Consider the following 115343-nt stretch of genomic DNA (forward strand, 5'->3'; position numbering starts at 1 on the left):
CCCGCCCCGTGGCCGGGTCGGTGGCCTGCTTGCCCCGGCGGCCGGTGATGATGAACGCCTCGCTGGGCCCGGCGACCTTGTAACGCGTGACGACGACGAGGCCGAGCAGGACCACGAGGACGACGATGCCCACCACAGCGGTGAGGACAGGGCTCATGAAGAAACCCCCTTCGATCAGAATGAGAAGGACAGAACGTGGCGCCCGGTCAGCGTTCGACCGGGCGGACGGAGACGGACGTCGGTGAGAGCACGGACTCCACCCACACCTCGGTGCCCCGCGTGACGGCAGTCGCGGCCTTCGCCGCGTACTTCACCGGCTGGCCCGCGAGGTACAGCAGCACCTCGCCGTAGCCGCCCACGGGGATCGCCGTCACCACCGACCCGCTCGTACCGGTCAGGTCCTCGCCGCGCGGTGCGGGCGTGACGCCGTCGCGGAGCAGCGCCCGGCTGAGCCGCCAGGTCCCCCACCCCACGACGCCCCCCCGCGACCACACCCGCACCGGTGGCGACCCCCGCCCCCGTACCGACGGCGCCCATCGTGATCGCGCCCGTGAATCCGAGCGCGGACACGAACCCGGCGACCACAGGCAACGACAGAAACCCGTCAAGCCCCGCGCCGATCGAGTCGAGGACCCCCTCCAACACCCCGTCGAAGACCAGCGCCAGGACGAGCAGCACAAGACCCGCGATGCCGAGACCAAGAAACCAGCCCATGTACGCCACCTGCCCCGTGCCTTGCGTCTCCCGTTGTTCAAGGATGGTTTCACGGAACAGCACATGTGTTCACTGCCGGATTCCGGCAGTCTTTATGCGCTCTTAATGCCGTCCGCACGCGTCCGTGAACTCGGCTACGAGGGCGGCGAGGCGCACGGGTGACTCCTCCGGCAGGAGATGCCCGCAGCCGTCGAGAACGCGCAGGACGGTGCCGAGCCGCTGCTCGGCCGCAGGGCCCAGGCTCGCCGGGGGTAGGAAGGGGTCGTGCGATCCCGCCACCACCAGGCTCGGAACGCTTCGGGCGGGCGCCAGGGCGGCGGACGAGAGGGGTGCGGGAGCGAGGCTGGTGTGACAGGAGCTGCCCACCAGTGCCATCCATCGGCTGAGTTCGTCCGGTACGGGTGCGCCGGGCGAGGACATGTGTCGCAGAAGTCGCTCGGCCCGCGGTACAGAGGGGCGGAGCAGCCACGGCACCGTCGCGCCCAGCGCGGAGGCATCGACGCGCAGCCGCACCAGTCCTGCCGTCGACACGAGCACGCGCCCCGCGATCAGACCGGAGCCGGAGGCGAGGGCGATCGCCCCGCCGAGCGAATGGCCCACGACCACGGCGGGATCGGGCGTCACGCGTGTCAGGGTCTCGGTGAGCCACCGCCCGTACCAGTCCATACGGTGCCGGCGCGGGCGCTCGCCGGAGCTGAGGCCGGGCTGCCCCGGCACGTCGAGGACGATCAGGGGCGCGACCCGCGACAGCGCTTGTGCGAAGCCCAGGGAGACGGCCGCGTTCATGTTCGTCCCGGGTATCAGGACGATCGTCGCTCGCCCTGCCCCTACCTCTGTACCGGGTTCGGTCCGGACCACGTTCGTCGGGCCGGCGGACGTCTCGACCTGCCTTCTGCTGTGAGGGACCGGCCAGGTGGCGAGGGCCGCCTCGCACCAGTCCCGAACCCGTACGTGCGCGGCCCGGCTGCGATAGATCGACGACGGCATGGCCGCATCGTAGGCGTCAGCTTGCTGCCCCGGCACCGAAAGGCCCAGGTAGGGTGACGGCCGTTCTTGATGTGTTGCTGACGCGTCGCCGGCACGAGAGACATGGCGTATCCGCTGGAGAGGGGCGTGGGAACCGTGGTCACTGTCGCACGGCGCCGTGCGCGCTCGTTCTTCTCGGCGCATCCCGCCCGGACCGTCGTCCTCGCCTTCGGCGGAGTCGTGGTGGTCGGCACGGTCCTGTTGATGCTGCCGCTCGCGACAGAGGACGGTGGCGCCCCCAGCGCGCTGACCGCGCTGTTCACCTCGACCTCGGCCGTGTGCGTGACGGGGCTCGCGGTCGTGGACACCGGCACGTACTGGAGCGGCTTCGGCGAGGGCGTGATCCTCGCCCTGATCCAGGTCGGCGGCTTCGGCATCATGACCATGGCCTCGCTTCTCGCCCTGCTCGTCTCGGGTCGGCTCCGCCTGCGGATGCAGCTGACGGCTCAGGCCGAGACGAAGAGCCTGGGAATCGGGGACGTACGCCGTGTCCTGCTCGGTGTCGCCGGTACCACGCTGATGGTCGAGCTCGCCGTGGGTGCCTTCCTGGCGCTGCGGTTCCGCTTCGGATATGGCAACGGGACCGGCGATGCCGCCTATCTCGGCTTCTTCCACGCCGTGTCCGCGTTCAACAACGCGGGCTTCGGCCTGCACGCCGACAGCCTCACCCGCTACGCCCAGGACCCGTGGGTCACCCTGCCGATCGCCGTCGCCGTCATCCTGGGCGGCATCGGCTTCCCGGTCCTGCTGGAGATGCTGCGCCACCGTAACCGCGCCCGCACCACCGGCCGGAAGAACTGGACCCTGCACACCAGACTCACCGTCATCACCACCGTGGTGCTCCTGGTCGTCGGCACGGTACTCACGGGGCTGCTGGAGTGGACCAACCCGGCCACGCTCGGCGCGCATGACGTCTGGGGCAAGTTCCTCAACAGCTTCTTCTACTCGGCGATGAGCCGCACCGCGGGCTTCAACTCCCTCGACATCGGCGCCCTGCACGCCTCCACCCTCCTGATGACGTGCATGCTCATGTTCATCGGCGGCGGTAGCGCGGGGACCGCCGGCGGCATCAAGGTCACCACGTTCGCCGTCCTGGCCGCCGCGATCCTCGCCGAGGTGCGCGGCGAGCCGAACTCCGTAGTGCTCGGCCGCCGCCTCGCGCCGCATGTGCTGCGTCAGGCCCTGACGGTGGCGCTTCTCGGAGTGGGGCTGGTCATGAGTGCCACGCTCGCCCTGCTCTCGGTAAGCAAGGCGTCGTTCGAAGCCGTGCTGTTCGAGGTCGTGTCCGCCTTCGCGACCGTGGGCCTGTCCACCGGCATCACCGCCGACCTGCCCGCCGCCGGACAGCTCATCCTCGTCGTCCTGATGTTCATCGGACGCATCGGCCCCATCACCCTGGTCTCCGCGCTCGCGCTGCGCGAACGCACGCGACGGTACGAACTGCCCGAGGAGCGACCCGTCATTGGCTAACTACCTCCACAACCTCCGCAAGCGCCGCCGTCAATGGCTAACCGGCCAGCACCGGCCCACGGGCGACCAGCGCGTCGCCGTCATCGGCCTCGGGCGCTTCGGCAGCTCCCTGGCCAACGAGCTGATGCGCCGGGGCTGGGACGTCCTGGGCATCGACACCGACGCCCGCCTCGTCCAGAAGTACAGCGACAGCCTCACCCACGCCGCCGCCGCGGACTGCACCGACCCCGACGTCCTGAACCAGCTCGGCGTCCACGACTTCTCCAGCGCCGTCGTCGGCATCGGCAGCGACATCGAGGCGAGCATCCTCATCAGCTCCAACCTCCTCGAAGCCGGCGTCCCCAACATCTGGGCCAAGGCCATCAGCCGCCAGCACGGCAAGATCCTCGAACGCCTCGGCGTGCACCACGTCGTCCTGCCCGAGCACGAGATGGGCGAGCGCGTCGCCCACCTCGTCACCGGCCGCATGCTCGACTTCATCGAGTTCGACGACGACTACGCCCTCGTCAAGACCGTCGCCCCCAAGGCCGCCACCGGACAGCCCCTCGGTCAGTCCAGGGTGCGCAGCAAGTACGGCGTCACCGTCGTCGGCATCAAGCGCCCCGGCGAGGACTTCACCTACGCCACCGCCGACACGGTCGTCGAAAAGGGCGACATCATCGTCGTCACCGGCAAGACCGGAGCCGTCGAGACCTTCACCGACCTGCCCTGACCACTAGGATCAGGCCATTGGTGAGCCGGGAAGTCTGGTCGGCACGGTCTTCCGCCTGCCCTGGAGCCCCAGCCATGCCCCTCACTCTTGTCGTGCTCGCCCTGTGGGCGCTCGCCTTCCTCACCCTCAACACCGTCGTCAGCGTCCGCGTCTGGCGGATCCGTCGGCTACCACGCCGGCGACGGGCCCTGCCCGGGCTGCTGCTGTGCGCCGGGCTCGCGGCCAGTCTCAGCCGAGCCACCGGAACCACCATCGCCGCCGAGACACTCGCCTTCCCCCTCTACGTCGCCACGGCGGCGATCGGCATGTTCGAGCTCCGTCGCCACCGGGCGCGTTCCTCCCGCCTCGATGATTCCGGGGCTCTCACGTGAGCCCCTGGGCGAGCTGGACCCTGCTGATCGGCGGTGCGGTGCTGCTTCTGGCGCCGAGCATCGCCGTCCTCCTGGGCTGGAGGCCGAGCTACCTTGCCCGGCCGGGCGCGCCCACCCACCTGCTCGGCGCCGCGGGCGTCGTGCTGTACGGGGCGGCGCTGACCAGCGAGGTGCCACGGTTGGCAGAGGCACCGAGTGGCGTATTGAAAGCGTGCTCCTACATCACTCTGGGGCTGATCGGGTGCGCGATCGTCCTCGTGGCCCTCTACGACTTCCTGGCAGAGCCGTCACGACGGAGACGCCGCTGATGTGCCGGACGGCTGGTCGTCACGGCGAGCCTCCGGACAGGCCCCGGTCCGTCAGCGCCGCGTCCTGGCGGATACCGCTACGGCAGCGGTGAACGCGAGCGCCAGCGCGCCGATCCCGCACAGCGGAGACTGCAGCTGAGGCAGCAGGTACATCACGCTCCCGGCGGCTGTGAGCACCGAGCCGCCGGCCAGAAGCGGGGCGGACGGTCCGGTTTGCGGTTCGCGTCGCACGGGCCACGGCATACGGCTCTCTCCTTCGGTCGAGGCAAGCGTACGGAGCTGTGGTCACGCCTGCCGGACGTCGCCAAGCCACGCACCACGGCAAGCGTGTCGCAGCTCTCAGGCGCTCGGATGCCGCGCGTCGTACCGTTCCTGCCAGGTGTCGATCAGGGCGGCCATTTCCCTCTGCATGAAGGCGTAGAAGTCCTCCATCTCGTCGAGCCGCCGTCCGGCGGTGCTTTCCCGCCCCGCCGCCTTGATGCCCTCGGCCGCAGCGTCCCCCATGGTGGCCAGGAGCACGTTCTGGCTGCCCATCAGAGTGGCCCAGGCGTGCTCACGGAACCGGTAGTGGTCCCGGCGGCTGCCCGGGGCGGGGGCGCGTTCGATGATGCCGGTAGGGATGAGCTGCTTGACGGCGCCGGAGACCGCGCCCGAGCTGATCTGCAGGACCTCGCAGAGGTCCGAGGCCGTCATGGTGTCGTCCTGGCTGAACAGCAGCGCGGTCATCACGCGGGCCGTGGTCTTCTGCATCCCGCCCTGAGCGAGGGTGAGCGCGAGCTTCTCGGCCGCTTCGCGCAGCCGTACGTCCTTCTCGTCCATGGTTCCTCCTTGACGCCGCCGCACCTCAGCATAGTCAGTTCTCGCAACACTCAGACTGTTTACAGATCTCTGAACACTCGATACGTTCTGAGTTATGGAGAACGTGATCGAGCTCCACGAGCTCACCAAGCGATACGGCGCCCGACGGGGACTGGCCGGTCTGACGCTCCAAGTGCGGACGGGTGAGGTCTTCGGCTTCCTCGGCCCCAACGGTGCGGGCAAGTCGACGACCATTCGCCTCCTGCTTGACCTGATCCGGCCCACCAGCGGCACCGCCACGGTGCTCGGGTTGTCACCACGCGCCCAGGGGATGGAACTTCGGGCCAGGATGGGATACCTGGCGGGCGATTTCGTCTGTGATGGGCGCCAGAACGTCCGCGGGTACCTCCGCTTCCTCGGCGCGCTGCGGGGCGGTGTGCCACAGCAGCACATCGACGACCTCGCCGACCGGCTCGGCCTGGACCAGAACACCCGGATCCGGAAGCTGTCCAAAGGCAACCGTCAGAAGGTCGGCCTCGTCCAGGCGTTCATGCACCGGCCCGAGCTGCTCGTCCTGGACGAGCCGACCTCAGGGCTCGACCCCCTGGTGCAGCAGACCTTCCTGGACCTGGTCAGCGAGACGGCGGCGGCCGGACGGACGGTCTTCATGTCCAGCCATGTGATGAGCGAGGTCGACGCGGTCGCCGACCGCGTCGGCATCATCCGTGACGGGCGCCTCGTCGCCCTCGACACCGTGGCCCACCTGCGGGCCGGAGCCGTCAGAGACGTCGACGTCACCTTCGAGACACCGGTGCCTCCGCACGCGTTCGCCGACCTGCCCGGTGCCGACCGGCTACGCCTCGACGCCACCTGCACCACCCTCAGCGGTCAGGTGATCGGCAGCCCCGACGCCCTGATCAAGGCTCTCGCCGGTTACCCGGTGACCGGCCTTCGCGCCACCGAGCCCGCCCTTGAGGAGGTCTTCCACTCCTACTACTCCGGTGCGGAGGCGGCTCCCCGAACATCTCCCTCCACCGCGGCCTGAGGCATCCGCGCGACACCGGAAAGGCCCACCATGAACACCGCCGTCTTCGCCAAGTCCCTCTCCGACAACCGCCGCGCACTCGCCGGCTGGGCGCTCGGCACCGCGGCCGTCGGCATGACCTACGCGAGCACCTACCCCTCCCAACGGGACAACACCGCGAGCCTCCCCGAGGCGCTCCGTGAGGCGCTGCACATCGACGCCACAGCCGCCGGATACCTGCATGCCAGCGTCTTCGGCGTCATCCTGCCGCTGCTCGCCATGATCTACGGGGTCTCCACCGGCTCCCGCACCCTCGCCGGCGACGAGGAGGCCGGCCGGCTCGACCTGCTCCTGGCCCATCCCGTGACCCGCACCAGCCTCGCTCTGCAGCGTTTCGCCGCGCTGACCGTGGGAGCGGGCGCGATCTCACTCCTCGTCTGGCTGGCCATGCTGGCCATCCGCGACAGCGCCGGGCTCACCAGCGTCACCCCCGCCGAGTTCCTCGCCCAATGTGTCAACCTGGCACTTCTCGCCATCACCTTCGGCGCCCTCTCCCTCGGCCTCGGCGCCGCCGTCGGCCGCAGGGCCGTCGCCCTGGCCACAACCGCGATCATCGGTGTGCTCTCGTACACCGCCCACGCGCTCGCCGGTCAGATCGGCGCGGACTGGCTGGCCTACACGTCCCCGTTCCACTACTACATCGGCGGTGAACCGTTGAAGAACGGCTTCCAGTTGGGTGACATTGCGGTCCTCGCAGTCACCGCCTTCGTTGTCCTGGCCGTAGGCGTCATGCGCTTCAACCGCCGGGACGTCGGCTGATCCGGCGGGCCAGCGGTCGCCAGGTGCTCGGTCACGGCGCAGGGTGCACGGCCATGGCTGCTGGGCGTGACGCGGGTGGCCCGTCTTCCTCTGCGGGCGGAGTGGGTGTGGCGCCCAGAACGGCTGTGAGGACCAACGCAAGCAGCGCGATGACGGACAGCACGACGGCGGCCACGACGCGAGGGCTGCGGCGAGCGGATCGGGCGGCCTTGGGTCGCTCGGGTGTCTCCGGGAACTGCTGGTTCAGCGCGTCGATCAGGGTGGCCAGGGCGGGGTCGTCGCGGGTGAGGCCCCGCTCGATTTCGCCGAGGATCCGCTGGTCGTCGGTGGAGTAACTCATGGTGACCGCCTTGATGCGGACAAGAGCCGTGGACAGACGTAGCTGCCGCGTCCCTTCTCTTCAGAGTGTGCCCGTCCTGTTCCGTGCCCGCCCTTTCGGGGTCACAGCGGTTGGTCGGGCCAGCCGAGGAGGCGGGCGCCGACGACAGCGGTCTGGAGCGTGTAGCGCTGGACAGGGTCGCCGGGGTCGGCGCCGGTCAGGCGGTGGATGCGGTCGAGGCGGTAGGTCATGGCGCGGACGCTGAGGTTGAGGCGGCGGGCCGCCTGGGCGGTGACGCAGCCGGTGTCGAAGTACGCCGTGAGGGTGTCCAGGAGGGGCTTCGCGCCTCCTCGTGCCTGTTGCAGCGGGCCGAGGACGGTGTGGACCAGGTCGGCCATGGCCTGCCGGTCGCGGGTGAGGACCGGGTAGACGAGGAGGTCGGCGGCGTGCAGGACCGGCTCGTCGAGGTTCATGCGAGCGGCGAGGTCCAGGGCGTTGAGGGCTTCCTCGTAGGAGTGGACGACGCCGCCCGCGCCCGGGTGCGAGCGGCCGATCGCCACCTGGCCGCCGTCCGTGGCGGCGTGCGCCTGCTTGGCGAAGTGGGCGAGCACGGCGGGTTCGTCCGCCGGGGCGACGCAGATCAGCCGGCCGTCCTTGGTGGTGAGCAGGATGCGGCGGTTGCCGAAGCGGGCGGTGAGCGAGGACTCGACGGCACGGGTGACCTCGTAGCCGTCGCTGTACGGTTCCCGTCCCTGGGCGACGGCCACCGCGTGGGCGTGGGACAGGAGCAGCCCGAAGCGTTCGGCGCGCTCGGCCAGCCTGCCGAGATCGCTCCGGCCGTACAGGAGGTCGTCGATGAACTCCCGCCGGGCGGCCTCTTCCTGGCGCATCGCCAGGTGCTGTGCCCGCTCGTGTCCCTCGGCGAAGGCGTCGACGGCCTGTTCCACGGCGGACAGGAGGTGGTCGGCGGCTGCCCTCGGCAGCCCGGGGTGTACCCGCTGTGCGGCGGAGAGGTGGGCCCGGATGAGGTCCCGCAGCCCGATGCCGGCTTCGGCGGCCCGCTCTCCGAGGGAGCGGAGGGCCGCGCGCTCCTCCGGAGTGAGCCTGCGGCGGGTCTCGCACAGGCCCGTAAGGATCTCGGCGTACCCCTCCAGGTACCCCTCGACCCGTTCCCTCTCCGCCACGGTCCCTCCCCGTTCCTGACGCGCGGGGACCAAGACTGACATGCCGACCGCCGGGGTTCGCAACCGGCATCAGGAAGACGTCAAAGACTGCATGGTTACGGCAATGCCAAGGCGGCGATTCTGTTGCAGGATGGCTCCACGGGGAGGCATGGGCGCGGGCCTGGTGCCGGAAGACGGAAACCGCGATGTGCACGGGGAGAGGGCCATGGGGGAGTTCCTGAGCGCCGCCTTCGGGTTCCCCTCGCTGTCGTTCAGCGCGGCCCTGGTCGCCGTGGCGGTGTTCTGGCTGCTCGTCCTGTTCGGGGCGGTGGAACGGAAGGGCTTCGACGGCGACGTGGACGCGGAGAGGCTGCGTCTCGGCCGGGTCCCCGTCTCGGTGGCGGCCTCCGTGTTCGTCGTCGCCGGCTGGGCCATGAGCGTCACCGGATCCGTACTCCTCGGCCTTTCCGATGTGCCCCGCCCGCTGTCCGCTCTGCTCTCGCTCGCCCTGCTGGTGCTTGCTCCCGTCGCCTCATGGTGGGCGACACGGCGCCTCGTGGGGCCGCTTGCGAAGTTGTTCCCCGACGAACCCGGGCCGTCCCGGCAGGACGCCGCAGGTCCGGCGGGGCCGCCCGAACGCGACCGAGCCGCCGCCTTCGGGCAGCACCGTGCCGCTGTGCGCACACCCCGACGCAGGTAGCCGTCGCTCCGGGAGTGCCCGCCGTCCGCTGCCCGCTCTTCCACAACGCCGCCCGTACGTGCGGCTCCCCCTTCTTCCATCGACACGGGGTTTCTCATGGATGCCATCACCGTGGGCATCGGCGTGCTCGTCGCCGTTGTCCTGCTCATCGTTCTCACGCTGCTCTTCGTGGTCAGCCGGCTGTTCCGCAAGGTGGAACAGGGCAAGGCGCTGATCGTCTCGAAGATGAGGAAGGTCGACGTCACCTTCACCGGGCAGGTGGTCCTGCCCGTCCTGCACAAGGCCGAGGTCATGGACATCTCGGTGAAGACGATCGAGATCTCCCGGACCGGCAGGGACGGCCTGATCTGCCGCGACAACATCCGCGCCGACATCCGGATCTCGTTCTTCGTCCGGGTCAACAAGACGGTCGAGGACGTCATCAAGGTCGCGCAGGCTATCGGCACCGCCCGCGCCAGCGACAAGGAGACGCTGCAGGAGCTGTTCAACGCCAAGTTCTCCGAGGCGCTCAAGACGGTCGGCAAGCAGCTCGACTTCACCGATCTGTACACCAAGCGCGAGGAACTGCGGTTCCGGATCATCGAGATCATCGGCATCGACCTCAACGGCTACAGCCTGGAGGACGCGGCCATCGACTACCTGGAGCAGACCCCGCTCACCCAGCTCGACCCCGGCAACATCCTCGACGCCCAGGGCATCCGCAAGATCACGGAACTGACCGCCGTCGAGAACGTCCGCACGAACGAGTTCCGCCAGCACGAGCAGAAGGAGATCACCCGGCAGAACGTCGACGCCCGCGAGGCGATCCTGGAGCTGGAGCGGCGCCAGGCCGACGCGGAGATCAAGCAGAAGCGGGAGATCGACACCGTACGGGCCCGGGAGGAGGCCGAGACGGCGCGGGTGGTGGAGGAGGAGCGGCTGCGGGCCCAGAGCGCCTTCCTCAGGACGGAGGAGCAGCTCGGCATCCAGCGGGAGAACCAGGCCCGTGAGGTCGCTGTCGCCCAGAAGAACCGCGAGCGGGTCATCGCCGTCGAGAACGAGCGGATCGAGAAGGACCGTCTCCTCGAAGTCATCGCCCGGGACCGGGAGACCGAACTGACCCGCATCTCCGCCGAGAAGGAGGTGGAGTCGGAGCGCCGGGACATCGCCGAGGTGATCCGCGAGCGGATCGCGGTGGACCGTACGGTCGCCGAGCAGGAGGAGTCCATCAAGCGGCTCCGTACGGTCGAGGAGGCCGAGCGCACCCGGCAGGCCGTCGTCATCGCGGCGGAGGCGGAGGCGCAGGAGAGGCTGGTCAAGGACATCAAGGCGGCGGAGGCGGCCGAGCAGGCGGCCGTGCACCGGGCCGCCGAGGAGCTGACCCTGGCCGAGGCCCGCAACAAGGCCGCCGACATGGACGCCCGCGCCAAGATCCGCCTCGCCGAGGGCGTTCAGGCCGAGGCCGCGGCAGAAGGCCTCGCGGCGGTGCAGGTCCGGGAGAAGCAGGCCGACGCGATCGAGAAGACCGGCCGCGCCGAGGCCGAGGCCACAGAGGCACGGCTGCGTGCCGAGGCGGTCGGTACACGAGAGAAGGCGCTGGCCGAGGCGACCGCGATCGGCGAGAAGCTCAAGGCCGAAGCGGCCGGTCTCACTGAGAAGGCGGCGGCGATGGCCGCGCTCGACGAGGCCTCCCGTGGCCACGAGGAGTACCGGCTCCGTCTGGAGGCGGAGAAGGCCATCCGGCTCGCCGGCCTTGAGGTGCAGCGGCAGGTCGCCGAGGCGCAGGCCACCGTCCTCGCCACCGGCCTGGAGAACGCCGACATCAACATCGTCGGCGGAGAGTCCGTCTTCCTCGACCGTCTCGTGCAGTCGATCGCGCTCGGGAAGTCCGTCGACGGGTTCATGGACCACTCCCGGACCGCGCAGGCGCTGGCCGGTCCGTGGTTGAACAGCGAGGGTTCCTTCACCGAGGACCTGACCAAGGTACTCGGCTCGCTGTCCACGGGTGACGTGCAGAACCTGAGCGTCTCGGCACTGCTCGCAAAGGTCATGAAGTCCGGCGTGCTCGACGCGCACGCGCCCGGCCAGGCCACCACCGCCCCGGCCGAGACCGCCGCGCTGAACGGCGCGGTCACGAACTGACCGCCCCGGGGGGGGAGCGGTCACAGCGGGTCCGGTGCCGGCATACGGGGGTTGTCGGCGCCGGACCCGCATCCATCACGGGACAAGGAGCGGATCTGCATGAGCACCGGAATCGACCAGGACACGTACGCGGTGCTGCGCGACCGTCTTTCGACGCAGGCGGCCGAGCTGGCCAGGCGTGCCGAGGCGCTCAACAGCGCCCGTACAGCCGCCTTCGGTGCCGGTGGACTGTCTCTCACCGGCACCGACAGCGTCCGCACCGAGCGCGCCGGCGTACTGCTGGACATCGCCGCCGTCGGGGACGACGTCCTGTTGTTCGGCTGCCACCAGGCCTCCCCGGGGAGCGCCGAGCCGTCGGTCGCCGACGTCTTCAAGCTGCACGACCGCGACCTGAACCCGCTGCCCGAGGGCGCGGTGCCCGGACTCCTCGACGACCCCGGCTTCGTACGGGAGTTCTCGGCGCTGCACCGGTACTTCCGAGGCACGCGCCTGCTCCGGCTGAGGCGCGTGGAGGGCCGGCTCCTCGCCGTCTTCCGGACCGGGCAGAAGGCCGACGACATCCGCGTCCTGCGCTGGTCGATCGGGCAGTCCGGCGAGACGCGGTTCCTCGACGCCCAGGGAGAACGCGACCACGTCGTCCCTCCCTCGCACGACGTCGACTGGGTGGAGACGACCCGCGGTGACCATGTCCAAGGGCGGCACCCGCACATCTCGCTCGACGGCCGCCTCTTCGTCTCCACGGTCGGCGGAACGCTCACGGTCAAGACGGAGAACGACGCCGAGACGGCCGAGGGCGTGTACGCCGAGCCGGTCGACGAACCGCTCCAGGCGCTGGCCGACGCCGAGGTCGCGTACGCGGCCGTGGGCGCCCTGATCCTGGTGCGCGTCCGCCCGTACAAGGAGGAGGCCGTCCGCCACCTCGTCTTCAACGCCCTGACCGGGAGCGTGGTCAGGCTCGACGGACTCGCTCAGGCGTGTCTGCGATTGCCCGGCGACGAGGGGGTCGTGTTCCCCGGTGGCTACTGCCTGGCCTCCGGCGAGGTGCGGACCTTCGATACCGACACTTCGGGACTGGTCTTCGACCGGCTGATCCGTTCGCCCAACGGTGAGGATCTCCTCTTCGCCTTCCACACCCGGCCGGAGCGTCGCGGTCTTCTCCTGCCGTACAACCTGATCCGGAAGGAGATCACCCGTCCCGTCTCCTGCCGCGGATACGCGCTGCTCGACGACGGGACGATGGTCGTGCTGCGCGACGAGACCGGCGAGCCCGGCCGGGTCCACCCCGTGCAGATCTGGCGGACTCCGTACGTCTCCGACACGCACGTGACCCCTGCGGTGGACGGCCCGCTGGCCCGCATCGGCAACGCGGATCTCGTCCGCGGGGTCGCCGACTGCCTGTCGATCGCCCGTCAGGCCACCGAGCTGACCCCCGCCGGCGAGGTCTACGAGGCACTCGTCGCCGCGTGTGTGCGCGCGGGCGACGTCCACCACTGGCTGGGAGACCCGGAGACAGGCGACCTGCGCACCCCGCTGACCGAACTCCGGGCCACCGCCGCGCAGGTCCTCGACGAGTTCGAGACCGTGACCACGCTCACCCGACAGGCGGCGGAGGCTTTCGCGGAGGCCGCCCAGCAGGTCGGCCGACTGGTACGGCGCATCCGGGGCGAGGCGCCCGCCACCGCCGAGGAGTGGATCTCCCGGATCACCGAACTCCGCCGGGCACAGGGCCACCTGGTGACCCTCAAGGACATGCGGTACGCCGACACGGCAGGCATCGACACCCTCGCCGGGGACGTCGAGGCCGACATCGCCTCGGCCGCCCAGCGAGCCGTCGCCTTCCTCCAGCGCGAGGACGCCTTCACCGCACACCACGCCGAGGCGGAGCGGCTCGCGACGGAGGCCGGCGCCGTCACCACCGTGGCGGGCACGGGCCCGGTCGCCGGCATGATCGACACGCACACCACCGGCCTGCGGACCCTCAGCGAGATCATCGCCGGACTCGACATCGGCGACGCCACCGTCCGCACCTCGGTCCTGGAACGGATCGCCGACGTCCTGGGCGTGCTGAACCGCGTCCGGGCCCTCCTCGCCGCCCGTCGCGCCGAACTCCTCGACCAGGAGGGCCGGGCGGAGTTCACCGCCGAGTTCGCCCTGCTCGGTCAGGCCGTCACGGGAGCCCTGGCCGCCGCGGACACCCCGGACCGCTGCGACGACCAGCTCGGCCGGCTGCTCCTCCAGCTGGAGAACCTGGAGTCGCGGTTCGCCGAGCACGACGGCTTCCTCGGTGAGATCGCCGACAAACGGGCCGAGATGTACGACGCCTTCACCACGCGCAGACAGTCCCTCCAGGACACCCGCGCCCGCCGCGCCGAGCGCCTCGCGGCATCGGCCGGCCGCGTTCTGGAAGCGATCGCCCGCCGCGCCGCGACCCTGGCCGATCTGGACGAGGTGAACACGTACTTCGCCTCCGACCCCATGGTCGCCAAGGTCCGGCGCACCGGCGCCGAGTTGAGGGAACTCGGCGACGAGACACGGGCGGAGGAACTGGAGGGCCGCCTCGGCGCCGCCCGGCAGGAAGCCGGACGGGCGCTGCGGGACCGTACCGACCTGTTCTCCGACGGCGGCGCCACGATCCGGCTCGGCCGGCACCGCTTCGCCGTCAACCGGCAGCCCCCCGAAGTCACCCTCGTGCCGCACGAGGACGCCCTCGCCCTCGCCCTCACCGGCACCGACTACCGCGTGCCGGTCACCGACCCGGCGTTCGCCGAGACCCGCCCCTTCTGGGACCGGACCCTGCCCTCCGAATCGCCGGACGTCTACCGGTCCGAATATTTGGCCGCACGCCTCCTGGCCGAGCACGGCCCCGGCAGCCTGGCGGGCGAGGACCTGTCCGCACTCGCGCGACGTGCCGCCGAGGCCGCGTACGACGAGGGGTACGAGCGCGGCGTCCACGATCACGACACGGCGGCGATCCTGGAGGCCGTCCTCCGTCTGCACGAACGGATCGGACTGCTCAGGTACCCGGCCCCTGCGCGAGCGACCGCCCAGCTCTTCTGGGCCCACGCCGCCACCGCCGACGCCCGCGAGCAGTGGACCCGCCGGGCCGACGCCCTGACCCGGGCACGCGACCTCTTCGGCGCGGAGTCTGCCCTCGACGGCCTGCGGAACGAGCTGGCCGAGGAGATCGGCAACCAGACTGCCGCCTCGTACCTGATCGAGGAACTCACCACCGCACCGGCGGGCTTCGCCGTCTCGGACGCCGCACGAACCCTGCTCGACAAGTTCCGCCGCGCCGTCGGCACCTCCGCCTACGACGACGCCCTCGCCTCCCTCACGGGACCGCGCGCGCGGCGCCAGCTCGTCGAGGCATGGCTCACCTCCTACGCGTCGGCGTCCGGAGAACGGTTCGACGAAGGCGTACTGGCCGAGGCCGTCGCGGTCGAACTCTGCCCGGACCTCGACCGCTACGACATCGCCGCCCCCACCACGGAGACGGTCACCGGACTCCTGGGCAGCCACCCCCGCGTGGAGGGACGCGCGCTGGAGCTGCGCCTCGACGAGTTCCTGACCAGGACGCGGGATTTCGCCGCCACCGACGTGCCGGCCTTCCGCGCGTACCAGGAGCGCAGGGCCCGGCTTGTCGCCACCGAGCGCGACCGGCTCCGCCTTGACGAGTACCGGCCCCGGGTCGTGTCGTCCTTCGTCCGCAACCGGCTCGTCGACGAGGTCTACCTCCCCCTCATCGGCGACAACCTCGCCAAACAGCTCGGCGCGGCCGGAGACGCCAAGCGGAGCGACTCCCAGGGCCTGCTGCTGCTCCTCTCCCCGCCCGGCTACGGCAAGACCACGCTGATCGAGTACGTCGCCGACCGCCTCGGCCTGCTCCTGGTCAAGGTCGACGGGCCTGCTCTCGGGCAGCGGACCGTCTCCCTCGACCCCGATGAGGCACCCGACGCCACCGCCCGCCGGGAACTGGAGAAGATCGACTTCGCGCTGACCGCGGCCGGCAACGTCCTGCTGTATGTCGACGACATCCAGCACACCTCGCCGGAGTTCCTGCAGAAATTCATCCCGCTCTGCGACGCCACACGGACCCTGAACGGCCACGACCTGCGCGGCAAGCGCTTCGCCGTCTGCATGGCGGGAAACCCGTACACCGAGTCGGGACAGGCCTTCCGCGTCCCGGACATGCTCGCCAACCGGGCCGACGTGTGGAACCTCGGCGACGTACTGACGGGCAAAGAGGATGCCTTCGCGTTCAGCTTCGTCGAGAACGCCCTCACCTCCCACCCCGTCCTCGCCCCCCTCGCCGGACGCGACCGCACCGACCTGGAGCTCCTGACCCGGCTGGCGGCCGACGACCCGACCGCGCGCCGCGACCGGCTCACTCACCCCTACGCCCCGGCCGAACTCGACCGGATCCTCTCCGTCCTCCGCCACCTCCTCGCCGTCCGCGAGACGGTCCTCGCCGTCAACGAGGCCTACGTCGCCTCCGCCGCCTCCGCCGACGCGGCCCGCACCGAACCGCCCTTCCGGCTCCAGGGCTCGTACCGCACCATGAACAAGATCACGGCCCGTATCTCACCCGCCATGAACGACGCCGAACTCGCCGCCGTCGTCGACGACCACTACACCGCCGAGGCCCAGACCCTCACCACCGAAGCCGAGGCCAACCTACTCAAGCTCGCCGGGCTCCGCGGCGTCCTCACCCCGGCACAGGCCGCCCGCTGGACCGAGATCACCGCCGCCCACAACCGCACCCGGGCCCTCGGCGACTCCACCGACGACCCCCTCGTCCGGGCGGTCGCCGCCCTCGGCCTGCTCGCCGACCGCATCACCGCCGTCGAGACCGCGATCACCCGCGCGACGGACCCGCGCCACCTCCTCGCCCGCCCCGCCGGGCGGCACGCAGCATGCGCCGACGCCGACGCCGTACCTGCTTCCGACCACCACCACCGGCTCTGACGAGGGAAGGGAGGAGATCACATGGCCCGGGATTTGCACGCCGCGATCGGAGAGCACCCGATCCGCTGCCTGATGTGCGACAACGACACGTTCCGCAAGCGGGAGGTGCTGCTGAACAGCACGGGGATGGAGCTCTTCAACATGGCGTGGGCGAACGAGTCGGCCACCGGTTTGATCTGCCGGTCGTGCGGATACGTCCACCTCTTCGTCAACCGCGACCTTAGGACGTACCGAGAGAAGCGGGAACGCTGACGCTTGTCGGCCTGCTCCAAGCGCGCTTGGAGCAGGCCGACAAGCCTGCCCGAGCGTGCCACCTCACAAAAAGGGGTAGAAACGCCGAAAGGTGCACGTTTTGTTCATCCCTTCGCGGAGTCGCGCCTGCCGGGAGAGCGCCATGGATCTATGGCTGGTCTGGTTGATCGCCGCAGGGGTGCTGGCGGTGGCGGAGATCTTCACCCTCACCGCCGCGCTCGGGATCCTCGGCGTCGCCGCGGCGGTCACCGCGGGAACCGCCGCCCTGGGGCTCTCACCGCCCTTGCAGCTCGTGGTTTTCACCGCTCTGGCCGCGACCAGCCTGTTGTTCGTGCGCCCCGTCGCCGCGCGCCATCTGCTCAAGCCGCAGACCGAGCGCTTCGGCACGGACGCGCTGGTGGGCCGCTCCGCCCGTGTCGTGTCGGAAGTGACGGGCCTGGGCGGCAGGGTCCGCATCGGTGGCGAGGAGTGGACGGCCCGCGCCTACGACGAGACGCTGGTGATACCTCCGGGGGCGACCGTCGACGTCATGGAGATCGATGGCGCCACCGCCGTCGTCTATCCCCGGGAGTGAGTCATGGACGTGCCGGGACTGCTCATAGCGGGTCTGATCCTCGCGGCGCTCGCGGTGTTCACCGTGGTGCGGGCGGTACGCATCGTGCCGCAGGCGCGGGCTCGCAACGTCGAACGCCTCGGCCGCTACCGGCGCACCCTGAGGCCGGGCCTCAACCTCGTCATCCCCTATGTCGACCGCGTCTATCCGGTGATCGACCTGAGGGAACAGGTGGTTTCGTTCCGGCCGCAGCCGGTCATCACCGAGGACAACCTGGTCGTCGAGATCGACACCGTGCTGTACTTCCAGGTCACCGATCCACGAGCGGCCGCCTATGAGATCGCCGACTTCCTGCAGGGCGTCGAACAGCTCACCGTCACCACCCTGCGCAACGTCGTCGGCTCGATGGACCTGGAGAAGACCCTGACCTCCCGTGACACCATCAACAACCAGCTCCGTGGCGTGCTCGACGAGGCGACGGGAAAGTGGGGGCTGAGGGTCAACCGCGTGGAGATCAAGGCCATCGACCCTCCGCAGTCCATCAAGGACGCCATGGAGAAGCAGATGCGCGCCGAGCGCGACAAGCGGGCGGCGATCCTGGGGGCGGAGGGGCAGCGTCAGTCGCAGATCCTCACCGCCGAGGGGGACAAGCAGGCCGCCGTGCTCCGGGCGGAAGGCAACCGCACCGCCGAGATCCTCAAGGCCGAGGGGCAGTCCCGGGCCATCGACGAGGTCTTCCAGGCCGTCCACCGCAACGACCCCGACCCCAAGCTCCTCGCCTACCAGTACATGCAGGTGCTGCCCCAGCTCGCCCAGGGCGCGGGCAGCACCTTCTGGGTGATCCCCAGCGAGGTCACCTCGGCGCTTCAAGGGGTGTCCCGCGCCTTCAACGAGGTGCTGCCCCCGTCTCCGGCCACCCGGGAGACGTCCGCGGAGGACGAGGCCGCCACCCAGGCGGCCGCCGACGCGGCGAAGGCGGCGCAAGCCGCCGCCGAGGCACTTGCCGACGCGGCCGAGGCCGATGCCGACACGTATCCCTTCACCGCCGGCCGCCAGGAGCCGCAGGCACCAGAGGGCAGGTAAGGGACGGCCGGTCAAGCTCCTGCCGTCGCCGACGCGTCCCGCCGGGTGGCAGGAGTGCCCTGTCGCGAGCTCCTGACCAGAAAGAATAGGTGCACGATGAACGGATAGGCCCGTCCGGATAACGGTCGCGTCACGGCACCTGCACCTTTCGTAGCTCACCGTGCGTGATGCGAGATGCGTCACACAGCAGGGGTGGGCTGCTGTGGTAGGAATGCGCAACTCCGCAGGTGGCACCACCCCTCGCCGTCCTGCGGGATGCCGGGCACGTACCGGCAGTACGACCGAGATGATCACGCTCCGCGTCCACGGGCGTCGATCACTCGGGTCGCCGACCGGACAACGGCGTTCGCTCAAAGACCGCACCCCCACCGGCGCTGCCTCCCGCGCGCCGGTCCTGCGCTTCCGAGGGCCCCACCGTGTCTCTCGATTCCCTCACCCAGTCCGTCGACAAGGCGGTCAGTGGCTTCTTCGAGCCGATAGCCACCTGGCTTGGCGAAGTCGTCTTCTACTCCGTGCCCGTCGGAGGTACGGAGCTTCCGCTGATCGTGGCGTGGCTCGTCGTCGCCGGTCCGGTCTTCACCGGCTGGTTCGGCTTCGTGCAGCTGCGCAAGTTCCGCCTCGCCATCGACGTGGTGCGCGGCAAGTACGACGAGAAGGGGTCGGCCGGCGAGGTCAACCACGTCCAGGCGCTGACCGCCGCCTTGTCCGGCACGGTCGGTCTCGGCAACATCGCCTGTGTTGCCGTCGCGGTGTCCATCGGCGGTCCCGGCGCCACGTTCTGGATGATCCTGTGCGGCCTGCTCGGCATGGCCACAAAGTTCGTCGAGGTCACGCTCGGCGTGAAGTACCGCGAGGTGCACGCCGACGGCACCGTCTCCGGCGGTCCCATGCACTACCTGCCCAAGGGCCTCGCCGAGCGCTTCGGCAAGAACGGCAAGACCCTCGGCAAGGTCCTCGCCGTCCTCGCCTCGTTCATGATTCTGTTCTTCGGCCTGTTCGGCGGGTCTTGGGCGCGCTGATCATCGGCTTCAAGCGTGCCGCGTTCTCCAACGAGGCCGGCCTCGGCTCGGCCCCGATCGCCCACTCCGCGGTGAAGACCAAGCACCCCGCGAGCGAGGGCCTGGTCGCCCTGCTTGAGCCCTTCATCGACACGGTCGTCATCTGCACCATGACCGCGCTGACCATCGTCATCGCGAACCCCGCCAGCTACGTCGAGCTCCGTAACGGCGGTGAGTCCATCGGCGGCGTCACCATCACCTCCGACGCCTTCGGCACGGTCATGCCCTGGTTCCCGTACATCCTCACCGTCGCGGTGATGCTGTTCGCGATCTCCACGGTGCTGACCTGGGGCTACTACTGCATGAAGGCCTGGACCCACCTCTTCGGCCGCAGCAGGGCCAGCGAGCTGACCTTCAAGGTCCTCTACACCCTCTTCGCGGTCGCGGGCTCCCTGCTCACGCTCCAGACCCTGATCGACATGGCCGACGCGGTGCTCTTCATGCTCGCCGTCATCAACATCATCGGCCTCTACCTCCTCGCCCCGGTCGTCAAGCGGGAGCTGAACACCTTCCTCGCCTTCGTGAAGAGGCGCGACGCAGGCCTCGACACGGACGAGGACACGGTCGAGGACACCGACCAGGAGCCGGTGAAGACCACCGTCTGACCGCCCCCGGCGGCCCGGCTCCCGAAGGGTCCTGCCCTCACCTCGCGCCTTGGTGAGAAGCAGGGCCCTTCAACCCGTCTCGGCAGCTGAGAGACGCCCTGGCGAGGTCCCCCGGCGCTCGATAGGGTGTAAAGAACGCGTCAATGCGATGCGCTGGTGTGCCGGGAAGTCTGGTCGGCGTCGAGGGGCCTTGTGCCCGCCCGTCAACCCATCCCGGAGGCCTTTCCCTCATGACGCAGTCACGCCCGCGCAAGGTGATTCTCGGCCTGCTGCCCTGGCCCGAACGGCAGGCCGTCGCCGAGGCCCTGCGCACCGAGACCGTCGGAGGACTGGTCCTGCTCGCCGCCGCTGTCGTCGCGCTCGCATGGGCGAACAGTCCGTGGAGCGAGGCGTACGAGCAGATACGCGACTTCCACTTCGGCATCCCCGCCCTCGGCCTGGACCTCTCGGTCGCCCACTGGACGGCCGACGGCCTGCTCGCGGTGTTCTTCCTCGTCGCCGGCATCGAGCTGAAACGCGAGTTCGTCGTCGGTGAGCTGCGCACCCCCGCCACCGCCGCCCTGCCCGTCGTCGCCGCCGTCTGCGGCATGGCCGTCCCCGCCGCCCTCTACGTACTCACCGTCGCCATCGGCGGTGGCAGTCTTGAGGGCTGGGCCGTACCCATGGCCACGGACATCGCCTTCGCGCTCGCGGTCCTCGCCGTCCTCAGCACCCACCTGCCCTCCGCGCTGCGCGCGTTCCTGCTCACCCTGGCCGTCGTCGACGACCTCGGCGCCATCCTCATCATCGCCGTCTTCTTCACCTCCGACCTCAACTTCTGGGCCCTGGGCGCGGCCTTCGCCGGACTCGCCGCCTTCTACGTCCTCCAGCGCCTCCGGGTGCGCGGCTGGTGGTGGTACGTACCCCTGGGCATCGCGGTCTGGGCGCTGATGTACAACTCCGGCGTCCACGCCACCGTCGCCGGTGTCGCCATGGGCCTCATCCTGCGCACCACCCGTGACAAGGGCGAGGCACGGTCCCCGGCGGCCCGTGTCTCCCACCTCGTGCATCCCTTCTCCGCCGGTGTCGCCGTCCCCCTCTTCGCCCTGTTCGCGGCAGGTGTCGGCATCTCGGGCGGCGCCCTCGTCCACGTCTTCACCGACCCCGAACCCCTCGGAGTCGTCATCGGCCTCGTCGCGGGCAAGATCCTCGGCATCTTCCTCGGCACCTACCTCGCCGCACGCTTCACCCGCGCCCAGCTCAACCCCGACCTCGCCTGGGCCGACGTCTTCGGACTCGCCACCCTGGCCGGGATCGGCTTCACCGTCGCCCTCCTCATCGGCGAACTCGCCTTCCCGACAGGCCCCGAAGCCGAACACGTCAAGACCGCCGTCCTCGTCGGCTCCCTCACCGCCGCCGCCCTCGCAGCCGTACTCCTGCGCCGCCGCAACCGCATCTACAAGCAGCTGTGGGAAGAGGAAGAGCGCGACGACGACGCCGACGGCATCCCCGACATCTACCAGTCCGGCGCGAGGCACGGCGGCGCGAGGTGAACGAGCAGGGCATGGCCCCGGCGTTTCTCGGCGCGGCCGTCGTGCTCGCCCTTCTGGTCATCCGCACCGCCGTGCACGAGATGAAGCAGCCGGGAAGTGCCCAGCAGGAGTGGGTGTTCCTCCAGAGCGGGCGAGCACTTTTCGTGCTCCTCATCACGGCCGCGGTGCTGGGCGCCTTGTGCTGGCATCTGTCCGGCCCGGCGCACTTGCCCTGGGCAGGTCTTGCGGCTCTCCTCGTGGCCCGCATCTGCCACAAGGAGGGCTGAGCCCGTGTTGTACGCCCCGTGGAGCGTGGCGCGTACGGGGCCGTGCCTGGTGCCGCTCACGGCTTGCCTCACGGGACGGCCGACGCGTCGTGAACCTGTCGGCGAGCCCGCGCGGCACGCAAGCTCGCGGCACGGTCGCCCCTGTGGGGGTTCCTCGGCCCCTGCGGGGCTGGCCCTGACCGGGGTGCCGGGAGGCACGGCGGTACTCCGCCGCATGTGAGGCGGGCCAAGGAAGGGTAAGACCTTCGTCATCCGCCGGGTTCTTCCCCGTAGGCGCCAAGCAGCGTTGGATGACGGTCAGATGGTGACGGCAAGCAGAAACGGGAGAGTGCCAGTGGAACGGGGCCGGAGCAGGAAGCCGTGGGCGGGCCTGGTGGCCGCTGCCGTAGTGGCCGTGGCGGCAGGGTTGGCGTGGTTCAAGCCGTGGGCCCTGTGGGTGGACGAGACGGTCCATGAGGCGCTGCCCTCCGCGGTCGCGCCGTCCACGACACCACCCGCCGGCACACCGACGACGGAATCGGGCCCTTCGGCTTCGGTGACCGCGCCGCCCGCCGGGCCGGTCACGGTCGCGCAGGGCACGTTCATCAGCCATGAACACGCGACCACCGGCACGGTGAAGGTGGTCCGTCTCGCCGACGGCACCCACACGCTCCGGCTGGAAGGACTCGACACGAGCAACGGCCCCGATCTGCGCGTCTGGTTGAGCGACGCGCCGGTCAAGGAGGGCAAGGCCGGGTGGGGAGTCTTCGACGACGGCCAGTACGTCAGCCTCGCCAAGCTCAAGGGAAACAAGGGCGACCAGAACTATCCCCTGCCCGCAGACGTCGACTGGTCGAAGTACCCGAGCGTCAGCATCTGGTGCGACCGTTTCGACGTCTCCTTCGGAGCCGCCGCCCTCGCCCGCGTCTGACCGGCCGGAATCCCCGGGAGCCGACCCGCGGCGCGATGCGCCCCGGGGGCTCCCTCACACTTACGCCGCGGTGAGCGCGTGGTCGGAGAATCGCCTATCTCGACCCCACCGCCGGGCTCACCAGGACCTAGGGGCGTCTTGCCGATCATGATCGTTCTCACTGATAACCGCTGTCGATATTCCCCGAGGCCGGATGACACGTCGAGTCGCAACCTGGCTGGAAGCGGGCGGGCCCACTGGCCGATCGAGGGGAGACTTGACCAGGGCCATGCTCCTGCCGAAGCAGTGCCAGCTGGGGAGAATCTGGGGAGAACCAAGCCGCCTTGGGGAGCGTCCGGGGAGAATCGACCGCGTAAGACGGTGTCATCGTGAAAGCTCCGGAAAGAAGCAAAGTCGCAGTTCAGCACTCCTTAGACGTCTATCTGTGCAGGTCAGCACCCCGAGGGCGAGGACTTCTTGAAGATCTTCTCGTGGGCGGCGATTCTCTTTGCTCCCACACTGGTGGGAACTATTTATGGCATGAACTTCGACTCCATGCCGGAGCCACGCTGGGGCCTCGGGTACCCCTTCGCCATCGGCTTGATGGGGATGGTATGCGGCAGTTTGTGCGTAATTTTCAAGCGGAGAGGCTGGCTGTAGCGAGCACCTGCCTCAAACACGCGCCGCGCACTGTTTGCGCATGCATCGTCGCGCAAACCGCCCATAGGGGGCGCTGGGGAGAAGTGATGCGGGCGATCTCCTCATCCTCCTCCCGGCAGGCCTCTGACCAGCGCTTTTTGGTGCTGCACGAGCATTGGGGAGGGTCTGGGGAGAAACGACTGGCATCACGGGTCTGGCAGCCGCACGTCGGAGCCACGCGGGTTACCAATCGGCGGCGTCTACGACAGACAGACAGACAGCGCCGACGCCCATCACGGACAGTGAGATCAGTGCAAGGCTGGGTCGGGGCGTCCGGCCCTCGCAGGCGCCAGGGCACAACCCCGCCGCAGCCTCGCTCAGCCGGTCCGCGTCACGAGCCAGCCGTCCACTGTGGGGGACATCGCCACGCTCACCGTCGGCCACATCCCTGAACGACTAGTCGGCGGATTCAGGGCCCCGGTAGGGGGTGTCACTGAGGACCCGGCCTGCCGCGACCTCCGCCTTGGCGAGGGTGAGCTGGAGCCAGGCGATGTACGCGGCGGTGTTGCTGTAGCCGAATTCGTGGGCCGAGAGCTGGATGGTGCGCGCCCACTCCGGGTCGATCTCGGGGACGGGGTCCAGTTCGACGGTGGTGAAGTCCATCCAGCCGGGTTCGCGCACTTGGGCGATTCGGTGGTCGAGTTCGGTGCGGAGGATCTGGACGGTGACGTCGGGGCCTAGCTGTCCGGCGAAGAGGAACCGGAGTCTGAAGTCGGGGTCCATGGGGCGTGGGGAGGGTTCGTACGGAGAACGGGCCCACGCCAGGAGTTCGTCGCGGCCTGCGTCGGTGAGCCGGTAGACCTTGGCGTCGGGTTTGCCGTCGCGGGGGTCGACCGCGAACTCCGCCCAGCCGTTGGCGACGAGGCGGGGCAGGACCCGGTAGATCTGGGGCAGTTGCACGCCGTAGCCGATGTACTTGCCCGGGCCGTCCATCCACTTGCGCATGTCGTAGCCCGAGAGCGGGCGCAGGGCCAGCAGGCCGAGAATGACGTGTTCCAGACGCATGGCGGGTCCTCAACAGAGCGGGGTCGGTACGGATTGCTTCAGGGGCAGGTTGGGGGGCGGCTCACCGTAGTGCATCCGCCGGGGCGGGCCGCTTGTCCTCGGTGAGGTCGCGGGCGATCCGGAAGCCGCAGTTGCCGGCGGAGGACTCGGGGGTGTTGGCGGAGCGGGCGGCGAGCCGGTAGCGGTTGCAGTAGCTGTCGTGGCAGAGGTAGGAGCCGCCACGGGTGACGCGGGCGGTGCCGGTGCGCGGGCCGAGCGGGTTGTGCCGGGGCGAGCGGCGGTAGTACGCCGGGGAGAACCAGTCGGCGCACCATTCCCAGACGTTGCCGGAGGTCTCGTACAGGCCGTGGTCGTTGGGCGGGTAGGAGCGTACGGGCGCGGTGGTGAGGTGGCCGTCGCTCAGGGTGTTGTGGGTGGGGAAGGTGCCGTGCCAGATGTTGCACCGGTCCTCGCCGTCGGGGGTGAGGGTGTCGCCCCAGGGGTAGCGGCGGCCTGGGTGCCCGCCCCTGGCCGCGTACTCCCATTCGGCCTCGGTGGGCAGGCGGGCGCCGGCCCAGTGGCAGTAGGCGACGGCATCGTCCCAGGACACGTGTACGACGGGGTGGTCCGGAGCCTCCTCCCAGTGGGAGAGGGAGCCGACGGGGTGTGCCCAGTCGGCGCCGGCGACGTCGAGCCACCAGGGGGTACGGGGAGCTTGCCCTCTGACGTCCCGGGCGCGGGCGCGCAGTGCGAGGTGGAAGACGGCGGACGAGCCATAGCGCTCGGCGTCCGTGCGGTGGCCGGTGGCGGCGGCGAAGGCGGCGAACTGGGCGTTGGTGACGGTGGTGGTGGCGATGGCGAAGGGGGCTAGTTCCACCCGGTGCACCGGCTGCTCTCCGTCCGACGGGTAGCCCTCACCGAAGCTGTCACCCATCAGGAACTCTCCGCTGGGCAGGTGCACGAACTCTGGTTCGTCCCGCCCGTCCGGCCGTCTCTCCGGCGGCGCGGCAAGCGGGGTCGGTACGGACGGCACCGGCAGCAACATCGTGTTCTCGCGAGCGGCCGTGCGGCCCGGGGTGCAACAGCTGTCCACGGCGGACTTCTCCTCGCTCGTCGGTTGTGACTCCAAGACAGCTTCATATGTACGTCAGAACTCATGCCCCGGCAAGCGTCGAGCGTCGGCACCCTCTTCCCCAGGGGACACGATCAGCGGAGTGATGCGGGAGTATTGCGAATCTGAGAACTAGGGTGCGACATCTTGACACCGTCGGCAACAGCCCTGAAACCTGAGGCCTATAGCTGCTGACGCACATATGCCCTGAGCGTTCATCGAATGCCGACCGCCTGCGGCCCCCGTCTGTCCCCCGGAGTTCCCCTTGCGCATCATCTATGTGGACGTCGACACCCTGCGGGCCGACCACACCACCCCGTACGGCTACCACCGGCCCACCACGCCCCACCTCCAGAAGCTCGCCGACAAGTCGGTGGTCTTCGACCGCTACTACTGCTCCGACTCGCCTTGCCTGCCGTCCCGGACCGCTCTGACCAGCGGACAGTTCGGGATCACGAACGGCGTGATCGGCCACTACGGCGCCGACGCCCAGTTCCGGCTCGACTCCGGCCACGGCCCCGAGCCCGACCGGCCGCTCCTCGGCCAGCGCCTCCAGCTCGACGGCTACTACACCGCGGCCGTCTCCGTCTTCGCCGAGCGCCACCGCGCGTACTGGTTCCACGGCAACTTCCGCGAGTCCGTGCGCGCCACCGGCAACTGGGGCGACGAGGACGCCGCCGACGTCAACCGCGCCGCCCTCGACTGGATCCGCAGGCACGCCGAGGACGACGACTGGTACCTCCACCTCACCTACTGGGACCCGCACACCGACTACACCCAGCCCGCCGAGTGGACCGACCGCATGGCGGCCTCCGCCCCCGTACAGTCCTGGCCCGACGAGGAAACGATCCAGGAACACGCCGAGATCTACGGGCCGCGCAGCGCCCTGGACCTGCACTACTCGCTCACCGGAGGCGGCGGCACCTCGCCTGTGCCGCACAACATGCCCGACGCGATCCGCTCCCGCGCCGACTTCGAGCATCTGATCAACGGCTTCGACGGGGCCATCGCCTACTGGGACCACCACTTCGGCCGACTCCTGGCCACCTTGGAGGAGCTGGGCATCGCGGACGAGACGGCGATCGTCGTCAGCGCCGACCACGGCGAGGCGTTCGGCGAGCACGGCATGTACGCGGAACACGGACTGGCCACGGAGTCCGTCCAGCGGATCCCCCTCGTCGTGTACTGGCCCGGGGTCACCGACACCCTTCCGGCCGAGGCCCGGCGCAACGACGACCTCCTGTACAACATCGACCTGGCACCCACCCTGTGCGACCTGCTCGGCCTGGACGTGCCCGAGGGCTGGCAGGGCGCCTCCTTCGCGGACGCGGTACGCGGCGAGGAGACCGACTCCCGCCCGTACCTGGTCCTCGGCCACGGCGCGCACACCTACCAGCGTGCCGTCCGCACCCGCGACCATCTCTACATCCGCACCTATCACCCCGGGTGCTTCAGGACGCCCTGGGAACAGCTGTACGACGTCACCCGCGACCCGTACCTGACACGCGACCTCCTGGACGAGGAACCCGCTCTCGCCGGGACGATGCGTTCCCACCTGGCCGAGTGGTGGCACGAGCACGCCGGCCGTCCCGGCTGTCTGCCCGACCCCATGCTGAGCAATCTCCAGGCCGGGCCTGTCTACTACGCCGATCCCACCCGGTACGCCCGGCACCTGCGCGACACCGGCCGGTCCCACCTGGCCGAGGACCTGGAACAACGACTGGCCGTACCCCGTGGCTCGGTGCCGGTCCCCTGGCACGCACCGGCACCGCCGCGTTCCGCGGAGCTCTTCGGGCGGTGGATGGAGATCTTCCAGGAACGCGCCACCAAGAAGGCGACAGAAGGGAAGTCCGTCCGATGAGGGCGATCATGGTGATGTTCGACAGTCTCAACCGGCGCATGCTGCCGCCGTACGGCGGAGACTGGACGCACGCCCCGAACTTCGCGCGGCTCGCCGAGCGCACGGTGACCTTCGACAAGGCGTACGCGGGGTCGATGCCGTGCATGCCGGCCCGCCGCGAACTGCACACGGGGCGCTACAACTTCCTGCACCGCAGCTGGGGACCGCTTGAGCCCTTCGACGACTCGATGCCCGAACTGCTCAAGCAGAACGGCGTGTACACCCATCTGGCCAGCGACCACCCGCACTACTGGGAGGACGGCGGCGCCACCTACCACGGCCGGTACAACTCCTGGGAGTTCTTCCGCGGGCAGGAGGGTGACCCGTGGAAGGGGCAGGTGGCCGATCCGGAGATGCCCGAGGACCTGAAGCGGATGCGTTCGGCCGTCTACCGGCAGGACTGGGTGAACCGGCCGCACATGGCGACCGAGGACCGGCATCCGCAGACCCTCACCTTCGACGCCGGCCTGGAGTTCATCCACACCAACAAGGACGCGGACCGCTGGTTCGTCCAGATCGAGACCTTCGACCCGCACGAGCCGTTCTTCTCCCACCAGCGGTACAAGGACCTCTATCCGCACGCGTACGACGGGCCGCACTTCGACTGGCCCGACTACAAGCAGGTGGTGGAGACGGACGAGCAGGTCGCCCACGCAGGTTACGAGTACGCCGCTCTGCTCTCCATGTGCGACCGCTCGCTGGGACGGGTCCTGGACGCCATGGACGAATACGGGCTGTGGGACGACACGCTTCTGATCGTCAACACCGACCACGGGCTGCTGCTCGGCGAGAAGGGCTGGTGGGGCAAATCCGTCCAGCCCTGGTACAACGAGCTGGTCCATCTGCCGCTCTTCGTCTGGGACCCGCGCGCCGGCGGCGCGGGCGAGCGGCGCGACACCCTGGTGCAGACCATCGACCTCGCCCCCACGCTCCTGGAGTACTTCGGCGTCGAGCGCCCGGCCGACATGCAAGGCGCACCACTGCCCGTCGCCGCCTCGGACGCCCCCGTGCGCGAGGCCGGCCTCTTCGGCATCCACGGCGGTCACGTGAACATCACCGACGGCCGGTACGTCTACATGCGCGCGCCCTCCTCCCCCGGCAACACCCCTTTGGAAGAGCACACGTTGATGCCGACGCACATGCGCGGGCGCTTCACCCCTGCCGAACTCGCCGACGTGGAGCTGGCAGAGCCGTTCGGCTTCACCAAGGGCCTCCGCACCCTGCGCACGGCCGGCCGTACCTTCGTCAATCCGTACCACCACGGCAGCCTGCTCTTCGACCTGGAGAACGACCCCGAGCAGCTGGAGCCGCTCGTCGACGACGAGGCGGAGCTGCGGCTCGCGACGCTGCTGGTGGAGCTGATGCGAGGTACGGAGGCTCCGCCGAGTCAGTACGAACGCCTGGGACTGCCGGCCGAAGGTCCGGTGACCGAAGCTCATCTCCTCGTCCAGGCTCAGCGCGACCAGGCCCGGCGGGCCGCGCTGCCGCTGCCGCGCGCCGAGGACTACCCGGAGGGGCGGCTCTCGCTGCGGACACCGGTCATGACGCTGATCGGCGATCCGGTGGCGTTGGAGGTGCTCAAGCGGCACCTGCCGGGGATCGCCGATTCGGAACTCCTGCAGTTCCTGGGGCCGACCCCGCTCATCGACATCGCCGCGATGTCGGGCGGAATGATCCCGCCCGATCGGCTGCGCCTGGTCGCCGAGGAACTCGCGAAACTCTGAGGCCCGGTCGTCAGACCACAGATGAACGCCGGTGACGGGGCGGCTACCCCGTCACCGGCCTGCCTTTCCTCTCCCGCCCATCCAGCGAAGAACGAGACGAAGAAGAGGTGGCGTCTTGCCTGATCTTACCGAGGCACCCGTCGACACGACGAAGGAGAGAAAGGCGGGCCCCGTCAAGGGCCGCTGGCGCCAACTGTCCCTTCTCGGCGGCACCATGCTCGTCGAGAACACCGAGGCGAGTCTGATCAGCGGGCTCTTCCCGGTGATCCGTCACTCGCTCGGCGTCTCGCTCGGCGCGCTGGGCGTCCTGACCGCCGCGGGCCGGATCGTCGGCGTGTTCGCCGGACCGTTCTGGGTGTGGGTCTCCCAGCGCTGGTCCCGCAAGGGCGTCCTCGTCCTGGCCACCGGATTCTGGGGAGTGTGGGGCATAGCCGCCGGCTTCGCCCAGAACTTCACCCAGCTCCTCATCCTGATGACCATCCTCGCCGCCGGGTATGCCGCCTCCCAGCCCCTCAGCACGGAAATCCTGGGTGACCTCTTCGAGAGCGAGTCCAGGGGCCGCGCCGTCGGCATGCTGTACGGCGCCATCAACCTCGCCGCCTCCCTCTTCGCGACCCTCAAGGGTCAGCTCGCCGGTTTCGACGACGGCTGGCGCTGGGGCCTGTGGAGCATCGGCGCCCTCAACGTCGCCTTCGGCGTCGCCCTGTTGATCTGGATGCGCGACCCGGGCAGAGGCGCGTCCGAGCACCAGCTCGCCGGCCTCGACCGACAGACCCGCGAGGCCCACGCCAAGGTCACCATGAAGCAGGTGACCGCACTCTTCCGGATCCGAAGCCTGGTGATCCTGCTCGTCTCCCGACTCCTGTCCGGACATCTCCTCGCCGCGGCCTTCGGCGTGATCTTCCTGGTGGACGTCTACGGATTCAGCACCCAGGTCGCCTCCGTCATCCTCTTCCCCATGGGCATCGGCTTCTTCGCCGGCACCCTGCTCGGCGGCTTCCTCACCGACTGGACCGTCCGCCGCAACCTGCGCAACGGGCCCGTGGCCATCCTCCAGACCGCCCAGTTCGCCTTCGCGGTCATCGCCTACTTCGGCACCCAGATCGACTGGGGCGGAATCGGTCTGTTCGCCGTCTTCTTCGCCCTCATGGGCCTCACCCAGGGCGTCAACCCGGTGGTCAACCGGCCCATGATCATGGCCGTGACCCTTCCCGAGCTCCGCGGCGCGGCCTTCGCCATCTACCTCAGCCTCTTCGAGGCCGTCGCCATCGCCGCGTTCAGCCTCGGAGCCGGCTTCCTCGGCGACGCCTTCGGACTGCGCTCGGTGTTCCTGTGGGTCCTCGTCGGCCTCATGGCCGTCAACGGTGCCTTCCTCACCCTGCTCTACCGCACCTATGCCGCCGACGTAGCCCGCGTCCAGCAGGCCCTCGAGAGCCGGCGACGGGCGGCTCTGGCCGGATAGTTCAACCTGGCCGGCCTCGACTGCCGAGTACACGCCCGATCCGACGCTTCAGGAAGGATCGGACCAGATGTCCATGGGGACGGTGCTCACGCTGCGGCCAGCCGGGTCGAGGATGCGGCCCATGCGCTTGACGAAGCGCAGCGAGACGGCTTGGTCGAGCACTTTCAACTGGGGCAGTGCGCTGGTGAGGCGGGCTTCGAGGCCGCGGATGTCGGGGAGGGAGCGGAGCCAGACGCTGATGAGGAGGTTCGCGGTGCCCCCGGCGAGGCCGATGCACGCCCGGATCTCGGGGACGGCGGCCAGGAGTCTGTTCAGGGCGTCGCGGTCCTCGATCTCGGCCTGGGCCCAGATCGAGGTGGAGATCGGCCAGCCGCACAGGGGTTGAGCTACTTCGCAGCGCAGCTCCAGGTCCTCGTTGGCGACGAGGAGGCCGAGACGCTTGCGCACGGTGGTGATCCCGACGCCCAGCTCCTCCGCGAGGTCCGTGAGCGACGTACGTCCGTCGGCCCCGAGGCGCACGACGAGGAGCCGGTCCCTCGTGGTGAGGGTCTGGGGCGTCGACGGCGACCGGGTCGGCCGCTCGGCGGTGATGTGCGCCCGCTGACGGGGGTCGAGGGCACGCAAGCGCCAGTCGGTGGCGTGCGTGAAGACATGCGTGCCGAGCTGGGTGCGGGTGGCGCTGATTCCCGGGAGTGCTCCGAGGCGTTCGAGCAGGTATCCGGAGAGCGCGGGAAGCGTGGGCGTCGACACGGTGAGCAGCAGGTCCCGGCCGCCGCTGGTGTGCTCCACGGTCAGGACGTGCGGCCACTGCGCGAGGGTGTTGGCGACTTCGAGGGCACGGCCGGCCTGACAGTCCACTTCGACGAAGGCCAGGCAGCCCTGGGAGATCTGAGCGCGCCCGGGCTGTGCCGTGGTCCACGCGACGCCCGTCTCGGTCAGCCGGGACCAGCGCCGGGCCACGGTGACGGGGTCGAGGTCGAGTGCCCGTCCGATGCGCGACCAGGGGGCTCGGGGGTCGATCTGCAGGGTGTTGACCAGGCTGAGGTCGAGCTCGTCCAGGTGTGCAGATTCCTGCAAACGATCAGACATGGAAGAAAGATCCTGCGTTTTCGAGGGCCATGAGTGGCGAGTATCCATCATCACTGGCAACCGAGCGACAGCAAGGTGAACGTCAGTGAAAGGGGACGAGGGTGTCGGTGTGCGAGGACGCACGGAGTGTGCAAGGTGATCTGGTTCGCCTGCGGCGGGCGCTGCATGCCGAGCCCGAGCTGGGTCTGGAGTTGCCGCGTACGCAGGACAAGGTCCTGGCCACCCTGGACGGGCTGCCGCTGGAGGTCACCACGGGGAACAGGCTGACCTCCGTCACCGCGGTCCTGCGGGGCTCCCGCCCCGGTCCCACGGTGCTGCTGCGCGCCGACATGGACGCGCTGCCCGTCGCCGAGCGCGCCGGTCTCGCGTACGCCTCCCGCACGGAGGGGGTCATGCACGCCTGTGGTCACGACCTGCACACGTCCATGCTCACCGGCGCGGCACAGCTCCTCTCCGCGCGCCGGGACGAGCTCGCCGGCGACGTGGTCTTCATGTTCCAGCCCGGCGAGGAGGGCCAGGACGGGGCCGGCCACATGCTCGCCGAAGGGGTCCTGGACGCCTCCGGTGAGCGGCCGGTTGCCGCCTACGCCCTGCACGTGACGTCGGCGGGCCACCCCAACGGGATGTTCGCGACCCGCCGGGGCCCGGTCCTCGCCTCCTCCGACAGCCTTCGCGTGACCGTACGCGGCGCGGGAGGCCACGGCTCGATGCCGCACCTGGCCAACGACCCCGTACCCGCGGCGTGCGAGATGGTCACCGCGCTGCAGACCTTCATCAGCCGCAGGTTCGACCCGTTCGACCCCGTGGTGCTGACCGTGGGCGCCTTCCACGCGGGCACTGCCTCCAACGTCATCCCCGACGAGGCCCGGTTCACGGCGACCGTACGGTCGTTCTCCGCCTCGTCGCACGGCCGGATCAAGGACGGCACCGTTCAGCTGTGCCGGGGCATCGCGGCCGCCCACGGCCTCGACGTCGAGGTGAACTTCGTCGAGCAGTACCCCCTCACCGTCAACGACCCGGCCGAGGCCGAGTTCGTCGCCGACGTGGTGGCGGAGGTGCACGGAGAGGAACGCTTCGCGTGGGCGCCCCGCCCGGCCACCGGCTCGGAGGACTTCTCACGGGTGCTCGACGAGGTCCCCGGCGCGTTCGTGGTCCTGGGCGCCTGCCCGCCGGACCGGGACCTCCAGCAAGCCCCGTACAACCACTCGCCGCTGGCCGTCTTCGACGACCGCGTACTGGGTGACGGAGCCGCGCTCTACGCCGAACTCGCCCTGCGCCGGCTTGCGAAGGCCACGCCCGCCCCCGTCCCGGCCGTCTGACCTCTCCCCGCCCGCAACACCGCCGGACGCAGCTCTTCCAGACTGCTTCTCGTCCCCCAGGAGAATCCCGTGCCCGACCCCGCATCCCCGGCCATCAGATCCGACGCACCCGACGTCTCGGCCACGAGCGCCACGACCAAGAGCACCCCCGCCCCGTCCCGGCTGCGCACCGTCATCGGCACCGGCGTGGGCAACGCCCTGGAGTGGTACGACTGGAACGTCTACGCCATCTTCACCCCGTTCTTCGCCTCGCAGTTCTTCCCCTCCGCCGATCCGACCTCGGCCCTGCTGAGCACCCTGGCGATCTTCGCCGTGGGCTTCCTCATGCGACCCCTGGGCGGCCTTGTCTTCGGCCGGCTCAGCGACCGCAAGGGGCGGCGTGCGGCGATGGTCGGCTCCATCGCGCTGGCCGCCGCCGGAAGCCTGCTGATCGGCCTCGCACCGACCTACGCCACGATCGGCGTGGGCGCCTCCGCCCTGCTGGTCTTCGCGCGGCTCGTCCAGGGCCTGGCCCACGGCGGGGAGCTTCCCGCGGCCCAGACGTACGTGGCGGAGATGGCCCCCCGCGAACGGCGAGGGCTCTGGTCGAGCCTGATCTACATCTCCGGCACCTGCGGCATCATGGTCGCCACCGTGCTCGCAGCGGTACTCTCCTCCTTCCTCAGCGAGGACCAGCTCCACGCGTGGGGCTGGCGCGTGCCCTTCGTCATCGGTGGACTTCTCGGCCTGTACGCGCTGATCATGCGGCTCCGCCTTGAGGAGACCGACGCGTTCGAGAAGCAGGCCGACACCCCGGACCGCCACGAGCCGCGCACCTCCGTGTGGCGCGGCTTCTGGGAGAACCGGGCGGCATGCCTGCGCGTGATCGGCCTCACCCTGGGCGGCACGGTCGTCTACTACACCTGGGCCGTCTCCGCCCCGGCCCAGGCCATCTCCCTCAAGGGCATCGAGGCCTCCTCCGCGCTGTGGGCGGGAGTCCTCGCCAACCTGGTCTTCCTCGTGGCGCTGCCGCTGTTCGGTGCCCTGTCCGACCGGGTGGGCCGCAAGCCCGTCCTGTACGGCTCCTACATCGGCGGAGCCGTCCTGGCCTTCCCCCTGAACTGGTTCATCCAGGACCAGGCCTGGCAGCTGGCCGTGTCGATGACCACGGCCATGCTCTTCATGTCCGCCGGCGCGGCGATCACCCCCGCGGTGTTCGCGGAGATGTTCCCCACCCGACTGCGCACGACGGGCGTGGGCTTCCCCTACGCGATCGCCGTGGCCGCCTGCGGCGGCAGCGCCCCGTATCTTCAGACATGGCTGACCAGCAACGGGCAGGGCGACCTCTTCCTCGGCTACACAGTGGTCCTGCTGCTCCTCGCCCTGGCCGTGGTGCACCGGATGCCGGAGACGAAGAACACCGACCTGACGTGACACCGAGGAACGCCGAAGAACACGGACTGTGGGAACGGAGCCGTACTGTGCCGAGCCTGATCAGCAGAGCGATGCCGACCGTGGTGCGGCTCCGTGGGGCCAAGAAGGTGTTCAGCTCGGCGGAGGCCGTCCGGGACCAGGTCCTCGCCCGTTCCCTGCGGCCGACCGGATACGCCCCACCGGCCGGACTGGAGCGCTCGGTCGACCTCTCCGTACGCCGGGTGGCCGGATGGCCCGTCTACGAGGTCACCCCTCGCGGCGCTCTCAGCCCCGGACGGCGGGCGATCTATCTGCACGGCGGCGCATACATCAACGAGATAGCCCCCCAGCACTGGAAGCTGATCGCCCACGTGGCCACCGAGACCGCCACCCGGATCACGGTGCCGATCTACCCCCTCGCTCCCCTGGCGACCGCGGCCGAAGTGGTACCGGCCGTCACCGACCTGGCCGCCCAACTCCTCGACGACGCGGGCACCACGGCCGTCACTCTCATCGGAGACTCCGCCGGCGGCGGGATGGCCCTCGCCGTCGCCGTCCACCTGCGGGACCGAGGACTGCCCTCACCCGCCCGCACCGTCCTCATCTCCCCGTGGCTGGACATCAGCCTGACCGACCCGCGCATCGCCCTGCTCGAAGACCGCGACCCCTGGCTCGCCGTCCCCGGCGCACGCTACGCCGGCGACCTCTACCGCGGCGCACTCCCCGCCGACCACCCTCATGTCAGCCCTCTCCTCGCCGACCTCACCGGGTTGAACCCGATCACGCTGTTCAGCGGAACCCGCGACATCGTCAACGCCGACGCCCGGCGACTGGCCGTCCGCGCCACGGCCGCGGGCGTCGAGCTGGACTTCCACGAGGCGCCGGAGATGCTGCACGTCTACCCCCTCCTGCCGATCCCCGAAGGCAGAGCCGCCCGCGCCGCCCTCTGCACCGCCCTGCGGAGCTGACACGGCCCTCAGCGGCTGTCCGGTCGCAGTGCGATGGGTTGACGCCACCATTGGTCTATGCCAACTTCTCCTCGGCGCATGATCAGCCTTTCCCCACACGGGTGTTGAAGCATCGGACTTCGCCCGCGGCACCGTGCTGCCCTCCCCCATCACCTCCCCCGAGAGGAACCCCATGCGCAACGGAACGCACCGCCGGAAGCCCGGCATGCGCACCGCGCTCGCCGCCGCCACCGTGATCGGTCTCGGCGCCACCGCGCTGACCGCCCTCCCGGCCGCCGCCGCGGACGAGAGCATCGCCGTCCGGTACCGGCACGGCGGCACGGGCAGCGACCAGGCGGCGCCCTGGTTCACCGTGGTCAACACCGGGACGACAAGCGTCCCGTTGAGCCAGGTCAAGCTGCGCTACTACTTCAAGGCCGACCCCGGCGCCTCGTACAGCTACGCCTGCGACTGGGCCGTCAAGGGCTGCACACACCTGAACGGCACGTTCGGCACGCCGGCCAACCCCACCGCCACGGCGGACCGGTACCTGGAGGTCGGGTTCACCGCAGGAGCCGGCTCCCTGGCACCGGGCGCCGACACCGGAGACGTACAGCTGCGCTTCCACCGATCCGACTGGCAGCCGCTCGACCAGTCCGACGACTACTCGTTCGGACCCGCGCAGACCACGTACGGGAACTGGACCAAGGTCACCGCCACCATCGGCGGAGTCCAGGTCTGGGGCACCACCCCGGGCGGCAACGAGTCGACCCCGACGCCGACCCCGACACCCACTGATCCCTCCCCCACGGCCCCGACCACTCCCCCGGTCGAACAGAGGGTCCTCTTCGACGACTTCGACTACACCGGCCACACCGACCCTGCGATCACCGCACACGGCTGGACCATCCGCTCCGGCGGAGGCGGCCCCGGCGTCGGCGACGCGACCTGGGCGCCCGAGAACGTGACCTTCGCCAAAGAAGGCGCGAACTCCTTCATGACGCTGCGCACGTCGACCGCCGGCGCCGGCGCATCGACCCGGCAGACCGAAGTGCACACCGCCGCAAGGAAGTTCAAGAACGGGACCTACGCCGCCCGGGTGCGCTTCGCGGACACCCCGACCAGCGGCCCGGACGGCGACCACCTGGTCCAGAGCTTCTTCACCATCAACGACCTCACCGCACCGATGGCGGACGACTACGCCGAGTACGACTTCGAGTACCTCCCCAACGGCGGCTGGGGCGAGACGGCGAACGTCCTCTACACCACCTCCTGGGAGACCTTCCGCCCCGCCCCCTGGGAGGCGGTCAACCAGCACACCGAGGCCCGCACGAGCCAGGCCGGCTGGCACGACCTCGTCCTGACCATCGACGACACGGCACTCGTCTACTACATCGACGGCAAGGCGTTCGCCCGGCACGACGCGCGCTATCTGCCCGAGCGACCCATGTCGATCCACTTCAACCAGTGGCTGATCGACCTCGCCGGACAGACCTCCACGACCACCCGCGCCTACGAGGAGAGGGTCGACTACATGCTCCACGTGAAGGACGAGGTCCTCACCCCGGCCCAAGTGGCGGCGAAGGTCGCCGACTTCCGCACGTCCGGGACCGCCTTCAAGGACTCCGTACCCAGCTCCTGAACGAACCGGCCGGCGCCGGGTGGTGGCGGTGCGACCACCCGCGGCGCCGGCACCGACGTCGTCGTCGGCCCCCGCCGTGGGCAGCGAGGACGTCTCCCTCCGCGACTTCGACCCCGGACGGCACATGGGCGCGGCACCGGGCGAGGACCAGGTTCCGGCCCTCCGGCGGCCACTCCGTGCCTCACCACGGGTAGCGGCCGCCGAACGGCCGATCCACCGGGCCGAGGCAACGGAATGCCGACCGGGAAGGGGGCCTTCGCGATGGGCTCGCCGTTCACGGCCAAGCGCAGGTGGAGCATGGCGACCGGGCTTGAGGCGCGTGGCGAGAACTAACACCGGCTGCGTCGGACGAATTGTCTTCAATCGGACAGGGCGGGGGCTCGTAGTTCGATCTCGTATCCGCCTTCTGGGGTGGGCTCGGCGGTGAGGGTGCCGTCGAGCAGTTCGGCGCGTTCCTTCAGACCGATGAGGCCGTGGCGGGCGCTGGGCAGGGCGACGGTCGGGCGGGTGGGGGCGGTGTTGGTGACGGTGACGCCGAAGTGGTGCACGTCGTGCCAGAGGCGTACCTCGGCGCGGGCTCCGAGGGCGTGCTTGCGCACGTTGGTGAGGGCTTCCTGGACCGTGCGGTAGACGGTGCGCTGGGCGGTGGTGCTGATGCCGGGAGGAAGCTCTCCGGTCAGGGTGGTCTCGATGCCGCTGTTGGCGATGAGCTGCTGGAGGTCGGCGAGGGTGGGCTGGGGGGCGAGTTCGGTCGCCTTGCCGCCGGAGGCGCGGAGCAGGGTGACCATGTGGCGGAGTTCGTCGAGGGTGTTCGAGCTCAGGGTGCGGATGGTGCGCGCGGCCTCGCGGGCGTCGGGGTCCTTGGCGGCCATCTGCAGGGCTCCGGCCTGGACGGCGATGAGGCTGACCTGGTGGGAGACGACGTCGTGCATCTCGCGGGCCAGCTGGGCCCGTTCACGGGCGAGGACGGTCTGGGCGTAGAGGGCGCGTTCGTGTTCCCGGGCCTCCTTGACCTCGACGAGCCGGCGGGCCACGTCGTGCCTGGCCTGCACGAGTTGGCCGAACAGGACGGGGGCGAAGGCCGTGGCCAGGGCGTAGACGAACTGGACGAGTGTCCAGGTCCGGTCCCCGTCGAATTCGTCGGACAGCGGCCAGGCGAGCGTGCCCGCAACGGCGTTCAGCAGCGCGCAGCCGGCGAGCAGCGGGCGGTTGCGGGTGGACGCGGCCAGTGTGTACAGGGCGGCTATCGGGGCGACCGCGACGTCCATGAACAGGGTCATGGGCAGGGTCAGCAGGAAGACGGTCAGCGGGAAGCGCCTGCGGAGGAACAGGCCGGCGGAGCCCACGGCGGCGCAGGCCCACATCACAGGGGTGCCCTCGCCCAGGAGGTTGATCCAGGCGTCGAGCGCGGCCAGCATCACGAGCCCCGTGTCGACGGCCCAGGGCGGTACACGCCGCCACCATGCCCGGCCCGTGTTCATCGTCCGTTGTCCCGCGCCGTGTTGTCGTCGTTGTGGGTGAGCAGTCCCGCGCGCTCGGCGAGCAGTGCCGCCTGGACGCGGCTGGTGACCCGCAGCTTGGTCAGGATCGAGCTGACGTGGTCCTTGACGGTGCCCGCGCTCAGGTGGATGCGGGTGCCGATGTCGGCGTTGGAGAGTCCTTCGGCGACCAGGACGAGGACGTCGCGTTCCCGGTCGCTGAGGAGGCCGACGCGTGCGACGTCCGCGTCCTGGGGTGCTCCGGCCCCCGGGTGGCTGCGGAGCAGCGCGCGTGATGCCTTCGGCGACATGACGACGCCGCCCGCGGCCAGGGTGCGGACCAGCTGGGCGAGCTGTTCGGGCTCGGTGTCCTTGAGGAGGAAGCCGGAGGCTCCCGAGCGCAGTGCGGTGAGGATGTACTCGTCGGTGTCGAAGGTGGTCAGCATGGCCACGTGCGGCGGTCCGGGCAGCGTCTGGATCTGCCGCAGCACGGTCAGACCGTCCACGTCCGGCATCCGGATGTCGAGGAGCACGACGTCCGGCAACTCGCGCCGGACCACGTCGGCCGCCTGCGCCCCTTCCGCTGTCGCCACGACCTCGATGCCGTCGGACGCGTTCAGAATCATCTGGAAACCGGACCGCACCAGGGCCTCGTCGTCCACCACCACTACCCGGATCACCGGCGTCCCGCCTCACACTCTCGTCTGCGCTGTTGCTGTCCCGCTGCTCGGCGACCCATCCACCCCGGTGCTCCGCGCGCTCGTACGGTGTTCGCCTGACGTCGACCGTACGCCGGGCAGGGTACGCGGAGACGTGATCACCCACGGACTGTGGACGCCCGGCGGGTCGGCTCCAGCCGTTCGGGGGTGCGCTCCGGCCGGTCGGCAGGCCGGCGGTCGAGGCTCGACGGATGGCGCCCGTCGTGCTCGTACCCTGGGATCGGTGCGTGGCCCCGTGCCGAGTCCGAGGGCCGCAGCCGATGTCCGTATCGTTCGAGGACCGTCCCGCCCTGCCCGGCTCATGCCTGCGTCACGCTGGTGAACCGGTCGGCCGCCGCCGTCTCCCCCTGCTCCGACAGGGCGGCCACCATGGAGCTCGCCAGCACCGGCCCCGTACACCCCCCGAACAGCACATGGGGCCGCGCGGCAAGGCGGCGCAGGGCACGGACGGACTCCGAGGGGCCGCTGGTGACGGCGACGGTACCGACGCTGCTCCTGCTGCTCGGCGCGGCGTGGGGATGGTGGCCCTCGGCGGGCATCGAATACGTGTGTCTTCGCCGTGAACGTGGTCCTGCTGTTCGCCTGGGGCCTGCTCGCGGCCCGCGCCGCCGGCCGCACCTGGGCTTCCACCCTGCGGATCGGCATGGTGGACGCGCTGCTCGGACTCGTGGTCGTCGTGGCCAACGCCCTCATCAAGTAGAACCGGTCGGTCCCGCGCGGTCTCACCTCGCGTCGAGCCCGCCGCTGATCCACTCCAGTGTGGGTGCGACCTCCCGTTGCCAGGTGGTGAAGTTGTGGCCGCCGCTGTCGAGGATGACGGACGAGACGCGGGCGGGGATGTGGTCCAAAGTCGAGAACACATCGGCGCGGTTCCTCAGGTTCTGGTCGCCGTGGAAGAGGTCACCCGGGTGGTCACGTCTTCGGCGGCCTTGTAGTACGGGGACAGTCCCGCACTCGCCGCGAACCGGTCCGGGTGGTGGGGGCCCAGTTTCAGCGCGCAGTAGCCGCCGGTCGAGTTTCCGATCACGCCCCAGTCGCGAGCGTGTTCACCGACCCGATAGGCGCCTGAGACCGCCTCCGGCCGGTCGCGGGCGAGGAACGTCTCGGCCTGCGGACTCCGGGTACGTCCACGCACTCGGTGTCGCGAGGGGGTGCGACGGTCGGGCACGCATCAGGACCATCGGCTGCGTCTTTCCCTGTGCCGCCGGGCGGTGGGCCGTCGTCGGATACTTCAGGACCTTGATGAGGGACTTGGCGTTGCCGGGGTAGCCGGTGAGCACGACCGACGCGGGAAACGACTTCTTCGCGTGGCCCGGCCGGAAGTACTCCGGCGGGAGGTAGACGTACGCGGGGCCGCTGATGCCGGGAGCGCCGCCTCGTACGACGATCTTCTGTATCTGGCCGCCGGCCGAAGGCCGTCTGCTGCCGGGGACCGGCACCGTCTGCTTCTCCACCACGGTGAGCCGTGAGGTGCCGGCAGGGCCGGCGGAGTGGTCCACGACGACGCCCTGCGTCTGCTCCTGGCCGACGAGGTCGGCCCAGGACGCGTAGAGCAGAAAGGACTTGTTCGCTGTGAGGCCGACCAAGGCGAAGATCATGACCTGTGTCATGAGCAGCAGCCAGGTGCGGGCGAGGGCGGTACGCCATCCGCGCCGGGCCCTTCGGACGCGAGGGAACACGGCTGTGTGGGGAAGAGGTCGGGCGGGCTGCTGTGTGGCGGGTCAGGCGGCGCGCGATCGCCGTCGGAAGAGGGTGGGCAGGCCCGGCGTCGTGACGGAGCCCTCCGCCCGGCCGGCGGCCAGCGCGATCCGCGGCAGTTCGCTGCTCTTCTGGAAGAGGACGAAACGGGGTTCCCGGACCGGTCGGTACTTGGCGTTCGCCCGGTACAGCGATTCGATCTGCCACCAGCGGGAGAAGAGCCCCAGGGTCGTGCGCCACAGCCGCAGGACGGGTCCGGCGCCCAGGCGGTCTCGGCGCTCGAAGACCGACCGGAACATCGCGAAGTTCATCGAGACCCGGGCCAGTCCACACGCTGTAGCCGGCGCGCAGGACCCGGTTGTGCGCCTGCCGGACCCCGCGCATCGCGCGTCCCCCCAAGGTGAAGTCCGCGACCTCCACGACGGCTTCGTCGCCCCGTTCGAGGGCGTTCAGACCGTGTCGTCCGTAGATCACTCCCGCTTCCTCGGACGCCCCCATCACGGCCGGGACCCAGGCGTGCGCCCGTGCTTCGGCGAGCCAGGTGTCGATGGCGCCCGGTCATGCCTCGGGGTCTCCGACGGGGTCGCCGGAGGCCAGGGAGACGCCGTTGACCACGCGGTAGGTCACGGCCGCCTTGCCGCGCCAACGTCGAGCCGGCCTCCGGGGCCACCTTCCAAGACCTCCTGCCCTCCATCGACCGCACCTCTGATCCGTCCGCCCTGGCCCGCCGGTCGGCGGGGGTGGTCCCGGCCGGTCGGCGGGGGCGCCACCGAAGCCTGCCGGATGGTCCGCTCCCCTGTAGCACCGGGAGATTCCTCGTATGACACAGATACAGCCGCCGCAGGCGACGTCAGCTCCGCGGGAGAACCCGTCTCCCGCGCCCGCAGCTTCGCCCGACTCCGCCGGGAAACCCTCGGGCGGCCCCTCGATGGGACGCCTGGTCGGCGTGGACCTGGCCCGCGCGCTGGCGGTGTTCGGCATGTACATCGTCCACATCGGCCCGGTCCTGTCGTCCACGCACGGCGTCGGCACCTGGGTCCGGTATCTGGCCGACGGCCACTCGTCGGTCCTGTTCGCCACCCTCGCCGGGTACTCGCTGATGCTGATCGCCGGCCGCCGTGAGCCGAAGACCGGCCTGGCGGGCCGGCAGGCGAAGGTCCGGATCGCGATCCGCGCCGTGGTCCTGCTGGCCCTGGGCAGCGTGCTGGCGATGGAGTACGGGGGAGTGATCATCCTCGGCTTCTACGGTGTCTACTTCCTCCTCGCCCTGCCCTTGCTGCGGCTGTCCGCCAAGGCACTGGCGATCACCGCGGCCGGGCTCGCGCTCGTCACACCCCAGCTGGCGTTCGTCCTGAACTCGCGGCTCAGCGAGTCCGTCCAGCAGACCATCGACGCCCACGACCCGCTCAAGAAGATCAGCGAGGTCGGCGTCCTCGACCTGCTGCTCACCGGCTTCTACCCGACGATCACCTGGATGTCGTTCGTGGTCGCCGGCATGGCGCTGGCCCGCCTCGACCTGTCGGCTGTCTCCTTCCAGCGTCGCCTGGCCGCGCTCGGCGCCGCCCTGACCGTCGGCGCGTACGGCCTGTCCCTGCTCCTGGCGGGCAAGGACGCTCTGCGCAGCATGGCGGAGGACGGGAAGTCGTCCGCCGGGTTCGAGAAGGCGTCGTCCTTCGGCAGCGGATCCTTCGAGGCCCCCCGGCGGGCGGCCTCGGAACTGCTGTCCGCCGGGCCGCACAGCGGCACCACCTTCGACATCATCGGCAGCGTCGGCGTCGCCATCCTCGTGATCGTCGGTGCGACGGTGCTCATGGACCGCCTGCCGCGACTGCGCAGCCTGGCGAAGCCGGTCATCGCCGTGGGCACCATGTCCCTGACAGCGTACGTCGGCCACTTCCTCGCCCAGTCCATGCTCGGCGTATCGGCCGGCGAAAGTACCCAGACGTCCTGGATCCCCGTGCTCACGTTCATCCTCGGGGCGATCGTGTTCGCCGCGGTCTGGTCCCGCTTCTTCCGCCGCGGACCGCTGGAGACGCTGCTCAACACCTCCACGAAGCCTGCGAAGTACGTGCGATGACGCCGGCCGGGGCGGGCGGTCTTTCATGGCCCGTCCCGGCTCCGACGGCCCTCGCGGCCCGCTCACATCGACCGTCCGGTCCGGCACCCCGCCGAACGGCTGAAACAGGACCTGAGCGGCTCGCACAGGAGCGCTCGACGCCGCCGTCCACGGAAGGTGGATCTTAGGGTCGGATACGGCGGCGCTCCGGCCGGGCTCAGAGGCCCTGCGGAGCGTGCTTCTTGCGCGGCAGGGCCCGGCCCCTCTTGCTTCGTACGTGTTGTCGCCGGAGAAGGTCCGCTGAGCACGTGGGCCGACCGGGTCACGCCTCGGCTGCCTGGAGGAGGTCAGCGAAGGTGGTGCACGCCACCGGCTCACCGAGGGCCGTCATCGTCCAGGCGCCGCCGGCTCGGGTCACCTCCGCCATGATCAGCGCCGTGTGGGGCCCATGGGCGGGAAGGACGTACCGGGCCAGCTCGTGGCCCAGGCTCTCGTCGACAATCCGGCAGTGCGCGCTCTGCACAGTCTCGAAGGTGCTGCCGTCGAAGGAACTGACGGCGAACACGACGCGGTCCGCGTAGGGGGGCAGCCGGGACAGACGGGCGACGAACGACTCGTTGTCCCCCTCGCCCGCGATGTTCTCCGCCACCGGGCCGGCGATGTGCTCGATGGACGCGTCCGGGTGGGTGGGGTTCTCGGCGAACAGAGCGTCGAGGAACCGGCCGCGGCCGTACAGCAGGGCGAAGGTGCCCAGGCGGCCGAGCCGGAAAAGCCCGGGCGAACCGGAGCACGGAGCGGACTGCCAGCCGATACCCATCCGCATCAGGTTGAGGGGGCAACCGTCCGCCCTGTTCAGCGGGACCCGCTGGTCCTTGGCCATGGGTATGGGCATGGGGACTCCAGGTGAGGTGGCGGACAGAGCGTGCAGGAGCGAACCGCCTGGTGACGGGGCGCCATCCTCAGCCTCACGCGCCGTCCGGTGCGCCGGTACCCGACGGCTGTCCGGCGCCACTCCGCCACCCAGCAGGGCTGCCCCGCCGCATGGCGGGGGCAGCCCTGCGGAGCACTCCACTCACACGGCGGGACGCTCGGCCGGGACCAGGAGCTGGGTCGCTGCCAGCTGTGCGTACAGCTCGTCCCTATCCACCAGTTCCCTATGGGTGCCGATCGCACGGACCGTGCCGGCGTCCATGACGACGATGCGGTCCGCGTCCGTCACCGTGGACAAGCGGTGCGCCACCACCAGGACGGTGGTCTCGCGTGCCGTCTCGGCGATGACGTCCCGCAGCGCCAGCTCGTTGACCGCGTCGAGCTGTGAGGTCGCCTCGTCCAGGAGCAGCAGCCGGGGCCTGCGCAGCAGCGCGCGGGCGATCGCGACGCGCTGGCGCTCACCGCCGGAAATCTTCGAGCCGCGATGTCCGACCAGGGTGTCCAGGCCGTGCGGGAGACGCTCGACGAGCGTGTCGAGCCTGGTCCTGGCGAGGACGGCGCGGATGTCGCCGTCCGTCGAGCCGGGCGCGCTGAAGACCAGGTTCTCCCGCAGCGTGCCGGCCAGGACCGGCGCGTCCTGCTCCACGTACCCGATGACGGACCGCAGTTCGGACAGCGGCCACTGCCGGATGTCCGTACCGTCGACCAGGATGCGCCCGCCGGTCGTCTCGTAGAACCGCTCGATGAGCGAGAAGACCGTCGACTTACCCGCACCCGAAGGCCCGACGAAGGCCGTCATCCCGGCGCCCGGCACCGCGAAGTCCACCTGCTGGTGGATGTACGGCAGCCCGGGCGCGTAGCGGAAGGACACGTCCTCGAAGCGGATCGACGCCGGACGCACCTCGGTCCGCACCGGCTTGTACGTGGCCGGCGGCTCCGCAGCCAGACGGTCCACTTCCTTGATCCGGGAGATCGCGGCCGCGCCCTCCTGATACGCGGAGGCGGCCTCGACCAGCTTGTACACCGGCTCCATCAGGTAGAACAGGTACAGCAGGAAGGCGATCAGCGTAGAGACGGGGATGTCCCCGGACGCCACCCGCGCCCCGCCCACCGCGAGCACCGCGAGGAACGCCGACTCGACGGCGAGGTTGTCCGCCGTTCCCAGCACGGCCTCCCACTTCGCGCCGCGTACGCCGTGACGCCACGCTCGCCGGGCCGACGCCTCGACGCGGGCGGTCTCCCGCTCCTCGGCGCCGGACGCCTTCACCGTGCGGAACGCGCCGAAGACCCGCTCCAGGCTGGTGGACATCTCCCCGACGGCGGCCTGGGAGCGCTCGGCAGCCTGCCCGATCTTCGGCATCACCAAGGCGGCGCCCGCCCCGACGACCGCGACCACGACGAGGGTGACGCCGAGCAGGACGGCGTCCAGGAACGCCATCACCACGACCGCCGCGATCAGCGTCAGCGCCCCGGTCGCGGCGTTGACCACCGCCTGGGTGCTGACGGCCCGCAGCAGCGTGGTGTCGGAAGTGACCCGGGACATCAGATCGCCCGGCTGCATCCGGTCCACCGCCGTCAGCCGCAGCCGCAGCAGCCGGCCGATCAGGCCGCGGCGAGCGGCCAGGACCACGGACTCCGCCGTCCGCTCCAACACATAGGCGCCAAACGCCTCGGCCACCGTGCTCAGCAGCACCAGCACGGTCAGCGCCAGCAGGATGGTGGCGAGCGTGCCACCGGACGAGAGCCGGTCGACGAGCGCCTTCGTGGCCAGCGGCTGCAGCAGCCCGCCGGCGGCGCCCACCAGCGCCAGCAGCAGACCGAGTACGACGGCCCACTGGTGCGGGCGAACGTACCCGTACAGCGCCTTGAGCGTCTCGCGGACGCGCAGGGACTCGGCACCCGTCGCCTCGGGGGCGGATACGGTGTTCACAGGGTTCCTTTCCTCCGTAGTCAGCCGCGTACCTCGCCAGCGATGTGCGGCATCGGCCCGCACGAGGGCCGACGGGCGGGGTCGGGCTCCTTCTCGTGCGTGCGGTGTGTCATGCCACCAGCCTGGAAGCCCGGGCGCTCCGTCGACCATCCGGCGATCGTCGGGTACACCCCCGCCAAGTGGCTGGAGCCGCCTGCACCCCATGTGACCAGAGCGACCAAATCCGGTGAAGGAGGTGGCGAGGACGACTGGACGGGCGCCGGGGCCTTACGCAGCGGAGGCCGCACGCAAGCCCTGAGGAGACAGCAGAAAACCGCCCTCCGACCGAGATGTGGCACCGGTCAGGAGAGCGGCTTTCCGTTATTGACAGCGCGTCAGCTCGTGCGTCGGACGCGCGTCTGCTCCGGTGTCGGGGTCAGGACGGGTCGCCGTACTGGAGTCCGCGTCCGTTGGTACCGACATACACGCGGCCGTAGGTGTCCGGGTCGCCGGTGATGACGCCGACGCCTCCAATGGCGCCCCACTGGTGGGCGTCATCGTTGACGCGGAGCCAGGTGGCGCCCTTGTCCGTGGAGCGGAAGACGCCGGTGACGTCCTTGACGGTGCCGATCAGGTAGAGGGCCTGGTAGGAGGCGCCGGGTGCGGCCTTGCCGAAGCCGAGGGCGGAGGCGGACTTCGCCGTGGTGAGCGCGGTGAAGGTGCGGCCGCCGTCGGTGGAGTGCAGCAGCCCCTGGCCGCCGCCGGCGATCCACAGGTCCCCGGCGACGCCGGGGACGGCAGTGAGCGGGCCGGCGGGCAGGCCGGTCGCCCGGGCGGTGAAGGTCGCCCCGCCGTCGGTGCTGGCGTGCAGCGTGCCGCCGGACAGCGAGTAGAACGTCCTGGCCGAGGAGCGGTCGGCGACGACGACGGCGTAGGTGCCCAGTCCGGCGACCTTCGACCAGCTCGCACCCTTGTCGGTCGACCGGTACGGGACCTGGCCGGCCTGGGTCCAGACGATGGTCGAGCCGTCGGCCGCGAGCGCGACGCGGCCGTCCTGGGCACCGGCCACCGGCTCGGCCCTGAAGCCGTTCCAGCTGATGCCTCCGTCGGTGGAGTAGGCGCCGTCCTGCGCGCCGCCGTGGCCGACGCGGACCATCATCGAGGGCGTGGACTGGGCGAAGTCGATGTCCGTGCTGTTGGTCATCATCGGGTTGTCCAGCCGCCCGGCCGGGACCTTGTTCAGGTCGTCGTGGCGGAAGCCGCCCTGGTCGCCCATGGCGGTGACGACAGCGGCACCGCCGGGCGGGGCGATCGCGTCCATCAGCGCGGTCTCCTCAAGGCCGCGCGCGCCCGCGGTCCAGTGGCTGGTGCCGCCGCTGTCGGTGGCGTTGGCGTCCTTGCTGCGCCAGATGCCGTTGCCGGTGCCGTACATCACGTGCCCGGAGTCGAAGGGGTCGATGGCCAGGGCGGTCATCCAGTGCCCGGTGTGGGTGCCGACGTAGGGAGCGGCGGAGGCGTTCCGTACCGACTTGTCCGCCAGCGCCTTCCAGGTCGTGCCGCCGTCGGTGGTGCGGTAGATCTCGTCCTCGGGCCACCAGCGGTCGAGGGTGGTGACCATCACCGTGGACGGCTGGCGCGGGTCGACGGCCAGGCCGGAGAACCCGTAGCCGCCCTGGGACGGGGAGACGTTCTTCCACGTTCCGCCGGCCGGTGCGTACTTCCAGACCGAGCCCGCCGTCACGCCGTTGGGTCCGAGGGCGTTGGTGTACGTCAGGTACAGCGAGCCGTCACCGGAGAGCACGCCGTGCTGCGGCAACTGGCCCGTGGGCTGGCCGGGGACGGCCTGCCAGGTGCTGCCGCCGTCGGTGGAGCGGTAGAGGGAGGTGGACCTGTCGGCGACGCCGACGTAGATCGTCCTGCTGCCGGCCGGGCCGTACGTCACGAAGGAGATGCCCGCACCACTGCCCGCACCGTCCTTGACGGGGAATGAGGAGACCTGCCGCCACGTCGCACCGCTGTCGGTGCTGCGCCACAGGCCGTTCTTGCGGGTGCCAAGGAGCAGGGTGCGGTTGTCGGCGGGGTCGATCACGAGCCGTTCGCCCGCCCCGCGGCCGTCCTCGTTGCCGCCGGCCTTGAACGGCAGGTCGGTGCGCTTGAAGGTGCGGCCACGGTCGGTGCTGCGCAGGATCGCGCCGTTGCCGGCCCACTCGTTGGTGTAGGTGCCGGCCGCGAGGTAGAGCCGGTCGGGGTCGACCGGGTCGGTGGCCACCGAATCGATGCCCAGCAGGTTCCAGTCCTTCTCGCCGAGCCAGTCGGTCAGCGGGATCCACTGCTCGGCCGCGGAGTCCCAGCGGTAGGCGCCGCCCATGTCGGTACGCGCGTACAGCAGACCCTTCTCCCGTGGGTTGAACACCAGCCCGGTGACGTAACCGCCGCCGACGACCTGGGCGTTCTTCCACGCGTACGGTCCGGTCCCGGTGGCCTGGGTCTCGGACGTCTTCACCAGCTTCCACTGCTGGTTGGTGCTGCCATGGCCTCCGTACTGGATGACCGCCGCGCCGTCGGCCGTGGAGCCTCCGGAGACGTCCAGGACCTGGCCGCTCCTGCGGGAGGTGAAGGTGACGGCGTCGGAACCGCTCGCCTCGTCGATCCGCCACTCCTGGGAGGTGGAGGAGCTGTCGGTCTGCTGCTCGGCGGCAGCTGCCTGGGCGGTCGAGCCGCCCGCTATGCCCAGCACCTTGCCGCTGTTGCGGTTCACCAGCTCGTAGTAGCCGTCCCCGGCGGGGCGCAGTCTCCACTGCTGGTTGGCGGTGTTCTGGTCGGTCCACTGCTGGATGCGGGTGCCGTCGGCGGTGGAGAAGGCGTTGACGTCCAGCACCTTGCCGCTGCGCACGGAGACCAGCTTGTAGTAGGCATTGCCGTCGACCGTCGCGGCCTGCGAGTCGTCCTGCACGAACAGGAGGTACGGCACGACGGTGGCGGGCACTCCGAGCAGCAGAGCGGTGACGGTCCTGCGACGGCGGTGACGCCCGCGGCGCCCGCCGTTCGTGGGGTTGTTCATGGGGGGTGTTTCTCCTTGTGCAACCGTGGATCGGGCAGGTCAGCGCTGCAGGGTGAGGACACCCGGCCGGTAGGGCAGCTGGTCGTAGGGTCCGGCCGCGGTGGGGGACTTGCCCTGGTACAGGAACTGCAGGTTGCAGGGGTCGATGGTCATGGTCTGGTCGGGGTTGGTACGGATCAGGTCGCCGTGGCTGATGTCGTCGGTCCAGGTGGCACCGCTGTTGGCCTTGCCCGCGAAGGGGTTGCTTTCGCTGCCGGCCTGCGGGGTCCACGCACCGCTCAGGCTGGAGGCCGTGAACGAGCGGAAGTAGCGCCGCTCGTTCGCACCCCGAGCCTCGACGATCATGAGGTACTGGTTCTGGCCCTGGACCTTGTAGACCTGCGGCGCTTCGAAGAGGTTCTTCGCCGTGTCGCTCATGACCGTCGTGTACGACGACCCGAAGTTGCCCGGGAAGTTCCCGATCGGCATGCTCGCCCGGTAGATCTTGCCGTTGTCACCGGCGAAGAACAGGTACATGTTCCGGTCGTCGCCGATCAGGGTCTGGTCGATCGGGCCGGTGCCGGATTCGGTGCGGGGGATGCTGCCGGTGAACAGTGGCTGCGGCGCGGACCAGCCGTTGGGGTTGCTGGGGTCGCTCGACGTGCGGTAGCTGAAGGGCGAGGCACCCCACTGGTACGCGAGCACCCAGATCTTCTTGGGTGCGAAGTAGAACAGGGTGGGCGCCACCGCGTTCTGGTTCATCTTCGTCTGGCCGGCCGACGCCATGTCGGACCAGTTCGTGAAGGGGCGGAACGCCATCGAGCCGTACGAGGTTCCCGACGCGCTCGACGCGTAGACCAGGTGCTTGCCGTTGTGCATCACGTGGGTGAAGTCCTTCACCGCGGCCCATCCGTTCGACGGCTGGGCGAGGGCACCCGTCGAACGCCACTTGTACGTCGTCGGGAGATCACACGTGCCGCTGCCCGTCCCGGACGGGGCGGTCCAGGTCCACTTCTGGTTGTCGACGGACGCGCAGGCGTACAGCTGGATCGTGGTGCCGTTCGCGGTGGCGGCGCCGACGGCGTCGAGGCACAGCCCGGACTGGACGCCGGTGATCGAGCCGTCGGTGTTGACGCTCCACTGCTGGTTGGCGCCGCCGTTGCAGTCCCAGACGATCACCGAGGTGCCGTTGGTGGTGCCCTTGCCCTTGGCGTCCAGGCACTTTTCGCCGTGCACCTTCAGCTGCTTGGCGGCGGTGTAGGTCCAGCGCTGGTTGGCCTGTCCGCTGCAGTCCCACAGTTGTGCCTGGGTGCCGTTGGCGGTGGCGGAGCCGGGGATGTCGACACAGCGGCCGGAGGCAACGCCCTTGATCTCCCCGGTACCGTCGGTCGGCTTGCCCGGAGTGGCACCGGAGCCGGAGTGGAGAGCGTTCATGACGGCGGTGTACGCGGGCTTGGGCTTGCCGCCGCTGTCGAACAGCAGCGGGCTTTCGCCGCTGCGCCAGGAGTCGCTGTCACGGACGCCCCACACCGTGATGCCGGTGCATCGGGGCACGGACAGGCAGGTGTTGACCGTGTTCGCGTACTGGGTGGGTGATGCCTGGGCGATGTCCAGCTCGGTGATCTGGACGTCGACGCCCAGGGCGGCGAAGCCGGCCAAGGTGGTCTTGAAGCTCGCCGGCGGCCCACCCGCCCCGAAGTGGCTCTGGAACCCGACGCAGTCGATGGGCACGCCGCGGGACTTGAAGTCCTTGACCATGCGGTAGACGCCCTGGGTCTTGGCGTCCGACCAGTTCTCGATGTTGTAGTCGTTGTAGCAGAGCTTGGCCGAGGAATCGGCCGCACGGGCAGTGCGGAACGCTTCCTCGATGAAGCCGTTGCCCAGCACCTGCTGGAAGACCGAGTCGCGGAGCCGGCCGCTGCCGCCGTCGGCGAACGCCTCATTGACCACGTCCCAGGCGTAGATCTTGCCCTTGTAGTGGGCCATCTGGGTGGTGATGTGATGGTTCATCACACCGCGCAGAGTGCTCGCGTCGCGGATGGCGCTGACCCAGGAGGGGAGCTGCGAGTGCCAGACCGTGGTGTGGCCGCGCAGCCGCTGGCCGCGGGCCAGGGCACGATCGACGATCCGGTCTGCGGGGCCGAAGTCGAAACGGCCGCGGGACGGTTCGATGGCGTCCCACTTCATCTCGTTCTCCGGGGTGATCATGTTGAACTCCCGGTCCGCGATCGCGGTGTACGCGGAGTCGCCGAGCCTGCCGGCGGCCACAGCCGTGCCGAAGTACCTGCCCGAGGGGGCAGCCTGGGTGCCCAGGCCCGCAGCTCCGGCGGAGCTGGGGAGGAGCGTCACGACGCCGGCCACCAGCGCCGTGGCCGACAGTCCAATCGCCCATGTCCGGCGTCGCCGGCGGAGCCGGTGCAGGCCCTTCATGATTCTCCTCGGGTGCCCTGCGTACCGGTCGCCCGGAGTTCGTGGGTGTGTTGCGTCATGGGAGGAACCTTCTTCAGGGGATACGTCAGTGGGGGACGTCAGGACCCAGCCGCGCCGGCACGTCATGACAGGCGGCGGGAAGGACACCCCTGAAGTGGAGGCTTCCGAACTCGCGGTCTCGTAACAGAAAAGTCGCGCCGCCCGCAGGATTGCCCAGTGATGCATCTCGCAGGCAGAAAGCGTTATGCCGGACGCCGTGCCCTGGTCGCGCCCGTGGAAGAGGGGCGCCGCACCGATCCGCAGTGAACGCCGGTCACGGCGTGGGGCAGGAACCATGGAGGATCCGGCTGGAGGAGCACCAGCTGTGAATGTGCGACTCGGTCGGGATCGCCCGAGGAGCGGTGCTCAGGCCCCGGGGCTGCGCACGATGAAGGAAGCCTGGCCGGCGAAGGCCCTCGTGCCGTCGGAGCCGTCGAGCCAGATGCCGCCGTCGCGGTGGCGGAGGACCGATCCCGGATAGTTGTGCGCGTGCAGGGTCACGGACCCGGCGACCGCCCCGGGACGGGGACAGAAGGTGGCGTCTTCACGGAACAGTGCGCTGCCGTCGTCGGTGCTCAGCCGCAGCCGCAGGTAGTGGTGGCGAAGATACCGGCCGTCTGCGGCGCGGAAGGTGACGCACTGCGTGTCGGCCAGGCCCCCGACGACCGTGAAGGTGGCCCGCTGACGGGCCTGCGCGCTGCTGGACGCGGCGACGCCGCCGAGCGCCGCGAAGTCGCCCGTGTACGTGACGAACAGGCCGGGACTGTCCGCGGACTCCAGCGACTGTGCGCCCAGCGGAACGGCGCCCGCGACGGCGGACGGGCCGACCGAGGGCGGGCTCACCGGGGACGGACTCGTCGGGGACGGTCCCGCCGAGGTGGTGGTGCGCGAGGGAACGGGCGTGGGAGTGCCGACCGTGGGAGCGGCAGTCGCGCCGGGCACTCGAGGCGCCGGTTCGGGCCAGGTCGCATAGGTGGCGGTCCCGGCGATGAGCACCGCGCCGGTCGCGAGGCTCACCAGCGGATGAGCGGTCACCGTCTGGAGTTTGCCGATCAGAGCGCCGTGCAGACCGCCTCCCCCCGTCGCCGTGCCGACGGCGACGGGGGCCGCGGCCAGCCCGGCGGCGCTCGCTGCCGTACCCGACAGCAGGCCCTTGGCGGCCAGCGCGGCGATCAGTGCGGCCGGGACGGCCAGCGTCGTGAGGCCGAGGGGCAGCAGTTCGGCCGGAACCCGTTCTGCCGACGTCGCCCGGCAGACAGTGCAGTCACGTGTGTGCCGCGCGATCCGCTTGCGCCACACCGACGCATGGTGACCGTCCCAGCCGACGACTGTCCCGTCCAGCTGCGGACAGCGCGGGTCGGCCTCCAGCGCGGCGACGATCGTCCGGCACAGTTCCAGCTGCTCCCGCATGCGTTGGAGGCGCACTCCGACGTGCGCGACCGTGAGCCCCGTCGCGGCGGCCATGTCCTCCCGGCTGAGCAGGCCGGCGCACTCCTGCCACCACAGCGACAGCAGCACCCGGTGGTCCGGGTCGAGCCACCGGCCGGCTTCGACGACGCGACGGCGCTCGTCCGAGACATGCAGCCGCAGGATCGCCGTGTCCACAGGCTCGGCGCCGGCGTCCGGTATCTGGCGTGCCTCGTCGATGACCGTGGTCCGGTCGGCGGACACGTGTTGCCGGTGCCAGTGGGTATTGATCTGGCGGAGCGTGATCGACACCAGCCAGGACCGGAAGCTCTCCGGAGCGCGCAGGTCAGGCAGGTCGCGCACCACGCGCAGCAGGGTTTCCTGGACGACGTCGTCGACGTCCGCATGCCCGCTCAGCGCTCGCCCGACGATGTTGTAGACCAACGGCAGGTATGCGGCGATCAGCTCCTCGCGCGCCCGATCGTCACCGGCCTGCGCCGCGACGACCAGCCCCACGTGGTCTGCATCAATGAGCCCCATTCCCACCTTCTTCAGGGAGTAATCCGCCGAGTACGGCGGCACACCCTAGCCTCGGCAGAGGCATACGGCCAAAGCCTGCGCCTCGGGCGGACGGTCTGGCCCGTGCCGACATGGAAGGCCCGGTGCCCGGGGAGTGTGTCCGGTCGCACTCGGCCAACTCGCTGACGGCCCATTCAAGCCGATGTTCTCGGAAGATCGCTCGCTGGGGCTCCACGCTCCAGAGAACCAGTGTCCGACTCGGCACCAGGCGATGCTGCTCGCCTTCAAGGCCGTCGTCAGTGCCGCACTGGACATGCCGCTGCCACATGGCGCAGTGGAGGAGTGGCAGCGAGCGCAGGCCCGGACGGTTCCTTGTAGGGGATGCCGTTGGTGACGGGGATGCTACACCTCGCGCTGACACGGGCCGCCCCTGACCATTTCTTGACCTGACGACTACTCGCCCGTGGAGGTCCCGGGCCGGCCGTCACGGAACGTCACGACCGAGAAGCGGATGGGGCAGGGGCAGCCAACGGCGCGGCAGCCAGGGCCCCAGCCACTTCAGGATGCCTCCGACCACACGGCCGAGGGCTCCACCCGGCGGAGCAGCGCCACCACGTTGAATCCGCAAGGACCCGAGCATGCCCTGGACACGTCCTCATCCTGCTCGGCCAAGGCTGGAGCAACTTCTCACGTCGAGCGGAGCGAGCCGGCAGAAACAGCTGGACCGTCACGTCCCGCCAGCCCACGAGCGCCGCCGGCCAGGATGCCGAGACGGCCTGACGTCACCCCTGCGCCGCACTGAGACACCTGACACCTCGTCAGCAAGGTCGGCAATCAGCTGACCAGACCTGCTCGCACACGAGCGCACCCGGGAAGCGCCCGACGATCGCGCGACGCGGAGGGGCCTCGATGCGCCCCTCCCCCAGCCACGACGAGAGCCACAGGCAGGGGCCAAGAAGCCCCGACACTGCATCGACTCGACAGAGAAGAACCCCAGGTCACCGCGCCCTGCCCGCGCCTTTAGCTGGGTCGGTGGCCCTCCGGGGCATCGAGCCGGTCGCCGTCGTAGCCCCCTTCACCTCACCGAAGCGGTCGCCCGACATCCAGCCCTCGCGCACCTGGCGGATCTCCTCGCCCATGCGGCCCACGAAGTTCCACCACAACACGCTCCGCTCCACGACGGACCCAGCACTGGATGCCCCGCAAGGGCTCCGCGACGACGCCAAGCCCTGAGGACAATCCACCAACCCCAAGTCGCCCTCCCCGACACCCATCCCATGTCGACTGAACCGTGGCGCAGCTCGCCCTCGCGATTGAGGCTCTGCCATGTCGCAGGAAATCTCGAGCACACACCAAGATCCGGACCATTCCCGGACCACCTCGCTCGTCGGAAGCATCAGCGGCAACATCTCCGCAGGCCAGCGCCTCGGAACTCCTGTGCCACCAGCAGACGAAGAAGCTGCTGGGCTCCGATCAAACAGCCCAACACCCTGCGAGCTGGCGGCATCCACCCCACCCACCTTCCGCTACGGTACGCAGCCCCTTGTCTGGTTCGGATGATGCCTCTCACCAGCGGTGACGCCCCTCAGGAAGTGGTGCCCGCTGGGGAGAGTCCGGGGAGAATGAAGGCCGTTGGGGAGCGGCTGGGGAGAATCGACCGCGTAAACCGGCGTCACCATGAAAGCCCCGGAAACGAGCAAACTCGCAGGTCAGCACGGCCGATACAGCCATCTGCGCAGGTCAGCGCGTTGAGGGCGAGGACTTCTTGAAGGTCTTCTCGTGGGCGGCGATTCCCTTTGCTCCCACACTGGTGGGAACTATTTATGGCATGAGCTTCGACTCCATGCCGGAGCTGCGCTGGGGCCTCGGATACCCTTCGCCATCTGCTTGATAGGGGTGATATGAGGCAGTTTGTGCGTGATTTTCAAGCAGCGAGGCCGGCTGTAGCGAGCACCTGCCTCAAACACGCGCCGCGCACTGTTTACGCATGCATCGACGCGCAAACCGCCCATACGGGGCGCTGGGGAGAAGTGATGCGTGATCTCCTTGCCCTTCCCTCTGGTGGAGCTGCGATTCGCCCGGCCCGATGTGGACGGCGACGACGCCGCGGTGAACCTCGCCGAGATGGTCCTGCGCATGCTGGGCGTTCCGCCGGACGACGCCCACGAGGTCGCCCGGCGTCCCCTCCCCGGCCTCGCCTGACCGACCACCGGCGTCCGCTCCCCCTACGCGGTGGACAACGAGCCGCCGTCACCGCTCACGCCGGCGCCGACCTCATCACCCGCATCCTCCACCAGTTCCCCACCGGCTGGGCCCTGCTGTTCGGCCAAGCCGAACTCAACTCGGCCGTGTAAACGAGCACCCGGCCCCGGGACCGCAGCAAGGGCCCGCCCGGATCCTCCGGCCGGCTCGCTTGGTGAAGTCCCCGATCGGCGCGATCGGGGACTTCCGCCTTGCTGGTCACCACCCGGCCCCGTCGGCCGCTCCTGACGGCCGGCAAAGGCCCTTACCCGCATTGCGTCGAAAGCATCGCTTCGGTACACGCTGCCCGTCGCCGACCGCGTCCGTATCCCCCTGGTCCTGCACACGGAATCAGCACGGAGGGCGCCGTCCGTGGTCCGGCTCGGCGCCCTCCGCTGTCCGTCGTCGGTCCTCGCGCTATGACCAGGGCAGGACCAGGGCGCCCCAGGCGACGACGGGGCCGAGGGCGACGATTCCGCCCGTGTAGCCGATGACCTGGCGGTAGAAGCGGCGGGAGTCCACCCCACGGGCGTTGCTGAGGACGAGTGCTCCGTTGGTCGAGAAGGGGGAGGTGTCGACGATCGTCGTGGAGACGGCGAGCGCGGCGATCAGGCCGGCGGCGCTGAGGTGGCTGGAGAGCAGCAGCGGTACGGCGATGGGGATGATCGCGGTGAGGATCGCGGTGGAGGAGGCGAAGGCGGAGGTGATGGCCACGGTGAAGCACAGCAGCAGGGCGACGACGACCGGGGCGCCCAGGTTGGCGGCGTGCTCGGAGATCTGCTCGATGACACCGGCCTTCTCCAGCATCGCGATGTACGTCATCATGCCCGCGACCAGCAGCAGGGTGGACCAGCTGACGCCGTCGACGGCCTTCTCCTGCCGCTTCATGTCCACCAGGGCCAGCAGCGCGCCGGCCGCCAGCGCGAGGAAGCCGATCTCCAGGTGGAAGCCGAGCGCGCCGACGACGAGGGCCAGCAGGGAGGCGAGGGTGAGCCACTGCCTCCAGTCGGGCCTGCCGGAGACGGCGAGGTCCTCGTCGGCGGCCGCCTCGGCGGCGCCCTCGACCAGCGGGGCGGGACGCTTGGCGAGCAGGACGTAGGTGAGGATCGCGAGCACCAGGTTGATCAGGAAGCTGGCGCTGAACAGCGTCACGGCGGAGACCTGCACATCGGCCTTGTCGACGAGGCCGAGGACCAGCGCACCGGAGACGGCCAGCGGGGAGAAGGCGCCCGCGTGCCCGCCGCTGATCACCATCATGCCGACGACCAGCGGGTTGAGCTTGTAGCGGTAGGCGAAGTTCATGCCGATCGGCGCGAGGATCGCGACCGCGGCCGGGGTGAACGTACCGAACGCCGTCAGCAGGGCGGCCACCAGGAACAGCACCCAGGGGATGAGCTGGACCTGGCCGCGTACCAGTCTCACGCCGGCCGCGACGAGCCAGTCGATGGTGCCGTTGCGGCGGGCGACGGAGAACAGGTAGGTGACGCCGACGATGGTGACGAAGAGCTTGGCCGGGAACCCGTCGAAGATCTCGGCCTCGGTGAGTCCGAGCGAGGCGGTGCCGACGGCGAAGGTGGCGACGAAGGCGAGGATGCCCAGGTTGATCGGCAGCACGGTACCGAGCACGAACATCACCAGCAGGGCGCCTATGGAGATCACTTCAGCAGACATCTTTGTCCTTGGTGCGGTGGGGACGGGGTGGCGCGCCCCGAGGGCGCGAGGGTATCCCGGTGTGGACGGCTGGGAGCCGGCCCTACCGAGGTGATGTTCGTCGCGGCTCAGGCGGCCTGCAGGCGGCCTGCTTCCGGTACGTAGATGCGGGCGTCGGCGAGCAGACGGGCCGCGCGCTGCACGGTGACCCGGTGCGGCAGGCCGTCCCGCACATCGGTGCAGCGGACCGCGACGACGCCGGCGGGCGTGCCGAGGCGCAACCACTCGTCGGCCGGGCCGCCCGTGACTTGGGAGACGACGGACCCCTCGACGAGTCCGGCCGCCGCGACGGCGACGGCAGAGGTCAGACCGATCGCGGGGTGCGGTGCGTTCATGGAGAGCATGCGCACCGACACGTCGTAGTCCTCGGCACCGATCGGTTCACCGAGGGTGGTGATGTACGGCACCGGCGGGCCGACCAGGCCCACCTTGGGCACCGCGTCACCCGGTTCCTCGCCCGGCTGGAGCAGCCCCATCAGGGGTGCGGCGGTATGCCGGACGGTGCGCAGCCAGAGGACGTCCGCGCCCATCCGCTCCAGTGACTCGGCACCGGTACGCCCGGCACTGGCGGCGTCGACGAGGACGACCGGAGCTCCTGCGGTCACCATGGTCACGCGTACCGGCTCGGCGGAGCCGACCCGAAGGTCCTGGGCGGCCTGGCCGGTGGGGAGCAGCGAGCCGGTCGTGCCACCGGCCGGGTCGCGGAAGGTGAGGCCGACCGCGACCCCGCCGGCACGGGTGCCGGGTACCGTCTGGCGGCCGAAGTGGTGCACGACGCCTCCGGGGGTGTCGACGATCCCTTCGAGGACCGCGCCGGTGTTGGTGTTGCGCATCACCACGCGCGTCCGGTCGCCGGTGACCGGAACCATTCCTTTGGTCACCGCGTACAGGGCGACGCCGGTGGCGCAGTTGCCGCAGTTGCTCGTCCACTCCACCGAGCCCGTCCCGATGCCGACCTGAGCGAACAGGTAGTCGACGTCGACGCCGGGCTGGGGTGAGGCGCCGACCACGGCGGCTTTCGAGGTGGTGGGAGTCGCCCCGCCCACCCCGTCCAGCTCCACGGGGTCGGTGGAGCCGTACGCGGCGACCAGCAGCCGTTCGAGGTCACCACGGTCGGCAGGGACTTCGACCTGGTTGAACAGCCAGCACTTGCTTGTGCCGCCACGCACCAGGGTCGCGGGAATGTGCACGTCTTCAGGCTCTTCCTGGATCGATGAAGGGGAGGGAGAAGGGCCGAGGCAGCGGTTACGGGCGCATTGCGAGCCGGTGAACCGCTCGGCGATTGCGGAGACCTTCGCAGAGCCATGACTTCGGAACAATCGCGGTTTGCTTTACCTGGGTTTAGCTCAGCTAAAGTCGACGGCATGCTCAACGTGCGCCGTCTGCTGCTGCTCACCGAGGCCACCGAACGCGGTTCGCTCACTGCCGCGGCGGAAGCCCTCGGCATGACCACCTCCGCCGCCTCCCAGCAGATGTCCCTGCTGGAGCAGGAGGCAGGGCAGCCCCTCATCGAGAGGCTGCCACGCGGTATCCGCCCCACCCCGGCGGGTGCCGCGCTGGCCGAACGCGGTCAGGCCATCCGCCGGGAACTCCGTGCCGCCCAGGCCGACCTGGACTCCTTCACCGCCCTCGACCAGGGCACCCTGCGGCTCGGTTCCTTCCCCACGGCGAGCGCGTCCCTGCTGCCGCTGGCGCTCACGCGTTTCCGACGCCGCCACGCCGGCGTCCGTATCGAGGTACGCGCCGGAGTCCTCGCGGAGCTCAGGGAGATGCTGCACGCCGGGGAGGTGGAGCAGGGGCTGCTCTGGGACTACGAATGGAACCGCCTCGACGATCCGGCGCTTGCCGTCACCCACCTGCTGGACGACCCCACGGTGCTGGTCGTCCCCGCCGACTCCCCCCTGCGCACGCGTCCCTCCGTGCGCCTCGGCGATCTCGCCGACAAGGAGTGGATCATCCGCGCCGACAACCATCCCGTCGCCGACGTCCTGCGCCGAAGCTGCCGCCAGGCGGGATTCGAACCGCGCATCGCCTACTCGTCGCACGACTACCAAGAGGCGCAGGCCATGGTCGCAGCCGGTCTCGGCATCGCGCTCGCACCCCGTCTGGCGCTCACCAGCCGACGCAGTGACGTACGCCTCCTGCCGTTCGCCTCCGACGTCCCCGCCCCCACCCGCCGCATCCTCCTCGCACGCGCCACGGCACGCCCCGCCACCCCACCGGCCCAGGCGATGGCCCGCGTCCTGCGCACGGTGGCGCAGCGATTCACCGCCCCAGACCTGCACCGGGCCCAGTTGGGGGCGGTCCGGCGGGGCTGACGGTGCGGCCACGAGCTGCGCCTCCAGGCAACCGTTCGCACCGGTGGCCGACTACCGCGAACGCCTGGCGGAACCCCGGGGGCGGGACCGCCCCCACGCCCCGAATAACCGATATACCGAACAGGCCGAATTGCCGGTCACGGTTGGCGCGAATGTCAACGGCACCCACTCCGTATGCGGGTCAACGTGTGTGACGGACCGGCTATTTCGCTTTTCGGGTCGCGCGCGCCGGAACGAAACTCGTCGGAAACATTGACGGAGCCTCGGCCCGAAATCTATTTTCTGGTCGAACTGTCGTACATCGTTCGGGATTTCGAACAATCAGGCCCCTCGTTGCAGTGATCGACCCCCCGACTCGTCGGGGCCCGCCGGATGCTTCGAACGGAAGGTCACCATGCTCAGACGCCATCTCCACCGCGGACACCGGTCTCCGGCGCTCCCCGCCGTGCTCGCGGCCCTGGTCGCGTTGGCGGCGATGCTCGTCGTCGGCCCGGCCCACGCCGCCACCAGCGGCGCCTTACGCGGTGCCGGCTCCGGCCGGTGTCTCGATGTGCCGGGCGCCGGCCAGACCGACGGCACGAACCTGCAGATCTGGGACTGCCACGGCGGGACCAACCAGCGGTGGACGTCGACGGACGACAACCGGCTGACCGTGTACGGCGACAAGTGCCTGGATGTTCCGGGCCACGCCACCACGGCCGGGACCCGGCCGGTGATCTGGAGCTGCAACGGCGGTACGAACCAGCAGTGGCGGGTCAACGCCGACGGCACGATCGTCGCCGTGGAGTCCGGGCTGTGCCTGGACGTGTCGGGCGGCGGCACGGCCAACGGCACCGGGGTGCAGCTGTGGAACTGCAACGGCGGCGACAACCAGAAGTGGACCGGCCTGTCCGGGCCGGGCAACACGTGTGCTCTTCCGTCGACGTACCGCTGGACCTCGACAGGTCCGCTGGCGCAGCCGGCGCACGGGTGGGTCGCGCTGAAGGACTTCACCACCGTGCCGTACAACGGCCAGAACCTGGTCTACGCGACCACCTCCGACGGTTCGTCGTGGGGCACGATGGCGTTCCGTCCCTTCACGAACTGGTCGGACATGGCGACGACCCCCCAGACCGGGATGAACCAGGGATTGGCGGTGGCGCCCAAACTGTTCTACTTCGCGCCCAAGAACATCTGGGTACTGGCCTCGAACGGGTGGGGTACCGCCTGGCCCTTCACCTACCGCACATCCAGCGACCCCACCGATCCCAACGGCTGGTCCGCCCCGCAGCCGCTGTTCACCGGCAGCCTCCCCGAGTCCGCCCCCATCGACCCGACCCTGATCGCCGACGACCAGAACATGCACCTGTTCTTCGCCGATGACAACGGCAAGATCTACAAGTCGACCATGCCGATCGGGAACTTCCCGGGCAACTTCGGCTCGTCGTCCACGACGGTCATGAGCGACACGGCGAAGAACCTGTTCGAAGGGCCGGAGGTCTACAAGCTCCAGGGCCGGAACCAGTACCTCATGATCGTCGAGGCGCGGGGTGCGAACGAGCACCGCTTCTTCCGCTCGTTCACCGCCTCAAGCCTGAACGGCCCGTGGACCGTCCAGGCCGGCACCGAGAGCAGCCCCTTCGCGGGCAAGGCCAACAGCGGTGCCACCTGGACCAACGACATCAGCCACGGTGACCTGGTCCGCGTCAACGCCGACCAGACCATGACCGTCGACCCCTGCAACCTGCAGTTCCTCTACCAGGGCTACGACCCCGCCACACCGCAGGGCATCCCTTACCAGCGACTGCCGTACCGGCCGGGCCTGCTCACCCTGCAGCGCTGACTCGCGCGCCTGGTCAGCAGCACACTGCCCCACTTCCTCCCCCCACCGATCCGGCCCGCGCAGCGGCTTGCGCTGCGCAGGCCAGGAAGGAATCCTGATGGCTCCCCCGCACCGACGGTTATGGCGTCTCCTCGCGGCCACCGCGCTGACGCTCACCGCCTGCGTCACCGCCTCCGCCCACACGACCGCCGAGGCCGCGCCGGGCAGCCCGGCGCTCACGCCGCCGATGGGCTGGAACAGCTGGAACAGCTTCGGATGCGGGATCACCGAGGCGCAGGTCCGCCAGGCCGCCGACACGATGGTGTCCTCGGGTATGAAGGACGCCGGTTACCAGTACGTCGTCGTCGACGACTGCTGGTTCGACCCGCAGCGTGACGCGGCGGGCAACCTGCGGGCCAACCCGACCACGTTCGCCAGTGGCATGAAGGCGCTCGGGGACTACATCCACGGCAAGGGCCTGAAGTTCGGCATCTACCAGGCGCCCAACGAGCGCACGTGCGCGCAGGGCGTGGGGACGTACCCGGGCGCCACGGGCAGCAAGGGGCACGAGGCCCAGGACGCCGCCACGTTCGCCTCATGGGGCGTGGACTACCTCAAGTACGACTGGTGCTCCGGCAGCGGCACGCTCGGCGAGCAGGTCGATCGGTTCACCCTCATGCGCGACGCCCTGCGCGCCACCGGCCGGCCGATCGTCTACAGCATCAACCCCAACAGCTTCCACGCCCCCACCGGCGACAAGTTCGACTGGGGCGAGGTCGCCGACCTGTGGCGGACGACCGAGGACCTGCTCGACATCTGGCAGAACGACAACACCAACAGCTATCCGATGGGCGTGGGCAACGTCCTGGACATCACCGCGCCGCTGGCCGCGCAGTCCGGCCCCGGACACTGGAACGACCCCGACATGCTGGTCGTCGGCCGCCCCGGCCTGTCACTGACCGAGTCCCGCACCCACTTCGCCCTGTGGTCGCTGATGGGCGCCCCGCTCATGGCCGGCAACGACATCCGTACGATGTCCGCCGACGTGAGCGCCATCCTGCGCAACCCGCGTCTCCTCGCGGTGAACCAGGACTCGCTGGGTGCGGGCGGGCGCAGGGTGCGCGACGACGGCGGCACCGAGGTGTTCGCCAAGCCCCTGGCCGACGGCTCGGTCGCCGTGGGCCTGTTCAACCGGGGAGGGAGCACCGCGACCGTCACCGCCACGGCCGCACAAGTCGGCCTCACCGGCCAGTCGTTCGCCCTCACCGACCTGTGGACCGGCGGCACGTCGAGCACCTCCGGCCAGATCTCCGCGAGCGTACCCGCGCACGGCGTCGCCGTGTTCAAGATGACCGGGGGGAGCCCGCTGGCCGCCACCACCGCACGCCTGCGCGGCACCGGATCAGGCCGATGCCTGGACGTGGACCGCGCCTCCACCGCGGCCGGGACGCAGGCGCTGATCTGGGACTGCCACACCGCCGCCAACCAACTCTGGACCACGTGGGCCGGAGGCGAGATCCGCGTCTACGGCGACAAGTGCCTGGACGCCTCCGGCCAGGGCACCGCCAACGGCACGCGGGTCGTCATCTGGCCCTGCAACGGCCAGAACAACCAGAAATGGACCGCGCAAGCCGACGGGTCGATGCGCAACGTCCACGCCGGCCTGTGCCTCGACGCGAACGGGGCCGGCACCGCCAACGGGACCCCCGTCGTCCTCTGGACCTGCAACGGCCAGAGCAACCAGAAGTGGACCACGCTCCCGTGACGCGCCACCCCGAGAAAGGGAACCCCGTGAGAAGGTCCTGGATCCGCCCCCTGGTCGCGCTCCTCGCGGCCGCGCTCGCGGTGACAGCGGCAGGGGCGGCCCCCGCCTCCGCCGCCTCCGACACTCCCTTGCGGGTCATGCCGTTGGGCGACTCGATCACCTGGGGCGTGGGCAGCGGTACGGGCAACGGCTACCGGGGGCCGCTGTGGGACAAGCTCGCGGCGGACGGCCACCCGGTGGACTTCGTGGGCACGGGACGGGCCGGTTCGATGTCCGACCCCGACAACGAAGGCCACTCCGGCTACCTGATCGAGCAGATCGCCGCCCTCACCGACGCCTCGCTCACCCGCTACCGACCCAACGTCGTGACGCTGCACATCGGCACCAACGACCTCGACAGATCCCACCAGGTCTCCACCGCCACCGCCAGGCTGAAGTCACTGGTCGGCCAGATCACCGCCGCCGCCCCCGACGCCACCGTCCTCGTGGCCTCCCTGGTCGTGTCCACCAGCGGCTCGGAGGAGCAGTACCGTGCCGCGTACAACCAGGCCATCCCCCAGATCGTGAGGGACGCACAGGCCGCGGGCAAGCGCGTCGCGTACGTCGACATGAGCAGCCTGACCACGGCCGACCTGGCCGACGCCCTGCACCCCAACGACGCGGGCTACCGGAAGATGGCCGACGCCTTCCACCGCGGTGTCCAGGCCGCGGACAGCGCCGGCTGGCTGAGGAACCCCGCCCCCGCCCCCACACGCGTACAGTCCGGCATCGCCGGCAAGTGCCTGGACGTCAGCGGCGCCGGCACCGCTGACGGGACCGCCGTCCAGACATGGAGCTGTGGCGGCGGTGCCAGCCAGGTCTGGTCCGCCTACACCGACGGCACCCTGCGCTCCATGGGCAAGTGCCTCGACGCCGCCGGCTGGGGCACGGCCAACGGCACCAAGGCGCAGCTCTGGGCCTGCCACGGCGGCTCCAACCAGATGTGGCAGCCCTACAACGGCGGCTACCGCAACCCCGCCTCCGGCCGCTGCCTCGACGTCCCGGGCTCCTCCACCGCCGACGGCACGCAGCTCCAGCTGTGGGACTGCCACGGCGGCTCCAACCAGAAGTGGACCACCCTGACCGCCGGATGACCGCCGCTCCCGGGATCCGAACCCCGTTCTGGGCTCAGATCCCGGGAGAACTTCGGTGGGGCGGTGAAGTGTGGTGGGTGGACGGTGACCGCAGGTTCGCGCGCACTGGTTTCCGATGTGTTTCATGAGGCTTGCGTGAGGTGTTGAGACCCACAGGGTCGACTCCTCCTTTTCCTCACGCGAACCGGTTCGACACCGGAATCCGAGCACTGCTCCCACCTCTGCCCGACCGCCTCCTTTCTCCTATGGAGAATGTCGAACCGGTTCGATGAAGGAGTCCCGGCGAGGCTGGGGCCGTCGTAGCCCTTGATCTCGCCGAAGCGGTCACTGGTCATCCATTCGTCGCGCGCCTTGCGGATCTCCTCGTCCGTGCGACCCACGAAGTTCCACCACCACTTGATCCGTCGACGTTTTCGCAGGTCAGAGGCGCCCTAGTCCATCAAAGTCAGCAAAAGTCAGCATCGGAGTGCCTCCGGGCAGCCCGATTCGCTCGCAAATTGCCAGCTGGTCCCAAGCACGCCGGTCGGCGTCACACCTCGAACTGAGCCGCCGTGACGGGACCGCTCTCACGTGTCCGCTGTGCCCCAGAGGTGGGGCTGGTCAGCCCGGCTCACCGAACCGACAACCGGTAACTCACACGACGCGCCCCGACGGGATCTCAAAAATGTCGTGACAGCTCCGACACCGCTTCTCACCAGGCCGAGGAGAGAATCCCTGACCGGCGCTTGGCGTACGTCCGAGCCAGTAGAGGACCTGACGAAGAGCTGACAGGCCCTCCACCCAGAGTGATCAAGCCCTGCAAAACTGGCGCAATGAGACGTGTGCACCTGGAAGCGGCCGAAGACCATGTCGAGCGCCTGGCGAGAGAGCACGATCCCGTCGGAGCCGTGAAGGAGCTCATTTGGAACGCCTGGACGCGGACGCCACCAAGGTCACGGTGACCATCGAGCGGTCGGCCACTGGTGCGGTGGACAAGGTCATGACTGCGGACGACGGGGAGGGCATCACCCCTGAAGGCTGCACGACCGCTTTCGAGAAGATCGGTGGTTCGTGGAAGAAGCACAGCCACACCACGGTCGGCGGCCGCCCCTTGCACGGCCGTGCGGGCCAAGGCCGTCTGCGCGCGTTCGCCCTCGGCGCCTTCATCAGGTGGACCACCGTCGCCAAGGGAATTGACGGCCTGCGGAAGACAACGGTGACGGCGCACAACGCCTCGCGCAACGACTTCCCGATCGGCGACTCCACGCCCACGGACGAACCGACGGGAACGCTGGTCGAGGCTTGGGGCCGGCAGTCGGTGGTTCTGGACCGTCTCACCGCCGATCGCGCACGAAGTCTGCTGACGACGGAGTTCGCTCCGTACCTGGCCAGGTATCCCAAGGTCGAGATCGTCTTCGACGGGGAGAAGATCGACCCCACCGCGGTCATCCAGAAGCAGTCCGAGGAACGCGTCGAATTCGAGCACGACGGCGCTATGGAGACCGCTGTCGTCCGGATCATCGAATGGGACATTGCGGGTGGAACGTGAGCTCCACCTGTGCGATGCCCTCGGCGTCCCCGTCGACATCACGGAGACGAGGATCCAGGCGCCCGGCTTCGGATTTCACCACCTACGTCCTCTGGGGCCGGATGCACTGCATGCGAAGAGCGACGACCTGGATTGCTTCGCAGCCGACGGATGCCGAGCTGGTCACGCTCGCGACGCTGGCGGTGCCGATCGGCGCGGTGGTGCACCTGGCGCTGCTCGGCCTGCTTCCCACCGGCGGCGCCACCGACACCACTGCCCTGATCGTCGTCCGGGTCTGAGGTGCCGGCCGGCGCCAAGGCAACCCTTCCGAATCCCCCGTCAGGACGTGCGGTGCGGGACGGTGTGGGGTCGCGACCGCGTGTAGACCTTCAGGCGGCCCACCGACGCCGCTCGGTCGGGTGAGCCGGTCGCTGTGCGGGCCTCGTGTTGTGCGCGGCCGTGATCGCGCCAACGGTGGGGCGGGCTGACCGGCGTCGTCGGTACGGACGGGCGGACATCGCGGAGCTCTCGCGGGTATGGGGCCCTCGGCCATACGGAACACGTGCAAGCCTGGGTGATACCTCACGGTCGAACAGACGACATCTGCCGCCTCCCAGCTGGGACTTCGGCCAGGGTGCGGGTGTGGCGCTACCGTGCGAGGCTGGCAATTGGAGGGTCGTTCGAGGGAGCTACGCCTACCAGCGAGGACGGCGCCCGCTTCCTCTCGGCAGGGCCGATACGGCTTGTATCTCAATGATAGGCAGGCGGCACCACCTCACTCCGGGCATCCTCATCGCCCTCGCCAATGGCGCGTTGTACCGGTAGCGCGGGATCACGCCCGCGGAGCTTGCTGCGATCGCCGACTTCCTCCGCTGGCCCTGCCACTATTTCGGGGCCACCGTGCTCATCCCTGTCGATCTTCATCAACGTGCGCCCTCAGTGGTCGGCCGGGCAAGGAGGCAGGCAAGCCCGAGCGTGAGGTCTCAGCGCTGCCGGCAGCCGAAAGGGCCCTTGATCTCGAGCGGGTACTCATCGAGAGAACGGAACGCAGACATGACGTCACCTGACACCGACGAACTGGGACCGGTCGACTACGTCGTGGTCGAGTTCCCGCCGGCCACCTCGCACTTCACCGGCGAGATGGCCGAAGAGCTCGACAAGCTGGTCACCTCGGGGACCATCCGGATCCTGGACCTGATCATCCTGACGAAGGGGGCAGACGGCGAGATCGACGTCATGGAGGTCGATGCCCCGGACAGCGTCGGCGAACTGCGCGCCGCGGAGGCGCAGCTGGCCGGCCTGCTCGCGGAAGAGGACGTGGTCAACCTGGCCACAGCCATGGAGCCCGGCACGACAGCCGGAGTGCTGGTCTGGGAGAACGTGTGGGCGGGGCCCTTCGCCTCCGCCGCCCGCCGCGCGGGAGGCCAGCTCATCGCCAACGGACGCATTCCGATCCAGGCCATCCTGGCCTCGATCGAAGCCGACGAAGAAGGAGCATGAGATGCCTCTCGGACCCATGCGCAGAGGACGCCGCGGGGTCATCGACCGCCCCGTCGTTCGCACAGCGGCTGTCGTGGGCACTGCGGCTGTCGTCGCCCACGGGGTCGGTCGCCGCAGTGACCGGCGTGAGGACCGCCGGGATGACCGTGAAGACCGCCGGGAGGACCGCCGGGACCGGCGCTGATCCGAGCCTGTGGCCGCGGTCGCCAGGTCGAACTGGGCTGGGGGGGGCGGGGGCGTCGTGCTCGACCGCGACGCCCGCCATCTGGTTGCGCTGCGGACCGTTCGGCCAGGGCGAGCGACCTGAGCACGCGCTGCTCTGCGTGCCGCAGTCGTCTCCCGCGGAACAGGTCGGCCGGCGCGAGTGACCCGAGCATCGCAGAGAGGGTCCTCCGTGCCGATCATCCACCAGCCGGGCCTGCGCAGCGGAGGCCGATGTTGCCGGTGGAGGAGTCGGGCGTGTTGGGCATCCGGGCGGAGACCCGGTAGCGGCGGCAGTACGAGGCGTGGCAGAGGTAGGAGCCGCCACGAAGGGCGCGCGCGGTGCCGGTCGGTGGGCCGGTCGGGTCCTCGCGGGGGCCTGTGGCGTGCCAGACGGGGTGGAACCAGTCGGCTGTCCACTCCCAGACGTTGCCGGTCATGTTGTGGAGGCCGTAGCCGTTCGGGGGGAAGGCGTCCACGGGGCAGGTGCCGAGATAGCCGTCCTCAAGGGTGTTGTGGTCGGGGAAGGAGCCGTTCCACACGTTCATCCGGTGCCGGCCACCTGGACGGAGTTCCTCGCCCCAGGGGAAGGGCTGCTGTTCGAGCCCGCCGCGGGCGGCGTACTCCCATTCGGCTTCGGTGGGCAGTCTTCCGCCGGCCCAGGTGCAGTATGCGAGCGCGTCGTTCCAGGAGACGTGCACCACCGGGTGTTCCGCGCGCCCGTCGAGATCGGAATCGGGGCCGTACGGGTGCCGCCAGTCGGCGCCGAGCACCTCGCGCCACCACGGAGCGGCGGCGACCTCCCGGGTGGGCGGGAAGTCGTCGGGCAGCAGGCCGCCGAAGACGAACGAAGCCCCGTAGCGCTCGGCATCGGTGACATGGCCAGTAGCAGCCACGAACGAGGCGAAGCTGGCGTTGCTGACGCAGTGCGGATCGATAGCGAAAGGGCTGACCCGGACCCGTCGCACCGGACCCTCGCCGTCCGCAGGGTAGGCGAGCGCCTCATCGCTGCCCATGCGGAACCAGCCGCCGTCCAGCCGGATCGCCCGCGGGCCGGTGGGGGCCGCGCCGGACCGCTCGGGCGGCCGTTTCGAGAGCACCGACGGCCCTGTCTCGCCAGGCACCCCGGTACGGGGCCGGGGGTGCAGCAGGAGGGTGCTTCTCGCGTCATGTGTGCGGCCTCTCTGCCTCCTCGTGGCCGTGGGAAGGCTGACCGCAGCTTGCCGCACCTGAGGGACCGCCGGCGAAACCGAATGGCTGTGTCTCCGGCAGAGTCGCTCGGTAGATGTAGCCCCAGGTGCGACAACCGTTACAGGTCGTCTCGATGGAGGGTGAGCGGCTACCCGGCCGCAGAAGCCCTCTAGAGCGCCATGACCAGCCTGCCTGAGCCGACTCCGTCCGAACCACCCCATGACGAGGCCGTCGACCGCGTGGTCAGCAAGCGGGCGACCCACTTCGTCAGGAGCGACAGGTTCGAGACCATCTGGACCGATGCCAACCGCGCCGCGCACAACGCGGTCGTGCACGCGCTCACCGGCCACGGCGGGGCGCAGTGCAGGTCAGCGGCGGCACCGTCACATTGGACGTCGGCACCACCGTGGAGACGGTCAAGCAGGACCTCGATGACACCGGCCTCGCACCGGTGGAGCAGATCCCCACAGTCAACAAACAGACGGTGCACTTCAAGTCCGACAAGCAGGAAAAGATCCCGGGCACGGCACACGCGCTCGACGTCCTCGGCAACCGGCTGACCGTCCTCACGGTGGTGCTGGGCGCGATCGGCATGCTGCTCGCCCGTCGGCGCCGCCGCGCGCTGGTGACCACGGCGCTGGGCGCGGCCTACGCCAGCCTTGTACTCGTCATCGGGCTGGTCATCGCCCGCCACTACTACCTCGACCGCCTGCCCGCGCAAGTGCAGTCGCCGCATGCCGCCGCAGCCCGGGCCCACCGACCACGGTGACGGGAAGCAGCCGTCGCCAGAAGCGGCCACGCAGGCCCTCTCGATAAGCGGGGTGCTGCTGAAGCAGGCGAACTCGCCTCTACGGCATGCGCATTGGGGCGGCGCCCGCGATCGTTCGTCCGACCATGTGATGGTTTCGCATGCTGGTCTGACGGCTTGACAGACCCATCGCACGCCCCAGTCCGCACCAGCGGCCGGGCCTCGCCTGCACGCAACCCTCCGCCGCAGTCGTCTCCGGGCGGAACCCAAGGGAGCGGGCATCGGCGGTCCGGAGGTGCTGCCTGGCCTCCGCCGTGGCAGCCTGGATATGGAGTCTCCGACCAGGTCGCCCAATCCGGCGACGAGGTTTGTCTCGAAGGAGCCCGAACATGGCCAGCAACGTCAGCGGAGCGCGTGGCCAGACTTCCCCAAGGCGGTTCGCAACCGGCTGGACCTTCTTCGCCGCAGTTCTGATGATCTTCGGCGGCGCCATGGCGATATTCCAGGGAATCGCCGCCGTCGCAAAGGACGATCTCGTCGTCGTCACCCGCAACTACGCCTTCCAGATGAACACCACCGGCTGGGGCTGGATCCACCTCATCCTGGGCATCCTCATCGTCCTGGCGGGTATCGCCCTCTTCGGCGGCGCCCTGTGGGCGCGCATCATCGGCATCGCCCTCGCCGGGCTCGGCATGCTCGCCAACTTCCTGTGGCTGCCCTACTACCCGTTCTGGGCCATCGTCCTGATCGCCATCGACATCTTCGTCATCTGGGCACTCTGCGCCGGAACAACCAGAACAACCGAACAGGACTGATCCGCCGCCGACCCGCTACACGCGAGACCGGCAGCGCAGCACTGACCGAGAGCGCGCCTCTTTCAAGGAGCCCGGCACCCCTGAGGAGAAACGAGGATCTCGCCCGAGCCGGGCCCTGCCCGGAACGCGCACGGAACCCGGACGACGGTTCGCTCGGAGCCGATCGGCAGAGGAGCAGGGCATGGCGAAGGACTTCAGGGGGAAGATCTCCCTCGACATCCACGACTCGGAGCCGGACTGGGAGCCGTTCCTGGCGCCGAAGGCAGCCGAGGGCGCCCCGAACGTGCTGGTGATCGCCTGGGACGACGTGGGCTACGCGACAATGGACTGCTTCGGCGGCCCGGTGAGAACGCCGACGATGTCGCGCATCGCGGACATGGGCGTGCGCTACTCGAACTTTCACACCACGGCGCTCTGCTCCCCTTCCAGGGCCTCGCTGCTGACCGGCCGCAATGCGACGTCGAACGGCATGGCCACCATCGCCGAGTTCAGTGCCGGCTTCCCCGGGATCTCCACCCGCATCCCGTTCGAGAACGGGTTCATCTCCGAGGTCCTGGCCGAGCGCGGCTACAACACGTACTGCGTCGGCAAGTGGCACCTCACCCCTGGTGAGGAGACCAGCATGGCGGCGTTCAAGGGGCGTTGGCCTCTGGGGCGCGGCTTCGAGCGGTTCTACGGCTTCCTCGGCGGCGAGTCGAGCTGCTGGTATCCGGACCTGGTGCATGACAACCACCAGGTCGAACCGCCGGCCACTCCCGACGAGGGCTACCACATCGCCAAGGATCTGTCGGACAAGGCCATCGAGTTCATCCGTGACGCCAAGGTCGTCGAGCCCGACAAGCCGTTCTTCATGTACCTGTCGCTGGACGCGGCCCATGCACCGCACCACGTCTTCAAGGAATGGGCCGACGCCTACAAGGGTGTGTTCGACGAGGGCTACGAGGCGATCCGGCCGGAGATCCTCCGGCGTCAGAAGGAGATCGGCCTGCTGCCCGAGGACACCGAGCTGTCCGCGATCAATCCCCATGGTGAGCCGGACGTGACCGGGCCGGACGGGCAGCCGTGGCCGAGGCTGGACACCGTCCGCCCCTGGGACACACTCAGCGACGACGAGAAGCGGCTGTTCATCCGGATGGCCGAGGTCTTCGCCGGCTACGTCTCCTACAGCGACGACCAGCTCGGCCGGGTGATCGACTTCCTGGAGGCGGCCGGAGAGCTCGACAACACGATCATCGTGGCCGTCTCGGACAACGGCGGCAGCGGCGAGGGCGGACCTGACGGAACGTTCAACGAATGGCGGTTCTTCAACGGCCTGCCCACACCGACCGAACTGTCCCTGGAACACATCGACGAGCTCGGCAGCCCTGTCTCCTACAACCACTACCCGACCGGCTGGGCCTGGGCGTTCGACACCCCGTTCCCGTACTGGAAGCGCTGGGCCGGTTACGAGGGCGGCGTGGCCGACATGTGCCTGGTCGCCTGGCCGGCCAAGATCCAACCGCAACGTGAAGTCCGCCAGCAGTACGTCCACGCGGTCGACGTCGTCCCCACGCTCTACGACCTGCTGGACGTGGATCCGCCCGAGGTGCTCAAGGGGTACCCGCAGAACCCGATCGAGGGCGAGAGCTTCGCGGCCTCGCTCACCGACCCCGCCGCGCCGGGAAAGCAGACCCAGTTCTACGCGATGCTGGGACAGCGATCGATCTACCACGACGGGTGGCTGGCCTGCACCGTGCACCCGCCGCTGAGCGGCTGGGGCGGCTTCGCACACGACCAGTGGGAGCTCTACAACCTCACCAAGGACCGCGCGCAGTCCACGGACGTTGCGGCACTGGAGCCGGAGCAGCTCGAGACGCTCAAGAGCCTGTGGTACTACTACGCCGGCATCTACAACGGGCTGCCGCTTGACGACCGCACCGCGCTGGAACAGGCGCTCGCCGAGCGCCCGCACGGAACCCCGCCGCGCGAACGCTACGTCTACTACCCCGACTGCGCCTCGGTGCCCGAACAGTCCGGCGTCGTGATCAGCGGCCGGTCGTACACCATCGCCGCCGGAGTCGACATCGAGTCGGCCGACGCCGAGGGCGTCGTCTACGCCCACGGCGGCATCGCCGGCGGGCACAGCCTCTACATCAAGAACCAGCGCCTGCACTACGCGTTCAACTGGGTGGGCACCCACCTGCAACACGTGGCATCCGACCGTGAGATCAATCCGGGCAGGCACGTGCTCACGGCCGAGTTCACCGCGAGCGGGCGCAACACCGATCCCGCGATGCCAGGTGCGGCCGGAACGCTCACCCTCTACGTCGACGACCAGCAGGTCGGCAGCGGTGCCATCGTCACCCAGCCCGGCTACTTCTGCGTCGTCGGGGACGGGATCTGCGTGGGCCGCGACGACGCCTCGCCCGTCACACCCGACTATCAGGCACCGTTCCGCTTCACCGGGGGCACGATCGACAAGGTCGTCGTCGACGTCTCCGGCGAGCGTTTCATCGACCACGAGGCACAGGTCCGCGGCTGGTTCGCGATCGACTGACCCGTGCGGCGCCGATGTGCTGAGCCCCATGGCGGTACGAGGCTCAGCACTCGGCATCCTGCGTGACAGGCTCCCGAGGATGCCGACGGCAGACGCCCAGGTGGGACGGGGTGGAGAGGTGGCAGCGGATGGACGAGCACCACAGCCCGCGGTGGGTGTCCCCCGGCCTGCATGGACCACAAGTGGGCCAGAACATCCACGTGGAGCTCACGGACGAGCAGATCACGGAGCTGGGCAGCAGCCAACGGGGGATGCGGCGACTGCTGGAAGCGGTGCTGGCGGTCAGTCGCTGGCGGTCAGTCGGGACCTCGACCTTGAGATGGTGCTGCGTCGGATCGTGGGCACCGCCATGGAGTTGGTCGACGCGCGGTACGGCGCGTTGGGCGTACTGGCCGAGAAGGGGGACAGTCTGTCGGAGTTCATCCCCGTCGGGCTCACGGAGCACGAGCGGGCCGATCTGTCCCGCGTGGAGTTCCCGCGCGGGTGCGGGCTGCTGGGGCACCTCATCCGCCACCCCGAGCCGCTGCGGGTGGAGGAGATCGCCCGCCACCCGAAGTCGGTCGGCTTCCCGCCCGGCCACCCGCCCATGCACAGTCTTCTCGGGGTCGCCGTCAGCGTGCGCGGCCAGATCTACGGCAACCTGTACCTGTCCGACCGGCGCGACGCTCAACCGTTCGACACCCACGACGAAGCGGTCCCCATCGCCCTGGCCGGAGCGGCCGGCCTGGCCATCGAGAACGCCACTCCCGCAGAGCCACCAAGGCAAGACCAGGGGTGAGCAGCCGACCCTGGTGGCCCAAAGGCGACGCGGACGACACCAGGCCTCCGCGCGTCAAGCGACTCCCTTACGGGCGCCGGCTGGGAAGGAGAGATGTGGAATCCGTCGACGCCTGGTGCGAGGCGGTCACCGCATTGGCCCCGCACTCCGCAACGGAATCCCGGGACGACGCTGCTACCGCCAGGCCCGCCCTGCGGCGGACGGGTCTGCTTTGACCACACGCCCCGGCCGTCCACTCCCCCAGCACGTCTGGAGCCTCGTATGCCCCACCGTCTGTCGCCCAGCCGGCCTCGAACCACCTACACCGCTCTCGCGGCTCTCCTGACGGCCGTTCTGGCCACCGTGCCGATCGGTCCCGCCCATGCCTTCACCGGCGGCAACCACGAGGACATCACCAGGGCGGCACTGCCGTGGCAGCCCGTGACGCTGACCGAGATGGCCGATGCCCGCGACGGGGCGATCAACGCCAACGACCACCCCCCGTACTTCGAGGTCGGTCCCCTGCACTGCGACAACGCCGACTACCTCGAGCCCCGCTACGCCCCCGACTATCCCCGCACTCGGGACGAGGCGACCACCGAGCTCCTCGCGTGCATCCGTACCTCCGTCACCCGTTTCCGCAACGCGGTCGAGGCCGCCGACGGCCTCGTCGACGCCGACGGCAAGGTGCGCGCCGACCAGAGCGATCTGTCCTCGCACTGCACCTGGGACGAGAAACCCCAACGGGCCAAGTGCGAGGTCCTCGAACAGCTCGGTCGCGGCTGGCACCAGATCGAGGACTTCTACTCGCACTCCAACTGGACGGACCGGGCCGCCCCCGGCCCGATCGGGCTCGAAATCCCACCCGGACTGGGGCGCACCGAGGTCGCGCCGTTCCTCGACATAGGCCGCTACAGCGGCATGAAGGACGCCGACTGGACCCGGGACGCGCGCACCCTCATCCCCGTCGGCCTCACCACGGGCTGCTACACCGACGTCGATTCCACCGGTGTCAAACCCGCCGACTGCGACGGCCGCGTCTCCCACAACCGCGCGCTGAACAAGGACACCGCCGCATCAGCCCGTTCTAAGCCGGACGACAACTTCCGGCACGCCACGGCCGGAGCCACCGCCGAGATCACGCGACAGTGGAACGATTTCAAGGCCGACCTGCTCAAGACGTACCCCGATCACGGGCGCGGCGCACAGATGATCTGCGCTCTCGTCCACGACGACCCTGCCGGCGCCTGCCCTTGACGGGGGCAGAGGGAACGGCCGGACGCCGCAGTGGCAGTGAGCCCAGGGCCGGTAGGAGGCCTGACCTCCTCCAGCAAGGGCAAGCAGGGCCTGTACCGGGATTGAGCCCCGCGGCCCCCACTGCGAGCCACCGGACTGAGTGAGGGGGCCACCCAAAGGGTCCCAGGCGTCGCCGGTCGCGACATGATCAGCTATCCACGCACCAGCTGAGGCGGCCACGGCCTGCACCGAACTCGCCAAGGACGGCCCGAAGGGCGACGACGAGGCCCACCATGGCACCGCGCAGCGCCTTGAGGGCATCTGATCAGTATTCTCCGGTGCGCTCGCGGCGCATGTTCATAATCCCGCGCCAGGCGCCGGTACGGCATCAGCCAGCCGAAGGTTCGCCGTATCACCCACCTCTTCGGCAGCTACTGAAAGCTCCTCGCTGCCGGCAGTTTTGCAGCCTCGGCGTCTATGCCCAGCTCCGCCCCGCGCTGGGTGTCATTGGCCTTATAAGCCGCCGTCGGCCAGACCTTGTTCACGTTGGACGGCGTGGTGGCCACCTCGTCGAGTAGTCGTCTCCCGCCGGTTGAGTGGTGCATCGCGGCAGCCCGTGACGATGACGGCAAGGACCAGGGCGAGGGTGTCGGTGATCAGCTTGCGTTCTTTGATCTCTTTCCAGCGTCGATGCCATGGCTGGTCCCGGCCACGTGGGCCGAGGTCTTCACGCTCTGGGCATCGACCACGGCCCCGCATGGTCGGCGGATCCGGGTGCGTTCCAGGTTACGTGCCGCTGTCCGGGCGCGAAGTCAGCGCGAGATGAATCACGTCGCGCCAGTCCGGGCGCCGAGTGCGGTCCTGCTTCAGCGGGTCCGCGCCGGGCCGGTCGCGTGGCACGCGGACGCGGAGCGTGCGGACGGCGAGGGTGCAGAGGACCGGAGTCGGCAGGCTCAGCGCCTCCCCGTCGACGGCCACCGGGATCTCCGGGGCGTCGGCGTGGACGGTGACCTGGCGGGCCGTCAGCGTCGAGATCCCGGTGGCCCGCGCGCGGCGCAGCGCCGGTTCGGCGGCCTGGGCGCCTCCTTCGACGCGCACGCCGAGGACACCGAGCACGCCCTGGTCCGGCCTGGGTCGGCGGCCGAGGCTGAGTGGATCGGGCGAGGCGTACGGGTTGTTGCTGACCAGCAGCGCCTGCGGCGAATCGAGACGACGTTCTCCCGCATCCACGGTCAGCGCGCGTTACCGCCGAGGCGGACCTCGCCGCCCGGATCGCCGAGGGTTGCCTGGACATTGTCGGCGCACGCTACGAGCTGAACCAGCCAGCTGGTGCGCAAGGTGCCCTGATCAGCCGTGGCCGGTGAACTTCCGGGCGGACCCGCACCAGGTAGACTTGCAGAGTTATGCAATTTACTAGTTCTGGATATGCGGACGGGGGTTGCGGTGTGGCCGGGTTCGAGGAAGCGGCGCTGGAACGGGTCCGTGTGGCGCGGGCTCGCCTCCAGGCTGCGCAGGAGGCTGACGATGCCTTCGATGAGGCGCAGGCCGCGGAGGAGCTGGAGGACGCGCTGCGCGTGGCCCACGATCACGGCGTGGCCACCGGTGCGTGGGACACCCGATGAACCTCGGGTTGCCCTCGGCGGGTCTGGGGCGTCGGTGATGGTCAGGCGCCCCAGCGGGCAGACGGCTGTCGAGGTGCGCAAGCACGTGTGGACGGTGCCGCTGGTGCCGGGTTCCGTGCGGGCCGCGCGCGAGCGCAGCGAACGCTCTCTGGTCCTCTTCGGGCTGGAGAGCTCCTCGGCGCTCTTCGGAGCCGTGCTCTTGGTGGTCAGCGAGCTCGTGACCAACGCCGTCCGGCACGCTCAGCACTCCCCAGACGCAGAGGTCACCCTCCACATGACCGAGCACCTGCTTGTGGCCTCCGGCGGGGACCTGGAGTCGCGCCCGATAACGCCGGCCGAGCCGCCGGGCAGGGGCTGCGCACGGTGGCTGACCTGGCGCGGACGTTCGGCGGTGACGTCCGCATCGAGCCCTTCTCCGGCGGGTGCGGCAAGACGGTTGTCGTCCGCTTCATCCTTCCGGAAGGCACTCCGTGACCAACAGCAGTGGAGAGGCCGCCCAGTCGTACGAGATCACTTACCTCAGCACCCGCCCTGAGCCGGAGGTCCGCACGGCCGAGGCCGGCGAGGTCGCGGCCGTCATCGAGCACGCAGGCGAGCACGGCATGCAGGTTCTCGTCCGTCCGTGCCGCCGCCCGGTCCAGGAGCCGGGCACCAGGAAGGAAGACGAATCATGACGGACAACCTGCCCGAGAAGGACACGGCTGCGGAGCACGAGAAGTGGAAGGAGAAGGGCGTCGCGATGCGGGCCTTCTTCTACATCTTCGGCACGCACGTGTTCGCCGGGTTCATCTGGTTGCTCTTCTACGTGGGGCAGCACGCCCAGAAGTGAGACCGGGACCGGAGTGGGATCCAGGCACGCCTGGGGTGCGGGTTCGGCATGGGAGGAGAGCGGCCGTCTTCCGGTGTCAGAAGCGCGTTGAACCCGCACGAACGGAAGACGGCCGCCGCATGTGGGGTGCGGGCCCCGTAGGGCCGGCACCGTCGGGCGCTGTTCAGGTGTGGCGGCCGGCCTTGAGGTCGGCCAGGAGTTCGACCTGGCCTTCCAGGACTCCGGAGAGGATGCCGCGGGCGACCCGCAGGAGCTCGGCGATCTGGGGATGGGTCAGGCTGTAGTGGACGTTCGAGCCTTCGCGGCGGGTGACCACCAGGTTGGCCTTGCGCAGGACGGCGAGCTGCTGGGAGAGGCTCGCGGCTTCCACGCCGACCTCGGGCAGCATCTCGGCGACCGCGTGCTCGCGTTCGGACAGGAGCTCCAAGACGCGGATGCGCACCGGGTGCCCCAGCGTTTTGAAGAACTCTGCCTTCAGCTGGTACAGCGGCGTGGTCACCTGTGCACCTCTCCCCTGACTGCCCATCTCATCCACCCGGAACCGTTCTTTCGTAGGGCATCCGTTCGGCCCTCTTCACACCTTGCGACCTCCACAATTGCAGATCCCTGCAACTCGCGGGTCCTGGCGGGGTGCCTTCGTGACCTTCGACTCCCCGGAGCGGGGCCTTCGCCGGTCAGGCCTTCTTGAGGAACCCGGTCTTCAGGACCAGGCCTCCGGACGGTGGTGCTGGTCTCAGATGAGGGCGGGCGCCTCGGGCGACTGCCCGGTGGGCCAGTCGTCGGTGGTCCACTGCTCGACCGTCCCGCGACCTCCGTGGGCGGCCAGAGCGGCGGCGAGGTCGCAGTGGACGGGCACGGGCGGGCAGGTCGCATCGGGGACGAGCGAGCCGTCGGCGGGGATCGCGGCGAGCTCGAGCGGGCGTCCGCTCTCGGCGAGGCGGCGGGCTGCCTGGGCGACGGCGACCTGCCCGCCGGGCGACCAGCCCAGCAGTCCGGTCAGATCGAGGATGACCGGGCCGGTGCCACGGGCGAGCGCCCAGCCGATCGCTCCGGCAAACCGGTCGGTGGCCTCCGCGCCGAGATACCCGGCCAAGGACAACACGCCCAAGTCCTGACGGGTGGTGTAGCGCCATTCAATCGTCATCGTCAGCTCCTCGACTTCACACGGGAAGGGTGATCCAGATGGCCTTGCCACGCCCGTCCGCATCCGCCCGCACGACAGCGGTGCCGCCGAGCTCCATCGTCATCTCCACCACCATGGCCAGGCCGCTGCCCGGCGCGGTGCCGAGCGCACCGAACAGAGCGGGCTGATAGGGGTGACGGTCGTGGACGGCGAACGCAAAGGCGCCGGGTCCGCGGGCGTAGGTCACGGTGATCACCGGCGAGGACACAGCGGCGTGACGGACGGCGTTGGTGACCAACTCGGCCACGATCAGCAGCGCCGGTCCCACGCTCGGATGGCGAAGACCCACCCCGCATTCCACGAGGACCAGCTCGGTGGTCTCCCGGGCGATACGCACGGCCGAGCCCATGGCTGGCACGACCAGCACATGCCGGTAAGGCATCGCCTCGACCTGAACACTCACCGGCCCGCCCCCGAGACCGTACGGGCGAGACGGAACCCGGACACGGACTGCGGGTGCAGGCGCAGCAGGGTGTCGTGCGGGCCGTGACTCCAGCCGGGCAGGGTACGCCGGTAGTGGGCGGCCTCGTCCGGGTCGGCGATGACGTCAGCCGGCCCGTGGGCGCTGACCGTCCAGCCGGTCCCCACCGGGGTGCGGATCTCATCGACCTGGTAGGTCAGCAGTGCCCGGCCGGGGATCGTGGCGGCCTGCACGGGGGCTCGGACGACGAGGCGTCCGTACTCCATCACGTGCGCGGCGGGCCGTACAACGGCCACCTCCCGCTGGATGTAGATGAGGCGGCCCTGAGCGGAGCCTTCCAGGAGCCACAGGGCCTCGGTGCCGGAGACCTCGATCATGCGGAGGTCGGCGGGGACGCTCATCGTGCGGCCTTCCGGATGCGGTGCGGTCGGTGATGCGTACGGGGCAGCAGTCCCGCCTGCTCCAGATACTTGCGGGCCCCGGCGATCGCCTCCGGGGTGGTGGCGTACTCGCGGCCTTCGAGGCGCAGCAGCTCCAGTGCGCCGACGGCGTCCAGGGCCTGGCGCTGGCCGGGCCGGATGCCGGAGGTCATGACGGCGATGCCGCGCCGGTTCAGCTTCTCCACGGCGTCCTTGAGGACGAGGGCGCCGGTGGCGTCCAGGGTGGTCACCCGCGCCATCCGGAGGATCACCACCTTCACGTCGGCGACCTCGGAGAGCTCGAGGAGGAAGCGGTGGGCGCCCGCGAAGAAGAGCGGTCCGTCGATGCGGTAGGCCACGATGTGCTCGGCGAGCAGGGCGTGCTCTTCGTCGCTGTGCTCGCCGGGTAGGTCGGGCCGGAAGTCGACCTGTTCCATCCGCGCCTGGCTCGCCACCGCCTTCAAGGCCAGGGCCCCAGCAACGACCAGGCCGATGATCACCGCATACACGAGGTCGAGAATCAGGGTGGCAGCGGCGGTCAGGACCAGAACGACAGCATCAGAGCGGGTCGCCTTCGCCATCGCGCGCAGCGAGCCGACCTCCACCATCCGGATCGCCGTCGCCAACAGCACCCCCGCGAGCGCGGCGAGGGGGACCTTCGAGACCAGTGGGGCGGCGGCGAACACGATCACGGCGAGTACCGCGGCGTGGGTGAGTGCGGCGAGCCGGGACGAGGCGCCGCTACGGACGTTGACCGCGGTACGCGCGATGGCGGCGGTGGCCGGGACGCCGCCGAACAGCGGGGCCGCCAGGTTGGCGACGCCCTGGCCGAACAGCTCCTTGTCCGGGTCGTGCTGCTGCCCCACCGTCATGCCGTCCGCCACCGTCGCCGACAGCAAGGACTCCAGCGCGGCGAGCGCCGCGACCGCGACCGCCGGGGCCAGCAGCGAGCCGAACGCGGACACATCGAGGAAGGCCAGCGACGGGGCGGGGAGCCCGGCGGGAAGGGCCCCGATCGGGGCCGCCGCGTCGAGATGGAACAGCTGCGCGATCACGGTCGCGGCGATCACCGCGACGATCGAGAACGGGACCGTCGGCTTCCACCGCGCCCCGGCGAGCATCACCACCGCGACACCCACGGACAGGCCGATCGCCGTCCAGTTCGGGAAGGCCACGAACTCCCCGAAGGCCCGCCACGCCACCAGCAGGACCTTCTCCCCCTCCGGCTTCTCGACCCCGAGTGCGTTGGGTATCTGCTGGAGGCCGATCACGCACGCGATCCCCAGGGTGAAGCCCTCCACCACCGGCGCCGGCACGTACCGCATGTACTGCCCAGCCCGCAGGACGGCGAGACCGATCAGAAGGACACCGGCCATCAGACCCACGGTGAGGACGCCGCCGGGTCCGTACCGGGCGACGATCGGCACCAGAACCACCGTCATCGCACCGGTCGGCCCGGACACCTGGAGATTCGACCCGCCGAACAAGGCGGCGAGCGCGCCCGCGACCACGGCGGTCGCCAGCCCCGCCTCCGCACCCAAACCGGAGGAGACCCCGAACCCGAGCGCTAGGGGAAGGGCGACGATCGCCACGGTGAGGCCGGCCAACAGGTCCCGGCGAGGGCTGCGGGCCATCGCCGCGTAGTCCGCCCGGGCGGGCAGGACGGAGCGAACCCGGCCCAGCACGGCCGTCACCGCGGTGTTCACGCCCACGAGGCCGCAACCTCGGACTCGCGCAGTTCCTCCAGCAGCACGCTCTGCCCCGTCAGGACCTCGGTCAGGATCCGCCGCGCCGCCAGCATCAGCTGCGCCACGTCCCCGCCCGCCAGCTCGTAGACGACCGTCGCGCCGTCACGGGTCGATGTGACGATCCCCGATCGGCGCAAGACCGCGAGCTGCTGGGAGAGTGCCGAGGGCTCGACCTCGATCGCGGCCAACAAGTCCCGCACCGGCATCCGCCCGTCCTGCAGCAGCTCCAGAACCCTTATCCGCACCGGGTGCCCGAGCATCCGGAAGAACTCGGCCTTCGCCTGATACAGCGGAACCGGCACGGTCACGCACCCTTCTCACCACCCCGAACGGGGCAAACGCCTGGCGCTGTGCCCGCGGCTACCTACGAACACAGCACATGCAGCATCTATGAAATTGCAGACTTTTGCAATTCAACGATCCTGCGACCCACTGCCGGGATGCGGGCACTACGGGGCGACACGGGGATCACCGCCCGGCTCCACGCGCGACACTCCTGCCTGGGATGTAGCGAATTGCAGAATTTTGCAATTTGTTACTATGGCTACTCCAACGCGCGGTTGCCCGCCGGCCGGCCAGCCGGTCTACTCCAGGGCGCTCCCCGCTTCCCGACGTTTAGAAACCTGCGTGAATGAGCGACAACCTGCCTCCGTGTCCGAAGTGCTCCAGTGAGTACACCTACGAGATGAACGCTCTGGCGGTCTGCCCGGAGTGCGGCCACGAATGGGTACCTGCCGAGAGCGCTGAAGGCGACGCCGGCGCCACCGGGGAGCGGGTGGTCAAGGACGCCGTCGGCAACGTGCTGTGCGATGGCGACAGCGTGACTGTCATGAAGGCGTTGAAGGTCAAGGGCAGTCCCTCGGGCATCAAGGCGGGCACCAAGGTCCGCAACATCCGCTTGATCGACGGCGTCGACGGCCACGACATCGACTGCCGGATCGAGGGCTTCGGAGCCATGCAGCTCAAGTCGAGCGTGGTCAAGAAGGCCTGACCCGCGGACCGCGCACGCAAGATTGCCCCGGACGCCGTGCGCTTCACGGAACGGGGCGGCGGCGCGTCCGGCGCCGGTGTCGTCGGGGCCGTTCCATCGTGCGCATCGACCCCGGCCTCCACCCTCAGCACCGGCGGCAGCGACAGCAGGCAACCCCGACCAGCCAGCACCGGACCGGTCCCCTGTTCGGGTCGCGGCCACGCCGGCCTTGGTGTCGGGCTCGGTTCAGCAGCTGCCACCGCTCTCCTCGGCGGCCTCCGGCTCGTCGAAGAGACCCGCCCCGCCGCACACGCCCGTTTCGGGGAGGGCGAGTTCGACCCGTTCGGCGGCCTCGCGGTCCCCGGCGAGTGCGGCGGCGATAGAACGCACCTGCTCGTAGCCGGTCATGGCGAGGAAGGTGGGGGCGCGGCCGTAGGACTTCATGCCGACGAGGTAGACGTCCTTCTCCGGGTGGGAGAGCTCGCCCACGCCGTGCGGGTAGACGGTGCCGCAGGAGTACCGGATGATGCTCGACCACTACCAGCAGACCAAGAATCTGCTGGTGTCCTACTCGCCGAAGCGGCTCGGCTTCTTCTAGGGACACAAAGAGAGGCGCCTGACCTGGGCCGCCCCGGCCGCCCAACTGGCGGCGCCGCAGGACGAGAGCACTCCACCGATGAAGGCCGAGGAAGGATCCCCGTTGGCGGGCTCCTTCGGGTCCCTGCTCAGGAACCCAGGCTGCGTGTTCGGACGACGACCGGGGACGACCCCGCTCTGGACGGCACGGGCACGAACCGCTGGCCACTCACGAAAGGCTCCCGCCGGGACGGGCCGTCCAGAACACGGACCACACGATCACGCTCCTCCCCCGGCACTTCGCGTAGCCGCTTCTCCGAGCCGAGAACCGGCCTTGACCAGGGGCGATGCTCCTGTCGAGGCAGTGCCAGCTGGGGAGAATCCGGGGAGAATCAAGCCGCCTTGGGGAGTGTCTGGGGAGAATCGACCGCGTAAGGCGGTGTCATCGTGAAAGCTCCAGAAAGGAGTAAAGTCGCAGGTCAGCGCCCTTTAGACGTCCATCTACGCAGGTCAGCGCCCCGAGGGCGAGGACTTCTTGAAGATCTTCTCGAAGTCCAGGCGGGTGATGGCCTCGACGGTCGAGGAGCGCTGCGGCAGCTTGTACTCGGCGAGGGTGTCGAGGGTACGCGAGTCGAGCAGCTTCAGGAGGAAGCCGCTGAAGGTGCCGCAGACGGTGACGAGCCGGCCGCCGGAGTCGAAGGTGACGGTGGCGCACTCGCCGCCGATGGGGGCGATCTTCTCGCTGTCGACCCGCGGGTCGCGGCCGAGGGGGCCGGAGTAGGGGTGGGTGCCGCTCCCCGCGCCGTCGGCGTGCATGCCGCTGCGGCCGTTGGGGGCGAGGTACGGATGCTGGGCGGGGGCCTTGCCGGGCACGGGCCGGGCGGTGGCGGGGGCGCCCTCGTAGTGGTCGACGAGGCGGTGGCCGATGGCGAGGGGTATCTCCTCGGCCTGCGCGACGGGGGGGGCGCCCGCGAGGAGGGTCGCGCTCAGCGCGGCGATCAGCGCGAGCGCGCGCGCTCGTCTTCGGGGCGGATGCGTGGTCACTGCGGCTCCTCGGGTTGCTGACAGTCTGTCGCGCCGGCCGCCGACGCTAGGCCCGAGTGAGTGAGATGTACATGCAACTGCCCCGTGTTTCACGGGCAGTTCATGACGCCGAAACGATCACGGTTTGAGGCTGGAGACCACGTTGGCGGTGGCGGCGACCCCGTTGTGGATCGTGGGCGCCACGCTGGTGCCGGCGAGGAAGAAGCCGAGCAGGGCGCAGGTGAGCGCGTGGGTGACCTTGAGCCCGCCGCTGCGCAGGAAGATCACGGCCAGCACCAGCAGCAGCACCACGACAGAAATGGAAACGGCCATCGCCTTCACGTCCCTCCGTCGCCGCACCGGAATTGCGGCGTTCGGCGGACAGTGTGGCGGAATGGCCAGTCCGTCCGGGCGTATGGCGGGGCGGCCATACGGGTGGGATTTCGGTCGGGTGTCAGCCGCCGAGGCTCTCGGCGATGCTCGGGTGGCGCACCACGTCGAGCTCCGGGTCGGCGAGCAGTGCCGTGATGAGCGCCGCGTCGCCGAAGACCTCGGTGGCGCTGAGGTCCCAGTCGGTCAAGACGAGCCAACGTCCGTCGGCGGCCCACCAGGTGGCGGGGAAGCGGAACTCCGGCATGGCGTCGTAGTGGGCCGGGGCGTCGCCGAGCCGGCCACGCCACATGCCCTGCTGTCCGCCGGGAGGCGTCGCCACGACGGCTTGCGCGGCCCCGCACGGGGTGTCCGGCCCCTGCGGCCCGCTGCGGGCCAGGTGCTCGACCAGGCGGTCCAGGGAGGCGCGGTCCAGCTCCGCCGGGTCGGGCCCTTCGAGTTCGCCCGCACCCTCCACGCCCTCGAAGACCAGGTAGGACAGGGTGCCCGGCCATTCGGCCAGGCGCCGCCCGGCCCGGGCCAGCACCTCGTCCCAGCGGAGCCGTACGGGGCCGTCGTGGACGCGGTGGAGGATCCAGCAGCGGTCCTCGTAACCGCCCTCGGGCTCGTAGCCGCAGTCGGCCTCGGCCAGTGCCGTGCGCAGGCCGTCGAGGGGGTCGTCCTCGGCGGCGCGCGTCCAGGGGGTGGTCACCGGGTCTCCTTCGGCGGCAGGCAGTCCTTCCACTCCACCGTACGGTCGCACCAGCGGTTCAGCAGGACGCGGTCGTGGCCGACGGCGAGGAGGCCGGCGCCGGTCTCCGCGCGGTAGGTCTCGACGGCGGCGACGAGCGCGGCCGTGGTGGAGGCGTCGAGCATCGCGGTCATCTCGTCGCAGATCAGCCAGCGCGGGCTCAGGGTCAACGCCCGCGCCAGACAGGCGCGTTGGAGCTGGCCGTCGCTGACCTCGTGGGGGCGGCGGGTGAGCAGATCGGCGGTGAGGCCTACGGCGGGGGCGAGTTCGGCCACCCGGCTGTCGGCCTCGGCGCGGCGGCCGGTGGCGCGGAGGGGTTCGGCGATGATCTCGGCGAGGGTCAGCCGGGGGTCGGCCGCGGTGCGGGGCTGCTGGAACACGACGCCGACGGCGGTGCGGAGTTCACGCGGCGCGCGGTGGCGCCAGGCGCGGACCTCGGTGCCGTCGAGGACGAGGCGGCCCGCGTCGGGCCGGTGGAGGAGGGCGGCGACGCGGGCGAGGGTGGACTTGCCGCAGCCGCTGGGGCCGAGGAGGCCGACGGACTCGCCGGGGGCGACGGTGAGCGAGGCGCCCCGGAAGACGGGGGCGCGGCGCTCGTAGCCCGCGGTGACGGTGTCGAGTTCAAGCACGGGGGTGCTCCGGGTGGTGACAGGCCACGCCGGCGTGCGGCTCGGGGCGGGTGGCGCAGAGGTCGGTGGCCAGGGGGCAGCGCGGGGCGAAGGCGCAGCCCTCGGGCAGCGCGGAGAGCTCCGGGGGCATGCCGGGGATGGGGGTGAACGCCCGGTCGGGGAGGGCGTCGAGGAGCCCGCGCGCGTAGGGGTGGCGGGGTCCCGCGGGGCCGAAGAAGCGGTGGGCGGGGGCGGTCTCGACGATCCGGCCGGCGTACATGACGGCGACGCGGTCGGCGATGCGCGCGGCGGCGGCGAGGTCGTGGGTGATGAGGAGCAGGCCCCGGCCCTCGTCGACGTGGCGGCGCAGTTCGTCGACGGTGCGGTCGACGAGCTCCCGGTCGAGGCCGGTCGTCGGTTCGTCGGCGAGGAGGAGGCGGGCGTCGCCGATGAGCGCGAGGGCGGTGGCGGCGCGCTGGGCGAGGCCGCCGGAGAGTTCGTGCGGGTACCGGTCGAGGTGGCCGGCCGGGAAGGCGGCCCGCTCGGCGGCGTCCTCGGCGGCCTTGCGGCGCGCCCGGCGGGGCGTGCCGGTGAGGGCCCGTACGGTCTCCTCCAGCTGGGACCGCACGGTGCGGACGGGGGTGAGGTGGCCGGCGGGGCTCTGCGGTACGAGCCCGACGCGACGGCCCCGTACGGTGCGGGCCAGGGTCTTCTCGTCGGCGGCGAGCAGGTCCGTGGGCCCGGCTCCGGCCTCGCCCTCCAGCAGGGCCGTACCTGAGGTCTCGGCGTTGCCCGGGAGCAGGCCGAGGAGCGCGGAGGCGAGGACGGACTTGCCGCAGCCGCTCTCGCCGACGAGGGCGAGGCACTCCCCCGCGCCGAGGTCGAAGGCGGCGTCACTGACGGCGGCGACGCTCCGTCCGCCCCGCAGCCGGAAGCGGACGGTCAGGTCCCGGACGCTGAGGACGGCGTCCTCGGCCCGCTCCGCGGTGACCGCCGCCAGGGCGCGCAGGACCGTGGGGTCGGCGGCGTTCACAGCATGAGCTCCGATCGGCGGCGCGGGTTGAGCCGGTCGCGCCAGACGCCCGCGAGTCCCGCGATGGCGAGGGTCGGCACGATGAGGAGGAGGCCGGGGAAGAGGGTCGGCCACCAGTCTCCGGCGAGGAGCGAGGAGCGGGCGTTCTGCACGAGGTTGCCGAGGCTCGCCTGGTGGCTCGGGAGGCCGAGGCCGAGGAAGGAGAGCGCCGACTCGTGCCACATGGCGTGCGGGATCATGAGGACGGCGGCGAGCCCGGCCTGCGGCAGGACGGCGGGCAGCAGGTGCCGGACGGTGACGCGCCACCGCGAGGCGCCGCCGGAGACGGCGGCGTCCACGAAGGGCCGGGTGCGCAACGAGAGGACCTCGGAGCGGACGATCCGGGCGGTGGAGAGCCAGTGGGTGACGGCGACGGAGGCGATGACCGGCCAGACGCCCGGCCGGAAGAGGGCCACCACGAAGATCCCGAGCAGCAGGTGCGGCACGGACGAGAAGGCGTCGACGAGCCGCATCAGGCAGCGGTCGGTCCAGCCGCCGAGCGCTCCGGCGGCTGCTCCGACGGCGGTGCCGACGACGGTCGCGACGAGCGCGGCGACGAGCCCGACGAGGAGCGAGATCCGCAGCCCGTAGACGCAGCGCAGGAGCAGGTCGCGGCCGAGGTCGTCGGTGCCGAAGGGGTGGTCCCAGGACGGCGGGAGGAGCTTGCGCGAGAGGTCGACGGCCTGCTCGTCGAGCTGGACGAGCGGGGGCACGAGGAGGACGGCGAGGAGGATGACCCCGACGGTCACGGCGGAGGTCCACAGCCGCAGGCGGTGGGTGCGTCGGTCAGCCATCGAAGCCCACCCTCGGGTCGGCCAGTCCGTACAGCAGGTCGGAGAGGAGGTTGCCGAGGAGGACGGCCGCGGTCGCGAGGACGGTGAGCGCGGCGAGCAGCGGGAAGTCGACGGAGGTCGCGGCCTGCACGGTGGCGGCGGCGATGCCGGGCCAGCTGAAGACGGTCTCCACGAGCAGGGCGCCGGTGATGAGCTCGGGGACGCGGGAGCCGACGAGGGTGAGCATCGGCAGCATCCCGGAGCGCAGGGCGTGGCCGGTGAGGACGGTGCGCCGGCTGAGACCGCGGGCGCGGGCGCCGCGCACCGGATCCTCGTCGAGGGCGTCGCCGACGCCCTGGCGGACGTACAGGAAGAACCAGGGCAGCTGGGAGATCCCGAGGACGAGCGCGGGCAGCACGAGGTGGCGGGCGACCTGGTCGGCGGTGACGGTGTCGCTGGCGGTGTCGGTGAGCCCGCCGGCCGGCAGGACGCCGAGCTTCAGGGCGAAGAACCAGATGGCGAGGAGGCCGAGCCAGAAGGCGGGGGCGGCTTCCAGGGTGTACGCGGCGGAGCTGACGGCCCGGTCGAGGAGGCCGCCGCGGCGGCGGCCCGCGAGGACGCCGAGGAGGGTGCCGAGGACGATGGCGATCAGGAAGGCGGAGACGGCGAGGAGGACGGACCAGCCGAGGCGCTCGGTGATGACCTCGGCGACGGGCCGGCGCATGACCGCGGAGTCGCCGAGGTCGCCGGTGACGGCGGCGGTGAGCCACTCCCACCAGTGGGAGAGGAACGGCTGGTCGGCGCCGAGGTTGGCGCGGAGCTGGTCGAGGTTCTCCTGCGAGGCGGTGAGTCCGGCGGTGCCCGCGTAGGCCTTGACGGGGTCGAAGGGGGAGGCCGCGGCGACGGCGAACACCGCGAGGGTGACGGCGAGGAGGACGGGGACGGCGGCCAGGGCGCGCCGTCCCGTCATCCGCGCCATGGCCCCCCAGGGGAGGCGGCGCTTCACTTGCCCTTGTCCCCCGTGGACTTCGGCTTCCAGCCCTCGACGTCCCACCAGGGGCCGGAGGCGAGACCGTGGTCGTGCGGCTCGATCTGGGTGCTCAGCCCGTCCCAGCTGTCGTCGACGACGTACAGGTGGTCGATGTGGGTGAGGAAGGTGTAGCCGGGGTTCTTCACCAGTTCGCGCTGGACGGTGTCGTAGGCGGCCTTCCGCTGCGCCGGGTCGTTCGTCCGGCGGCCGTCGTCGAGGGCCTTGTCCACGGCCTTGTTGTCGTACCAGGCCATGTTGTTGAAGCCGTCGCCGGCGAGGGAGGACTTCAGGAGCAGGTACTGGTCGAAGTCGGGGTCGCCGGGCGAGCCGCCGCCGGCGAGGACGGCGTCGGTCTTCATGCGGGGCTCGATGACCTCCCAGGTGCCCGCCTGGGTCCTGATGTCGATGCCGGCCTTCTTGGCGTCGGAGGCGTAGGCGAGGGCGTGGTCCTGGCGCAGCTTGTCGCCGGAGAGGTACCAGAGCGGGAACTCGGCGCGGACGCCGTTCTTGACGCGGACGCCGTCCGGTCCGGGCTTCCAGCCGGCCTCGTCGAGGATCTTCTGCGCGCCGGCGAGATCGTGGCGGCGCTCGGTGCCCTTCGCGAACCAGGGGCTGTCGGTGGGGACGGGCCCGTAGGCGGGCTTTCCGGCCCCTTCGAGGATCTTGTCGACCATGGCCTGCCGGTCGACGGCGACGTCGAGGGCGCGGCGGACGGCGAGGTCGCCGGCGACCTTGTTGTGGGTGGGGAGGGTGACGGTGCGGTAGTCGTAGGTCTTCGCCGCGTACGTCTTCTTCGCCTTGTCCGCCGAGAAGCCCTCGGCGAGGTTGGGCGGCAGGATGGCGCCGTCGAGGTCGCCGGCGCGCAGCCGGGTCGCGCGGACGTCGTCGTCCTTGACGACGGCCATGGTGAACTTCTTCACCGCGGGCGCGCCGTCCCAGTAGGTGGGGTTGGCCTTGAAGGTGAGCTTCTCGCCCTTGGACCAGCCGGTGAGGACGTACGGTCCGGTGCCGATCGGCTTCGTGGTGAAGGCGCCGGTGTTGACGTCCTGCTTCGCGGCGACGTGCTCGGGCGCGATGGCCTGGACGGTGCGCTCGGCGAAGGGCGCGTAGGGGTACTTCAGGGTGAAGACGACGGTGTCGTCGCCGACCGCCTCGACCTTCTTGATCGCGTCGAGCTCGGTGCGGGAGGCGTTGTTCGTCTTCGGGTCGAGGATCGTCCGGTAGGTGAAGACGACGTCCTTCGCGGTGAAGGGCGCTCCGTCGCTGAAGGTGACGTCGTTGCGGAGCGTGTACGTGTACGTGAGCCCGTCCGCGGTGATGTGCGGCAGCTTCACGGCGAGGGCCGGCTTCAGCTTCATGTCGGCGTCGAAGGCGAGGAGCCCGTCGAAGATCTTGGAGTTGCCGTCCTTGCCGTAGCCGAGGAGCGGGCTGAGCGTCTCGGGCTCGTAGGCGATGCCGACTACCGCGGAATCCTTGGGGCCGCCGGAGGCCCCGGCGGTGGAGCCGGGGTTCGTGCAGGCCGCCGCGGTGAGTGCCACGGCCCCCGCGAGTATCGCGGTGGCCGTGCCGCGGATGGATCGGGCGGTCATCGTGTCCACACCCCTTTTTGGAGATCAACTGTTATTGCGAACAGCATGCAATTAAACAGCATGTAACAGGGTGTGGACACAGTGGCCCCTTACCGGGCCCCGATGACCTCCACCTGGGGCGCCGGCAGGTCCACCAGGGCGGCAATCGCGTCCTGGTGGCGGCCCGCCGAACCCAGGGCGAGCTGGTCGGACTTGGCCCGCTTGAGTGCCAGGTGGGCGGGGTGTTCCCAGGTCATGCCGATCCCGCCGTGCAGCTGGACGCACTCCTCGGCGGCGCGGACGGCCACCTTGGAGCAGTAGGCCTGGGCGACCGCCACCGTCAGCGGGGCGTCCGGGCTGTCGGTGGCAAGGGCCTCGGCGGCGGCGCGGGCCGCAGCCCTCGCGCCGACGACGTCCAGCCAGAGCTGGGCCATGCGGTGCTTGAGCGCCTGGAAGGAGCCGACGGGCCGGTTGAACTGGTGGCGCTCGCGGGTGTGCCGGACGGTCTCCTCCAGACACCACTCGGCCAGGCCCAGCTGCTCGGAGGCGAGGAGCCCGGCGCCCGCGAGCAGCCCGCGGCGGATCGCGGCGGCGGCCTCGTCCGGCCCGGCGAGCCGGGTGCCGCTCCCGGCCTCCGTGCTCACCTTCGCGAGGGGGCGGGTGAGGTCGAGCGGGGTCTGAGGCTCGACGGTCGCCTCGGCGGCCGGGACGGCGTACAGGCCGTCGGCGCGGGAGACGAGGAGGACGTCGGCGGCGACGGCGTCCGCGACGCCGACGACGGAGGACGTGGTGGGCTGCGCCGCGTACGGGTGCGCGGAGAGAGGGAGTACGAGGACGGCGACCGTACGGCCGCTCGCGAGCCCGGACAGGAGCTCGGTCGCCGGGGCGCTCTCCCCCGCGAGGGCGAGCAGCGTCTCGGTGGCCACGACCGCGCTCGTCAGGTACGGCGCCGGGGTCACCGCGCGGCCCAGCTCCTCCAGGACGACGGCGGCCTCCCGGTGGCTCGCGCCCTGCCCGCCGAGCTTCTCGGGTACGAGCAGTCCGGCGGCGCCCATGTCGCCCGCGAGCGCCTTCCAGAGGCCGGGGACGTACGGGCTTTCGGTCTCGATCCGGCCGAGCAGGTCCTGGTGTCCGGCCCGGTCGGCGAGCAGGGCGCGGACGGCGGCCCGCAGGTCCTCCTCGGTCTCGGAGTAGAGGAGGTCGAGCTGTTCCGTCTGTCCGGTCTGCTTCGTCGCTTCGGTCATCGGGCGAGGTCCTTCCATGCGACGTCCTTGTCGTTGCGGGGCTCGGAGGGCAGGCCGAGGACCCGCTCGGCGACGATGTTGAGCAGGACCTCGGTCGTGCCGCCCTCGATCGAGTTGCCCTTGGAGCGCAGGTAGCGGTAGCCGGCATCACGGCCGGTGAAGTCGACGAGGTCGGGACGGCGCATCTCCCACTCGCCGTACAGGAGGCCCTCCTCGCCGAGGAGTTCCACTTCGAGGCCGCTGATGGCCTGGTTGAGCCGGGCGAAGCCGAGCTTCATCGCGCTGCCCTCGGGGCCCGGCTGGCCCGCGACGAGCTGCTGACGGAGCCGTTCGCCGGTGAGCCGGGCCACCTCGGCGTCGACCCAGAGGTCGAGGAGGCGCCGGTGGAGGTCGTGGGTCCGCAGCTCGGGGCGTTCGCGCCAGGTCGTGGCCGCCTTCCCGATCATGCCGCCCTCGCGCGGGATGCGGGCACCGCCGATGGAGACCCGCTCGTTCATGAGGGTGGTCTGCGCGACCCGCCAGCCGTCGCCGATCTCGCCGAGGCGGTGGGCGTCGGGGATCCTGACACCGGAGAGGAAGACCTCGTTGAACTCCGCCTCGCCGGTGATCTGGCGCAGCGGCCGGACCTCCACGCCGGGGTCGGTCATGTCGCACACGAAGTAGGTGATGCCCCGGTGCTTGGGCACGTCCGGGTCGGTGCGGGCGATCAGGATGGCCCAGCGGGCGACATGGGCGCTGGAGGTCCACACCTTCTGTCCGTCGACCACCCAGTCTTCGCCGTCCCGGACCGCGCGGGTGCCGAGCGCGGCGAGGTCGGAGCCCGCCCCGGGCTCGCTGAAGAGCTGGCACCACACCTCCTCACCGACCCAAAGCGGGCGCAGGAAGCGGCGCTTGACCTCCTCGGAGCCGTAGGCGAGGAGGGTGGGGGCGGCCATGCCGAGGCCGATGCCGATGCGGCGCGGGTCGTTGTCGGGGGCGCCCGCGGCAGCGAGTTCGGTGTCGACGACGGCCTGGAGGGCGCGGGGCGCGGCGAGTCCGCCGAGGCCCACGGGGTAGTGCACCCAGGCGAGTCCGGCGTCGAACCGCGCCTTCAGGAAGTCGGTGCGGTCGGTCGTGGCGGGCGGGTTGTCCGCCAGCAACTGCCGTGTGAGGGAACGGATCTCCTCGGCGTCGGTCACGCGCGGGCTCCTTCCGGGAGGACGACCAGGCGGCCGGTGGTGGTGCCGTCGGCGACGCGCTGGACGGCGTCGGCCGCGCCCGCGAACGGGACGCGTTCGCCGATGAGCGGCTTGATGAGGCCCTTGGCGGCGTAGGCGGTCAGGGTCTCGTGGCAGCGGCCGATCGAGGCCGGGTCCTTCGCCGCGTACAAGCCCCAATGCAGGCCGAGGACCGAGTAGTTCTTCACGAGCGCGTGGTTGAGGGCGGGGGCGGGGACGGTGCCGCTCGCGAAGCCGACGATCACGATCCGGCCCTCGAAGGCGACGCACTTGGCGGACTGCTGGTAGGCCTCGCCGCCGACGGGGTCGTAGATCACGTCGGCGCCCCGGCCGCCGGTCGCGGCCTTGACGGCGGCGACGACGTCCTCGGAGCGGCGGTCGATCACCAGGTCGCAGCCGAGGGCACGGGCGACGGCCGCCTTCTCCGGTCCGCCGACGACCCCGATGACGGTGGCGCCGGCGGCCTTGCCGAGCTGGACGGCGGCGCTGCCGACGCCACCGGCGGCCGCGTGGACGAGGAGGGTCTCGCCCTCCTGGAGGGCGGCACGGCGGTGCAGGCCGAACCATCCCGTCTGATAGCCGATGTGCAGCGCGGCGGCCTCGGCGTCGTCGAGGCTCTCGGGGGCGGGGAGCAGCCCGGCGGCGTCGGCGAGCGTGTAATCGGCGAAGCCGCCGTGCGGGAGGGCTGCGGTGGTGATGACCCGGCGCCCGTCCTCCGTCTCGGCGCAGACCTCGACGCCGGGAGTGAAGGGCAGCGGGGGCCGGATCTGGTAGTGGCCGCGGCAGAGCAGCGCGTCGGGGAAGTTGACGTTCGCGGCGCGGACCCTGAGGAGGACCTGCCCGTCCGCAGGCGTGGGCGGCTCCACTTCCTCGCGGCGCATCACCACGCCCGGTTCGCCGTTCTCGTACACACGCCATGCCTGCATCCGGAAGCCTCCTCCGTACCGAGCGGTCGGTTGCATACTAAGCGGTCGCTTGCCCCGGGGGGAACGGCTCAGCCCGACTTCTTGGGGCGCGCCCTGACGTGCATGCGCTCCCCCTGCGGCCCGAACAGGCTCAGGAACTCCACCGGCCCTTCGGCCGTCGGTCCGAACCAGTGCGGGACGCGCGTGTCGAACTCCGCGGCCTCCCCGGCGGTGAGGACGACGTCGTGCTCGCCGAGGACGAGCCGCAGCTTCCCGGAGAGCACGTACAGCCACTCGTACCCCTCGTGCACACGGGGCTCGGGGGTCTCGGTGGGCTTCTCCTGGATCACCTTGTACGCCTGGAGTCCGCCGGGCTGCCGGGTCAGCGGGTACATCGTGCGGCCGTGGCGCACGATGGGCCGCGCCTTGACCCGGGGGTCGCCGACGGCGGGGGCGCCGACCAGCTCGTCGAGGGGGACCTGGTGGGCGCGGGCGAGCGGGAGGAGCAGTTCGAGGCTGGGCTTGCGCTGCCCGGACTCCAGCCGGGAGAGCGTGCTCACGGAGATGCCGGTGGCGGCGGAGAGTTCGGCCAGGGTCACCCCCCGGTCGCGGCGGACGCGGCGGAGCCGGGGACCCACCTCGTTCAGCACGGCGTCGATGCGGTCGTCGTCTTCGGTCATGCGTCCAGTCTTGCAGAAACGGCAAGAACCTTTGCCGTTCTCTCCGGTGCGGGCGACTCTCGGGTCATGAGCACGAACGTGAGGAGCACGGACATGACACACACGGAGGAGCGGTACGACGTCGTGGTGGTCGGCGGTGGTGCGGCCGGCCTCAGCGCCGCGCTGATCCTGGGCAGGTCGCGCAGGCGCACCCTGGTGGTGGACGCGGGCGAGCCCCGTAACGCCCCGGCGGAGCACATGCACGGCGTCCTGTCCCGGGACGGCGAGAGCCCCGCCGCGTACCTGGAGGCCGGGCGGCGCGAGATCGCCGCGTACGGGGTGGAGTGGCGGGACGGCCGGGTGACGGGCGCGGCGCCGGACGGGCACGACGGGTTCACGGTGTCCCTCGCGGACGGTGCGGCCGTCGGCGCGCGCCGGCTCATCGTCACGACCGGGCTCGTCGACGAGCTCCCGAAGCTCGACGGGGTCGCGGAGCGCTGGGGGCGGGACGTGCTGCACTGCCCGTACTGCCACGGCTGGGAGGTCCGCGACCGGGCCTTCGGCGTGATCGCGCACCCGGCGATGCCGGTGCATCAGGCGCTGATGGTCTCCCTCTGGTCCAAGGACGTGACGCTCTTCCTGCACACGGTCGGGGAGCTCTCCGCCCATGACGCGGCGCTGCTCGACGCGGCCGGGGTCACGGTGGTGGAGGGCGAGGTCGCGGGGCTCGTCGTCGAGGACGACCGACTGACCGGGGTACGGCTCGCCGACGGCCGTGTGGTCGCCCGGTCCGTGGTCTTCGTCGGGGCCGATCGCCTCCTGCCCCGGGACGGCGTCCTGCGGCAGCTGGGGGCCGCGCTGCGCGAGACGCCGTTCGGCGAGTTCGTGGCGGTGGACGGGACGGGCCGCACGAGCGTGCCGGGCGTCTGGGCCGCGGGGAACGTGACGGGCCCGAAGGAGCAGGTGGTCGACGCGGTCGCGCTGGGCTACCGCGCCGGCGTGACGATCAACAACGAGCTGCTGCTCGGCGACCTGGAGGACGCGGTGGCCGGTCGGCCGCGCGGATGAACCGGTGTCGCTGCGGCTGCGCCGCCGCGACGCAGGGGTGAGGATCGGTCATGGTGGCCGGAAGCCGGTGGGACCGGCGGCGGGGCTCCGGCAGTCTCGGACGACGGAAGGACAGGACACCTCCCATGCTCGGTACGCAGTTCACCACGGGTTCCCCCAGTTGGATCGATCTCGGCAGCCCCGACACCGAGGCCGCCGCCGCGTTCTACGGCGCCGTACTCGGCTGGGAGTTCCGCTCGGCGGGACCGGACGCCGGCGGCTACGGGTTCTTCCAGCAGGACGGCCGCACGGTCGCCGCGCTCGGCCCGCTCACCGAGGAGGGCGCGAGCAGCGCCTGGACGGTGTACTTCCGGACGCCGGACGCGGACGCCACGCAGAAGGCCGCCGAGTCCGCGGGCGGCACCGTGCGCGTCCCGGCGTTCGACGTCATGGACGCGGGCCGCATGGCGGCTCTCACGGACCCGGGCGGTGCCCAGTTCGCCGTCTGGCAGCCGGGGACCACCCAGGGCCTGGAGCGGACCTCCTCGGTCAACACCCTCGTCTGGGCGGAGCTCCACGTCGCCGACCCGGAGTCCGTCCTGGCCTTCTACCGGACGCTGTTCGGCTGGCGGTGGGCCGAGATGGAGGCACCCGGCATGACGTACCGGGTGATCTCCACCGCCGAGGGCGACCAGGAGGACGCCTCCTTCGGCGGGGTCGCCGAGCTCCAGGGCAAGACGCCGCACTGGATCCCGTACTTCGCGGTGGAGGACGCCGACGCGATGGCCCGGACGGCGCAGGGCAACGGCGGCTCGGTCCTGATGCCGGCGGCCGACATCCCCGACGTCGGCCGCATCGCCTGGCTCGCCGACCCCTTCGGCGCCCCCTTCGCGGTGCTGAAGCCGGCGCCGATGGGGTGAGCGGGAGCCGTGCGGTCAGCGGTCGCGTGAACGGCCCTGCAGACGCCGGGCGCCCAGCAGCAGGGCGTCCCAGCCGATCGACTCCGGCACCGGCAGCAGCTCCGCGACGACCTGGTCCCGACGGTGGACGAGGAGCAGGCCGTCCTTGACCGTCGTCAGACGGATCTCGTGCCAGGGGTGGCTCCAGAGCCGGTCCCTCGCGTCCCAGAGCTGGAGGTGCCGATCGGTCACGCGCAGCCCCCAGCGGTCGACCTCCGAGGGCTTCGTCGCCCGCCCGTCCACCACGGGCGGGCGTACGGCGTACTCGCTCAGCACCGTCTCGCCCCGTTCGAGCGCCGCGTTCCGCATGCCGTATGTACGGCCGCCCCGGACACCCAGCCAGACACCGACGGCGCAACTGAGGGCCGCCGTCAGAGCCCCCGCCGATGCGAGGTGCTCGAAGAGCCAACCGATCCCGAGGCTGAGAGAGGTCACGAACGGCGCCGCCGCCCCCACCACTCCGCCCAGGAGCCCTCCCCCGACGGTGCTGCGGCGGATCCGCAGGCGCTTCTCGTCCTCCGTGAGCGTCGGTTTCGTGACGTCCCGCGATTCCACGTCCGTCATGCCCGTTCCCCCTCCCCCGGGGGCGCCCCCGCGCCCCTGTCGACCCTAGCGGGCGAAGAGTTCGAACGTCACCGCCGGACGGTCGCCGAAGCGGGCCGCGGCGCGGCTCGTCGCCGCGGTGAGGAAAGAGCGGACGTACGCCTCCGGGTCCTCGTCCGTCAGGGCCTCGATGTAGGCGCGGTGGCAGAGGAGGGAGCGGACGGCGCGGTCCAGGCCGGGGGTCGCGTCGACCGCGTGGGTCGGGGTGCTGGAGGCGGCGACCGCGACCCAGCGGACGCCGTTCCAGGGCTCCAGGCCCTGTTCGGTCAGCTCGGAGAAGATCCAGCGGTTTCCGGCGTCGGCCGCCGCGTCGAGCGTGGCGCGGCCGACGGCCAGGTGGTCGGGAGTGTTCCAGGGGGCGCCGGGGCCGCCGCCCCAGGTGTCGCGGTGGTTGAGGGTGATGACGAGCTCCGGGCGGTGGCGGCGGATCGCCGCCGCGATGTCGCGGCGCAGGCCGAGCCCGTACTCGATGACGCCGTCGCGGTGGTCGAGGAAGTCGACCGTCCCGACGCCGACGACGGCGGCGCTGTCCCGCTGCTCGCGCTCGCGCAGCGGGCCGCAGACGTCCGGGGCGAGGGTGTCGATGCCGGCCTCGCCGCGCGTGGCGAGGACGTAGACGACCTCCTTCCCCTCGTCCGTCCAGTCGGCGACGGCGGCGGCGCAGCCGTACTCCAGATCGTCGGGGTGGGCGACGACCGCGAGGGCCCGCTGCCAGTCGCGGGGCATGTCCAGGAGATCCGTGGCGTCGTTCTCGATCATGAGCGCAGGATACGGGTCGCGTCCGAGACGGTCGGGCGGAACGCTCCGGCGAGGATCACCGAACGCGAGACGTGCCGCGGGCGATCGGGGTTGAGGCCGCGCCGGTCCGCGAGGGCGACGGCGAGCCGCTGGGCGCGGACGAGCGCGGCGACCGGGTCGATCGCGTCGGCGGCGAACAGGGCGCCGGTGGACTCCACTTCGTCCCGGAGGCCCGAGGGAGCGGGACCGAGACAGCAGACGAGGCTGGTCCGGTCGCTGATGCTGATCGGGCCGTGCCGGTACTCCATCGCCGCGTACGACTCCGTCCAGGCGCGGGCCACTTCACGGACCTTGAGGGCCGCCTCGTCGGCGAGGCCCACGGTCCAGCCGGTGCCGAGGAAGGTGAACTGACCGCGTCGCTCCCAGACGGCGGGGAGCCGCTCGTACAGCACGAGCTCCGCGTCGGCGATGGCCGGGGCGAGGTCCACCCCGAGCCCCGCGCGCAGGAGTTGGAGCGCCGTGGTGGCGAACCGGGTCTGGACGACGGAGCGTTCGTCGGCGAAGGCGAGGTCGACGGTCTCGTCCGCGAGCTGTCCCGCCGGGCTGTCGGGGACGCCGGTGAGCACGAGGGTCGGGATGCGGCCGGCCGCGCCGGCGAGCAGGTTCACGACCTCCGTGGTCGTCCCGGAGCGGGTGAGGGCGACGATCCGGTCGTAGCCGCGGCCGAGAGGTGTCCGGTCCGACGCGGGGAAGGCGTCGGTCTCGCCCGCGCCGAGGGACTCGCGCAGCGCGGCGTAGGCACGGGCGATGAAGTACGAGGTGCCGCAGCCGACGACGGCGACGCGCTCGCCCCGGCGCGGCAGTCGGGCGGCCTCGCGGTCGGCGGTCTCGGCGGCGCGGCGCCAGCAGTCGGGCTGGCTGGCGATCTCCGCGGTCACATGGGTGCTCATGATCCGGTCCTCTCTCGCGGACTCCCCCGTGGGGTCCGGACCGAGTTCTACCGGTACCGGTCAAGAGCACACCATGAGCAATAGGTACTCACTGCTTGGACTTTTTCCCGCAGGAGGCGCGGACGACGAGCCGGGGCCGCAGCTGCACCTGGTGGAGCGGGGCGGCGTCGCCCTCGGCGAGGCGCCGGAGGAGGATCCGCGCGGCCATCCGTCCGAGTTGGTACTTGGGCGGTGAGACGGCGGTCAGCGGGGTCTCCGCGACGTCCGCGAACTCGTTGTCGTAGCTGATCATGGCCAGGTCCTCGGGCACCCGGAGCCCGGCGCGGCGGGCCGCCCCGAGCATCAGCGCGGCCTCCCGGTCGCCGAAGCAGAGCGCGGCGGTGACGCCGGCGGCACGCAGGGCGGCGAGGGCCCGGTCGGCGCGGTCCGGGTCCCAGCGGGCCATGACGTCCCGCTCGTACGGCGGTGCCGCGGGCAGGCCGAGGTCGGCGAGCGCCCGGGCGAAGCCGGACTCGATGGGCGCGGTGGTGGGCGCGTCGGTGCGGGCGACGAGGCCGAGCCGTTCGTGGCCGAGGCCGTGCAGATGGCGTACGGCGTCGTAGGCGCCGCCCTCGTGGTCGGTGCAGACGTGTTCGGTGGCGTCGCCGGGGCCGTGGGCGGCGAGCCGGCGTTCGACGAGGACGGCGGGCACGGGCAGGGCGAGGAGTTCCTCGGCGCGGCGGCCGGGATCGGTGGCGGTGTGCAGGCTCGGGACGAGGAGGAGCCCGTGGACCCCGTCCGAGAGGAGGCGTTCGACGGCCGCGTCCTCCTCGTCGGGGTCGTAGTGGGAGCAGGCGAGGACGAGCCGGGCGCCGTCCGCCGCGAGCTCCTTCTCGATGCCCTGGAGGACGCGCGGGTAGTAGAAGGTGGTGTCGGGGACGAGGACGCCGACGATCCGGCGGCCCGCGCCGCCCCGCTCGGGGCGGTGGGCGGCGAAGGTGCCCGCGCCCTGGCGGCGCTCGACGAGGCCGAGGGCGACGAGGTCCTCGTAGGCGCGGCGTACGGTCGTCACCGACAGGCCGGTCTCGGTGGCGAGGGCGCGTTCGGTGGGGAGTTTGCTGCCGGGTGGCCAGGTGCCGTCGAGGATGCCGCGCCGCAGCTCGGCCATGAGGGCCCGGAACTTCAGTTCCCGGCCGGACGCCGGAGTCTCACGTCGTCCCGCCATCCGGGCCCCCTCGTGCGGGCCGGTCGCGCCTCCGGCTCCCTCGCTGTGCGATTGCGCGCCGAATCCTATGCCCGGCCGGTCACTTCTCGCCCCGGGCGAGGGCGAGCAGCCGGTCGAGGACGCGCGGGCCGCCGGCCCGTACGCCGTCGTGCTCGAACTCGTCGGTCACCCAGGTCCGCAGGCCGCGCACGGCGCTCGCCGTTTCGAGGGAGTGGGCGGTGTCCACGTACATGTCGTCGTGGTAGACGGCGGCGGCGACCGGGACCTCGTTGGCGGCCAGGCTCTCGGGGTCGTAGAGCGGGGCCCAGTCGGCGCGCGCGGCGAGCAGTTCGGCGGTCTCGCGGAGCGGCCGCAGCGCCGGGTCGGTGCGGAAGTGCCAGGGGTGGACGGTCTCGCCGGTGAAGAGGAAGGGCTCGCCGGCGGAGAGCGCCGCGGCGGCGTCGAACTCGGGGAACTCGCCCCGGACCCGCTCGGCGGCCCAGTCGGTGGGGCCCTGTCCCTGGGCGTAGATGGCCTCGTGGAGGACGGCGTAGAGCGGGTGCCCGGCGTACGACAGGTGGGCCTGGACCTGTTCGAGGAAGGCATCGGCGAGCACCGGTCCGCCCAGGGCCGGGACGAAGGCCTGTTCCAGGAGCAGATGGAGCTGGTGGGTGCCGTCGCCGGAGCCGAGGAGGATGCCGAGGGACTGGAAGGCCTCGACGGTCAGGAGCCCCCCGCCGGGGAGGGTGACCTCGTGGTCGAGGAGGTGGGCGGCGATCGCCCGGGCGCGTTCGGCGTCCTGCGGGTAGCGGGCGAAGTGGGCCTCGTTCTTGCGCCGGACGCGGGGGTAGGCGGCGCGGTAGACCTCGTCGGCCGTGGCGTACAGGGACGGCAGGCCGCCGGTCACGAGGACCGTATCCAGGCCCTCGGGGGCGGTGGAGAGGTAGTGGGTCGCGCAGAAGCCGCCGAAGCTCTGGCCGAGGACGGTCCAGGGGGCGCCGCCGGTGAGGCGCCGCCGGATCAGTTCGCAGTCCTTGACGATGGAGTCGGCGCGGAAGTGGGCGAGGTAGCCGGCCTGCTCGGCCGGGGTGCCGCGCAGGGGCAGGGTCTGGCGGTTGGCGGGGGTGGAGCGGCCGGTGCCGCGCTGGTCGAGGAGGAGGACGCGGTACTCGCGTACGGCCCGGCCGAGCCAGGCCTGCGGCCCGACGAAGCGGCGGGCGCCGAAGCCGGGTCCGCCCTCCAGGTAGACCAGCCAGGGGAGCCGTTCCCGGTCCTTGTCGGCCGTCCCGCTCGCGACGAGCTCGCGGCCGTAGATCTCGATCCGCTCGCCGTCGGGGCGGGTGTGGTCGAGGGGGACGGGGAAGCGGTGGTCGGTGAGGACGAGTCCCGGCTGGCGGTAGGTGGTCAACGCTGCTCCTGCTCCTGATCGGTACGCCCCCGCCAGGACAGTGGATCACATGGCGGGGGCGTACCGGAGCCGGGCGCGGTCGGCGGACCGGCGGGAGGTCAGGAGGTGGGGAAGGAGTCCGCCGTCCTGATGCGGTCGCGGATCCAGACGCCGGCGGGCTTGAGGGAGCCGGTGCCGGTCCAGCTTCCGCCGGCGGCGCAGGTGCCGGGCTTGAAGACGGCGCCGCTGCGCTCGTCGTCGGAGAAGTTCCAGTTGACCCAGCTGATCTTCTTCGCGGCCATCAGGTCGAGGTACTTCTTCGTCATGGTGAAGTCGTTCGCGCCCTCGCCCGCGTAGTTCTGCGTGCCGAACTCGGTGACGAAGACGGGCAGCTTGTCGGCGGCGCGGGAGAGGGTGTTCAGGTACTCCTCCCGGTGGGAGTACGCGTAGAAGTGGAAGGTGTACATGATGTTGGCCGCGTTCACCGGGTGGGAGACGACCTCGGACTCGTTCGAGCCCTCCGAGACTCCGAACGAGGACCAGGCGCGCGTGCCGACGAGGACCGGGGTCTCGGCGTCCTTTGCGCGGATGACGGGGATGAGCTGCTCGGCGTAGCTCTTGATGCGGGACCAGGAGACACCGCTGGGCTCGTTGGCGATCTCGTAGAGCAGGTTGGTCTTGGAGCCGTGGCGCTTGGCGATCTCGGTGAAGAAGGTCTTGGCGCGGGCGAGGTTGTGGTGCGGGTCGCCCGGGTCGAGCATGTGCCAGTCGACGATCACGTACATGCCGCGCGCGGTGGCCTGCTCGATGAGCGAGTGGGCCAGGTCGGTGTACTTGCGGGGGTCGGTCTCGTAGCCGTCCTCCTGGACGTACGTGGAGACGCGCAGGACGTCGGCGTTCCAGTCCTTGGCGAGCGCGTCGAGGGAGCCGCCCGTCAGGCACTGGGAGTACCACTGGGTGCCGTGGCTGGACATGCCGCGCAGCTGGATCGGGTTGCCGTACTTGTTGCAGAGCTTGGTGCCGCAGACCGCGAGCTGGCCGTTGATCGCGGCGGGGGTGGCCGCGGTCGCGCGGGCGGGGGCCGCGCTGACGGTGGGCGGTGCGGCGGCGAGGCCGAGGAGCAGGGTGCCGAGTGCGGTGGCGGCGACGCCGAGGCGGCGGAGTCCGGTGCGGGGGCGTATGGATCGTGCCGAAGTCATGGGGGTCTCCCGGAACGATGAAAGCGGAACGAGGAACGAGCAGACTGGAAGGAAACCTTCCTAACGAATGAATAGCAGGGGTCCGGAGCGCCTCGCAAGGGTCATGACAAGAGACGCTGTTCAGCGGGCTGACTCACCGTCCGGCCCGTCAGCGCGGGATCAGGCCCTTGTCGGCGAGGTAGTCGCGCGCCACGTCCTCGGGAAGACGGCGCCAGCTGTCCACCCGTTCGTTGAGCGCCGCCAGATCGGCCGTGGTCAGGACGGTGTTGAGGCGGTCGAGGGCTCCCGTGACGTCCGCGCCGCCGGCGCGGGCCCGATTGACCACGGGCACGATGTGGTCGGCGTTCTGGAGGTTCTTGTCGTCGGCGAGCAGGACGAGCCCGAAGTCGTCGAGCGTGGCGTCTGTGGTCGTCGTGAGCACCATATGGTCCTGGCCGCTCTGGACGGCCTGCTTCGCCTGGGTCGTCCCGACGCCCCTGGGGTCGACGGCGGTCACCTCGATCCCGTACACCTTCGTCAGACCCGGGGCGCAGTACGGCCGCTGGACGCACTCGTCCCCGGCGGCGAGCCGGACGGGGACGCGGGCGGCGCCGAGGTCGCTCAGGGTCTTCAGGCGGTGCTCGGCGGCGAAGGCGGCGGTGACGGCGAAGGCGTTCTGGTCGACGGCCCGGCCGGGGTCGAGGACGGTGAGCCCGCGCGGACCGGCGAGCGCGCGGAGGGCGGTCATGGTCGCGGCCGGGTCGGGCGAGCCGACGGTCGGCGCGTCCGCCCCGTTGACCTTGGCGTTCAGCCAGTCGGCGAAGGTCGCCGCGTACTCCGGTACGACGTCGATCTGCCCGTTCTCCAGCGCGGGTTCGTACAGCTCGCGGTTGGTGACGGAGAGGATCTTCGTGCGGTGGCCGGCCTGCTCCAGGAGCAGTGCGTACATCTGGGCGAGCAGGTCGCTCTCGGTGAATCCGGCCGAGCCGACGACCAGACGGCTGCCGTCACCGGGCTGCGCCGTGACCTGGCCCTGCTGCTCCAGGCTCGGGCCCTCGGCGCACCCGGAGAGCGCGAGGGCGAGGCCTAGGGAGAGCGCGAGGGAGACCGGAACGGCGAGCAGCCGTACACGGGGTGGCCTCACGCGCCGCTCCCCCGTGCCCCGGCGGGCGCGAGGCGCTGGACACCCTCGAAGACGCCCTCGACCAACAGCGCGAGGGCGGCCACGAGGACGGCTCCGGCGACGACCTGCGGAGTGGAGGCGAGGTTGAACCCCGCCGTGATGATCCGGCCGAGGCCGCCGCCGCCGGCGAGCGCGGCCACGGTGGCGGTGGCGACGAGCTGGACGGCGGCGATCCGCACGCCGGTGAGGATCATCGGCAGTGCGAGCGGCAGCTCGACCCGGGTCAGGGTCTGAGCACCCGTCATGCCCATGCCCCGGGCGGCCCGTACGACGTCCGCGTCGACGCCGCGCATCCCGACGTACGCGTTGGTGAGCAGCGGGGGTACGGCGAAGAGGACGAGCGCGATGATCGTCGGCCACTCGCCGTACGGGCCGAGCGGGCTGAGGAGCAGGAGGACGAGGACGGCGAAGGTGGGCACGGCACGGCCCGCGTTGGCGAGGTTCACGGCGAGCCCGCCGCCCTTGCCGAGGTGACCGAGGACGAGGGCGACGGGCAGGGCGAGAAGGCAGCTGAGCGCGAGGCAGACGACGGTGAGGAACAGATGCTCGACGAGCCGGTGCCAGACGCCGTTCTCGCCGGACCAGTGCGCGGCGGTGGTGAGCCAGGACCAGGCGTCGGTCAGCGTGGTCACCCGGCCTGCCCCCGCGTCCACGGGGTGAGGAGCCGTTGCACGCCGAGGAGGAGCAGGTCGGCGACGACGGCGATGACGACGCAGAGGACGGAGGCGGTGAGCACCTGGGCCTTGAAGTAGGTGTTCATCCCCGCGTAGATCAGGTTCCCGAGGCCGCCGTGGCCGACGATCGCGCCGATGGTGACCAGGGAGACGGCGGAAACGGTGGCGATGCGCAGCCCGGCCATGGCCGCGGGCAGCGCGAGGGGCAGTTCGACGGCGAGCAGGAGGCGGATCGGCCCGTAGCCGAGGCCGCGCGCGGCCTGCCGCGTCTCCTCGGGGACCGCGCGGAGCCCGGCGAGGATGTTCCGTACGAGGAGGGTGAGCGAGTACAGGACGAGCCCGGCCACGACCAGCGCGGCGGAGAGGCCGTACACGGGCAGGAGCAGCGAGAACATCGCGAGGGCCGGGATCGTGTACAGGACCGTGGTGATCCCGAGGACGGGCCCGGCCGCCCAGCGCCAGCGGCGCGCGAGGACCGCGAGGGGCAGCGCGAGCAGCAGGGCGAGGGCGACCGAGACACCGGTCAGCTGGAGGTGCTGGACGACGGCGTCCGTCAGGATCTCGTCGCGCGTGGACACATAGGCGCCGCAGATCCAGTCGTTGCGGGCGAGGCAGTCGTCGGGCGGCGCGGTCACCTACCCATTGCAGGCGGTGCGGGGCGCCGCCCGCACTCCCGGCCGGGCCGTTCGGGTGCTCGGACCTCCGTGAGGACGGACCGCATCGAGGACGGGCCTCCGTCGGGTCGGACCTCCGTGAGGTCAGACCTCCTTGAGGACGGACAGGACGTTCCCCGCCGGGTCCGTGAACCAGGCGATCGACGGCCGGCCGTCACCGCCCCGCATGATGCCCTTCTCGTCCGTCTCGAACTCGGGGTAGCGCTCCATGGTCACCCCGCGCGCCGAGAGGTCGTCGACGGCCCGCTCGACGTCGTCCACCTCGAAGTTGAGGATCGTGTACGACGCGGGGGTGTGGTTCTCCTTCGGGTAGACGAAGATCCGGGTCCCGCCGGCCAGGGTGAGGAAGAGCATCCGCATGTCGGCGTCGCCCGCCTCCTCCACCTTCAGTCCGAGGGTCTCCCCGTAGAAGCGCTTGGCGGCGTCGAGGTCGTCGACCGAGAAGCCGCTGAATGCCGAGGTCTCGCCGAACATGACGTGCTCCCTTCCGGGGAACTCTGTCGAGCTCCCCTTCCAGGATCCGCCGACGGGCCGCGAAGCGCTCAGGGGGCGATCGGCAGCTGCCGCTTGTGCTCGGTGAGCTCGTAGCGGCGGACGATCGAGGCGAAGGCGGCCTCCGCGACCGGCTTGCCCTCCAGGAAGTCGTCGATGTCGTCGTACGTGACGCCGAGCGCGTCCTCGTCGGGCTTGCCCGGATCCAGGGTCTCCAGGTCGGCCGTCGGGACCTTCCACACCAGCTCGGCGGGGGCGCCCAGCTCGGCGGCGACCGCGCGGACGCGCCGCTTGGTGAGACCGGTGAGCGGGACGACGTCGGCGGCGCCGTCGCCGAACTTGGTGAAGAAGCCGGAGACGGCCTCGGCGGCGTGGTCGGTGCCGACGACGAGACCGTCGTGGGCGCCGGCGACCGCGTACTGCGCGATCATCCGCTGGCGGGCCTTGATGTTGCCCTGCACGAAGTCCTGGTGGTGGGCGTCGCGGAAGGCGACCCCGCCCGCGAGGCAGGCCGCCAGGGCTGCGTCGCTGGCGGCCTTCACGTCCACCGTGAGGACCTGGTCGGCGCTGATGAAGCCGAGGGCGGTCTGCGCGTCGCTCTCGTCGGCCTGGACGCCGTACGGCAGGCGCATGGCGTAGAAGGTCGCGTCATGGCCGGCGGCCCGGACCCGCTCGACGGCGAGCTGGCAGAGGCGGCCGGCGGTGGTCGAGTCGACGCCGCCGCTGATGCCGAGGACGAGGGAGCGCAGCCCGGTGGAGGTGAGGCGCTCGGCGAGGAAGGCCACTCGGCGCTCGATCTCCACGGCCGGGTCGAAGGTGTCGGACACCTCGAGGTCCCGGGCGATCTGCTGCTGGAGGGCGGTGGACGCCGGGTCGGTCACGGGGGTCTCCTCGTCGGGGCGGGCTGCTGTGTACCGGGGTCGACTCTACGCACCGGGGGCACGGGGTGTCGCCCGGCCCCGGCCGCCCCTCGGGTCAGGACGCGGGCGCCTCGGGGGCGCCGGGGATTTCAGGGGCTTTCGGGGGCTTCGGCGCCTTCGGGGGCTTGGATGCCTTCGGGCCTTTCGGGGGCGCAGAACACCTCGACGCGCTGGACGAGGTTGTTGGCGAAGCCGCCGCGGTTCCACGGGGCGGCGAGCGGCTGGACGTGCCCCTCGGCGTCGGTGGCCCGCACCGTGAGCCGGTGGTGCCCCGGTGTGGCCGTCCAGGACGCGCGCCAGGACGACCAGGCCCATGGGTGCGCGGGGTCGCGGTCGAGAACGGCGTCGGTCCAGGCCGTACCGCCGTCCCCATCGCTCTCGCCGATCTCGACCCGTGTGACCGGTCCGTGGCCGGACCAGGCGCGCCCGGCGAGCGGGACGGGCCCGGGGCGGACGACGCGGGCGCGGGACATGAAGTCCGGGAAGCCGGGCGGGATCATCAGGGCGCGGGGCGCGATGAGGGTGACGGGCGCCCCGGGCTCGTCCCCCTCCGCCGTCGTCCGGATGCGGTAGGCCACGCTCTGCTGGAAGCCGGTGTACGGGGTGGCGGTGACCGTGATGTCGTGGAGCCACTTCACATGGGCCATGCCGTACCAGCCGGGGACGACGAGCCGGAGCGGGCTGCCGTGCTGCGGGGGCAGGGGCTCCCCGTTCATCGCGTACGCGACGAGGACGTCCCGCGCCGGGTCTGCGGCGACCCGCAGGGGCAGGCTGCGCCGGTAGTCCTGCTCGACGCCCCGCTCCACCCCGTGGTCGGCGCCGGTGAACACGGCCTCGACGGCGTCCTCGGCGGTCCCGGCCTCCGCGAGCAGCGCGGCGAGCGGGACGCCCGTCCAGTCGGCGGTGCCGACGGCCTCGACGAGCCAGGGCTGGCTGACGGGCCGGGGAGTGAGGCGGGCGCGGCCGTTCCCGGCGCACTCCAGGGTCACGCGGCGGGTGACGGAGGGGCGGGCGCGCAGCGCGTCGAGGTCCAGGGCGAGCGGCCGGAGGACCCGGCCGCCGACGGTGAGCCGCCAGCCGTCCGGGTCCGTGGCGGGGATGTCGTAGTGCACGAGGACGTAGTGGAGGCCGGGCGGGGTCACGTCGTACCGCAGCGCTTCCAGCGGCAGCCCGTGGTTGCGGGCGGCGAGGGCGAGCTCCTCGGCGGAGATGCCCTCCTCCGGGCCCGCGACCCGTCCTGGTCCGCTGACGCCGCCCGGTGCGCTCGGGGAACCGTCCATCCCCTCATGGTGCGCCGCACGCCTCGGGGTGTCCTGTCGGTGGGGCGGGGAGCGGGCGCCGGACCGCCGTCAGCCCTGCGAGGAGCCGCGGAGCGCTCGGTCGAGGCCGTCCTGCGGGAGGCCGGTGAGGGCGCGCAGGAAGATCTCCTCGTAGGCGGGCTCGCCGATCGTCGCGCGGGCCGTGTCGGTGTACTTCTCGCGGAGGGCGCGCAGACCGGGCAGCCCCCGCCGGGGCTGGCCGGTGGAGCGCCAGTAGGCCTCCCCCGTGCCGGAGACGTCGGCCGCCCGCTCGCCGTCGCCCGCGGCCGCGAGGGCCGTGGCGAGGACGTCGAGGCCGAGGGCGACGCCCAGGCTCGCGCCGAGCCTCCGGGTGCCTTCGAGCATGGCGCGGGCGTGTCCGGCGGCGGCAGCGGGCTCGCCCTCCAGGAGGCCGGTGAGGGCGAGCTGGTACTCCAGGGCGGTGCGGGTCCAGTGCTCGTCGAGCTGCTCGCAGAGGGCCCGGAGCGCGAGGGCCTGCTCGCGGGCCTCGGCGAGCCGGCCGAGACCGGTGAGGGCGAAGACCCGCACGAGGCCGCAGCGGAGCCGGGCGGCGGAGTCGGCCGGTCCGCCGGGCACGGCGTCGAGAACGTGGTCCACGACGACGAACGCGGCCATGGTGCGGCCGGTGGTCAGGGCGAGGAGCCCGGCGAGGGCGGCGGCGTCCAGGGTGAGGTCGCCCCGCCGGGGTCGCCCGGCCTCGGCGTACGGATCGGGGTGCGCGTCCGGTCCGGGCGCTTCCGCCCGCTCCGCCTCCAGGGCTTCCTCGTACTCCGTGAAACGGGCCTCGCGGGCGCAGCGTTCGCTGACCTCCTGGGCCGGGCCGAACTCGCCCTGGAGGACGAGGGTCACGCCGAGCGCCCACAGGGCGCGGGCCCGGGCGCGGCCGCGCGAGCCGCTGAGGAGCAGGGCCTGTTCGAGGCCGTCGCGGGCCTCCCGGAGGCGGCCGCGGCAGGACCAGGCGAAGGCGACGGAGCCGACGAGGTCGAGGGCCGCGTCGGGGTCGGTGCGCAGCAGCCGGTCGAGGGCGGTGCGGAGGTCGGTGTGGTGGGCGTCGACGGTCCGGTACCAGCGCAGTTGGCGGGTGCCGTGCCAGGCGGTCTCGCCCCGGCGCGCCAGACCCCGGAAGTGGGCGGCGTGCCGGTCGGCGACGGTCCCGGTCTCGCCGGTGCGGTCCAGCCACGTCGCCCCGTACGCGCGGATCGTGTCGAGCATCCGCAGTCGGCCGCCCGCGTCCGGCGGACGGACGACGGAGGCGCGGACCAGACCGTCGAGCGCGGCCGGGAGGGTGGCCCGGTCGAGCGGGCCACCGATGCAGACGGCGGTGGCCGACTCCAGGTCGAAGGGGCCGCGGAAGACGGAGAGCCGGGCCCACAGGAGGCGTTCGAGCGGGGCGCTCAGCTCGTGGCTCCAGCCGATGGCGGCGCGCAGGGTCTGGTGGCGGCTCGGCCACACCCGTTCGGTGTGGGCGAGGAGGTCGAAGCGGGCGGACGGCGGCGCGTCGAATCGGGTGCCGAGCTGGTCCCGGACGGCTTCGGCGCCCTGGAGGCGGATCTGGGCGGCGGCCAGTTCCAGGGCGAGGGGGATCCCTTCGAGGCGTACGCAGATCTCGCCGGCCGGACCGGCCGCGGGGAAGTCCTCCCCGGCGGCCCGGCGGAGCAGCTCCAGGGCGTCGCCTCCGGCGGGCGGCAGCGGGTCGAGGGCCACGACCCGCTCGCCTTCGACGCCGAGGGGGCGTCGGCTGGTGGCGAGGACGGTGAGTCCGGGGGCGGCCGCGAGGAGTTCGGTGACGAGCCGGGCGCAGGGTTCGGCGAGGTGCTCGCAGGAGTCGAGGACGAGCAGCAGCCGGTCGTCGGCGAGCCGGCGGCAGAGCCCGGTGGTCGCCATGCCGGGGGTGTGGTCGGAGAGGTCGACGGAGTCGGCGACGAGGGCGACGAGGAGGCGGTCGCCGTCGAGCGGGGTGAGGTCGGTCCACCAGGCGCCGTCGGGGTACAGGCCGGCGGCCCGGTGCGCTGCGCGCAGCGCCAGGCGGGTCTTCCCCACTCCCCCGACGCCGGTCACGGTGACGAGGCGGTGCTCCGCCAACGCGGCGGATATTCGGCCCAGTTCCGTGCGGCGTCCCACGAAACCGGGGTTCTCGTCCGGCAGATGTCCACGCACGGGAGCAGTCTCCCTCATGAGAGCGACGAACGGGCGTCCGGCACCGGTTCGTTACGGACCTCGGACCGAGGCGTCGACGCCTTCCCCGACCGTTCACCATGCCGCACCGCGGCCGTTACGGCTACCCCTCTCCGACGGTCACGACGACCGAGTGCCATCCCTGCGCTCCGTCGGGCATGGTGTCGGTGCGCTCTTCCGGCTGGGTGGCGCCGGTGCCGTCGGTGGCGCGGACGGTGAGGGTGTGCCGACCCGGGGTCGCCGTCCACGGGTACAGCCACTGGCGCCAGGTGTCGCTGCTGTCCTCGGCGGCGAGCCGGGCCTCCTGCCAGGGGCCCTCGTCGATCCGTACCTCGACCCGGCGGATGCCCCGGTGCTGGGCCCAGGCGACGCCGGCGACCATCACGGTGCCGGCGGCGGGGCGGGCGAAGGAGCGGGGGGTGTCGATGCGGGACTGGGTCTTGACGGGTGCCTGGGCGGCCCAGCCGCGCGGGACCCAGTAGGCGTCGTAGGCGGCGAAGGTGGTGAGCTCGATCGACTCGATCCACTTGCAGGCGGAGACGTATCCGTAGAGGCCGGGGACGACCATCCGGACGGGGAAGCCGTGGGTGAAGGGCAGGGGTTCGCCGTTCATGCCGAAGGCGAGGAGGGCGTCACGGCCGTCCATGACCTGCTCGACGGGGGTGCCGATGGTCATGCCGTCGACGGAGCGGGCGACCAGCTGGTCGGCGGGGCCGCCTTCGGAGGGCGGGCGGACGCCGGCCTCGCGGAGGAGTTCGGCGAGGGACACGCCGAGCCAGCGGGCATTGCCGACGTACGGGCCGCCGACCTCGTTGGAGACGCAGGCGAGCGTGATGTCCCGCTCCACGATCCGCCGGGTCATGAGCTCCGGCAGGGTGAGCGTGAGTTCCTCGCGGACGCCGCTGCCGTGGAGGCGCAGCCGCCAGCCGTCGGCGTCGACCCTGGGGACGACGAGCGCGGTGTCGACACGGTAGAAGTCGCGGTTGGGGGTGAGGAAGGGGCTGATGCCGGGTACGCGGAGCTGGGCTCCGGCAGGGACGGCCGGTGCGGGGGATGCGGGCCGGGGCAGCCGCAGGGCCGCCCGGGAGGCGGCGGCGTTCCCCTCGACGGGGCTTCCGACCGCCCTGGCGACGGCGGCGGCGCCGGTCGCGGCGAGGCCCGCGGACGCGGCCACGACCAGGAAGTTCCGCCGGTCGGCACGGGCGGCCCCGGATCCGGAACGGGCCCTCCGGGCGAAGAGGAGGCCGATCAGGGCGTAGAGCAGGACCGCGCCCGCGCAGGCGCCCACCAGCGAGGGCACGGCGTCGAGGGCGGAGTCCGAGTCGGGGCGGGTGACGGCGGCCAGGGCCCCGAGGAGACCGAAGGCTCCGACCGCCGCCGAGCCGAGCAGCCGGTGGCGCAGGGCGAGCAGCCCGATCCCGACGGCGAGGAGGCCGAGGATGATCAGGATGCCGAGTTGGAGGACGGCCTTGTCGCTCTCTCCGAACGTGCGGATCGCCCACTCCTTGACGGCCGCGGGCGTCCGGTCGACGACGGCCCCGCCGACCGCCGGCACGGGGCTCGCCTCGGGCCGCACCCAGAAGGCGGCGAGGTCCGCGACGGCGAGCGAGACGTACGCGGCGAGCAGGCCGCCGACGGCGGCCAGAAGTCGGTCCGTGCGGGTCGGCTCGGAGGGTGGTTTGGAGAGGGTCATGCTCCTCATTCGGCATGGACGGCGCTCCGGATGGGCCGATTCACCTGGAAGGCGGACAGTTGTGGGGTGCTTCGGCCGTTCCGGGAGCGCCGCTCGCCCCTCGCTCTCGGGGGTTCCGTGGCTACTCGGGCATCAGCACGGTGTCGATGATGTGGACCGTGGCATTGGCGGTGGGGACGTTTCCGCAGACCACCTTCGCGGAGTCGTCGACCGTGAAGGACTCGCCGGAGCCCTCGGTGGTCAGCGTGCTCTTCTGGAGGGTCTCGAAGGAGCCGTTCTCCAGCTGCTCCGGGCTCAGCTTCCGGCCCACCACGTGGTACGTGAGGATGTCAGTCAGCAGCGCCTTGTCGGCGAGGACCTTGTCCAGGTCGGCCTTCGGGATCTTGGCGAAGGCTGCGTCGGTCGGCGCGAACACCGTGATGTTCTCCGCGTTGTTCAGTGTGTCGACGAGGCCGGCCTTCTTGACGGCCGCGACCAGCGTGGACAGTTCGGGGTTGTTCGAGGCGGCCGTGGCCACCGGGTCCTTCGCCATCCCGTCGAAGGAGCCAGCGCCCTCCTTCGGTACCGAGGCGCACCCGGGGCCGAAGGGGCCGTCGGCCGTCGTGGCGGTCGCGCCCGACTGCGACGGGGCCGCCGCGGGGGCCGCCGCTCCGTCACCGCTCGCCTCGGCCGAACAGGCGGTCAGGCCCAGCGGCAGAAGCAGGGCGGCGGTCGCGGCGACGGTGGCGCGGCGGAAGGTCTGGGTGTTCATGATCACTCCTGGGGCTTCGGGTCCACCGGTCGGCGACCCTCATCGGCCATTCGGTGCGGGGCCGCGTCCGGATGCCTCCGTGAACCCGAAGGAGTGAAGAGGATCGACCGACCCGCCTCGGCGGGCGGAGCTGTGCGGAGAAGTCTCCGGCACGACCCGTCCGCCGGGCCGTCGGCTCCGAAGACCTCCCGTACCCAAGTGATTCCTGGAGGAAATCGCCGGTGACAGAGAACGTGTGGATCGGCGGTGTCCGACCCGCGGCTCCGGATCTTCCCGAGCTGATGGGGCGTGTGGCGCTCGGCGACCAGCAGGCCTTCACGGCCGTCTTCGAGGCCGTGTCCGGGCCGGTGCTGGGTCTCGTCCGCAGCGTCCTGCGGGACTCCGCCCAGTCGGAGGAGGTCGCCCAGGAGGTGCTGGTCGAGGTGTGGCGGACCGCGGCCCGCTACCAGCCCGCACGAGGGGCGGTGATGACCTGGGTCCTGACGCTGGCGCATCGCAGGGCCGTCGACCGGGTGCGCTCCGAGCAGGCGGCGTCGAACCGTGAGAAGCGGGTGGCGCTCCTGGAGCACACGGCCGCCTACGACGAGGTGGTGGAACAGGTGGAGGGCAGGCTGGAACGGGAGCAGGTCCGGCGCTGTCTGCGGGGTCTCACCGAGCTGCAGCGTCAGTCGGTGACCCTGGCGTACTACCGGGGCCTCACCTACCGCGAGGTCTCGGAGCTGCTGTCCGTGCCGCTGGGCACCGTCAAGGCGCGGATGCGCGACGGGCTCATCCGGCTCCGGGACTGTCTGGGGGTGGGGGTGTGAACGCCGTCGATCCGCACATGCTGACCGGCGCGTACGCGCTCGACGCCCTGGACTCCGGGGAGCACGAGGCCGTCCGGCGCCATCTGGCGGAGTGCCCGTCGTGCGCCCAGGAGGTGCAGGAGTTCTCCGAGACCGTGGCCCGACTCGGTCTCGCCGTCGCGGTGACGCCGCCCGCCACCCTGCGGACGGGAGTGCTTGAGCGGATCGCGACCGTACGCCAGGAGCCGCCGGCGACCACGAGGGCGGCACGGACCTCGCGCGGGCCGCGTGGCTTCCGGCGGTGGTCGCGCTGGGCGCTGGCGGCCTGTCTCGCCGGGGCCGTCGGCCTCGGCGGTGTCGCGGTCCGGCAGCAGGGGCTGGCCGAGGAAGCCCGGCAGGAGGCGGCCCGCGCGCGTCAGGCGAACGACGCCGTGGCGGAGGTCCTGGCCGCTCCGGACGCCCGGGTCTCCACCAGCCGGCTGGACGGGGGCGCCGTGGGTACGGTCGTCGTCTCGGCCGCGCTCGACCGCGCAGTGTTCGCGGCTTCCGGGATGGCGCCGCCGCCGGCCGGCAAGATCTACCAGCTCTGGTACGACGACGGGGGCACCATGCGGTCCGCCGGGCTGATGGATCCGGGGTCCACGGCCGGGGTGGCCCTCCTCCAGGGGCCCGTGGACGGGGCGAAGGGGATGGGGGTCACCGTCGAACCTGCCGGCGGCTCGGGACGGCCGACCTCCGACCCGGTGGCGGTGCTCGCCTTCCCCATGGATTAGCGCACCGTCCCCACGGGTCAGCGCACCGCTCCCACGGATCAGCGCACCGTCCCTCACCCAACGGCCGTCCGGAGGTCATTTCGTCCCGTCGGCCGGGCCCATGTGCTCGCCCGGCGTGGCCAGTTCCTCCACGGCCCCCGCCCCCACGACCGCACCGGTGGACTTCTTGCCGCGCCGCAGTCGGCCTTCGAGCCAGGAGGCGAAGGTGGTGAGCGCGAAGTTGAGGACGACGAAGATCACGGCGACGACGGTGAAGCAGGCGATCGTGTTGGCGCCGTAGTTCGCGCTCATCGGGCGGACGGAGGCGAGGAGTTCGGAGAAGCCGAGCATCGCGCCGCCGAGCGCGGTGTCCTTGACGATGACGACGAGCTGGCTGACGAGAGCGGGCAGCATGGCGGTGACGGCCTGAGGGAGCAGGACGTAGCTCATGGTCTGGCCCTTGCGCATGCCGATGGCCTTCGCCGCGTCGGTCTGGCCGCTGGGCAGGGAGAGGATGCCGGCGCGGACGACCTCGGCGAGCACGGAGGCGTTGTAGAGGACGAGGCCGGTGACGACCGCGTACATCGGGCGGATGTCCGGGCTGATGTCGGTGAACTCGGAGTACGCGGCGTTGGCGAAGAGCATGAGGATCAGGACGGGGATGGCCCGGAAGAACTCGACGACGGTTCCGGCCGCGCCGCGGAGCCAGCGGTGGTCGGAGAGCCGGAAGATGCCGAGGAGGGCGCCGAGCGGCAGCGCGATCACCATGGCGAGCGCGGCGGCGATCACGGTGTTCTTGAGGGCGGGCAGGAGGTACGTCTCCCAGACGCGGGCATCGGTGAAGAAGGGCGCCCACTTGGCCCATTCGAGCTGGTTCTTGTCGGCGAGGCTCACCACGACCCACCACACCACGGCGGCCAGGGCGACCAGGAACAGCAGCGTCCAGAGGAGGTTGCGCCGCCGGGCGCGCGGCCCGGGGACGTCGTAGAGGACCGTAGGTCTGTCCTTCTTCACCGTTTCACCGCCACCTTCTTGGCAACCCAGCCGAGGAACAGGCCGGTGGGCAGGGTGAGGCAGATGAACCCGAACGCGAAGATCGTGGAGATGAGGATGAGTTGGGCCTCGTTCTCGATCATCTCGCGCATCAGCAGGGCCGCTTCGGCGACGCCGATCGCCGCGGCCACCGTGGTGTTCTTGGTGAGGGCGATCAGGACGTTGGCGAGGGGGCCGACGACGGAGCGGAAGGCCTGCGGGAGCACGATGATGCGCAGGACCTGCGGGAAGCTGAGCCCGATGGCGCGGGCCGCCTCGACCTGTCCGAGGGGGACGGTATTGATGCCGGAGCGGACCGCCTCGCAGACGAAGGCGCTCGTGTAGGCGGTCAGGCCGAGGATGGCGAGCCGGAAGTTGATCGTGGTGAACCGGTCGGCGCCCAGGCTGACCCCGAGGGTCTGGAAGAGTCCGAGCGAGGTGAAGACGATGATGACGGTGAGGGGGATGTTGCGGACGATGTTGACGTAGGCGGTGCCGAAGCCCCGCATCAGGGGGACGGGGCTGACGCGCATGGCGGCCAGCAGCGTCCCCCAGATCAGGGAGCCGATCGCGGAGTAGACGGTGAGCTGCACCGTCACCCAGAAGGCTCCGAGCAGGTTGTACCCCTGGAGGAAGTCGAACACGGCGGCCTGCTCACTGGACGATGACGCCGATCTTCGGGGCGGGTTCGTTCTGGTAGCCGGCGGGGCCGAAGTTCTTCTTCACCGCCGCGTCCCAGGAGCCGTCGGCGACCATCTTCTCCAGAGCCGTGTTGATCTTGGCCTTGAGGTCGCTGCCCTTCTGGACGCCGATGCCGTAGTTCTCGTTGCTCATCTTGAAGCCGCCGAGCTTGAACTTGTCCTTGAACTCGGCCTGCGAGGCGTATCCGGCGAGGATCGAGTCGTCGGTGGTGACGGCGTCGATGACACCGTTCTCCAGGCCGGTCAGGCACTCGGAGTAGCCGCCGTACTCCTGGAGCTGGGCGTCGGGGGCGATCTTGTCCTTGACGTTCTGCGCGGAGGTCGAGCCGGTGACCGAGCAGAGCTTCTTGTTGTTCAGGTCGGAGGGCTGCTTGATCGAGTCGTCGTCGGCCCGGATCAGGACGTCCTGGTGGGCCAGGAGGTAGGGACCGGCGAAGTCGACCTTCTCGGCCCGCTTGT

General features: G+C 70.8%; 99 protein-coding genes and 13 pseudogenes (1 of these 112 running past the window's edge). 49 read left to right on the plus strand and 63 right to left on the minus strand.

All coding sequences use genetic code 11. The features are described 5' to 3' along the window. The 3 genes and pseudogenes from SGA01_RS42125 to SGA01_RS18300 form a co-directional block, all read right to left on the minus strand. A pseudogene (locus SGA01_RS42125) lies at positions 1-157 on the minus strand (flotillin family protein); the annotation flags it as partial. 49 nt (positions 158-206) lie between these two features. Continuing rightward, a pseudogene (locus tag SGA01_RS18295) lies at positions 207-714 on the minus strand (NfeD C-terminal domain-containing protein). Positions 715-816: 102 nt separating this feature from the next. Further along, positions 817-1701 (minus strand): alpha/beta fold hydrolase, encoded by an 885-nt coding sequence (locus SGA01_RS18300; protein WP_141297553.1) that lies wholly within the window; start codon positions 1699-1701, stop codon positions 817-819. Positions 1702-1836: 135 nt separating this feature from the next. Between SGA01_RS18300 and SGA01_RS18305 the strand changes: the two genes are divergently transcribed. The 4 genes from SGA01_RS18305 to SGA01_RS18320 all read left to right on the plus strand — a co-directional run bounded on the left by SGA01_RS18305 (position 1837) and on the right by SGA01_RS18320 (position 4601). Beyond that, entirely contained in the window at positions 1837-3210 is a 1374-nt protein-coding gene (locus SGA01_RS18305) for a TrkH family potassium uptake protein (RefSeq protein ID WP_229918454.1), read from the plus strand. Continuing rightward, positions 3203-3922, plus strand: a complete 720-nt coding sequence (locus SGA01_RS18310; protein ID WP_141297555.1) for a potassium channel family protein — start codon at positions 3203-3205, stop codon at positions 3920-3922. The genes SGA01_RS18305 and SGA01_RS18310 overlap by 8 nt, the downstream gene beginning before the upstream one ends. A gap of 74 nt (positions 3923-3996) precedes the next feature. Continuing rightward, positions 3997-4293 (plus strand): hypothetical protein, encoded by a 297-nt coding sequence (locus SGA01_RS18315; RefSeq protein ID WP_141297556.1) that lies wholly within the window; start codon positions 3997-3999, stop codon positions 4291-4293. Beyond that, positions 4290-4601 carry a hypothetical protein gene (locus SGA01_RS18320; RefSeq protein WP_141297557.1) on the plus strand — a complete coding sequence of 104 codons (312 nt, stop codon included), beginning with the start codon at positions 4290-4292 and terminating at the stop codon, positions 4599-4601. Before SGA01_RS18315 ends, SGA01_RS18320 begins: the two co-directional genes overlap by 4 nt. 339 nt (positions 4602-4940) lie before the next feature. On the opposite strand, the gene SGA01_RS18325 is transcribed toward SGA01_RS18320, so the two are convergent. Then, on the minus strand, positions 4941-5420 hold the full coding sequence (locus tag SGA01_RS18325) for a GbsR/MarR family transcriptional regulator (RefSeq protein ID WP_141297558.1): 480 nt from the start codon (positions 5418-5420) through the stop codon (positions 4941-4943). A gap of 94 nt (positions 5421-5514) precedes the next feature. Here SGA01_RS18325 and SGA01_RS18330 point away from each other — a divergent pair, with 94 nt between their 5' ends. After that, the gene (locus SGA01_RS18330) at positions 5515-6444 is read left to right on the plus strand and encodes an ABC transporter ATP-binding protein (protein ID WP_141297559.1); all 930 of its coding nucleotides are present in this window, start codon (positions 5515-5517) and stop codon (positions 6442-6444) included. Between the two features lie 30 nt (positions 6445-6474). Further along, positions 6475-7242, plus strand: a complete 768-nt coding sequence (locus tag SGA01_RS18335) for an ABC transporter permease (protein ID WP_141297560.1) — start codon at positions 6475-6477, stop codon at positions 7240-7242. A gap of 31 nt (positions 7243-7273) precedes the next feature. On the opposite strand, the gene SGA01_RS18340 is transcribed toward SGA01_RS18335, so the two are convergent. Together SGA01_RS18340 and SGA01_RS18345 are read right to left on the minus strand one after the other, a co-directional pair. Then, positions 7274-7582 (minus strand): DUF3040 domain-containing protein, encoded by a 309-nt coding sequence (locus SGA01_RS18340; protein ID WP_141297561.1) that lies wholly within the window; start codon positions 7580-7582, stop codon positions 7274-7276. A gap of 101 nt (positions 7583-7683) precedes the next feature. Then, complete coding sequence (locus tag SGA01_RS18345) at positions 7684-8745, minus strand: PucR family transcriptional regulator (protein ID WP_229918453.1); 1062 nt, start codon at positions 8743-8745, stop codon at positions 7684-7686. Between the two features lie 205 nt (positions 8746-8950). On the opposite strand from SGA01_RS18345, the gene SGA01_RS18350 reads away from it, so the two are divergent. From SGA01_RS18350 to SGA01_RS18400, 11 genes and pseudogenes are all read left to right on the plus strand, one after another. Further along, positions 8951-9424, plus strand: coding sequence for a hypothetical protein (locus SGA01_RS18350; RefSeq protein ID WP_141297563.1), 474 nt, complete (start codon positions 8951-8953; stop codon positions 9422-9424). Between the two features lie 96 nt (positions 9425-9520). Then, on the plus strand, positions 9521-11545 hold the full coding sequence (locus tag SGA01_RS18355; RefSeq protein WP_141297564.1) for a flotillin family protein: 2025 nt from the start codon (positions 9521-9523) through the stop codon (positions 11543-11545). Between the two features lie 99 nt (positions 11546-11644). Next, the gene (locus SGA01_RS18360) at positions 11645-16510 is read left to right on the plus strand and encodes a DNA repair ATPase (protein WP_141297565.1); all 4866 of its coding nucleotides are present in this window, start codon (positions 11645-11647) and stop codon (positions 16508-16510) included. A gap of 21 nt (positions 16511-16531) precedes the next feature. Beyond that, the gene (locus SGA01_RS18365) at positions 16532-16762 is read left to right on the plus strand and encodes a hypothetical protein (protein WP_141297566.1); all 231 of its coding nucleotides are present in this window, start codon (positions 16532-16534) and stop codon (positions 16760-16762) included. Between the two features lie 142 nt (positions 16763-16904). Next, positions 16905-17336 (plus strand): NfeD family protein, encoded by a 432-nt coding sequence (locus SGA01_RS18370; protein WP_141297567.1) that lies wholly within the window; start codon positions 16905-16907, stop codon positions 17334-17336. A gap of 3 nt (positions 17337-17339) precedes the next feature. Next, positions 17340-18398, plus strand: a complete 1059-nt coding sequence (locus SGA01_RS18375) for an SPFH domain-containing protein (protein ID WP_141297568.1) — start codon at positions 17340-17342, stop codon at positions 18396-18398. Between the two features lie 416 nt (positions 18399-18814). Then, positions 18815-20061, plus strand: a pseudogene (locus tag SGA01_RS18380) (alanine/glycine:cation symporter family protein). A 230-nt stretch (positions 20062-20291) separates the two neighbouring features. Continuing rightward, positions 20292-21593 (plus strand): Na+/H+ antiporter NhaA, encoded by a 1302-nt coding sequence (nhaA, locus tag SGA01_RS18385; RefSeq protein ID WP_141297569.1) that lies wholly within the window; start codon positions 20292-20294, stop codon positions 21591-21593. Then, on the plus strand, positions 21590-21859 hold the full coding sequence (locus SGA01_RS18390; protein ID WP_141297570.1) for a hypothetical protein: 270 nt from the start codon (positions 21590-21592) through the stop codon (positions 21857-21859). Before nhaA ends, SGA01_RS18390 begins: the two co-directional genes overlap by 4 nt. Positions 21860-22193: 334 nt before the next feature. Then, entirely contained in the window at positions 22194-22769 is a 576-nt protein-coding gene (locus tag SGA01_RS18395; protein ID WP_371866061.1) for a DM13 domain-containing protein, read from the plus strand. A 453-nt stretch (positions 22770-23222) separates the two neighbouring features. After that, positions 23223-23408 (plus strand): annotated as a pseudogene (locus SGA01_RS18400) (CorA family divalent cation transporter); the annotation flags it as partial. A gap of 435 nt (positions 23409-23843) precedes the next feature. Here the strand turns inward: SGA01_RS18400 and SGA01_RS18405 are convergent. Both SGA01_RS18405 and SGA01_RS18410 read right to left on the minus strand, forming a co-directional pair. Continuing rightward, a complete protein-coding gene (locus tag SGA01_RS18405) occupies positions 23844-24452 on the minus strand; it encodes a PadR family transcriptional regulator (protein ID WP_141297572.1) in 609 nt (202 codons plus the stop codon). Between the two features lie 61 nt (positions 24453-24513). Beyond that, a complete protein-coding gene (locus SGA01_RS18410) occupies positions 24514-25476 on the minus strand; it encodes a formylglycine-generating enzyme family protein (protein ID WP_141297666.1) in 963 nt (320 codons plus the stop codon). Between the two features lie 331 nt (positions 25477-25807). Between SGA01_RS18410 and SGA01_RS18415 the strand changes: the two genes are divergently transcribed. From SGA01_RS18415 to SGA01_RS18425, 3 genes are all read left to right on the plus strand, one after another. Continuing rightward, positions 25808-27403 carry a sulfatase family protein gene (locus SGA01_RS18415; RefSeq protein WP_141297573.1) on the plus strand — a complete coding sequence of 532 codons (1596 nt, stop codon included), beginning with the start codon at positions 25808-25810 and terminating at the stop codon, positions 27401-27403. Further along, a complete protein-coding gene (locus tag SGA01_RS18420; protein ID WP_141297574.1) occupies positions 27400-29166 on the plus strand; it encodes a sulfatase in 1767 nt (588 codons plus the stop codon). The genes SGA01_RS18415 and SGA01_RS18420 overlap by 4 nt, the downstream gene beginning before the upstream one ends. Positions 29167-29281: 115 nt before the next feature. Next, the gene (locus tag SGA01_RS18425) at positions 29282-30628 is read left to right on the plus strand and encodes an MFS transporter (protein WP_141297575.1); all 1347 of its coding nucleotides are present in this window, start codon (positions 29282-29284) and stop codon (positions 30626-30628) included. A 48-nt stretch (positions 30629-30676) separates the two neighbouring features. Here SGA01_RS18425 and SGA01_RS18430 read toward each other — a convergent pair whose 3' ends face one another. Further along, on the minus strand, positions 30677-31717 hold the full coding sequence (locus tag SGA01_RS18430) for an Lrp/AsnC family transcriptional regulator (protein WP_141297576.1): 1041 nt from the start codon (positions 31715-31717) through the stop codon (positions 30677-30679). 101 nt (positions 31718-31818) lie between these two features. Here SGA01_RS18430 and SGA01_RS18435 point away from each other — a divergent pair, with 101 nt between their 5' ends. The 4 genes from SGA01_RS18435 to SGA01_RS18450 all read left to right on the plus strand — a co-directional run bounded on the left by SGA01_RS18435 (position 31819) and on the right by SGA01_RS18450 (position 37017). Continuing rightward, positions 31819-33036, plus strand: a complete 1218-nt coding sequence (locus SGA01_RS18435; RefSeq protein WP_141297577.1) for a M20 metallopeptidase family protein — start codon at positions 31819-31821, stop codon at positions 33034-33036. 69 nt (positions 33037-33105) lie between these two features. Then, positions 33106-34449 (plus strand): MFS transporter, encoded by a 1344-nt coding sequence (locus tag SGA01_RS18440; RefSeq protein ID WP_218037839.1) that lies wholly within the window; start codon positions 33106-33108, stop codon positions 34447-34449. Between the two features lie 47 nt (positions 34450-34496). After that, positions 34497-35396 carry an alpha/beta hydrolase fold domain-containing protein gene (locus SGA01_RS18445; protein ID WP_141297578.1) on the plus strand — a complete coding sequence of 300 codons (900 nt, stop codon included), beginning with the start codon at positions 34497-34499 and terminating at the stop codon, positions 35394-35396. A 172-nt stretch (positions 35397-35568) separates the two neighbouring features. Then, positions 35569-37017: a cellulose binding domain-containing protein gene (locus tag SGA01_RS18450; protein WP_141297579.1), complete on the plus strand. Its 1449-nt coding sequence runs from the start codon at positions 35569-35571 to the stop codon at positions 37015-37017. A gap of 359 nt (positions 37018-37376) precedes the next feature. On the opposite strand, the gene SGA01_RS18455 is transcribed toward SGA01_RS18450, so the two are convergent. The 3 genes from SGA01_RS18455 to SGA01_RS41095 form a co-directional block, all read right to left on the minus strand. Beyond that, positions 37377-38498 carry a sensor histidine kinase gene (locus SGA01_RS18455; RefSeq protein ID WP_141297580.1) on the minus strand — a complete coding sequence of 374 codons (1122 nt, stop codon included), beginning with the start codon at positions 38496-38498 and terminating at the stop codon, positions 37377-37379. Beyond that, positions 38495-39175, minus strand: coding sequence for a response regulator (locus SGA01_RS18460; RefSeq protein WP_141297581.1), 681 nt, complete (start codon positions 39173-39175; stop codon positions 38495-38497). The genes SGA01_RS18455 and SGA01_RS18460 overlap by 4 nt, the downstream gene beginning before the upstream one ends. 338 nt (positions 39176-39513) lie before the next feature. Beyond that, positions 39514-39753, minus strand: coding sequence for a hypothetical protein (locus SGA01_RS41095; RefSeq protein WP_167534127.1), 240 nt, complete (start codon positions 39751-39753; stop codon positions 39514-39516). 20 nt (positions 39754-39773) lie between these two features. On the opposite strand from SGA01_RS41095, the gene SGA01_RS42685 reads away from it, so the two are divergent. Then, positions 39774-39914, plus strand: a complete 141-nt coding sequence (locus SGA01_RS42685) for a hypothetical protein (protein ID WP_308699064.1) — start codon at positions 39774-39776, stop codon at positions 39912-39914. Positions 39915-39936: 22 nt separating this feature from the next. On the opposite strand, the pseudogene SGA01_RS18470 reads toward SGA01_RS42685, so the two are convergent. Both SGA01_RS18470 and SGA01_RS18475 read right to left on the minus strand, forming a co-directional pair. Continuing rightward, positions 39937-40878, minus strand: a pseudogene (locus SGA01_RS18470) (alpha/beta hydrolase); the annotation flags it as partial. Positions 40879-40935: 57 nt separating this feature from the next. Next, positions 40936-41551: pseudogene (locus SGA01_RS18475) on the minus strand (phosphatidylglycerol lysyltransferase domain-containing protein); the annotation flags it as partial. A 289-nt stretch (positions 41552-41840) separates the two neighbouring features. Between SGA01_RS18475 and SGA01_RS18480 the strand changes: the two are divergent. Beyond that, a complete protein-coding gene (locus tag SGA01_RS18480) occupies positions 41841-42989 on the plus strand; it encodes a DUF418 domain-containing protein (RefSeq protein WP_141297582.1) in 1149 nt (382 codons plus the stop codon). A gap of 301 nt (positions 42990-43290) precedes the next feature. Here the strand turns inward: SGA01_RS18480 and SGA01_RS18485 are convergent, their stop codons facing one another. From SGA01_RS18485 to SGA01_RS42910, 6 genes are all read right to left on the minus strand, one after another. Further along, the gene (locus tag SGA01_RS18485) at positions 43291-43860 is read right to left on the minus strand and encodes a TerD family protein (RefSeq protein WP_141297583.1); all 570 of its coding nucleotides are present in this window, start codon (positions 43858-43860) and stop codon (positions 43291-43293) included. Between the two features lie 180 nt (positions 43861-44040). After that, positions 44041-45828, minus strand: a complete 1788-nt coding sequence (locus tag SGA01_RS18490) for an ABC transporter ATP-binding protein (RefSeq protein ID WP_141297584.1) — start codon at positions 45826-45828, stop codon at positions 44041-44043. Positions 45829-46243: 415 nt separating this feature from the next. Next, positions 46244-48868: an RICIN domain-containing protein gene (locus SGA01_RS18495; protein ID WP_141297585.1), complete on the minus strand. Its 2625-nt coding sequence runs from the start codon at positions 48866-48868 to the stop codon at positions 46244-46246. 39 nt (positions 48869-48907) lie between these two features. Then, entirely contained in the window at positions 48908-51277 is a 2370-nt protein-coding gene (locus SGA01_RS18500; RefSeq protein ID WP_141297586.1) for a non-reducing end alpha-L-arabinofuranosidase family hydrolase, read from the minus strand. Positions 51278-51682: 405 nt separating this feature from the next. Next, entirely contained in the window at positions 51683-53263 is a 1581-nt protein-coding gene (locus tag SGA01_RS18505) for a sigma-70 family RNA polymerase sigma factor (protein WP_141297587.1), read from the minus strand. 977 nt (positions 53264-54240) lie between these two features. Then, positions 54241-54408 carry a pirin gene (locus SGA01_RS42910; protein ID WP_174867369.1) on the minus strand — a complete coding sequence of 56 codons (168 nt, stop codon included), beginning with the start codon at positions 54406-54408 and terminating at the stop codon, positions 54241-54243. Between the two features lie 602 nt (positions 54409-55010). Between SGA01_RS42910 and SGA01_RS42915 the strand changes: the two are divergent. From SGA01_RS42915 to SGA01_RS42135, 3 pseudogenes are all read left to right on the plus strand, one after another. After that, positions 55011-55147 (plus strand): annotated as a pseudogene (locus SGA01_RS42915) (CorA family divalent cation transporter); the annotation flags it as partial. 153 nt (positions 55148-55300) lie between these two features. Continuing rightward, positions 55301-55444 (plus strand): annotated as a pseudogene (locus tag SGA01_RS18520) (TetR/AcrR family transcriptional regulator); the annotation flags it as partial. A gap of 29 nt (positions 55445-55473) precedes the next feature. Further along, positions 55474-55596: pseudogene (locus tag SGA01_RS42135) on the plus strand (DUF2267 domain-containing protein); the annotation flags it as partial. A gap of 304 nt (positions 55597-55900) precedes the next feature. Here the strand turns inward: SGA01_RS42135 and SGA01_RS18530 are convergent. Further along, positions 55901-57154: an SLC13 family permease gene (locus tag SGA01_RS18530; protein WP_229918450.1), complete on the minus strand. Its 1254-nt coding sequence runs from the start codon at positions 57152-57154 to the stop codon at positions 55901-55903. Between the two features lie 107 nt (positions 57155-57261). Next, positions 57262-58383 (minus strand): PrpF domain-containing protein, encoded by a 1122-nt coding sequence (locus SGA01_RS18535; protein ID WP_141297588.1) that lies wholly within the window; start codon positions 58381-58383, stop codon positions 57262-57264. Positions 58384-58557: 174 nt separating this feature from the next. On the opposite strand from SGA01_RS18535, the gene SGA01_RS18540 reads away from it, so the two are divergent. From SGA01_RS18540 to SGA01_RS18555, 4 genes are all read left to right on the plus strand, one after another. Next, positions 58558-59511: a LysR family transcriptional regulator gene (locus SGA01_RS18540; RefSeq protein WP_141297589.1), complete on the plus strand. Its 954-nt coding sequence runs from the start codon at positions 58558-58560 to the stop codon at positions 59509-59511. A 394-nt stretch (positions 59512-59905) separates the two neighbouring features. After that, the gene (locus SGA01_RS18545; RefSeq protein ID WP_141297590.1) at positions 59906-61333 is read left to right on the plus strand and encodes a non-reducing end alpha-L-arabinofuranosidase family hydrolase; all 1428 of its coding nucleotides are present in this window, start codon (positions 59906-59908) and stop codon (positions 61331-61333) included. Positions 61334-61430: 97 nt separating this feature from the next. Further along, positions 61431-63077, plus strand: a complete 1647-nt coding sequence (locus SGA01_RS18550; RefSeq protein WP_141297591.1) for a glycoside hydrolase family 27 protein — start codon at positions 61431-61433, stop codon at positions 63075-63077. 26 nt (positions 63078-63103) lie between these two features. Then, on the plus strand, positions 63104-64210 hold the full coding sequence (locus SGA01_RS18555) for a ricin-type beta-trefoil lectin domain protein (protein WP_141297592.1): 1107 nt from the start codon (positions 63104-63106) through the stop codon (positions 64208-64210). Between the two features lie 284 nt (positions 64211-64494). Here SGA01_RS18555 and SGA01_RS42140 read toward each other — a convergent pair. After that, positions 64495-64602, minus strand: a pseudogene (locus tag SGA01_RS42140) (pirin); the annotation flags it as partial. Between the two features lie 509 nt (positions 64603-65111). On the opposite strand from SGA01_RS42140, the gene SGA01_RS18565 reads away from it, so the two are divergent. The 3 genes from SGA01_RS18565 to SGA01_RS18570 all read left to right on the plus strand — a co-directional run bounded on the left by SGA01_RS18565 (position 65112) and on the right by SGA01_RS18570 (position 67217). Then, on the plus strand, positions 65112-65738 hold the full coding sequence (locus SGA01_RS18565; protein ID WP_255325211.1) for an ATP-binding protein: 627 nt from the start codon (positions 65112-65114) through the stop codon (positions 65736-65738). 110 nt (positions 65739-65848) lie between these two features. Then, entirely contained in the window at positions 65849-66016 is a 168-nt protein-coding gene (locus tag SGA01_RS41100) for a hypothetical protein (RefSeq protein ID WP_167534129.1), read from the plus strand. A 754-nt stretch (positions 66017-66770) separates the two neighbouring features. After that, on the plus strand, positions 66771-67217 hold the full coding sequence (locus tag SGA01_RS18570) for a DUF6325 family protein (protein WP_141297595.1): 447 nt from the start codon (positions 66771-66773) through the stop codon (positions 67215-67217). Between the two features lie 401 nt (positions 67218-67618). Here SGA01_RS18570 and SGA01_RS18575 read toward each other — a convergent pair whose 3' ends face one another. Beyond that, positions 67619-68569 (minus strand): formylglycine-generating enzyme family protein, encoded by a 951-nt coding sequence (locus SGA01_RS18575; protein WP_443098376.1) that lies wholly within the window; start codon positions 68567-68569, stop codon positions 67619-67621. Positions 68570-68970: 401 nt separating this feature from the next. Between SGA01_RS18575 and SGA01_RS18580 the strand changes: the two genes are divergently transcribed. The 5 genes from SGA01_RS18580 to SGA01_RS18600 all read left to right on the plus strand — a co-directional run bounded on the left by SGA01_RS18580 (position 68971) and on the right by SGA01_RS18600 (position 74722). Beyond that, a complete protein-coding gene (locus SGA01_RS18580) occupies positions 68971-69378 on the plus strand; it encodes a hypothetical protein (RefSeq protein WP_141297596.1) in 408 nt (135 codons plus the stop codon). 368 nt (positions 69379-69746) lie between these two features. Further along, on the plus strand, positions 69747-70172 hold the full coding sequence (locus SGA01_RS18585; RefSeq protein WP_141297597.1) for a DUF7144 family membrane protein: 426 nt from the start codon (positions 69747-69749) through the stop codon (positions 70170-70172). A 181-nt stretch (positions 70173-70353) separates the two neighbouring features. Then, positions 70354-72708 carry an arylsulfatase gene (locus SGA01_RS18590; RefSeq protein ID WP_141297598.1) on the plus strand — a complete coding sequence of 785 codons (2355 nt, stop codon included), beginning with the start codon at positions 70354-70356 and terminating at the stop codon, positions 72706-72708. 322 nt (positions 72709-73030) lie between these two features. Next, positions 73031-73486: a GAF domain-containing protein gene (locus tag SGA01_RS18595; protein WP_443098373.1), complete on the plus strand. Its 456-nt coding sequence runs from the start codon at positions 73031-73033 to the stop codon at positions 73484-73486. Positions 73487-73747: 261 nt separating this feature from the next. Continuing rightward, positions 73748-74722, plus strand: a complete 975-nt coding sequence (locus SGA01_RS18600) for a hypothetical protein (protein WP_141297599.1) — start codon at positions 73748-73750, stop codon at positions 74720-74722. Between the two features lie 326 nt (positions 74723-75048). On the opposite strand, the pseudogene SGA01_RS43080 reads toward SGA01_RS18600, so the two are convergent. Continuing rightward, a pseudogene (locus tag SGA01_RS43080) lies at positions 75049-75144 on the minus strand (IS5/IS1182 family transposase); the annotation flags it as partial. A gap of 343 nt (positions 75145-75487) precedes the next feature. After that, the gene (locus tag SGA01_RS18605; RefSeq protein WP_141297600.1) at positions 75488-75931 is read right to left on the minus strand and encodes a diacylglycerol kinase family protein; all 444 of its coding nucleotides are present in this window, start codon (positions 75929-75931) and stop codon (positions 75488-75490) included. A gap of 215 nt (positions 75932-76146) precedes the next feature. Here SGA01_RS18605 and SGA01_RS41105 point away from each other — a divergent pair, with 215 nt between their 5' ends. The 3 genes from SGA01_RS41105 to SGA01_RS41110 all read left to right on the plus strand — a co-directional run bounded on the left by SGA01_RS41105 (position 76147) and on the right by SGA01_RS41110 (position 77152). Beyond that, complete coding sequence (locus tag SGA01_RS41105; protein WP_167534131.1) at positions 76147-76323, plus strand: hypothetical protein; 177 nt, start codon at positions 76147-76149, stop codon at positions 76321-76323. A gap of 470 nt (positions 76324-76793) precedes the next feature. Beyond that, the gene (locus SGA01_RS18610; protein WP_141297601.1) at positions 76794-76997 is read left to right on the plus strand and encodes a hypothetical protein; all 204 of its coding nucleotides are present in this window, start codon (positions 76794-76796) and stop codon (positions 76995-76997) included. Next, a complete protein-coding gene (locus SGA01_RS41110; RefSeq protein ID WP_157848163.1) occupies positions 76994-77152 on the plus strand; it encodes a DUF6126 family protein in 159 nt (52 codons plus the stop codon). The genes SGA01_RS18610 and SGA01_RS41110 overlap by 4 nt, the downstream gene beginning before the upstream one ends. Before the next feature lie 163 nt (positions 77153-77315). Here SGA01_RS41110 and SGA01_RS18615 read toward each other — a convergent pair whose 3' ends face one another. From SGA01_RS18615 to SGA01_RS18640, 6 genes are all read right to left on the minus strand, one after another. Further along, the gene (locus SGA01_RS18615) at positions 77316-77651 is read right to left on the minus strand and encodes an ArsR/SmtB family transcription factor (protein WP_141297602.1); all 336 of its coding nucleotides are present in this window, start codon (positions 77649-77651) and stop codon (positions 77316-77318) included. 234 nt (positions 77652-77885) lie between these two features. Then, entirely contained in the window at positions 77886-78296 is a 411-nt protein-coding gene (locus SGA01_RS18620) for an STAS domain-containing protein (protein WP_141297603.1), read from the minus strand. 16 nt (positions 78297-78312) lie between these two features. Further along, positions 78313-78738, minus strand: coding sequence for an ATP-binding protein (locus SGA01_RS18625; RefSeq protein ID WP_167534132.1), 426 nt, complete (start codon positions 78736-78738; stop codon positions 78313-78315). Further along, positions 78735-79157 (minus strand): pyridoxamine 5'-phosphate oxidase family protein, encoded by a 423-nt coding sequence (locus SGA01_RS18630; protein ID WP_141297604.1) that lies wholly within the window; start codon positions 79155-79157, stop codon positions 78735-78737. Before SGA01_RS18630 ends, SGA01_RS18625 begins: the two co-directional genes overlap by 4 nt. After that, positions 79154-80809 (minus strand): SulP family inorganic anion transporter, encoded by a 1656-nt coding sequence (locus tag SGA01_RS18635; protein WP_174867377.1) that lies wholly within the window; start codon positions 80807-80809, stop codon positions 79154-79156. Before SGA01_RS18635 ends, SGA01_RS18630 begins: the two co-directional genes overlap by 4 nt. A 68-nt stretch (positions 80810-80877) precedes the next feature. Then, the gene (locus tag SGA01_RS18640; RefSeq protein WP_141297672.1) at positions 80878-81225 is read right to left on the minus strand and encodes an ArsR/SmtB family transcription factor; all 348 of its coding nucleotides are present in this window, start codon (positions 81223-81225) and stop codon (positions 80878-80880) included. 329 nt (positions 81226-81554) lie between these two features. Here SGA01_RS18640 and SGA01_RS18645 point away from each other — a divergent pair, with 329 nt between their 5' ends. After that, positions 81555-81914: a zinc ribbon domain-containing protein YjdM gene (locus SGA01_RS18645; RefSeq protein WP_141297605.1), complete on the plus strand. Its 360-nt coding sequence runs from the start codon at positions 81555-81557 to the stop codon at positions 81912-81914. Between the two features lie 225 nt (positions 81915-82139). On the opposite strand, the pseudogene SGA01_RS18650 reads toward SGA01_RS18645, so the two are convergent. The 13 genes and pseudogenes from SGA01_RS18650 to SGA01_RS18710 all read right to left on the minus strand — a co-directional run. Continuing rightward, positions 82140-82412, minus strand: a pseudogene (locus SGA01_RS18650) (flavoprotein); the annotation flags it as partial. A gap of 582 nt (positions 82413-82994) precedes the next feature. After that, positions 82995-83513 (minus strand): annotated as a pseudogene (locus tag SGA01_RS18655) (hypothetical protein); the annotation flags it as partial. A gap of 117 nt (positions 83514-83630) precedes the next feature. Beyond that, positions 83631-83825 (minus strand): hypothetical protein, encoded by a 195-nt coding sequence (locus tag SGA01_RS18660; protein ID WP_141297606.1) that lies wholly within the window; start codon positions 83823-83825, stop codon positions 83631-83633. A gap of 121 nt (positions 83826-83946) precedes the next feature. Then, entirely contained in the window at positions 83947-84573 is a 627-nt protein-coding gene (locus SGA01_RS18665; protein WP_141297607.1) for a hypothetical protein, read from the minus strand. Further along, a complete protein-coding gene (locus tag SGA01_RS18670; protein ID WP_141297608.1) occupies positions 84570-85241 on the minus strand; it encodes an ABC transporter ATP-binding protein in 672 nt (223 codons plus the stop codon). The genes SGA01_RS18665 and SGA01_RS18670 overlap by 4 nt, the downstream gene beginning before the upstream one ends. Then, positions 85234-86220: an ABC transporter ATP-binding protein gene (locus SGA01_RS18675; protein WP_141297673.1), complete on the minus strand. Its 987-nt coding sequence runs from the start codon at positions 86218-86220 to the stop codon at positions 85234-85236. The genes SGA01_RS18670 and SGA01_RS18675 overlap by 8 nt, the downstream gene beginning before the upstream one ends. Before the next feature lie 29 nt (positions 86221-86249). Beyond that, positions 86250-87086: an ABC transporter permease gene (locus SGA01_RS18680; RefSeq protein ID WP_141297609.1), complete on the minus strand. Its 837-nt coding sequence runs from the start codon at positions 87084-87086 to the stop codon at positions 86250-86252. After that, positions 87079-88071: an ABC transporter permease gene (locus SGA01_RS18685; RefSeq protein WP_141297610.1), complete on the minus strand. Its 993-nt coding sequence runs from the start codon at positions 88069-88071 to the stop codon at positions 87079-87081. Before SGA01_RS18685 ends, SGA01_RS18680 begins: the two co-directional genes overlap by 8 nt. Continuing rightward, positions 88068-89684 (minus strand): ABC transporter substrate-binding protein, encoded by a 1617-nt coding sequence (locus tag SGA01_RS18690; protein WP_141297611.1) that lies wholly within the window; start codon positions 89682-89684, stop codon positions 88068-88070. The genes SGA01_RS18685 and SGA01_RS18690 overlap by 4 nt, the downstream gene beginning before the upstream one ends. 89 nt (positions 89685-89773) lie before the next feature. Beyond that, a complete protein-coding gene (locus SGA01_RS18695) occupies positions 89774-90907 on the minus strand; it encodes an acyl-CoA dehydrogenase family protein (protein ID WP_141297612.1) in 1134 nt (377 codons plus the stop codon). Continuing rightward, on the minus strand, positions 90904-92085 hold the full coding sequence (locus SGA01_RS18700) for an acyl-CoA dehydrogenase family protein (RefSeq protein WP_141297613.1): 1182 nt from the start codon (positions 92083-92085) through the stop codon (positions 90904-90906). Before SGA01_RS18700 ends, SGA01_RS18695 begins: the two co-directional genes overlap by 4 nt. Further along, entirely contained in the window at positions 92082-93050 is a 969-nt protein-coding gene (locus SGA01_RS18705; protein WP_141297614.1) for an NADPH:quinone oxidoreductase family protein, read from the minus strand. The genes SGA01_RS18700 and SGA01_RS18705 overlap by 4 nt, the downstream gene beginning before the upstream one ends. 68 nt (positions 93051-93118) lie before the next feature. Continuing rightward, positions 93119-93709, minus strand: coding sequence for a helix-turn-helix domain-containing protein (locus tag SGA01_RS18710; RefSeq protein WP_057950545.1), 591 nt, complete (start codon positions 93707-93709; stop codon positions 93119-93121). A 93-nt stretch (positions 93710-93802) separates the two neighbouring features. Between SGA01_RS18710 and SGA01_RS18715 the strand changes: the two genes are divergently transcribed. Then, positions 93803-94756, plus strand: a complete 954-nt coding sequence (locus SGA01_RS18715; protein ID WP_167534133.1) for an NAD(P)/FAD-dependent oxidoreductase — start codon at positions 93803-93805, stop codon at positions 94754-94756. Positions 94757-94881: 125 nt separating this feature from the next. After that, positions 94882-95655 carry a VOC family protein gene (locus SGA01_RS18720; protein ID WP_141297616.1) on the plus strand — a complete coding sequence of 258 codons (774 nt, stop codon included), beginning with the start codon at positions 94882-94884 and terminating at the stop codon, positions 95653-95655. A gap of 15 nt (positions 95656-95670) precedes the next feature. Here the strand turns inward: SGA01_RS18720 and SGA01_RS18725 are convergent, their stop codons facing one another. The 15 genes from SGA01_RS18725 to SGA01_RS18795 form a co-directional block, all read right to left on the minus strand. Further along, on the minus strand, positions 95671-96258 hold the full coding sequence (locus tag SGA01_RS18725) for a hypothetical protein (RefSeq protein WP_141297617.1): 588 nt from the start codon (positions 96256-96258) through the stop codon (positions 95671-95673). A gap of 45 nt (positions 96259-96303) precedes the next feature. Continuing rightward, the gene (locus SGA01_RS18730; protein WP_141297618.1) at positions 96304-97056 is read right to left on the minus strand and encodes a PIG-L deacetylase family protein; all 753 of its coding nucleotides are present in this window, start codon (positions 97054-97056) and stop codon (positions 96304-96306) included. Further along, entirely contained in the window at positions 97053-97985 is a 933-nt protein-coding gene (locus SGA01_RS18735) for an SIS domain-containing protein (RefSeq protein WP_141297619.1), read from the minus strand. Before SGA01_RS18735 ends, SGA01_RS18730 begins: the two co-directional genes overlap by 4 nt. A gap of 88 nt (positions 97986-98073) precedes the next feature. Beyond that, complete coding sequence (locus SGA01_RS18740; RefSeq protein WP_141297620.1) at positions 98074-99189, minus strand: GntR family transcriptional regulator; 1116 nt, start codon at positions 99187-99189, stop codon at positions 98074-98076. Positions 99190-99268: 79 nt separating this feature from the next. Further along, complete coding sequence (locus SGA01_RS18745; protein WP_141297621.1) at positions 99269-100576, minus strand: alpha/beta fold hydrolase; 1308 nt, start codon at positions 100574-100576, stop codon at positions 99269-99271. A gap of 98 nt (positions 100577-100674) precedes the next feature. After that, positions 100675-101754, minus strand: coding sequence for a glycoside hydrolase family 5 protein (locus SGA01_RS18750; protein ID WP_141297622.1), 1080 nt, complete (start codon positions 101752-101754; stop codon positions 100675-100677). A 148-nt stretch (positions 101755-101902) separates the two neighbouring features. After that, the gene (locus SGA01_RS18755) at positions 101903-102856 is read right to left on the minus strand and encodes an ABC transporter substrate-binding protein (protein ID WP_141297674.1); all 954 of its coding nucleotides are present in this window, start codon (positions 102854-102856) and stop codon (positions 101903-101905) included. A 17-nt stretch (positions 102857-102873) separates the two neighbouring features. Further along, positions 102874-103548 carry an ABC transporter permease gene (locus SGA01_RS18760; protein ID WP_141297623.1) on the minus strand — a complete coding sequence of 225 codons (675 nt, stop codon included), beginning with the start codon at positions 103546-103548 and terminating at the stop codon, positions 102874-102876. Further along, a complete protein-coding gene (locus SGA01_RS18765) occupies positions 103545-104225 on the minus strand; it encodes an ABC transporter permease (protein WP_055639867.1) in 681 nt (226 codons plus the stop codon). The genes SGA01_RS18760 and SGA01_RS18765 overlap by 4 nt, the downstream gene beginning before the upstream one ends. Positions 104226-104348: 123 nt before the next feature. Continuing rightward, on the minus strand, positions 104349-104738 hold the full coding sequence (locus tag SGA01_RS18770; RefSeq protein WP_141297624.1) for a VOC family protein: 390 nt from the start codon (positions 104736-104738) through the stop codon (positions 104349-104351). A 68-nt stretch (positions 104739-104806) separates the two neighbouring features. Then, a complete protein-coding gene (nadE, locus tag SGA01_RS18775) occupies positions 104807-105637 on the minus strand; it encodes an NAD(+) synthase (protein WP_141297625.1) in 831 nt (276 codons plus the stop codon). A 128-nt stretch (positions 105638-105765) separates the two neighbouring features. Continuing rightward, positions 105766-106956: a sulfite oxidase gene (locus SGA01_RS18780; RefSeq protein ID WP_141297626.1), complete on the minus strand. Its 1191-nt coding sequence runs from the start codon at positions 106954-106956 to the stop codon at positions 105766-105768. Positions 106957-107025: 69 nt separating this feature from the next. Then, a complete protein-coding gene (locus SGA01_RS18785) occupies positions 107026-109170 on the minus strand; it encodes an ATP-binding protein (protein WP_141297627.1) in 2145 nt (714 codons plus the stop codon). Positions 109171-109273: 103 nt separating this feature from the next. Continuing rightward, complete coding sequence (locus SGA01_RS18790) at positions 109274-110863, minus strand: molybdopterin-dependent oxidoreductase (protein ID WP_141297628.1); 1590 nt, start codon at positions 110861-110863, stop codon at positions 109274-109276. A 121-nt stretch (positions 110864-110984) separates the two neighbouring features. Continuing rightward, positions 110985-111614, minus strand: a complete 630-nt coding sequence (locus tag SGA01_RS18795) for a fasciclin domain-containing protein (protein ID WP_141297629.1) — start codon at positions 111612-111614, stop codon at positions 110985-110987. A gap of 221 nt (positions 111615-111835) precedes the next feature. Here SGA01_RS18795 and SGA01_RS18800 point away from each other — a divergent pair, with 221 nt between their 5' ends. Together SGA01_RS18800 and SGA01_RS18805 are read left to right on the plus strand one after the other, a co-directional pair. After that, positions 111836-112420, plus strand: coding sequence for a sigma-70 family RNA polymerase sigma factor (locus tag SGA01_RS18800; RefSeq protein ID WP_268257678.1), 585 nt, complete (start codon positions 111836-111838; stop codon positions 112418-112420). Further along, positions 112417-113172, plus strand: a complete 756-nt coding sequence (locus SGA01_RS18805) for an anti-sigma factor (protein ID WP_141297630.1) — start codon at positions 112417-112419, stop codon at positions 113170-113172. The genes SGA01_RS18800 and SGA01_RS18805 overlap by 4 nt, the downstream gene beginning before the upstream one ends. A 75-nt stretch (positions 113173-113247) precedes the next feature. Here the strand turns inward: SGA01_RS18805 and SGA01_RS18810 are convergent, their stop codons facing one another. The 3 genes in view from SGA01_RS18810 to SGA01_RS18820 are tightly spaced (at most 10 nt apart) and all read right to left on the minus strand, a layout consistent with a single transcriptional unit that may run on beyond the window. Continuing rightward, entirely contained in the window at positions 113248-114165 is a 918-nt protein-coding gene (locus SGA01_RS18810) for an amino acid ABC transporter permease (protein WP_141297631.1), read from the minus strand. Further along, the gene (locus tag SGA01_RS18815) at positions 114162-114827 is read right to left on the minus strand and encodes an amino acid ABC transporter permease (RefSeq protein WP_141297632.1); all 666 of its coding nucleotides are present in this window, start codon (positions 114825-114827) and stop codon (positions 114162-114164) included. Before SGA01_RS18815 ends, SGA01_RS18810 begins: the two co-directional genes overlap by 4 nt. A 10-nt stretch (positions 114828-114837) precedes the next feature. Continuing rightward, positions 114838-115343 carry the 3' portion of a glutamate ABC transporter substrate-binding protein gene (locus SGA01_RS18820; protein ID WP_141297633.1) on the minus strand. It continues 343 nt past the right edge of the window, so only the last 506 of its 849 coding nucleotides appear in the window; its start codon lies off the right edge, out of view; the stop codon is at positions 114838-114840.

This window comes from Streptomyces gardneri, from assembly GCF_006539185.1.
In the GTDB taxonomy this organism is placed as follows: Bacteria; Actinomycetota; Actinomycetes; order Streptomycetales; family Streptomycetaceae; genus Streptomyces; species Streptomyces gardneri.

Coding starts and splice junctions, on each gene's coding strand:
- SGA01_RS18695 (WP_141297612.1), bottom strand. CDS start 90,907: ATGACCGAAGCGACGAAGCAGACCGGACAGACGGAACAGCTCGACCTC.
- SGA01_RS41100 (WP_167534129.1), top strand. CDS start 65,849: ATGCGAAGAGCGACGACCTGGATTGCTTCGCAGCCGACGGATGCCGAG.
- SGA01_RS18405 (WP_141297572.1), bottom strand. CDS start 24,452: ATGCGTCTGGAACACGTCATTCTCGGCCTGCTGGCCCTGCGCCCGCTC.
- SGA01_RS18530 (WP_229918450.1), bottom strand. CDS start 57,154: ATGTCTGCTGAAGTGATCTCCATAGGCGCCCTGCTGGTGATGTTCGTG.
- SGA01_RS18660 (WP_141297606.1), bottom strand. CDS start 83,825: ATGGCCGTTTCCATTTCTGTCGTGGTGCTGCTGCTGGTGCTGGCCGTG.
- SGA01_RS18770 (WP_141297624.1), bottom strand. CDS start 104,738: ATGTTCGGCGAGACCTCGGCATTCAGCGGCTTCTCGGTCGACGACCTC.
- SGA01_RS18710 (WP_057950545.1), bottom strand. CDS start 93,709: ATGACCGAAGACGACGACCGCATCGACGCCGTGCTGAACGAGGTGGGT.
- SGA01_RS18375 (WP_141297568.1), top strand. CDS start 17,340: ATGGACGTGCCGGGACTGCTCATAGCGGGTCTGATCCTCGCGGCGCTC.
- SGA01_RS18545 (WP_141297590.1), top strand. CDS start 59,906: ATGCTCAGACGCCATCTCCACCGCGGACACCGGTCTCCGGCGCTCCCC.
- SGA01_RS18420 (WP_141297574.1), top strand. CDS start 27,400: ATGAGGGCGATCATGGTGATGTTCGACAGTCTCAACCGGCGCATGCTG.
- SGA01_RS18430 (WP_141297576.1), bottom strand. CDS start 31,717: ATGTCTGATCGTTTGCAGGAATCTGCACACCTGGACGAGCTCGACCTC.
- SGA01_RS18630 (WP_141297604.1), bottom strand. CDS start 79,157: ATGAGCGTCCCCGCCGACCTCCGCATGATCGAGGTCTCCGGCACCGAG.
- SGA01_RS18795 (WP_141297629.1), bottom strand. CDS start 111,614: ATGAACACCCAGACCTTCCGCCGCGCCACCGTCGCCGCGACCGCCGCC.
- SGA01_RS18335 (WP_141297560.1), top strand. CDS start 6,475: ATGAACACCGCCGTCTTCGCCAAGTCCCTCTCCGACAACCGCCGCGCA.
- SGA01_RS18365 (WP_141297566.1), top strand. CDS start 16,532: ATGGCCCGGGATTTGCACGCCGCGATCGGAGAGCACCCGATCCGCTGC.
- SGA01_RS41110 (WP_157848163.1), top strand. CDS start 76,994: ATGACGGACAACCTGCCCGAGAAGGACACGGCTGCGGAGCACGAGAAG.
- SGA01_RS18620 (WP_141297603.1), bottom strand. CDS start 78,296: ATGACGATTGAATGGCGCTACACCACCCGTCAGGACTTGGGCGTGTTG.
- SGA01_RS41095 (WP_167534127.1), bottom strand. CDS start 39,753: ATGCCCGCCGAGGGCCACCATCCCCACGCCGCGCCGAGCAGCAGGAGC.
- SGA01_RS18590 (WP_141297598.1), top strand. CDS start 70,354: ATGGCGAAGGACTTCAGGGGGAAGATCTCCCTCGACATCCACGACTCG.
- SGA01_RS18330 (WP_141297559.1), top strand. CDS start 5,515: ATGGAGAACGTGATCGAGCTCCACGAGCTCACCAAGCGATACGGCGCC.
- SGA01_RS18645 (WP_141297605.1), top strand. CDS start 81,555: ATGAGCGACAACCTGCCTCCGTGTCCGAAGTGCTCCAGTGAGTACACC.
- SGA01_RS18750 (WP_141297622.1), bottom strand. CDS start 101,754: ATGACTTCGGCACGATCCATACGCCCCCGCACCGGACTCCGCCGCCTC.
- SGA01_RS18300 (WP_141297553.1), bottom strand. CDS start 1,701: ATGCCGTCGTCGATCTATCGCAGCCGGGCCGCGCACGTACGGGTTCGG.
- SGA01_RS18690 (WP_141297611.1), bottom strand. CDS start 89,684: ATGACCGCCCGATCCATCCGCGGCACGGCCACCGCGATACTCGCGGGG.
- SGA01_RS18410 (WP_141297666.1), bottom strand. CDS start 25,476: ATGTTGCTGCCGGTGCCGTCCGTACCGACCCCGCTTGCCGCGCCGCCG.
- SGA01_RS18350 (WP_141297563.1), top strand. CDS start 8,951: ATGGGGGAGTTCCTGAGCGCCGCCTTCGGGTTCCCCTCGCTGTCGTTC.
- SGA01_RS18355 (WP_141297564.1), top strand. CDS start 9,521: ATGGATGCCATCACCGTGGGCATCGGCGTGCTCGTCGCCGTTGTCCTG.
- SGA01_RS18790 (WP_141297628.1), bottom strand. CDS start 110,863: ATGACCCTCTCCAAACCACCCTCCGAGCCGACCCGCACGGACCGACTT.
- SGA01_RS18725 (WP_141297617.1), bottom strand. CDS start 96,258: ATGACGGACGTGGAATCGCGGGACGTCACGAAACCGACGCTCACGGAG.
- SGA01_RS18585 (WP_141297597.1), top strand. CDS start 69,747: ATGGCCAGCAACGTCAGCGGAGCGCGTGGCCAGACTTCCCCAAGGCGG.
- SGA01_RS18550 (WP_141297591.1), top strand. CDS start 61,431: ATGGCTCCCCCGCACCGACGGTTATGGCGTCTCCTCGCGGCCACCGCG.
- SGA01_RS18370 (WP_141297567.1), top strand. CDS start 16,905: ATGGATCTATGGCTGGTCTGGTTGATCGCCGCAGGGGTGCTGGCGGTG.
- nhaA (WP_141297569.1), top strand. CDS start 20,292: ATGACGCAGTCACGCCCGCGCAAGGTGATTCTCGGCCTGCTGCCCTGG.
- SGA01_RS18315 (WP_141297556.1), top strand. CDS start 3,997: ATGCCCCTCACTCTTGTCGTGCTCGCCCTGTGGGCGCTCGCCTTCCTC.
- SGA01_RS18540 (WP_141297589.1), top strand. CDS start 58,558: ATGCTCAACGTGCGCCGTCTGCTGCTGCTCACCGAGGCCACCGAACGC.
- SGA01_RS18325 (WP_141297558.1), bottom strand. CDS start 5,420: ATGGACGAGAAGGACGTACGGCTGCGCGAAGCGGCCGAGAAGCTCGCG.
- SGA01_RS18720 (WP_141297616.1), top strand. CDS start 94,882: ATGCTCGGTACGCAGTTCACCACGGGTTCCCCCAGTTGGATCGATCTC.
- SGA01_RS18780 (WP_141297626.1), bottom strand. CDS start 106,956: ATGGACGGTTCCCCGAGCGCACCGGGCGGCGTCAGCGGACCAGGACGG.
- SGA01_RS18360 (WP_141297565.1), top strand. CDS start 11,645: ATGAGCACCGGAATCGACCAGGACACGTACGCGGTGCTGCGCGACCGT.
- SGA01_RS18680 (WP_141297609.1), bottom strand. CDS start 87,086: ATGGCTGACCGACGCACCCACCGCCTGCGGCTGTGGACCTCCGCCGTG.
- SGA01_RS18740 (WP_141297620.1), bottom strand. CDS start 99,189: ATGGCGGGACGACGTGAGACTCCGGCGTCCGGCCGGGAACTGAAGTTC.
- SGA01_RS18485 (WP_141297583.1), bottom strand. CDS start 43,860: ATGCCCATACCCATGGCCAAGGACCAGCGGGTCCCGCTGAACAGGGCG.
- SGA01_RS18455 (WP_141297580.1), bottom strand. CDS start 38,498: ATGAACACGGGCCGGGCATGGTGGCGGCGTGTACCGCCCTGGGCCGTC.
- SGA01_RS18505 (WP_141297587.1), bottom strand. CDS start 53,263: ATGGGGCTCATTGATGCAGACCACGTGGGGCTGGTCGTCGCGGCGCAG.
- SGA01_RS18495 (WP_141297585.1), bottom strand. CDS start 48,868: ATGAACAACCCCACGAACGGCGGGCGCCGCGGGCGTCACCGCCGTCGC.
- SGA01_RS18480 (WP_141297582.1), top strand. CDS start 41,841: ATGGGACGCCTGGTCGGCGTGGACCTGGCCCGCGCGCTGGCGGTGTTC.
- SGA01_RS18500 (WP_141297586.1), bottom strand. CDS start 51,277: ATGAAGGGCCTGCACCGGCTCCGCCGGCGACGCCGGACATGGGCGATT.
- SGA01_RS18635 (WP_174867377.1), bottom strand. CDS start 80,809: ATGGCCCGCAGCCCTCGCCGGGACCTGTTGGCCGGCCTCACCGTGGCG.
- SGA01_RS18785 (WP_141297627.1), bottom strand. CDS start 109,170: ATGAGGGAGACTGCTCCCGTGCGTGGACATCTGCCGGACGAGAACCCC.
- SGA01_RS18705 (WP_141297614.1), bottom strand. CDS start 93,050: ATGCAGGCATGGCGTGTGTACGAGAACGGCGAACCGGGCGTGGTGATG.
- SGA01_RS18340 (WP_141297561.1), bottom strand. CDS start 7,582: ATGAGTTACTCCACCGACGACCAGCGGATCCTCGGCGAAATCGAGCGG.
- SGA01_RS18730 (WP_141297618.1), bottom strand. CDS start 97,056: ATGATCGAGAACGACGCCACGGATCTCCTGGACATGCCCCGCGACTGG.
- SGA01_RS18570 (WP_141297595.1), top strand. CDS start 66,771: ATGACGTCACCTGACACCGACGAACTGGGACCGGTCGACTACGTCGTG.
- SGA01_RS18735 (WP_141297619.1), bottom strand. CDS start 97,985: ATGAGCACCCATGTGACCGCGGAGATCGCCAGCCAGCCCGACTGCTGG.
- SGA01_RS18600 (WP_141297599.1), top strand. CDS start 73,748: ATGCCCCACCGTCTGTCGCCCAGCCGGCCTCGAACCACCTACACCGCT.
- SGA01_RS18715 (WP_167534133.1), top strand. CDS start 93,803: ATGACACACACGGAGGAGCGGTACGACGTCGTGGTGGTCGGCGGTGGT.
- SGA01_RS18450 (WP_141297579.1), top strand. CDS start 35,569: ATGCGCAACGGAACGCACCGCCGGAAGCCCGGCATGCGCACCGCGCTC.